The organism is Pseudomonas sp. Tul2A7 (assembly GCF_054790505.1).
The window spans coordinates 2537686-2653028 of record NZ_CP186499.1 but is presented as its reverse complement, the minus strand read 5'-3'; the positions used below and the strand labels follow the sequence as shown (position 1 = coordinate 2653028).

Here is a 115343-nt window from a genome sequence, read left to right as displayed (position 1 = left end):
CAATTGGCGGACGGCGAGCAGCAGGAGGAAATGTGCGGGATAGAGGGCGTAGGCCCAGCGCCGCATCGGCGGTGGCTGGATATATCGTGCATGTCGCAACAGGAACATTCCGAGCAATGGCGCAAACAGACAAATGGCAATCCCGAGAATGGCGACGCTATTACCAAATCTCGCCGACTCATACAGCACTTGCCATTGGTTAGCGGCGAGACAGACCAAACCCGGCAACAGGCTGAAATACCAAGGCCGGCGAAACACCAGCAGCATCGCCAACGGCAACACAACACCAAAGAGCCCGAACATCAGCCGTTCCGGGAAAACTATCGCCAACACCAGGGCAGCAACACCCAGCAATCGCGACATGATCGAGGGATCCTGCCACCCCCGCGCCACCAACAAACCCAACGCCAGCGTCGGCATCACGTTCAACGTATCCGGCTCTGGAAAGTACAACCGATACGGAATCTCGCTCACCGCACTGAACAGCAACAACCAGCCCAGATAGCGCCATTCCATCTTCCGCGAACCATCGCGCGCCAGATTCGCCGCCATCGCCAGGCAAAACCACGGAAACGCTAGCCGCCCAGGCACATACAGCCAATCGGCGGAGAACCCGGCATATCGCAGGTGATCGAGCAACATGCACAGCAGCGCCAGCCACTTGAGCAGATCCAGTGCGCCGTCGCGTTTGCTCAAGTGCATAATCGTCCTACAAACTGGTAATTTCCTGAACGTGACATCCCGTGTGCTCCCCGGAAGATCTTCGGTAAAGTGCGCACCCTCATTGACCACGAGCCTTCACAAGAGTCTCGACCACGGAAGCCGGCCATGACCGACAAGAGCCAACAATTCGCCAGCGACAACTACTCCGGTATCTGCCCTGAAGCCTGGGCTGCAATGGAACAGGCCAACCACGGCCACCAGCGCGCGTATGGCGACGATGAATGGACCGCACGCGCGGCCGACCATTTCCGCAAACTGTTCGAAACCGACTGCGAAGTATTCTTCGCCTTCAACGGCACCGCCGCCAACTCACTGGCCCTGTCGTCGCTGTGCCAGAGTTACCACAGCGTGATCTGCTCGGAAACTGCCCACGTCGAAACCGACGAATGCGGCGCCCCGGAATTCTTCTCCAACGGCTCGAAACTGCTGATCGCCGGCACTGAAAACGGCAAGATCACCCCGCAATCGATCCGCGAAGTCGCGCTCAAGCGTCAGGATATTCACTATCCGAAACCGCGCGTGGTGACTCTGACCCAAGCCACCGAAGTCGGCAGCGTCTACACCCCGGAAGAAGTCCGCGCCATCAGTGCCACTTGCAAAGAGCTGGGCCTGCACCTGCACATGGACGGCGCACGCTTCTCCAACGCCTGCGCCTTTCTCGGCTGCTCGCCGGCCGATCTGACCTGGAAGGCCGGCGTTGATGTGTTGTGCTTCGGCGGCACGAAAAACGGCATGGCCGTGGGTGAAGCCATCCTGTTCTTCAACCACAAACTGGCGGAAGACTTCGACTACCGCTGCAAGCAGGCCGGGCAACTGGCATCGAAAATGCGCTTCCTCTCGGCCCCGTGGGTCGGCATCCTCGAAAACGACGCCTGGCTGAAATACGCCCGTCACGCCAACCACTGCGCGCAATTGCTGGCAGAACTGGTCAGCGACATTCCGGGTGTCGAGCTAATGTTCCCGGTCCAGGCCAACGGCGTGTTCCTGCAACTGTCGGAACCGGCCATCGCCGCGCTGACCGCAAAAAACTGGCGCTTCTACACCTTCATCGGCAAGGGCGGCGCACGCTTCATGTGTTCCTGGGACACCGAAGAAGAACGCGTCCGCGAACTGGCGCGCGACATCCGCGAAGTCATGTCCGCCTGACCTGACGCCACACCCTCCCCTGTAGGAGCTGCCGCAGGCTGCGATCTTTTGATTTGTTTTTTAAGATCAAGATCAAAAGATCGCAGCCTTCGGCAGCTCCTACAGAGATTGCGTTGCCCTTGGTCTACATTGTCTGTCGAGCCCTCCGCTCATATAACAATAAGCAGGAGCATCGGCATGTCGTTACAAGGCAAAACCCTGTTCATCACCGGCGCCAGCCGTGGCATTGGCCGTGAGATCGCGCTGCGTGCCGCGAGGGACGGGGCCAATATCGTGATTGCGGCGAAAAGCGCCGAACCCCACGCCAAACTGCCCGGCACCATCCACAGCGTCGCCGCCGAAGTCGAGGCGGCGGGCGGCAAGGCTCTGGCCCTGCAAGTGGATGTGCGTGATGAAGAGGCTGTGCGCAAAGCGCTCGCGCAGGCCAACGAGCATTTCGGCGGCATCGATGCGCTGGTGAACAACGCCGGAGCGATCAAGTTGACCGGCGTGCAACACATTGAGCTCAAGCGTTTCGACCTGATGCACCAGATCAACACCCGCGCAGTGCTGCTGTGCAGCCAGGCCGCCCTGCCCTATTTGAAGAAATCTGCCGGGCACATTCTCAACCTGTCGCCGCCGCTGAATCTTGCGAGCAAGTGGTTTGCACAGTTCAGCCCTTACACCGTAACCAAGTACGGCATGAGCATGCTGACGCTGGGGATGAGTGAGGAGTTTGCCGGTTATGGGATCAGCGTCAACTCGCTGTGGCCGCAGACGATGATTGCCACGGCGGCGATCGAGTTTCAGCTAGGGAATCGGGAGTCGTTCAAGCAGGCGCGAACACCAGCGATCATGGCGGATGCTGCGCATGTGATTTTGAGTAGCAGCGGACGGCAGATTACCGGGCGGTTGTTGATTGATGAGGAGATTTTGCGCGAGAGCGGCGTGACTGAGTTCGATCATTATCGCTTTGATCGAGAAAGCGAGGCGGCACTAATGCCGGATTTGTTTATCGACTGAAAAGCCCCTCACCCTAGCCCTCTCCCAGAGGGAGAGGGGACTGATTGGGGGATATTCGAGAATTACGCCAACCTGAAACTGCTTTACCGAATCCATAGTCGACTCGATATCTCAAGTCGGTGTAGCTCGTGAGTACAACTCGGTCAGTCCCCTCTCCAACAGGGAGAAGGGGCTGATTGAGGGATATTTGAGAGTTACGCCGACCTGAATCTGCTTTGCCGTATCCATAATCGATAAGGTCTTTCAGGTCGATGTAGAACGCCAGACACCTCGGTCGGCCCCCTCTCCCTCTGGGAGAGGGCTGGGGTGAGGGTTACCGATCAGAAATCGATACGCACATCCCCTTTAGGCACACTGCAGCACGACAAGATAAACCCTTCCGCCTCGTCGTCCTCGGTAATCCCGCCGTTGTGCTCCATCTCCACTTCACCACCCAGCTTGAGCACCTTGCACGTCCCGCAAATCCCCATCCCGCACGCCTTCGGAATCATCAAGCCCAGCTTGGCCGCCGCCGCATGCACGGTCTCGCCCGGTGCCACACGAATGCTTTTGCCGGACGAGGTGAATTCGACCTGATGCAGATCCGCCGCATCGATTTCCGGCGCATCCGCAGCCTGCTCGGCTTGCTCCACCGCATCGGCACGGGCTTCCGGTGGCGTGGCGCCGAAGGATTCCTCGTGATAACGCGACATGTCGTAACCGGCCACTTCCAGCAGGCGCTTGACCGCATTCATGTACGGCGTCGGGCCGCAGCAGAACACTTCGCGCTCAAGAAAGTCGGGCACCATCAGTTCGAGCATCTTGTGATTGAGGTAGCCGCGATACCCGGCCCACGGCTCGCCCAAGCCGTGCTTCTCGCAAATCAGGTGCAGGCTGAAGTTGTCGATCCGCGACGCCATGTGTTCCAGCTCGCGGTGGTAAATGATGTCTTTCGGCGAGCGCGCGCTGTGGATAAAGGTCATGTCGACATTGGCGTTGGTGTCGTAGAACCAGCGCGCCATCGACATGCATGGAGTAATCCCCACGCCGCCGCTGAGATAGAGGACTTTCGGGCTCGGAAAGTCGATGGCGTTGAACAGCCCGACCGGCCCGTGCACCGCCAGCTCCTGGCCTTCATGCAGCGTATCGTGCAGCCAGTTGGACACCTTGCCCCCCGGCACGCGTTTGATCGTCACCGAAAAGCTGTACGGCACCGACGGCGAACTGGAGATCGTGTACGAGCGCATGATCGGCTGGCCTTCGATTTCCAGCTCCAGGGTTACGAACTGCCCGGGCTTGAAGAAGAACAGGATCGGCTGATCAGCCATAAAGCAGAAGGTGCGCACGTCCCAGGTTTCCTGGATGACTTTGACGCAACGGACGATGTGTCGGCCATTGGCCCAGGTCTGGGTGGTGACCGGATTCAGGAAGCTGTTGGACATGCTGTTCTCCACGGCCGACTGTCGGCCTCATGTCGGCGATTCTGCGTATAGCGTGAACCGTCCGTTTACCTATCCGCGACATCGGCATACTTATCGCGACCAGCCCCCAACCACCGGGGGTTGCGCGTCGGGAACAGATTGCACCATGTCGCCCATGGATAAGGTTCGCGGCAGCGCCGGCCCCACACTCGCCCCAACACCAAGACAGATTCTTTACACCTTGCGTAGCAACCGTTAGCAGCACACCTGATCAGCCACTTTTCGCCGGCCACGCAGATGGCCATGAGGATCACATCGATGGACGTCACCGCAAAAATCAGCCTGGGCGATCCGCTGGAACCCGCACGCAAGGCCACCGCACAAATGCTCCAGGAGCGCGAGCGGACGTTTTCGCTGCCGCAACCGTTCTATAGCGATGAGCGGCTGTTCGATATCGACATGCAGGAGATCTTCCAGAAAGAGTGGTTGATCGCCGGCATGACCTGCGAGATCCCGGCCAAGGGCAACTACCTGACCCTGCAGATCGGCAAAAACCCGATCATCGTTATCCGTGGCGCCGAAGGCGTGGTGCACGCGTTCCATAACGTCTGCCGCCACCGTGGTTCGCGACTGTGCACCAGCGAAAAAGGCAAGGTTGCCAAACTGGTCTGCCACTACCACCAGTGGACGTACGAGCTGGACGGGCGCCTGCTCTTCGCCGGCACCGAAATGGGCGCCGACTTCGACATGAAGCAGTACGGCCTCAAACCGGTGAACGTGAAGACTGCCGGCGGCTACATCTTCATCAGCCTGGCCGAGAATCCACCGGCCATTGATGACTTCCTGGCGACGCTGAACCATTACATGGAACCGTACGACATGGAGAACACCAAGGTGGCGATTACCACCACCTTGATGGAAAAGGCCAACTGGAAACTGGTGCTGGAAAACAACCGCGAGTGCTACCACTGCAACGCGTCGCACCCGGAACTGCTGAAAACCCTGCTGGAATGGGACGACGTCACCGACCCGCGCGCCGATCAGGCGTTCAAGGATCACGTTGCTGCGTCCGCTGCTGCCTGGGAAGCCGAGAAGATCCCTTACGCCCACGCCAGTTTCGGCCTGCGCAACCGCATCGTGCGCATGCCGCTGCTCAAGGGCACCGTGTCGATGACCCTCGACGGCAAACAGGGCTGCGCGAAACTGATGGGCCGGATAAAGAACCCGGATCTGGGCTCGATGCGCATCCTGCACCTGCCGCACTCGTGGAACCACTGCATGGGCGACCACATCATCGTTTTCACCGTGTGGCCGATCAGCGCGCAGGAAACCATGGTCACCACCAAGTGGATCGTGCACAAGGATGCGGTTGAGGGGGTCGATTACGACGTCGAGCGCATGCGTCAGGTGTGGGATGCGACCAACGATCAGGATCGCCGACTGGCGGAAGAGAACCAGCGCGGGATCAACTCGACGGCGTATCAGCCTGGGCCTTACTCGAAGACTTATGAGTTTGGCGTGGTCAACTTCGTTGATTGGTACAGCGAACGCTTGCTGAACAACCTCGGCGCCGAGCCAGCGCCGTACCTCAAAGGCGTGCCGGTTCAGGGCTGATCAAAATCAAAAGATCGCAGCCTTCGGCAGCTCCTACAGGTGGAATGCGTTCCCTTGTAGGAGTGAGCCTGCTCGCGATAGCTATTTCACATGCACCACATCCCTGAACCTTGATTGCACAAATTCTGATCAACCACCCCACACCCCATACCCGCCAAGCCCCCCAGCCTTCCGCAAACAAGTTATCCACATAGCCACCCACAGCAAATGGGGGTAACTGTGGATGAACCATAAAATAACTGACTGATTTGTGAAGAAAAATCGTGACTTATCCAGAAGCACGGTTTGCAAGGCGCATTGGTTGATTTTTGATCGCATTCTTGTAAGCCACGTTCTGTATGGTCTGTAGAGGATGGCAAACATGTTATCCACAGAAGCGCCAACAGAGTTCGGGGGTAACTTTGCCTTGTCTGTGGAAAAGCGTTGGAGGCTGTGTGAAATCGAGGTTTGCGCGAGCGTTTTTCGTTGAAACAGATGAATTGATTGTTTTTTGATCAACTCTTCACAGGCCACGGTTTATAAGGGTCTCAGCGGATAGCGAACATCTTATCCACAGAAACGCCAACAGAGATTGGGGGCAACTTGCTCAGTTATCCAAGAGAAAAAGCCCTGAAAATCCGTGACTTAGGCTGGTTGTTTTTTGATCGCACGGCTGTAGGGCTTGATTGGCGTGGGGTGTAGAGAGGGGCGAACACGTTATCCACAGATCCGCCAACAGGGATTGTGGGTAAACCGCCTACCCTCACCCCAGCCCTCTCCCTCCGGGAGAGGGAGCCGACCCAGGTGTATTGGAAATATGCAGCGACCTGCGACTTATGCGGTGTCCTTAGCTTTGCCAGACCTGAGTTCACGCCGATCTCTCAGGTCGATGTAACGCTTGAGTACGCCACCGTAGATCCCCTCTCCCTCTGGGAGAGGGCTAGGGTGAGGGGCTTTTCAGCGAACCACACCTTCTTCAATCAGCAACTTGAGGATCGCTTCAGCCCCGGCCTGTGCAGTAACACCTTTGAGCACCTGCCCACCGCCGCCACTGGCCTTGGCCGTCGCGGCCTTCATCCGGTCTGCCCCGCTTTTGGCCTTGATCACCTTCAAGCGTTTCGGCCGCGGCTTGGCCGCTTGCAAGGTGGCAACCGTGAGCAACTCATCGTCCACCACTTCGACATCTTCAGCCTGCAAAACACCCCGTCGCGCCGGTCCATAGGCACTCTGTCGAGGCTTCGGCGCAGCGTTATCCACAGTCGCCAGAAACGGCAGTTTCACCTTCAAGCGCCGACGCTGCCCACGCGGCAAAGCCTGCAGCACCAACGCTGAACCGTCACTGATCGACTCGACCTGCGCCAGCCCCACCACCAGCGGCCAGCCCAGACCTTCGGCGAGCAGAAACGGCAACATTCCCGAACCTTCACCGGTTTCTGCCTGGCTGCCAGTCAGCACCACTTGCGCACCGGCATCGCGCAGATACGCGATCAGCGCTGGCAGCGCATCGGCACCAGCAGGTTGTTCCAGCACATGCATCTGCTCAAGACCCATGCCCAAATAGGCGCGCAACGCCGGTTCCGCAATGTCGCCGGCATGCAGCACTTGCAGGTTATCCCCAGCCAGTTGCAGGCCCAGTTCAACGGCGCGCGCATCCTGATCAGCTCGGCGTGGCCGACCGGAAGTCGGATGGGCGCCGATGGAAACCAGACTGATAACTTTCGTGTTCATAGCGTTTCCTTAAGCCGCATCGCGCTTGGCTTCGTTGCGGTAAGCCGCTACCGCCGCGATCAAGGCTTGAAGAATCTCTGCGCTTTCTCCGATCACCGAGAGGTCGGCGCGTTTGATCATGTCGCAACCTGGATCAAGGTTGATCGCCACGACCTTGTCGCAGGCGCCAATGCCTTGCAGGTGCTGGATCGCGCCAGAGATACCCACAGCCACATACACCCGTGCGGTGACCCAGGTACCGGACGCACCGACCTGCCGATCACGGGCCATGAAGCCATCGTCCACTGCCACTCGCGAGGCACCTTCGGTCGCGCCGAGTGCCGCCGCCGTTTCGTGGAACAGCTGCCAGTCCTTGACGCCGTTGCCGCCGGAGAAAATGAACTCCGCTTCGGCCATCGGAATCGCCGCCGGGTCGACCGCCACCGCGCCGAGATCTTCGATCCGCGACAGGCTGCGCGCGACACTTGTGGATAACTCCACCGGCAACGCTTCGTGACGGGTTTCACTGACCGGCTCGGCGCATTCGGCGGCAGCCAGAATCAACCGTGCAACCGGACGGGCAAGGTCTTGCAGCCCAGCGCCCGCGCGGCCAATGCACTCCTGATCCTTGACCTGCCAGACCCGTGTCGCCGGGCGTTCGCCCAGTGCAGCGGCAAAGCGCCGACCGAGTTCACCGCCACCGCTGCGGCTGTCCGGCAGCAACCAATGACGCGGGTTGAACTGGTTATCCACAGCGCGCAAACCTTGCACTCGTTGCTCCGGTGCATAACCGCTGAATTCCTCGCCTTCGAGTACCAGCAAGCGATCGACGCCAGCGGTCGAGAAAGCGTTTTCCTTGTGCTCGCCAAAGACCACCGCCAACACCGCACCGTCCTGGCCGGCGAGTTGATGGGCGAGGCCGAGCAAATCACGGTCGTGACTGCTCAAGCGGCCGCCGACCATGTCCGGCACCACGTTGATGTAGAACGCCGGGGCCGGCACTTGATGCAGCGGCAGTTGCACTTCCACAGCAGCGGAACGTTTGACCGCCCCGCCCTGTTGTGCGCCGCTGCGGTCGATACGTTTGATGCCGTTGGGGCCGATAAAACCGATGCCATGCAGATTCTTGCGGATGATGCCGTTGGGCCCCATCCAGCTGTGTTGCGCCGGTTGCATGGCCGCGTGCAACGGGTGCAGACGGTTACGGGCAATCCATTCGGCGCGCGGGTCGCGGCGGATAATGTCGCTCATCAGTGGGCCTCCGCAGGTTCACGTTTGGCCGGGGTCGCAGGCTTGCTCGGCGCGGCGTCTTCGAGCAGCGCGTCGGCCACCAGTTCGGCGATGTCCTTGATCAGCGGACGCGGTTCGACCACGCCTTCGAGCATCGCCGTGCACTGTGGACAACCCACGGCCACCAGTTCGGCGCCGGTCTCGCGGATGTCTTCCATGCGCATATCAGGAATCCGCTGTTTACCCGGAATATCAGTGATCGGCGCCCCGCCACCGCCGCCGCAGCAGCGCGAACGGAAGCCGGAACGTTGCATCTCTTTAACCTCGATGCCGAGTGCACGCAGCACTTCACGCGGTGCTTCGTACTCGCCGTTGTAGCGGCCGAGGTAGCACGGATCGTGATAGGTCACGCTGTTGCCTTTGTGCTGACCGAGATTGAGCGCGCCGGCCTGAATGATTTCTGCCATGTAGGTGCTGTGGTGCTGCACCAGATAGTTGCCATCAAACGCGCCGTACTCGTTTTTCAGCACGTGGAAGCTGTGCGGATCGCAGGTGACGATGCGGTTGAAGCTGTATTTGGCCAGGGTCTGGATGTTGCGTTTGGCGAGCAACTGGAAGGTTGCTTCATCGCCCAAACGGCGCGCCACGTCACCGCTGTCACGCTCTTCAAGACCGAGCACGGCGAAGTCGATTTTTGCCGCTTTCAGCACTTTGACGAACGCGCGCAAAGTCCGTTGGTTGCGCATGTCGAACGCACCGTCGCCAACCCAGAACAACACGTCGGTGGATTTCTTTTCGCTGAGCAGATTGAGATTCAAGTCCGCCGCCCAGTTCATCCGCCCGCCCGGGGCGAAACCGCCGGGGTTGTCGGTGGCGATCAGGTTTTCCAGAACTTCGGCGCCCTTGTTCGGCGTCGCGCCTTTTTCCAGAGTCAGGTGCCGGCGCATGTCGACGATGGCATCGACGTGCTCGATCATCATCGGGCATTCCTCGACGCAGGCGCGGCAGGTGGTGCACGACCACAGGGTTTCGGCGTCGACCAAGCCGTTGACGATCGGTTGATGTGGATTACCGCTATGTTCGCCTACAGGTTTGCCCGGATACGGGCTGCCGGCGAACTTGGCATCGGTGCCGCCAGCGAGGCCGACAACCATGTCCTGAATCAGCTTCTTCGGGTTCAGCGGCTGGCCGGCAGCGAAGGCCGGGCACGCCGCTTCGCACTTGCCGCACTGCACGCAGGCGTCAAAACCGAGCAACTGGTTCCAGGTGAAATCCTTGGGTTTTTCCACACCCAGTGGCGCGCTCGGATCGTTCAAATCGAGCGGTTTCAAACCGGTGGAACGACCACCACCAAAACGTTCAGCGCGACGGTGCCAAGCCAAATGCAACGCACCGGCAAAGGCGTGTTTCATCGGCCCGCCCCAGGTCATGCCGAAAAACAGTTCCGACACACCCCACAGCACGCCAATCCCGAGAATGACCGCGAGCACCCAGCCACCGAAGTTCTCCGGCAGAATCCCGGCCACCGGCAACGTCAGCAGGAAGAACGACGCCGAGAACGCCAGCAGGCTTTTCGGCAAGCGCATCCACGGGCCTTTCGACAGCCGCGCGGGCGGGTTGCGCCGACGCAGATAAACGAAGATCGCGCCGACGAACATCACCGCCGTCATCAGCAGCAAGGCGTAACCGAGGATGCGGTTGTGCAGGCCGAAACCGTGCACCAACAGCGCCAGCACAATCGACGCCACCGCACCGCCCGCTGTCGCGACGTGGGTGTTGGCAATGTATTTGTCCCGCGCCACGACATGGTGCAAGTCGACCATATAACGCTTGGGCATGGCCAACAGGCCGCCGATCAGATCGACCTTCGAGGCCCGGCCCCGGCGCCACATCGCTACCCGCCGCAACGCACCGAGGACACCAAGGCCCAGAGCGGCGAACAACAGGATTGGAAGAAGGGTGTTCAACATGGTGAAGCTCCCACCAGTACAGCCTGGAGAAACACGGCGTTCAATGATCGTTCCCACGCTCTGCGTGGGAATGCATGCCGGGACGCTCCGCGTCCCAAGCGGACGCAGAGCGTCCATTGCGGCATTCCCACGCAGAGCGTGGGAACGATCGGTTCACTAGCCCTTAGAAATCCTTGCACAACCGCAGGGCGTCATAGATCGCAGCATGGGTATTGCGCTGCGCCACGCAGTCGCCGATGCGGAACAGCAAGTAGCCGTCGCCCGCCTCGCTCAGCGAAGGTTGCGGCTGGATCGCGAACAACGCTTCGACGTCGATCTGGCCCTTGTTGCGCGAACCCTCTTTGAGCGCGTAGTAGATTTCCTCATCCGGCCGCACGCCGTTTTCCACCACCACCTGATCGACCACCCGCTCCTCTTTCGCGCCGGTGTATTCGTTCTCCAGCACCGCGACCAGTTTGTCGCCTTCGCGGTAGACCTTCTCGAGCATCATGTCGCCGGTCATGATCACTTCTTTCGGGTACATGCTGCGGTAGTAGGTCGGGAACGACGTACCGCCGATGGCCACACCCGGTTTGATGTCGTCGGTGACGATCTCGACCTGGCTGCCCTTGTCGGCGAGGAAGTCGGCCACCGACATCCCGGTGAACTCGCAAATGGTGTCGTAGACCAGCACGTTCTTGCCCGGCGCCACCTTGCCGTCGAGCACGTCCCAGCTGCTGACCACCAGCCCTTCGGCGGCACCCCAGTGTTCGTTCTGTTCCAGGTACGGATGCCCACCTACCGCCAGCACCACCACGTCCGGACGCAAGTCCATGATGGTGTCGGCATCGGCCGCCGTGCCCAGGCGCAAATCGACTTTCAGCCGCGCCAGTTCCAGCTGGAACCAACGGGTAATACCGGCGATCTGGTCACGCTGCGGCGCTTTCGATGCGGTGGTGATTTGCCCGCCGATGAATTCTTTCTTCTCGAACAGGGTCACGTCGTGGCCACGCTCGGCAGCAACACGTGCCGCTTCCATCCCGGCAGGGCCGGCACCGACGATCACCACTTTGCGTTTCGGCCCGCTGGATTTCTCGATGATGTGCGGCACGCCCATGTATTCACGGGAGGTCGCGGCGTTCTGGATGCACAGCACGTCCAGACCTTGGTACTGGCGGTCGATGCAATAGTTGGCGCCGACGCACTGTTTGATCTGGTCGATCTGGCCCATCTTGATCTTGGCGATCAGGTGCGGGTCAGCGATGTGCGCGCGGGTCATGCCGACCATGTCGACGTAACCGCCCTCAAGAATCCGTGTGGCCTGGTTCGGGTCCTTGATGTTCTGTGCGTGCAGCACCGGCACCTTGACCACTTCCTTGATCCCGGCGGCCAGATGCAGAAACGGCTCCGGTGGATAACTCATGTTCGGAATCACGTTGGCCAGGGTGTTGTGGGTGTCACAACCCGAGCCGACGACGCCGATGAAGTCGAGCATGCCGGTGTCGTCGTAATACTTGGCGATCTGCTTCATGTCCTCGTGGGACAAACCGTCCGGGTGGAACTCGTCACCGCACAGACGTATGCCCACGCAGAAATCATCACCGACCTCGGCGCGCACGGCCTTCAGCACTTCCAGACCGAACTTCATCCGGCCTTCGAAGGTGCCACCCCATTCGTCAGTACGCTTGTTGACGCGCGGACTCCAGAACTGGTCGATCATGTGCTGGTGCACTGCCGACAGCTCAACGCCGTCGAGGCCACCGGCCTTGGCCCGGCGCGCGGCTTGGGCATAGTTGCCGATCACCCGCCAGATTTCTTCCGGCTCGATGGTTTTGCAGGTGGCGCGGTGCACCGGTTCACGGATGCCCGACGGCGACATCAGCGTCGGCCAGTTGAAGCCGTCCCAGCGCGAGCGGCGGCCCATGTGGGTAATCTGAATCATGATCTTGGCGCCATGCTTGTGCATGGCGTCGGCCAGATTCTGGAAATGCGGAATGATCCGGTCGGTCGACAGATTCACCGAGCTCCACCATTCCTGCGGGCTGTCGATGGCGACCACGGAGGAGCCGCCACAGATCGCCAGGCCGATGCCGCCCTTGGCTTTCTCTTCGTAATACTTGACGTAGCGGTCGGTGGTCATGCCACCGTCCGTCGCGTAGACCTCAGCGTGCGCGGTGCTGAGCACGCGGTTGCGGATGGTCAGTTTGCCGATCTGGATCGGCTGGAACATTGCTTCGAAAGCCATGGCGGGTTCCTCGACTTACAACGGCTTGACGGTGAACAGGCCGTCGTCGTGGCCTTCTTCGGAGCCACCGTAGACTTGCTCGGCGACGGTGCGAATCTTGCTGCCGCGTGCTTCAAGAATCTGATCCATGGCCCCGGCAAACCAACCGGTGAACATGTAGTCGACCTTGCGCCCGACCTTGCCGTACACATAGACGAATGCCGAGTGTTCGAGCTTGACGCTGGCGGTGCCTTTGTCGAGGTCGATGTCCTGGATCTTGAACAGGCCCCAGCCGCGTTGCGACAGGCGCTTCATGTAGTGCTCGAACACCGCAACGCCTTCCAGGCCGTGGCATTCAGCTTCTTTCTCGCACCAGTGCCAGGCGGATTTGTAGCCGGCCTTGTAGAGGATCTCGGCGTAGGCGTCAGCGCCCAAAACCTCTTCGATGCCCATGTGGTTATTCACGAAGAAGTGACGCGGCACGTAGAGCATTGGCAGGGCGTCGGAGGTCCAGACACCGGTCTCGCTGTCGACTTCGATTGGCAATTGCGGGGCGATCTTGGCCATGGAAACTTAACTCCAGAAAAATAGTGGATTCAGTGGTGACCGCTGCCCTCACCCCAGCCCTCTCCCACAGGAGAGGGGGCAGATCGGCGGCGGTCTTGAGTCAGCGTTACTCGCCCCAGACGTCTTTCAGGACGTTGACCCAGTTTTCGCCCATGATCTTGCGCACAACGCGCTCGGAATGGCCGCGCTTGAGCAGGGTTTCAGTCAGGTTCGGGAACTCGCCGACGGTGCGGATGCCCAGCGGGTTGATGATCTTGCCGAAGCTGGTCAGACGGCGGGCGTAGCCCTTGTCGTGGGTCAGGTATTCGAAGAAGTCCTGACCGTGACCCTGGGTGAAGTCGGTGCCGATGCCGATGGCGTCTTCGCCGACAATGTTCATCACGTATTCGATCGCTTCGGCGTAGTCGTCGATGGTCGAATCAATGCCCTTGGCGAGAAACGGCGCGAACATGGTCACGCCGACAAAACCGCCGTGGTCGGCAATGAACTTCAGCTCTTCATCGGACTTGTTGCGCGGGTGCTCTTTGAGACCCGACGGCAGGCAGTGGGAATAGCAGACCGGTTTTTTCGATTCGAGGATGACTTCTTCGGAAGTCTTCGAGCCGACGTGGGACAGGTCGCACATCACGCCAACGCGGTTCATCTCGGCAACGATTTCGCGACCGAAACCCGACAGGCCGCCGTCACGCTCGTAGCAACCGGTGCCGACCAGGTTCTGGGTGTTGTAGCACATCTGCACGATGCCAACGCCGAGCTGCTTGAACACCTCGACATAGCCGATCTGGTCTTCAAAGGCGTGGGCATTCTGGAAGCCGAAGAGGATGCCGGTCTTGCCTTGTTCTTTGGCGCGACGGATGTCGGCAGTGGTGCGTACTGGCATCACCAGATCGCTGTTTTCGCGGATCAGCTTCTGGCTGGCAGCAATATTGTTCACGGTCGCCTGAAAGCCTTCCCACACCGACACAGTGCAGTTGGCCGCCGTCAGACCGCCCTTGCGCATGTCTTCGAACAGCTCGCGGTTCCATTTGGCAATGATCAGACCGTCGATAACGATGCTGTCGGCGTGTAATTCGGCTGGGCTCATCAGGCGTCCCCTTATTGGCGATTCATGCGCCGAATCGTCTGCCGGCGCTTTGGGGCCAGCATATGCCTCGGTGCCGGGGCGACCGGGTGCAAAAACGACAGGGGAATTGCCGAAAGCGTCAATCCGCGACAAAGGGTCGCCAGACGCCCCGATCAGCTACCTGTTCAAGCCCGCCAGCTTGAGCCAGAATCTAGCGCATCTTGGAAACACCACTGGATTAGAGCGGCGACAACAATGAAATCGATCTTCCTGGCTTTGGCTTTGCTTGCGACCGGCGTGCACGCCGCCGAAGAGTCCGACAACAACCCGTGCGATGCCGTCGAAAACGACGTCCAGACCCTGGAATGCTCGACTTATAGCCGCACCACCGCTGAAGACCTGCTCAAGGACAACTACGCCAGCCTGACCGAACGCATGCAGACCGCCTACGGCAAAAACGCCACGCAACTGGCGGACATCACCGCCAAGATCAAGACGGCTCAGCAGCAGTGGTTGAAGACGCGGGATGCCGATTGCGCGGTGGAAGCGTTCCCGGCGACGGCGGGCAGCAAGGCCTTCACAATTGCGCAGAATGACTGCGTGGCGCGGATGAGTGATGAACGGTCGGAGTTTTTGGAGTCGATTGGGCAGGAGTGAGTGTCTGAGCTGTAAGCTGCCCTTCTATAGCCAATCTAGGTAAGCACATGAACATCTGCGGCATCGAAATCAAAGGCAGCGAAGCGATCATCGCCGTGGCCGCTCTGGACGGTTCGACCCTGAGCCACGTTCCCCTTGCCACCAAGAAGATCGCCCTCGAAGACGATGACGAGTCGGCCAACGTGAAAGTGTTCGCGGCGCAGTTGGCGTCGTTTGTGCGGGAGAATTCGGTTGACCGGATTGCGATCAAGAAGCGCAGCAAGAAGGGTGAGTTTGCCGGCGGGCCGACGACGTTCAAGATTGAGGGGATTTTGCAGTTGCTCGATGGTTGCGAGGTGACCTTGTTGTCGCCGCAGACGATCAATGCGCAGGCGAAGAAGCATAGCTTTGAGCTGCCGGGGACGTTGAACAAGTATCAGCATGAGGCCTATAAGGCGGCGTGTTCGGCGTTGGTGAAGAAGTAACGCGATCAAACTGTAGGAGTGAGCCTGCTCGCGATGACGAAGTGTCAGTCGACATCAGTGTTGTCTGACTTACCGCTATCGCGAGCAGGCTCACTCCTACAGGGGTGTTGTGTGCATCCATTCAGGCTTGGGCGGTACGCCGATCTTCGCGGGGACAGCGGGCGAACTTTGCGCGGTAGCTACGAGTGAAGTAGGACGGCGATTCAAACCCGCAGGCGATGCTGACTTCGAGCACGCTCATGTCGGTCTGGCGCAGTAGCTGCCGGGCTTTTTCCAGGCGTAGGCGCAGGTAGAAGTTGCTCGGCGTGTCGTTCAGGTGCAGGCGAAACAAGCGCTCCAGTTGCCGTCGTGTCACCTTGATCGACTCCGCCAATTGCAGCGTGGTCAGCGGCGGTTCGCTGTGCTGTTCCATCTCGCCGATCACCTGCACCAGTTTCTTGTTGTTGATGCCGTAACGCGTGGCGACTTCCATGCGCTGGTGGTCTTTGCGCGGACGGATGCGCCCCAGCACAAACTGCTCGCTGACCTGAATCGCCAGTTGCGGCCCATGGGACTGGGCGATCAGATCGAGCATTAAATCGATGGAAGCAGTGCCGCCCGCCGAGGTGATGCGTCGGCGGTCGATCTCGAACAGCTCCTGGGTCACGCTGAGCTGTGGATAAGATTCCTTGAATGCGTCGATGGCTTCCCAGTGCAGGGTCAGGCGATGGCCATCGAGCAGGCCCGCTTCAGCGAGGACAAAGCTGCCGGTATCGATGGCACCGAGGGTCACGCCTTCGTTATCCAGCCGCCGCAACCAGTGTTCAAGGGTGGGCGTGGCGAACTTCAGCGGTTCAAACCCGGCCACCACCAACAGCGTCGCGCCTTTCTTCAACGGCTCCAGTGCCGCGTCGGCGTTGACCGACATGCCATTGCTCGCCAGCACCGCCCCGCCATCAGCGCTCAACACATGCCAGCGGTACAGCTCGCCACGAAAGCGATTGGCCACGCGTAGCGGTTCGATAGCGGAAATAAAGCCGATGGCGGAGAAGCCCGGCATCAGCAAAAAGTAGAAATCCTGGGACATGTGCGCACTCGGTTGGCGGGTAGCGTGGCTCGTTGATACGCCGATTGTCGTCGGCATTCAAGAGCGCAGGTCGCTACAGTGCAAATGCCAGTCGCCGCAGTGCGCTTTCATGGGCGTATAGCTGCGTAACTTGGCATCACCGGCGCGTCAGACGCCGGGAGCCACAATAAACGACCTGCCGAGGAACCCGACATGAAACGACTGATCAGCAGCTGTGTTCTTGCACTCAGCGGTACCGCTTTCTTCAGCGCCAGCGTCATGGCGGCCGAACCCGCCTCATGCCAGAACGTGCGCATGGGCGTGGTCAACTGGACCGACGTGATCGCCACCAGTGCCATGACCCAGGTCCTGCTCGACGGCCTCGGCTACAACACCAAACAAACCAGCGCGTCCCAGCAGATTATCTTCGCCGGGATCCGCGATCAGCGCCTGGACCTGTTCCTCGGTTACTGGAACCCGTTGATGACCCAGACCATTACCCCGTTCGTCGACGCCAATCAGGTCAAAGTCCTCGACGCACCGAGCCTGAAAGACGCCCGCGCGACCCTCGCCGTACCGACTTATCTGGCCGACAAGGGCCTGAAAACCTTCGCTGACATCGCCAGGTTCGAAAAAGAACTGGGTGGCAAGATTTACGGCATCGAACCGGGCTCGGGCGCCAACACGCAGATCAAGGCGATGATCGCCAAGAACCAGTTCGGCCTCGGCAAGTTCCAGTTGGTCGAGTCGAGCGAGGCCGGCATGCTCGCCGCCGTCGACCGCGCCGTGCGCCGCAAAGAGGCCGTGGTGTTCTTCGGCTGGGCGCCGCACCCGATGAACGTCAACGTAAAAATGACTTACCTGACCGGCAGCGACGACGCCCTCGGCCCGAACGAAGGCATGGCCACCGTGTGGACCGTCACCGCGCCGAAGTACGCCGAGCAGTGCCCGAACATCGGTCGCCTGCTGACCAACCTGACGTTCACCGCCGAGGACGAGAGCCGGATGATGCAGCCGCTGCTCGACCACAAGGACGCGTTCGAATCGGCCAAGCAATGGCTCAAGGATCACCCGGAAGACAAGCAGCGCTGGCTTGAGGGTGTGACCACGTTCGATGGCAAACCGGCCGCTGAAAACCTCCAACTGACCAGCAAATAACCGCCACCCTCACCCTAGCCCTCTCCCGTTGGGAGAGGGAACTGAACGACGCTTCGCAGCCCGGCAAAGGGCTGCGAACAGACCCATCACGCCTGAAGGAAACCGCACCATGAACCACGACGTCATCATCACCTGCGCACTCACCGGTGCTGGCGACACGACCGCCAAGAGCCCGCACGTGCCGGTCACCCCGAAACAGATTGCTGCTGCTGCGGTGGAAGCGGCCAAGGCTGGCGCCACGGTTGTGCACTGCCATGTGCGCGATCCGCAGACCGGCAAGTTCAGCCGTGACGTGGCGCTGTACCGCGAAGTGATGGAGCGCATCCGCGAGGCCGACGTCGACATTATCGTCAACCTTACCGCCGGCATGGGCGGCGACCTCGAAATCGGTGCCGGCGAGAACCCGATGGAGTTTGGCCCGAACACCGATCTGGTCGGCCCGCTGACCCGTCTCGCCCACGTTGAAGCACTGCTGCCGGAAATCTGCACCCTCGACTGCGGCACGCTGAACTTCGGCGATGGCGATACCATTTACGTCTCCACGCCGGCGCAACTGCGTGCCGGCGCCAAGCGCATTACCGAGCTGGGCGTGAAGGCCGAGCTGGAGATTTTCGACACCGGTCACCTGTGGTTCGCCAAGCAGATGATCAAGGAAGGTTTGCTCGACAACCCGCTGTTCCAGTTATGCCTGGGCATTCCCTGGGGCGCCCCGGCGGATACCACCACCATGAAAGCCATGGTCGATAACTTGCCAGCCGATGCGGTGTGGGCCGGGTTCGGCATTGGCCGGATGCAGATGCCGATGGCCGCGCAAGCGGTGCTGCTCGGCGGCAACGTGCGGGTCGGGCTGGAAGACAACCTGTGGCTGGACAAAGGTGTGCTGGCGACCAATGGCCAACTGGTCGAGCGCGCCACCGAAATCCTCAGCCGCCTCGGCGCCCGCGTGCTGACCCCGGCGGAAGGCCGCAAGAAAATGGGCCTGACCCAGCGCGGCTAAACGACCACTCATTTCCCACTGTGGGAGCGAGCCTGCTCGCGAAGAGGCCGGTACATCCGAAGCATCTTCATCAGCAGAGCCAGCGCTTTCGCGAGCAGGCTCGCTCCCACAGTTGATCGCCGAACTATTCAGGAATGTCGCCATGAGCTTTATCACCGAAATCAAAACCTTCGCCGCGCTGGGCAGCGGTGTCATCGGCAGTGGCTGGGTTGCCCGCGCCCTCGCCCACGGTCTGGATGTGGTGGCCTGGGATCCGGCCCCCGGCGCCGAAGCGGCGCTGCGTAAACGCGTGGCCAACGCCTGGGGTGCGCTGGAGAAAAACGGTCTGGCGCCGGGCGCTTCGCAGGAGCGCCTGCGCTTTGTCGCGACGATCGAAGAGTGCGTACGTGATGCCGATTTCATTCAGGAAAGCGCCCCGGAACGTCTGGAGCTGAAACTGGATCTGCACAGCAAAATCAGCGCAGCGGCCAAGCCCGATGCGTTGATCGGATCGAGTACATCGGGCCTGCTGCCGAGCGAGTTCTACGAGAGTTCGACGCACCCGGAACGTTGCGTCGTCGGCCATCCGTTCAACCCGGTGTATCTGCTGCCGCTGGTGGAAGTTGTGGGTGGCAAGAACACCGCGCCCGAGGCCGTGCAGGCAGCGATGAAAGTCTACGAATCCCTCGGCATGCGTCCGTTGCACGTGCGCAAGGAAGTGCCGGGGTTCATCGCCGACCGCTTGCTTGAAGCGCTGTGGCGTGAGGCGCTGCACCTGGTCAATGACGGCGTGGCGACTACCGGCGAGATCGACGACGCGATCCGCTTTGGCGCTGGTCTGCGCTGGTCGTTTATGGGCACGTTCCTGACTTACACCCTGGCCGGTGGCGATGCGGGCATGCGCCACTTCATGTCGCAATTCGGCCCGGCGTTGCAACTGCCGTGGACCTATCTGCCGGCACCGGAACTGACTGACAAGTTGATTGATGATGTGGTCGATGGCACCAGTGATCAGCTTGGCCGCCACAGCATTTCGGCGCTGGAGCGCTATCGTGATGATTGCTTGCTGGCGGTGCTGGAGGCGGTGAAGACCACCAAGGAAAAACATGGGATGGCGTTCAGCGAGTGATGGGGTTGGCATGACATCGCTGCCCTCACCCTAGCCCTCTCCCGGAGGGAGAGGGAACTGACCGTGGTGTTTTTGCGAGCTACGCCGACTTGCACCATCGAGTCGAACTCAGGACTTGAAACGCTTGAAGATCTGCTCCCTTTCCCCCTCTCCCCCCTGGGGGGAAAGGGCTGGGGTGAGGGGGTAGCTCTTGATCTTAACGACCCGCCCACTGCCGGAACCCACTCATGCCCACTCTCACCACCTACCAAACCACAATCATCCCCGACTGGGTCGACTACAACGGCCACCTGCGCGACGCCTTCTACCTGCTGATTTTCAGCTACGCCACCGACGCCCTGATGGATCGCCTCGGCATGGACAGCAACAACCGCGAAGCCAGTGGCAACTCGCTGTTCACCCTCGAACTGCACCTCAATTATCTGCACGAAGTGAAACTCGATACCGAGGTGGAAGTACGCACGCAAATCATCGCCCACGACAGCAAACGCCTGCACCTCTATCACAGCCTGCACAAGGTCGGTGACGAGCAGGAACTGGCCGGCAACGAACAGATGCTCTTGCACGTCGACCTCGCCGGCCCGCGCTCGGCGCCGTTCAGTCCGGACACTTTGGGCCGCCTGCAAAGCATCGTCGCCGAGCAGCAAGACCTGCCCGCTCCCGCTTACATCGGCCGCGTCATCGCGCTGCCGCCTGCAAGGTAAATCCATCGATCGCAAGGAGCCGCCATGAACACCGCTGCCGCTGTTGCCGATTTCCGTACTTATCCGTTGATCAGCGCGCTCGGTGGCGTGCAGAGCCTGGCGGATCGTGTTGCCATTGAGTGGGCTGACGGGCGCATCAGCCCGTTTCACCATGTCTGGTTGCGGGACAACTGCCCGTGTCCGCAGTGCGTCTACAACGTCACCCGCGAGCAGGTTTTCGAGATAGTCGATGCCGCTGAAGACCTCAAACCTGCTGCCGCACATATCGATACCGACGGCTGTCTGCGCATCGACTGGCAGGACGGCCACCTCAGCCGATTCGATCCAGGCTGGTTGCGTGCTCATGCCTACGACGAAGATTCCCGCGCCGAACGCTTGGCCGGCAAACCCAAGCCTTATCTGTGGCGCAGCGATATGCAGTTGCCGGTGTTCGAATACGCGGCACTGATGAACGACAACGCCGCGCTGCTGCAATGGCTGATTGCGGTACGCGACATCGGCCTGACGCAAGTGCGCGGCGTGCCCACCGAACCCGGTTCGCTGAAACTCATCGCGCAACGTATTTCCTTTATCCGTGAGAGCAATTTCGGCGTGCTGTTCAATGTGCAATCCAAGGCCGATGCCGACAGCAATGCCTACACCGCTTTCAACCTGCCGTTGCACACCGATCTGCCGACCCGTGAGCTGCAACCGGGGCTGCAATTTCTGCATTGCCTGGTGAATGACGCAAAAGGTGGTAAGAGTATTTTTGTCGACGGGTTTGCGATTGCCGATGCGTTGCGCCAGGAAGATCCCGAGTCATTCCAGGCCCTGTGTGAAATCCCCGTGGAGTTTCGCAACAAGGATCGGCACAGCGACTATCGCTGCCTGGCGCCGATCATTGCTTTGGATGCCTTGGGACGCGTGGCGGAAATTCGTATGGCGAACTTTCTGCGCGGGGCGTTTGATACCTCGGTGGAACAGATGCCACGGTTGTATCGGGCTTATCGACGCTTCATCGCAATGACCCGCGAGCCACGGTTTCGGCTGATGCAAAGGCTCAATCCCGGTGAGCTGTGGTGTTTTGACAACCGCCGCACATTGCATGCGCGCAATGCCTTTGACCCGGCGACCGGGGCGCGGCATTTCCAGGGTTGCTATGTCGACCGGGATGAGTTGTTGTCGCGGATTCTGGTGTTGCAGCGCTAGACCGCGTCATCGTTCTTCGCGAGCAGGCTCGCTCCCACATTTAATCGCATTCCCCTGAATGAACGCGTTCACCTGTGGGAGCGAGCCTGCTCGCGAAGGCGTCAGCAGCAACACACCGTTCTCTGATTCACAGGCAAAAAAAACTCCGATCAAGCCGTGACAGGATCGGAGCTGAGGAGGGTACTGTTGAGGAGCTGCCAAGCGAGGGTGACCAAACCTTCGTGTTGCAAGCTGAGTTCAGTGTGCCCACTCCCTTGAGCGGCAAGTTAGCCGAAAACGACCTGTTCATAGCCGTCGCAGCCACTGCGACAAAACGCCCTTGCCGTGCCCCGGCGTGGCTACCAGAATCGAGCTACGACCTCCGTTATTGAAGAAGGATGCGCGTCATGATGTATGCCGATTTGATCGATCAGGAAGATTTGTTGGGCCAACTCAAGGCGTTGGGTATTCAAGTGCCCAGTGGCACGACCGCCGATCAGGCTTGCGAGTGCGCGGTGCGCGGTCTGGATAATGTTCGCGCGTTTGAACTGCGCAAGATGGTCAAGGACATGTACACCAGCGGCGCCAGTATCCAGCCGGCGGTGCGTCAGGCGATCGACAAACAGTTGTTGCCGGCACTCGCGGACTACCAGCAAAGCCATAGCGCCTGACGTTGCTCACCTGATCGTTCCCACGCTCTGCGTGGGAATGCCTCAACGGACGCTCCGCGTTCGGCCTTTTGGGACGCAGAGCGTCCCGGGCTGCGGTCCCACGCAGAGCGTGGGAACGATCCTCATCAGAGCCTTACGCTGGCAAACGTCGATTCATTGCGCGCCTGACTCAACGCCGACATCGGCCCCGACAGCGGCGACATCACGATTGCCTGCGGCAGCGGCAGCATCGCCACTTGCTGAGTGGTGTTGGAGCCTACGCGCTCGTCACGCGGCGGAATGCCGAAGTATTCGCGGTAGCACTTGGAGAAGTGCGGCGTCGAGACGAAACCACACACCGACGCCACTTCGATGATCGACATCGGCGTTTGCTTGAGCAATTGCCGGGCGCGGATCAGACGTAGCTTCAAGTAATAGCGCGACGGCGAGCAGTGCAGGTATTTCTGGAACAACCGCTCCAGCTGTCGACGCGACACAGCGACATACACAGCCAATTCATCGAGGTCGATCGGCTCTTCCAGATTGGCTTCCATCAGCGCGACGATTTCCTGCAGTTTCGGCTGGTTGGTGCCGAGCATGTGCTTGAGCGGCACGCGCTGGTGATCCTGTTCGTTGCGGATACGTTCGTAGACGAACATTTCCGAGATCGCGGCGGACAGTTCACGGCCGTGATCGCGGCTGATCAGGTGCAGCATCATGTCCAGCGGCGCGGTGCCGCCGGAGCTGGTGAAACGGTTACGGTCGAGGGTGAACAGACGCGTACTCATCGCCACACGCGGGAAAGCTTCCTGCATCGCCGCCAGACATTCCCAGTGCACGCTGCAATCGAAACCGTCGAGCAACCCGGCGCAGGCCAGTGCCCAACTGCCGGTGCACACGGCGCCGAGACGCTTGGACTGACGCGCCTGGCTTTGCAGCCAGGAAACGTGTTCACGGGTCACGGTGCGTTGAATGCCGATGCCGCCGCAGACAATCACAGTGTCCAGTGGCGGCGCTTTGTGCATGGAGGCGTCGGGAGTGATTTGCAGACCGTCACTGGCCCACACCTGGCCGCCATCGACAGTGAGGGTGCTCCAGCGATACAGCTCGCGACCGGACAATTGGTTGGCCATGCGCAGGGGTTCTACTGCGGACGCCAGAGAAATCAGCGTGAAATTGTCCAGCAGCAGAAAGCCGATGGATTGAGGCGCACGGTTCTGGGGTTGGGCCCCGGAGTTGAACGACGTCATCGCGGTATCTCCTCACACAAAGCGGGTGATGGCCTCAGGCGGAGGCTCTTGTTATTGCCAGCGTTCTCGCGTGGGAGACGGGCTTTGTTATGACAGAGCAATTGCCATGCCTAAAATTGGATGGCCGTTCAATAACTCCTGAAAACGACGTCGCGACGTGTCTATACGAGCGGTCCGCCCAGTGGAGTTTCGAAGTGCCATCAGCGGCGGCAAAAGCCCTGCTCCGGCAGGTGTGAGCAGATCGGTAGCACTTGTGGGAACTGGCCTGCGCGCGATTGTAGGACAGTGTCACCGCAAGCACAGGTGACGGACGGTAGGGGGTGCTGGTTGCCTGTAACAGGTGGGAAAGACTCTTATCTGTTTGCGACGCGCTAAAAGGTGGCGTGATTTATTGTCTGTGTTCACTTGGTGAGCAGTTTTGACTGGTCTGCCCCCTTCGCGAGCAGGCTCGCTCCCACATTGGACCCTGGCGTTCACACATTTTGTGTTCACTGGAGATCTACTGTGGGAGCGAGCCTGCTCGCGAAGAATTCACCTCGGTGTCACTGACTCAGCACTCAACCGCACTGACCGCCAATCCACCCCGCGATGTCTCCTTATATTTGTCATGCATGTCAGCGCCGGTATCACGCATGGTGCGGATCACCCGGTCCAGCGAGATAAAGTGCTGACCATCACCACGCAATGCCATCTGCGCCGCATTGATCGCCTTCACCGCGGCAATCGCATTGCGCTCGATGCACGGCACTTGCACCAGACCGCCAACCGGATCGCAGGTGAGGCCGAGGTTATGTTCCAGGCCAATTTCGGCCGCGTTGCACAACTGCTCCGGCGTAGCGCCAAGAATCTCCGCCAGCCCCGCCGCCGCCATTGCGCACGCCGAGCCGACTTCACCCTGACAGCCAACCTCAGCGCCCGAGATCGAAGCATTCTTTTTGCACAGAATCCCTACCGCCGCTGCACCGAGGAAGTAATCGACTACGTTGGCGTCAGTCACTGCTTCGCTGAACTTCATAAAGTAGTGCAACACCGCCGGAATGATCCCCGCTGCGCCATTGGTCGGCGCCGTGACCATGCGCCCGCCCGCCGCGTTTTCTTCATTAACCGCCAGGGCGAACAGGTTGACCCACTCCATGGCGCTCAGCGTCGAGCCGATGACATTGGGCTTGCCCAATTCCTGAAGACTGCGATGCAACTTCGCCGCGCGCCGCCGCACATTCAATCCGCCCGGCAGGATGCCTTCGTGCTTCAAACCCTGCTCGACGCAATCCTGCATCGCTCGCCACAGCTTCATCAGCCCGGCGCGAATTTCTTCTTCACTGCGCCAGACCTTTTCGTTGGCCATCATCAATTCAGCGACGCGCAGGTTGTTGTTCTTGCACAACTCCAACAGTTCGACCGCGCTGGAAAAGTCGTAAGGCAATTCAGTGCGATCCAGATCGACCACGCCGCTGGACGCCTGCGCTTGATCCACGACAAAGCCACCACCCACCGAATAGTAGGTGTCGCGATGCAACTCGCCGTGATCGCCCTCGGCAACAATCGTCATGGCATTGGGATGGAACGGCAGGTTCTCGTCGATCAGGCGCATGTCCCGCGCCCAGACAAACGGCACCGCCAGGCGACCATCCAGTAAAAGAGTGTGGGTTTCGCGTAGCGCCTGGATACGCGGACCGATTTGCGACGGGTCGATTGCGTCCGGCCATTCCCCCATCAAACCCATGATCACCGCGTTGTCGCTGCCGTGACCAATGCCCGTGGCGGACAGCGATCCGAACAATTGCACCTCTATACGACGCACCTGCTCCAACTGATGCTTGTCCCGTAGCGACTCGACGAACAACGCCGCGGCGCGCATGGGTCCGACGGTGTGGGAACTGGAAGGGCCGATGCCGATTTTGAACAGGTCGAAAACGCTGATAGCCATTGCTGCAGAGCTCCTGAGGATGCCGGTCCGGGGCGTGAAGCGCCCGCTGGCGGAGCTGCTACGCTCAAGCTGCGATCCGCCGGAATGCCCGCATCATCAGGCTTTTGTCGGAGCGCACGGCGTCTGACACCGACGCACTCATGTCCACCAGCGCCGCGCCGTTTTCGTCCCGGTTTTTCGCCGTTTTTGTGCGGTTCAGATGGCCATTCGGGGCTGAAAAAAGCTGTAAACGACGTCACTGACACTGGATGCGACCATCCCTGTACTGGATACGACCCCCCCTGTAGGCGTCAGATTTTCACTGGTACATGATCGTTATGACTCGATTGCAAGGCGCCGTGACAGAGCTGTCTCCAGAACGCCATCCAACCGCAACCTATAAGTGCGGTGGTCCACAGTCGGAACACTGCCAAAAAAAACACCAAGGAGTCCATCCATGAAAGGTTCCCCGTCGTTGTTGTTGGCCGCCATGCTGAGTCTGCCGTTACTGGCGCAAGCTGCAGAACCGGCGCAATGCAGTACCGTTAACTTCTCGGATGTCGGCTGGACCGACATCACCGCCACCACCGCCACCACCTCCGTTGTCCTCAACGCCCTCGGCTACAAGACCAAGACCACCATGATCTCCGTGCCCGTGACCTACAAGTCGCTGGCCGACGGCAAGAACATGGACGTGTTCCTCGGCAACTGGATGCCGACCATGGAAAACGACATCAAGGCCTACCGCGACGCCGGCACCGTGGAAACCGTGCGCACCAACCTCAAGGGCGCCAAGTACACCCTCGCCGTGCCGCAAGCCCTGTATGACAAAGGTCTGCATGACTTCGCCGACATCGCCAAATTCAAGAAAGAGCTCGACGGCAAGATCTACGGCATCGAGCCTGGCAACGACGGTAACCGTCTGATCCAGAGCATGATCGACAAGGACGCCTTCGGCCTGAAGACCGCCGGTTTCAAAGTCGTCGAATCGTCAGAAGCGGGCATGCTCTCGCAGGTTGATCGCGCGCAGAAACGCGACACCGCCGTGGTCTTCCTCGGCTGGGCGCCGCACCCGATGAACAAGCGCTTCAAGATTCAATACCTGACCGGTGGCGATGATTTCTTCGGCCCCGATTTCGGTGCGGCGACCGTGGCGACCAACACCCGCAAGGGTTACGCCACGGAATGCAGCAACGTCGGTCAGTTGCTGAAGAACCTGGAGTTCACCGTCGACATGGAAAGCGAACTGATGGGCAACATCCTCGACGACAAGATGAAGCCTGACGCGGCCGCCAAGGCCTGGCTGAAAAAGAATCCACAAGTGCTCGATACCTGGCTCACTGGCGTGACCACCATTGACGGTAAACCTGGCCTGGAGGCCGTGAAAGCCAAGCTTCAGTAATCGCTTATGCCGGACGGCTGCGGCCGTCCGGGCTGTTTATTTCCTTGCATGCGGACGTTCACTACCATGCTGATTGATCAGAAAATACCTTTAGGCCAGTACATCGCGGGCTTCGTTGAATGGTTGACGCAACACGGCGCCAACACCTTCGACGCAATCGCCGTGACCCTGGAAACGATGATCCACGGCGTGACGTTTGCGCTGACCTGGTTCAACCCACTGGTCTTGATTGGCCTGATTGCAATCATCGCCCATCTGATTCAACGCAAGTGGGGCCTGACCGCATTCGTGGTCGCCTCCTTCCTGCTGATCCTCAATCTGGGGTACTGGCAGGAAACCATGGAAACCCTCGCCCAGGTCATGTTCGCGACCCTGGTCTGCGTGGTCATCGGCGTACCGTTGGGCATCGTCGCCGCGCACAAACCGATGTTCTACACTGTCATGCGTCCGGTACTCGATCTGATGCAGACCGTACCGACCTTCGTTTACCTCATTCCTACCCTGACCCTCTTCGGGCTGGGTGTGGTCCCGGGCCTGATCTCCACGGTGGTGTTCGCCATCGCTGCGCCGATCCGCCTGACCTACCTGGGCATCCGCGATGTCCCGCAAGAACTGATGGACGCCGGCAAAGCCTTCGGCTGCTCGCGTCGCCAACTGCTCTCACGGATTGAACTGCCTCACGCCATGCCGAGCATCGCGGCCGGCATCACCCAGTGCATCATGCTGTCGTTGTCGATGGTGGTGATCGCCGCATTGGTAGGCGCCGACGGACTCGGCAAACCGGTGGTCAACGCACTGAACACTGCTGATATCGCCCTGGGCTTCGAAGCGGGCCTGGCGATCGTACTGCTGGCGATCATGCTCGACCGTATCTGCAAACAACCCGACGCCAAAGTAGGGGGTGACGCATGAGCATAATTCGCTTCGAAGACGTTGACGTAATCTTCTCCAAAGATCCGCGCGAGGCACTCAAGCTGCTGGATCAGGGCATGACCCGCAACGAGATCCTGAAAAAGACCGGACAGATTGTCGGCGTGGAAAAAGCCACGCTGGACATCAACAAAGGTGAAATCTGCGTGCTGATGGGCTTGTCCGGTTCCGGCAAGTCGAGCCTGCTGCGCTGCATCAACGGCCTCAATACCGTGAGCCGCGGCAAACTATTCGTCGAGCATGAAAACCGCCAGATCGACATCGCCTCCTGCACCCCGGCCGAGCTGAAAATGATGCGCACCAAACGCATCGCCATGGTGTTCCAGAAGTTCGCCCTGATGCCTTGGCTGACGGTGCGCGAGAACATCAGTTTCGGTCTGGAAATGCAGGGCCGTCCGGAGAAAGAACGCAAGAAACTCGTCGATGAAAAACTCGAACTGGTTGGCCTGACCCAATGGCGCAACAAGAAGCCTGACGAACTCTCCGGCGGCATGCAGCAGCGTGTCGGTCTGGCGCGGGCACTGGCGATGGACGCCGATATTCTGCTGATGGACGAACCGTTCTCGGCGCTCGACCCGCTGATCCGTCAGGGTCTGCAGGATGAACTGCTGGAACTGCAACGCAAGCTGAGCAAGACCATCGTGTTCGTGAGTCACGACCTCGACGAGGCGCTCAAATTGGGTAGCCGCATCGCGATCATGAAGGACGGCCGGATCATCCAGTACAGCGTGCCGGAAGAGATCGTGCTGAACCCTGCGGACGACTATGTGCGCACCTTCGTCGCGCACACCAATCCGCTCAACGTGCTTTGCGGTCGCAGCCTGATGCGCACACTGGACAAGTGCAAACGCATCAACGGTTCGGTGTGCCTCGATCCGGGCGGCGATTCGTGGCTGGACCTCGCGGAAGGCAACACCATCAAAGGCGCGCGGCAGAATGGTTCGGTGCTGAACCTGCAGAACTGGGCGCCGGGGCAAGCGGTTGAGGGACTGGAGCGCAAGCCGACGTTGGTGGATTCGAACATCGGTATGCGCGATGCGCTGCAGATTCGTTATCAGACCGGCAACAAGCTGGTGCTGCACGATGACAATCATGTGGTGGGGATCTTGGGCGACAGCGAGTTGTATCACGCGCTGCTAGGCAAGAACCTCGGTTAAGGAGGGATAAAAAAAGGGATCGCGGTGAGCGATCCCTGATCGTTCCCACGCTCTGCGTGGGAATGCAGCCCGGGACGCTCCGCGTCCCACAACAGCGGACGCAGAGCGTCCATTGAGACATTCCCACGCGGAGCATGGGAACGATCATGCAAAAGGGGCTCAATCGAGCCCCTTTTGTTTTAGCGGTTTAGCTGTACACCCGGCCAAGGAGCTGCCGATGGCTTTCAAACTGATCGAGCACATCGCGCGTGATCTGATCCTGCGTGAAGCCCATCAGATCGTAATCCTGGCTGCCGTTGTGCAGATACACTTCAGCGCGGTAGTAACGCTGACGCGCTTCATCGGACTGCGCCGATTCAGTCGGAGTCGCCAGATAGCCATCCAGGCTGACTTCGTAGACAAAAGGGTTGCCCTCTTCCATCTCGACGCGCACACCCATGCAACGTTTGGATTTACCCAACAGCGTCTGCACTTCCAGACCCTGCGCACGCATCTGCGCGGTGGCATCTTCCAGCGCCGGGCTGACCTGCTTGTCCATAAAGCGCTGCACCACCGATTGGCTCGGTTGCAGATCCAGTTGCGTCAGACGCTCGCTGAAACCACGACGACCGCGCTCCGCCAGTTGCGCCTGCTCCTGTTCGATCTGCACGTCCTGACGCATGGCCTTGTGCAGGCCGAACATGAAGAACACCAGCACCACCGAGAACGGCAGACCGGCCAACACGACCATGGTTTGCATGGCTTCGAAGTTACCGGCAAACAGCAGACCGATGGTCACCAGGGTGATCACCACCGACCAGAAGATCCGCAGCCAGTGCGGCGCATCTTCATCGACGTTGCCGCCCTTGCAGGACAGATTCGCCATCATCACCGCGCCGGAGTCGGCCGGGGTCAGGAACAGTACGAAACCGACAAAGATCGACACCCCGATGACGACTTTCGACGCCGGGTAGTGCTCAAGCAATTGATAGATCGCCATCGACGGCTGTTCCAGTGCCGTCTTGCCGAGTTCCACCGCGCCATGGTTCATCACCAGGTCCAGTGCCGAGTTACCGAAGATCGACAGCCAGGCCAAGGTGAAGCCCAGCGGAATCAGCAGCACGCCGGCGACCAGTTCACGCACGGTACGACCACGGGAAATACGCGCGATGAACATGCCTACGAATGGCGCCCAGGAAATCCACCACGCCCAGTAGAACAGGGTCCACAGGCCCATCCAGCGCTCGGACTTGGCGTTGTCGCCTTCGTACACATAAAGGTCGAAGGTTTTAAGCACGATGCCATTGAGGTAGTCACCGATGTTCTGCACGAAGCCGTTGAGCAGGTGCAAAGTCGGACCGAACAGCAATACGAAAATCAGCAGACCGCTGAACAGCACGATGTTCAGGTTGGACAGACGACGGATGCCGTTTTCCACGCCGGACACGGCAGCGATGGTCGCCACGGTGCTCATCACGATGATCACGATCAACAGGTTAGTGTTGCTGTGTTCCATGCCGAACAGGTTTTCCAGCCCCGACGACACTTGCAGCGAACCAATCCCCAGGTTGGTCACCAGACCCAGCAGGGTCACGAACATGCCGAAGCCGTCCACCGCGTGACCGGCAGCGCCTTTGACCCAACGCTCGCCGACCAGCGGATACAGCGCCGAACGCAGGGCCAGCGGCTGGTTATGACGGTAAGCAAAGTACGCCACGGCCAGACCGACCAGTGCGTAGATCGCCCAGCCGTGCAGGCCCCAATGCAAGAAAGTCAGCTGTACAGCCTGACGCGCGGCCAGGTTGCTGGCCGAGGTGCCTTCCGGCGGATTGAAGTAGTGATCCAGCGGCTCGGACGCGCCGAAGTACAGCAGCGAAATACCGATACCCGACGAGAACAGCATCCCCGCCCAGGCGCCGTAACTGAAATCCGGGGTGTCGTCCTTGCTGCCCAGTTTGAGTTTGCCGTACGAGGAAAACGCCAGGCCCACGACAAATACCAGGTAGGCGGCGATCACCACCATGTAGTACCAGCCGAAGCTGCGCGACAACCAGGCCTGAGCGATACCCAACAGTCTGCCGGCCTCTTGCGGGGCGATAATCAGAATGGCGGTCAACAACAGAATCAGCGCGGTAGAGGTGTAAAACACCCAACCGTTGACCGTCACCTTCTCGGGCGGGGTCTTTATAAGCGAGGCAGAACTCATGGCACAAATGCTCCAGGCAGTGCGAGAGAAGAACACAAGGCAACACGGAACCCGACCAATCGGTTAGTTGGCAGCCGACCGGCGGGTGATATAAAGACACCCCGAAAAATGCCCGAACCTGCCGAAATGGCGCTGCGAATCGCTTTCGTGGCCGAAGGTGGACGGACGTTCATCCGAAACCTGGCCCTGAGCGTCTTGCCCTTTCAACACGTCCATCGAATCGCGAACCGCGCCATGCCCCACGCAGGTTTCGAGCTTTTTCGGATGTCGGTTTTATCGCCACTTACACGTAGGAAAAATCTGTAGGCAGCGACGATTTGTCGCAGATCTTATTCTTTGTTGATTGAACGTTCAATCAAAACAAAATAGACTGGCCGTCAATCCGATAGGCGTGATTCGCCGCTCGGAAGGCCTAAGGAGATGTGCAAGATGCCCAAGGTCGGTATGCAACCCATCCGCCGCCAACAACTGATCGAAGCCACTTTGCAGGCGGTCGATCAGGTCGGAATGGGGGACGCCAGCATTGCGCTGATCGCCCGTTTGGCCGGTGTCTCGAATGGCATCATCAGTCATTACTTTCAGGACAAGAACGGCCTGATTGCCGCCACGATGCGGTATCTGATGACAGCCCTCAGCGAGAGCGTCACCGCGCGCCGTCAGGCGCTGGCAGATGACAGCCCACGGGCGCATCTGCAGGTGATCATCGAAGGCAACTTCGACGCCAGCCAGGTCAATGGCCCGGCAATGAAAACCTGGCTGGCCTTCTGGGCCACCAGCATGCACCAGCCGTCTTTGCACAGGTTGCAGCGGATCAACGATCACCGTCTGTATTCCAACCTGTGCTGCCAGTTCCGCCGTGTGCTGTCGCTCGAAGATGCGCGCAGCGCAGCACGTGGCCTGGCAGCGTTGATTGACGGCTTGTGGTTGCGCGGCGCTTTGTCGGGAGACGCTTTCGACACGGCGCAGGCGCAACAGATCGCTTACGAATACATGGATTTCCAATTGGCCAAGAAGGTGAGCTAGAGCACACAGAAAACGCTCGGCCCCTGAACGCCACCGCAGCCTCACCGCGGTGGTCAACGCCAACCACCAATGCACTTGCGAGGACACTATGGCCCGTTTCGAACTGCAAAAACTTTACATCGATGGCGCGTACTCCGACGCCGGCAGCGATGCCACCTTCGAAGCCATCAACCCGGCTAACGGTGAAGTCCTCGCACTGGTGCAACGTGCGACCAAGGAAGACGTCGAGCGCGCCGTGGTCAGCGCTGAAAAGGGCCAGAAAATCTGGGCCGCGATGACCGCCATGGAGCGTTCGCGCATCCTGCGTCGCGCCGTCGACATCCTGCGCGAGCGCAACGATGAACTGGCTGCTCTGGAAACCCTGGACACCGGCAAATCCTTCTCCGAAACCAAGTACGTCGACATCATTACCGGCGCCGACGTGCTGGAATACTACGCAGGCCTGGTGCCAGCCATCGAAGGCGAGCAGATCCCGCTGCGTGACACTTCTTTCGTCTACACCCGTCGCGAGCCACTGGGCGTGGTCGCCGGTATCGGCGCGTGGAACTACCCGATCCAGATCGCGCTGTGGAAATCCGCACCAGCCCTGGCGGCCGGTAACGCAATGATCTTCAAGCCAAGCGAAGTGACCTCGCTGACCACCCTGAAACTGGCCGAGATCTACACCGAAGCCGGCGTTCCAAACGGTGTGTTCAACGTCCTGACCGGCAGCGGCCGTGAAGTCGGCACCTGGCTGACCGAGCACCCGCGCATCGAAAAAATCTCCTTCACCGGCGGCACCGACACTGGCAAGAAGGTGATGGCCAGCGCTTCGGCTTCGTCGCTGAAAGACGTGACCATGGAACTGGGCGGCAAATCCCCGCTGATCATCTGCGACGACGCCGACCTCGATCGCGCTGCCGATACCGCGATGATGGCCAACTTCTACAGCTCCGGTCAGGTCTGCACCAACGGCACTCGCGTGTTCGTTCCGGCGCACCTGAAAGCCGCTTTCGAAGCCAAGATCGTTGAGCGCGTTGCACGCATCCGCGTTGGCAACCCGGAAGACGAAAACACTAACTTCGGCCCACTGGTCAGCTTCGCGCACATGGAAAGCGTGCTGGGCTACATCGCCAAAGGTAAAGAACAAGGCGCCCGCGTACTGTGCGGCGGCGACCGTCTGACCGATGGCGAATTCGCCAAAGGCGCGTTCGTGGCGCCGACCGTGTTCACCGACTGCACCGACGACATGACCATCGTTCGTGAAGAAATCTTTGGCCCGGTGATGGCGATCCTCTCTTACGAAACCGAAGAAGAAGTGATCCGCCGCGCCAACGACACCGACTTCGGCCTGGCCGCCGGTATCGTCACCAAAGACCTGAACCGCGCACACCGCGTGATTCATCAACTGGAAGCCGGTATCTGCTGGATCAACGCCTGGGGCGAGTCCGACGCGAAAATGCCGGTTGGCGGTTACAAGCAGTCGGGTGTTGGCCGTGAAAACGGCATCAGCTCGCTGAACAACTTCACCCGCATCAAATCGGTACAGGTCGAGCTGGGCGATTACGTCTCGGTGTTCTAAGACCCGAGTCTTGTATTGCTCGCGAGGCCGTCTTCGCGAGCAGGCTCGCTCCCACAGGTTTGGTGTCGTGCACCAAATCTGTGGCATCCCCAATCCCCTGTGGGAGCCAGCCTGCTGGCGATTGAGTGCAAAGCACTCACCCGGCCTGACCTGACCACTATCAAAGAGGGTGCATTCAATGTCCCAAGAATTCGATTACATCATCATCGGTGCCGGCTCGGCCGGTAACACCCTGGCGACCCGTCTGACTGAAGACGAAGGCGTCACCGTTCTGCTGCTCGAAGCAGGCGGCCCGGACTACCGTTTCGACTTCCGCACGCAAATGCCGGCTGCACTGGCATTCCCGCTGCAAGGTCGTCGCTACAACTGGGCGTACGAAACCGATCCAGAGCCACACATGGACGGTCGTCGGATGGAATGCGGTCGCGGCAAAGGCCTTGGCGGTTCTTCGCTGATCAACGGCATGTGCTACATCCGCGGCAACGCGATGGACTACGACGGCTGGGCAAAATTGCCTGGTCTGGAAAACTGGTCGTACCTCGACTGCCTGCCGTACTTCCGCAAAGCGGAAACCCGCGACATCGGCCCGAACGATTACCACGGTGGCGAAGGCCCGGTCAGCGTGACCACGCCGAAGGCTGGCAACAACCCGCTGTTCCACGCCATGGTTGAAGCTGGCGTACAAGCCGGTTACCCGCGCACCGAAGACTTGAACGGTTATCAACAGGAAGGCTTCGGCCCGATGGACCGCACCGTGACGCCGAACGGCCGTCGTGCTTCCACCGCCCGTGGCTACCTCGACACCGCTAAAAAGCGTTCGACCCTGACCATCGTCACCCACGCCCTGACCGACAAGATTCTGTTCGAAGGCAAGCGTGCGGTTGGCGTGCGTTATCTGGTCGGCGACGCCGAAGAGCGCGTTGAAGCCAAAGCCCGCAAAGAAGTCCTGCTGTGCTCCGGCGCCATCGCTTCGCCGCAGATTCTGCAGCGCTCCGGTGTCGGCCCTGCCGAACTGCTGAAGTCGCTCGACATTCCGGTGGTTCACGACCTGCCGGGCGTCGGTGAAAACCTGCAGGATCACCTTGAGCTGTACCTGCAATACGCGTGCACTCAGCCAGTTTCGCTGTACCCGTCGCTGCTCTGGTACAACCAGCCAGCCATCGGTGCCGAGTGGCTGTTCAACGGCACCGGCATCGGCGCCAGCAACCAGTTCGAAGCCGGCGGTTTCATCCGTTCGCGTCCGGAATTCGAATGGCCGAACATTCAGTACCACTTCCTGCCGGTAGCGATTAACTACAACGGCAGCAACGGTGTGAAAGAGCACGGTTTCCAGGCGCACATGGGTTCCATGCGCTCGCCAAGCCGTGGTCGCATCCAGGCCAAGTCGAAAGACCCGCGCCAGCACCCGAGCATCCTGTTCAACTACATGGCTACCGAGCAGGACTGGCAGGAATTCCGTGACGGCATCCGCCTGACCCGCGAAATCATGCAGCAGCCGGCACTCGACGCCTTCCGTGGCCGTGAAATCAGCCCGGGCATTGAAGTGCAAACCGATGAGCAGCTGGACAAGTTCATCCGCGAGCACGCCGAAACCGCGTTCCACCCGTCCTGCTCGTGCAAGATGGGCACCGACGAGATGGCCGTAGTGGATGGCGAAGGTCGCGTGCACGGCATGCAAAGCCTGCGTGTGGTCGATGCCTCGATCATGCCGATCATCACCACCGGCAACCTCAACGCGCCAACGATCATGATCGCCGAGAAAATCGCCGACAAGATCCGTGGTCGCAAACCACTGCCGCGCAGCAATGCTGCTTACTACGTGGCGGGCGATGCGCCGGTGAAGGGCAAGCCGATGCGTGATATCACCCCGGCTGCTCAGTAAGACGTAATACCGAGGCGCGGCCTTCGCGAGCAGGCTCGCTCCCACATTGGTTTTTGGTAGCTCACAAACTTTGTGTCCACTGAAAATCTACTGTGGGAGCGAGCCTGCTCGCGAAGGGGCCCTCACATTCAGCACAAATTCCCCTGCTACACAGTAAATCCCCCTACACCCCCTCTTCACTTGATCCTACCCCCACGCAGGCCTACTCTAGACCTCGCGCAACCGTTTCACCCCCTCCCCGCCGCTGCTCTACCGCTTCCCCCTGACAAGGAGGTTCCCGAATGTTCGATTTCCACCCCCAGCTCAAGCAGCGCTTCGCTGCCTTGCGCACGGGCGCTGAGTTTTTTTCCCTGCGATACGTACGCGAATCCGGTCAGTACCTGTCGGTGCGTAAAAACGTCGCCGAACCGCCGAGCCTGAGCCGTGACGAAGGGGCGATGCTTACCGTGCGCGTCAATGGCGTTGAGGCCTACGCGGCAACCAACGACCTCTCGCAACAAGGTCTGCAAGCCGCCCTCGAACGCGCCGAGCAGCAAGCCCGTCGGCTCAAGCCGCACGCCTTGCTCGACCTGCGCGATCAGCCAGTTTCCAGCGATCGCGCTGATTATTTTTCGCCCAATCTCGAACAACCCTTCCCGTCCCTGAGCGAATGCTTTGAGCTGCTCGGCGCGGAATCCGCCTCGGTGCCAAAGGATGAGCGCCTGGTGAACTGGCAGGTGAGCATTGGCATTACCCACGTCGAGCAGATCTACCTGAGCAGCGCCGGGGCTGAATTGCGCCAGGCCCAGCGCTTCGTCTACCCGGGCCTCGACGTCACCGCTTACGACGGTAACGACAGCCAGACCCGCAGCCTCGGCCGCGAGAACTTCGGCCAACAGGGCGGCGCGGACGTGATCAGTCGTTGCGGCTTGATCGGCGCCGGTCCGCAGGTTGCCGATCAGGCCCTGCAACTGCTACTCGCGCCGAACACCCCGCAAGGCCCGCGCGACCTGCTGTTGATGCCCGATCAAATGATGCTGCAGATCCACGAATCCATCGGCCACCCGTTGGAACTCGACCGCATCCTCGGCGACGAGCGCAATTACGCCGGCACCAGTTTCGTCAAGGCCAGCGACTTCGGCAGCCTGCAATACGGCTCGAAACTGCTCAACGTGACGTTCGATCCGGGCATTCCCGAAGAACTGGCCAGCTACGGTCATGACGACGACGGCAGCAAGGCCAGCAAACAATTTCTGATCCGCGATGGTTTATTGCTGCGTCCGCTGGGCGGGGCGCTGTCGCAGTTCCGCGCCGGTCTCGATGGCGTTGCCAACAGCCGCGCTTGCGGCTGGAACCGGCCGCCGATCGATCGCATGGCCAACCTCAATATCGAACCGGGCGATCAGCCGCTGAACAAGCTGATCGAAGGCATCGAGCACGGCATTCTGATGAGCACCAACCGTTCTTGGTCGATCGACGATGCGCGCAACAAATTCCAGTTCGGCTGTGAATGGGGCCAGTTGATCGAAAACGGTGAACTCAAAGGCGTAGTGAAAAACCCGAACTATCGGGCAATTTCCGCGCACTTCTGGAAAAGCCTGCGCGCCGTCGGCGACGCCAACACCGTCAAGGTGCTGGGCACGCCGAACTGCGGCAAGGGCGAGCCGAACCAGGTGATCCGCGTCGGCCACGCTTCGCCGGCCTGCGTATTCAGCAACGTTGATGTGTTTGGGGGAGACGCCTGATGAGCATTTCGAAGAGTCAGTCCGACGCCTTCAAGGTCATGGTCGAGTGGCTGCGCGACAGCGTGCGCGAGCCGGAACAGTTCACCCTCAGCTTTGCCGCCGAATCGTCGGCGTTCGTGCGTTTCAATCACGCCAAGGTGCGGCAGGCCGGGCAAGTGCAGCAGGCCAATATCGTCCTGAAGCTGATCAACGATGGTCGCCACGCCGATCTGCAGGTCACTTTGTCCGGTGATCAGGAAGGCGATCTGCGACGCCTCGCCGAAGGTCTGCAACAACTGCGCGAAACCCTGCCGTTGCTGCCGCAGGATCCGTACCTGTTGCTCAACCACAACGGCTGGCAGAGCCAGAACGTGCAGGAACATCCGCTGCCGGACACGGAACAGGTGGTCGATGAAATCTGTGCTGCCGCTGAAGGTCTGGACTTGGTTGGCTTCTATGCCGCCGGCCCGATCAGCCGGGGTTTCGCCAGTTCAGCGGGGGCGTTTGGCTGGCATCAGGCCAACAGCTTCAACTTCGATTTCAGCCTGTTCCACGACAACGGTGAAGCGGTGAAAGCCAGCTACGCCGGGCATGACTGGAGCAGCGAAGGCTTCGCCAAGCGCTTCGGCCAGGCACGCGAGCAACTGGAGTTTCTCGGCCGACCGCTGCGCACTTTGGCGCCGGGGCAGTACCGCGCCTATCTGGCACCGGCGGCGCTGGAAGAAATCATGGGCATGCTGAGCTGGGGCGGTTTCTCGGCGCAGTCAATTGCCAGCAAAAGCAGCCCGTTACAGAAGCTGTATGTAGGCGATCAGGCGTTCAGTCCGCTGGTATCGCTGGATGAGAAAGTCAGTGAATCGTTGAGCCCGGCGTTTTCCGGCGAAGGTTATCCGCGCAGTGATTTGCGTTTGATCGTCGAAGGCAAAGCGGGCGATCAACTGGTCGGCTCACGCAGTGCCGCTGAATACGGTCTGGCCGCCAACGGCGCCGGTGGCGGTGAAATGCCAAGTGCTTTGAACATGGCGGCAGGTGATCTGTCGCAAGCAGAGATCCTCAAGCAGTTGGGCACCGGGCTGTACATCAGCAACCTGTGGTACCTGAACTACTCGGATCAACCGGCCGCACGCATGACCGGCATGACCCGTTTCGCGACCTTCTGGGTCGAGAACGGCGAGATTCAGGCGCCGGTCAGCACCATGCGCTTTGACGACAGCGCTTACAGTCTGCTCGGTTCGCAGTTGGAAGCGTTGACCGTCGAGCGTGAGTTGCTGCTGTCGGCGAGTACGTACAGCCAGCGCAATACCTCGTCGGCATTGCTGCCGGGGGCGTTGGTCAGCCGACTCACGCTGACTCTGTAAACGCAAAACCTGTGGGAGCGAGCCTGCTCGCGAAAGCGGTAGATCAATCGACATCAATGTTGAATGAAATGGCCTCTTCGCGAGCAGGCTCGCTCCCACACTGACCGCGCTCGACAATGGATATGCATTAACCCCAACGACAAGAGGTTCCATGCCCAACCGCCCGCCTCTCGACGCCATCACCGCCCGCTGGTTGCCGTGGGTCGTCGCCATCGCTTTCTTCATGCAGTCCCTCGACGGGACCATCCTCAACACCGCCCTGCCGGCCATGGCTCGCGATCTGGCCGAAGACCCGTTGCGCATGCAAGGCGTGATCATCGCCTACATGCTCACCGTGGCCTTGTTGATTCCGGCTTCGGGCTGGATCGCCGACCGTTTCGGCACCAAGAAAATCTTCTTCGGCGCGATTCTGCTGTTCAGTTTCGGTTCACTGCTCTGCGCGCTGTCGAGCAGCCTGAGCATGCTGATTGGCGCACGGGTGATTCAAGGCCTGGGCGGTGCGCTGATGCTGCCGGTCGGACGACTAGTGGTGCTGCGCGCTTACCCACGATCCGAGCTGGTGCGGATCATGGGTTTCATCACCATTCCCGGCCTGCTCGGCCCGTTGATCGGCCCGACCATGGGCGGCTGGATGGTCGAATACCTGACGTGGCACTGGATCTTCCTGATCAACCTGCCGGTCGGCGTGATCGGCTGCTACGCGGTGTGGAAATTCATTCCCGACCTGCGCGGCACCGAGCGTACGCGTTTCGATAGCCTCGGTTTTCTGCTGTTCGGCGCGGCGATGATCCTGATCACCATCGCCATGGAAGGCCTCGGCGAACTGCACCTGCCGCACCTGCGGGTGATGTTGCTGCTGTTCGGCGGCATGGCTTGTCTGGCGGCGTACTGGTTGCGCGCCGGGCACATCGAAAACCCACTGTTCGCGCCTTCGCTGTTCAAAACCCGTACCTTTGCCGTCGGTATTCTCGGCAACCTCTTCGCGCGTTTGGGCAGTGGTGCCCTGCCGTTTCTGGTGCCGCTGCTGCTGCAAGTGGCGCTGGGTTATTCGCCGTCGCAAGCGGGGATGAGCATGCTGCCGCTGGCCGCGGCGGCGATGATCGCCAAGTGGGTCGCGCGGCCGCTGATCGAACGCTTCGGCTATCGAATCGTGTTGACCGGCAACACATTGGCACTGGGAATCATGCTGGCGAGCATGGGCCTGGTCAGCGAGCAGACGCCGTACTGGCTGCTGCTATGCCTGCTGGCAGTGCTGGGCGCGATCAACTCGCTGCAATTCACCGCGATGAACACCGTGACCCTGATTGATCTCGACGATGCCAGCGCCAGCAGTGGCAACAGTTTGCTCTCGGTGGTGGCGCAGTTGTCGTTGAGTCTTGGCGTTGCCTGCGCTGGTGCATTGCTCGGCGGGTTTACCGCAGAGATCGGTAACGATGGCGTGGAAACCGTACTCGGTGCCTTCCAGCTGACCTTCGTCACCGTCGGCATCATGGCGATGCTCGCCGCGACGATCTTCTCGCAACTGTCGAAACAAGACGGCCGCCGCGCCAAGCGTCCGGAAGAACACATCGAACATTAACCACTGTTCGTCCAGAACTTTCGAAGAAAGTGGCACGGGGCTGCTACACTGCGCGACATTTTGTTTTGCAGGCCAGTCCCGTGACCACCATCGCCACCGCTTTTAATACTCTGCCGCTGTCCGCCGCCATGCTGGCTAACCTCGAATCCCTCGGTTATGCCCAGATGACGCCGATCCAGGCGCAGAGCTTGCCGGTGATCCTCAAGGGGATGGACCTGATCGCCCAGGCCAAGACTGGCAGCGGCAAAACCGCCGCGTTCGGCATCGGCCTGCTCAACCCGATCAACCCGCGCTATTTCGGTTGCCAGGCACTGGTGATCTGCCCGACGCGTGAGCTGGCCGACCAGGTCGCCAAGGAAATCCGTCGTCTGGCCCGTGCCGAAGACAACATCAAGGTCCTGACCCTGTGCGGCGGCGTGTCGTTTGGCCCGCAGATCGCTTCGCTGGAGCACGGCGCGCACATCATCGTCGGCACCCCGGGCCGCATCCAGCAGCACCTGCGCAAGGGTTCGCTGGTCCTCGATGGCCTGAACACGCTGATCCTCGACGAAGCCGACCGCATGCTCGACATGGGTTTCTACGACGCCATCGAAGACATCATCATCAAAACCCCGGAGCGCCGTCAGACCCTGCTGTTCTCCGCGACGTACCCGGTGGGCATCAAGCAACTGGCGTCGAAATTCATGCGTGATCCGCAAACGGTGAAAGCCGAAGCCTTCCACGATGACACGCAGATCGAGCAGCGTTTCTACGAGATTTCCCCGGAAGACCGCATGAGCGCAGTGACCAAAGTCCTGCACCACTTCCGCCCGGCTTCCTGCGTGGCGTTCTGCTTCACCAAGCAGCAGGTGCAGGAAACCGTCGATCACCTGACCGCCAAAGGCATTTCCGCCGTCGGCCTGCACGGCGATCTGGAACAGCGTGACCGCGATCAGGTACTGGCGATGTTCGCCAACCGCAGTACCTCGGTACTGGTCGCCACCGACGTTGCCGCCCGCGGTCTGGACATCGATGCGCTGGACATGGTGATCAACGTCGAACTGGCCCGCGATTCGGAAATCCACATTCACCGCGTTGGCCGTACCGGTCGTGCTGGCGAGAAAGGCATCGCGATCAGCCTGGTTGCTCCGGGCGAAGCGCACCGCGCGCAAGCCATCGAGCAGCTGCAGAAGTCGCCGTTGAACTGGGATCAGGTCGATAACCTCAAGTCCCAAGGCCTCGCCCCGCTGCAGCCGCCGATGACCACGCTGTGCATCGGTGCGGGCCGTAAAGACAAGGTTCGCCCGGGCGACATCCTGGGTGCATTGACTGGCGATGCCGGCATTCCCGGTGCACAGGTTGGCAAGATCGCCATCTTCGATTTCCAGGCTTATGTAGCCGTTGACCGCACCGTGGCCATGCAGGCCTTGCAGCGTTTGAACGACGGCAAGATCAAGGGCCGTTCGCTGCGCGTCCGCATCCTCTAAGGACTGCGTACATCCCCTGTGGGAGCGAGCCTGCTCGCGAAGGCAATCTGTCAGCCAACATCAATGTTGAATGGCATACCGCTTTCGCGAGCAGGCTCGCTCCCACATTAGGTTCCGGTGATTTTGAAATTTGTGTGAGGACACCGTTTTGCGCTCTACCGAAGTCGTGATCATTGGCGCTGGCGCCGCTGGGTTGATGTGTGCACTGACCGCCGCCGGGCGTGGGCGTCAGGTGTTGCTGCTCGACCATGCGAACAAGGCCGGCAAGAAAATCCTGATGTCGGGCGGTGGCCGCTGCAATTTCACCAACATGTACACCGAGCCGAGCAATTTCCTTTCGCAGAACTCGCACTTCTGCAAATCCGCGCTGGCGCGTTACACCCAGTGGGATTTCATCGGCATGGTCAGCAAGCACGCCGTGCCGTATCACGAGAAGAAACTCGGCCAGTTGTTTTGCGATAACAAATCCAGCGACATTCTTGAAATGCTCCTGACCGAGTGCGATCAGGTCGGCGTCGAACTGCACCTCGACACGTCGATTCAAACGATTGAGAAAGTCGAGAGCGGTTACCTGCTCGACACCACCCTCGGCCAAGTTCAGTGCCAGTCGCTGGTGATCGCCACGGGCGGCTTGTCGATCCCGACGCTGGGCGCCACCGGGTTCGGTTATCAGGTCGCCAAACAGTTCGGCCATGAGCTGCTGCCGACCCGCGCCGGGCTGGTGCCGTTCACCATCACCGATCAGCTCAAGGAGCTCTGCACCGAGTTGTCCGGGACGTCAGTAGATTGTCTGGTCAACTGCAACGATCAGAGATTTCGCGAGAACATCCTCTTCACTCACCGTGGCCTCAGCGGCCCGGCGATTTTGCAGATTTCTTCGTTCTGGGAATCCGGCGACACGGTGGAAATCAATCTGCTGCCGGATCACGACGCGGCGAGCTGGCTGCAACAGCAAGTGGCCGAGCGTCCGAACAGTGAATTGAAAACTCTGCTCGGTGAGATCTTCACCAAGAAGATGGCCAATCTGCTGGCGGACAACTGGTTCGTGTCCAAGCCGATGAAGCAGTACACCCATGCTGAACTGGCGGAAATCGCCGACAAGCTCGGCAGCTGGAAAGTCGTACCGGCGGGGACTGAGGGTTATCGCACGGCCGAGGTAACGCTCGGTGGCGTTGATACCCGCGAAGTGTCGTCCAAGACCATGGAATCGCTGAAAAGCCCGGGTCTGTATTTCATCGGTGAAGTGCTCGACGTCACCGGCCACCTGGGCGGCTTCAACTTCCAGTGGGCCTGGGCCTCCGGCTACGCTGCCGCGCAGTACGTCTGACTCAGAGCCAAATACAAAACCCTGTAGGAGTGAGCCTGCTCGCGATAGCGGCCTGTCAGCCAATAAATTCGGTGACAGACACACCGCTATCGCGAGCAGGCTCACTCCTACAGTTGTTATGTGTGATGCAGTAAGGAACACTTTTTGCTGTCAGATGTGATCGGCGCCATTGCGTCGGCGTCATTACTGGCTCAATTTAGCGGCATCGCCTCGGAAGGCCTTCGCACTTCATGTCCTCGACCTCGTTTCGTCAGTCTTTGCGGCGCCTGTGGGCGCTGGATAAATTCAGCTACAGCGTGCGGGTGTTCATCGCCCTGACCGGCAGCATGGCGCTGTGTTGGTATCAGGATGAAATGGGCCTGCTGATCCCGTTGTTCCTCGGCATCATCGCCAGCGCCCTGGCCGAGACCGACGACAGTTGGCAGGGCCGCCTCAACGCCCTCGCCGTGACGCTGGTGTGTTTCAGCATCGCCGCGCTCTCGGTGGAATTGCTCTTCCCCTACCCGATCGTGTTTGCCATTGCCTTGGCGCTGGCCAGTTTCGGTCTGACCATGCTCGGGGCGCTCGGCGAGCGTTATGGCGCGATTGCTTCGGCGACGTTGATTCTGTCGGTGTACACGATGATCGGCGTTGATCAGCGCGGCGGCGCGGTCACCGACTTCTGGCACGAGCCGATGCTACTGGTGGCCGGCGCCGCTTGGTACGGCTTGCTCTCGGTGGTGTGGCAGGCGCTGTTTTCCAACCAGCCGGTGCAGCAGAGTCTGGCGCGGTTGTTCCGCGAACTGGGTTTTTACCTGAAGTTGAAATCGGCGCTGTTCGAGCCGATCCGGCAAATGGACGTCGAAGCCCGGCGGCTGGAACTGGCCCAGCAAAACGGCCGCGTGGTGGCGGCGCTGAACAGTGCCAAGGAAATCATCCTGCACCGCGTCGGCAACGGCCGCCCCGGCTCGAAAGTCAGCCGCTACCTGAAGCTGTATTTCCTCGCGCAAGACATCCACGAACGCGCCAGTTCTTCGCACTATCCGTACAACGCGCTGGCCGAAGCATTCTTCCACAGCGACGTGCTGTTCCGCTGCCAACGCCTGTTGCGCCAGCAGGGCAAGGCTTGCCGCGCGCTAGCCGAATCGATTCAGATGCGCCAGCCGTTCATCTACGACGCCAGTTTCGCCGAAGCCCTGAGCGACCTCGACGCCTCCCTCGAACATCTGCGCATCCAGAGCAACCCGGCCTGGCGCGGGCTGCTGCGTTCGCTGCGTGCCCTGGCAGCGAACCTTGGCACCCTCGACCGCTTGCTCAGCGACGCCAGCAACCCCGACGCCTTGGCCGATGCGACCGACAGCAGCCTGCTCGACCGCTCGCCACGCAACCTCAAGGACGTCTGGATTCGCCTGCGCACGCAACTGACGCCAACGTCGTTGCTGTTCCGTCATGCCCTGCGCCTGCCCTTGGCGCTGAGTATCGGCTACGGCATGGTGCATTTGATTCACCCGTCGCAGGGTTACTGGATCATCCTCACCACGCTGTTCGTCTGCCAGCCGAACTATGGCGCGACGCGGCGCAAACTCGGGCAGCGGATCTTCGGCACCGCCATCGGCCTGACCGTGGCGTGGGCGCTGTTCGATCTGTTCCCGAGTCCGTTGGTGCAGTCCTGTTTCGCCATCGCTGCCGGCGTGGTGTTCTTTACCAACCGCACCACCCGCTACACCCTGGCGACGGCGGCGATCACCATCATGGTGCTGTTCTGCTTCAACCAGGTCGGCGACGGTTACGGGCTGTTCCTGCCACGGTTGTTCGATACCTTGCTCGGCAGCCTGATTGCCGGCCTGACGGTGTTCCTGTTCCTGCCGGACTGGCAGGGCCGACGCCTCAACAAAGTGCTGGCCAACACCCTGACCTGCAACAGCATCTACCTGCGCCAGATCATGCAGCAATACGCCGCCGGCAAGAGTGACGACCTCGCTTATCGGCTGGCCCGACGCAATGCGCACAACGCCGATGCCGCGCTGTCGACGACACTGGCAAACATGCTTATGGAGCCGGGGCATTTCCGCAAGGAAGCGGATGTCGGCTTCCGCTTTCTGGTGCTGTCACACACGTTGTTGAGTTATCTGTCAGGGCTGGGCGCGCATCGCGAGACGCAGTTGCCGGCGGACGTGCGCGAGCATTTGATTGATGGCGCCGGGGTGAAACTGGCGACGAGCATTGATGAAATCGCCCAAGGGCTGGCGAACAAGCAGCCGGTGGCGATTCAGAGTGACGAAGAAGAAGCGCTGGCCAATGAGCTGGAGCAGATGCCTGATGAGATTGATGAGGGGCAGCGGTTGGTGCAAACGCAATTGGCGTTGATTTGCCGGCAGTTGGGGCCGTTGCGGACGTTGGCGGCACACCTGATCAAGGACAGCTCAGAAATCAGCGGCGGCTGACAGGGCGTCATCGCGAGCAGGCTCACTCCTACAGGGGAACGCATTTCAAATTGTAGGCCTTCGCCTGCTCGCGATAGGGACATCAGCCACACAGAGGATTCTGGATCAGCCTTCACATCCCATGCTGGCGAAGCAACTTGTCATAACTCCCATCCGCCTTCATCGCCGCAATCGCCTTATCAAACCCGGCAACAATCTGCTCATGCTGCGGATTTTTCAGGCTAACCAATATATGCAGGCTGTTCTCACTCAACGGCTTAGGCAAAAACTCCACCGAATTGCGCACCTTGGCGGATTCCCGCGCCAGGTAATACTTCGCCACATACTCATCTTCCAGCGTCAGCTTGACCCGATCCGCCGCGAGCATGCGCACGGCCATGGCAAAATTATGCACAGGGACTTTCTGCAACGCCGTGTCGGCATCGAACGGCGCCGAATAGGCGTAACCGCGCACCACAGCGATCGGATAGGTGTGCAACTGCTGCAGATTGGAATACTCGAGTGGTGTGTCTTTGCGCTTGAGAAAGCGGATGCGGTTGAGCAGGTATTCACCGGAAAACTGGCCGAGCCTGGTCCGCTCGTCGTTGTACCAGGCGTTGACCAACACATCGTAGCGGCCCTCGCCAACACCAAGCAGCGCCCGCGCCCACGGCACCTGTTCGTAACCGCTGGCATAGCCGGCCCGGGCCAGCGCGGTGCTGACGATGTCGGTGGCCAGTCCGCCGTTGACCAGCGTGTCGTCGGTAAAGGGTGGCCAGATATCAAACACCAGCCGCAGCCTCTCCGCTGCAGCGGTCTGGGCCAGCAAGAGCAATCCGGCCAAAGCAAAGGCTCGATGCAAACGCGGCATGCTTGAAAATCCTTAGCGGGCGAGTTGCCCAGCATGTTTTCAGTCAAAACCCCAAGGCCCCTTACCGGCAAAACCCAGGCCCTAACATTAGCTCATTGCAGCCAGTGCACAGGGCTCTCCAGCAGATTACACAAAGTCACCGCGGCTGCGAGAAAGGAATGATGGCATTTTGACCTTTGTCACAGACTCTTACGCCATACAGACATCTTTGCCGCAGGCGCTTAGTATCCGGTGACACGTTCAAGGAATCGGCAAATGACAATCGAATGGGTCTGCAAACATCACAGTGATCTGGGCAAGGAGCAGCTGTACGCGCTGTTGAAGCTGCGCTCGGACGTGTTCGTGGTTGAACAGAAATGCGCTTATCCGGACCTCGACGGTCAGGATCTGGAAGGCGATACCTATCACCTGATGGGTTGGGAAGATGATCAGTTGATGGCGTATCTGCGCCTGCTGGATCCGGAATCCCAGGGTGGCGACGTGGTGATCGGCCGGGTGATTACCGCACCGCAAGGGCGCGGCAAAGGGCTGGGGCACGAAATGATGGAGCAGGCTTTGAAACAGGCGGAGAAGCATTGGCCGCAGGTGCCGATCTATCTGTCGGCGCAGGCGCATTTGCAGGGGTACTACGGCAAGTACGGGTTTGTTGTGGCGGGTGAAGAGTATCTGGAGGATGACATTCCACACATTGGGATGCGTCGTGCCTGAACAGCCCCTCACCCTAGCCCTCTCCCGGAGGTAGAGGGGACTGACCGAGTTGTCGTGCGTCAGACATCGACCTGCAAAACCGAGTCGATTATGGATTCACAGCAACACTTTCAGGTCGGCGTACCTCTCCAATATCCCCCAATCGGCCCCCTCTCCCTCCGGGAGAGGGCTGGGGTGAGGGCATTTAGGGATACTCAAGCACAGCCTTGATCTGCCGCAAATTACGCTCGATCCACCCGCGATCAATCGCTCCCCACTCACGAATCCGATAGCGCCCGGCATGATTGCGCGCGCCCTCTTCCTGCTCGAATTCACAAACGATATCCAGATCCGCCAACGCGGCAATCGTGTCCTGCGCCGTGCGCCGGGGCATGCCGGTCACTTCGGTCAGCGTCGGCACACTCGGCGCCAGACCGCTGTCGATCAGGTACGCCACATACAAGCGGCGGTAGAAACTGCTTTTGGTCTTGCTGACGTCCATCCCCACCTTCCTGGTTGCGTACTGTTAAGCCTGCAGATCCCGCCATGTCAGATACACGCGCAGATCAAACTCGACCTGGTGATACCCCGGCAGCATGTGCTCACACAATTTATAGAACGCCTTGTTGTGATCCGATTCCTTGAAGTGCGCCAGTTCATGCACGACGATCATTTTCAGAAAGTCCGGCGCGGCGTCCTTGAACAACGAGGCGATACGAATCTCTTTCTTGGCCTTGAGCTTGCCGCCCTGCACCCGTGAAACCGTGGTGTGCAGGCCCAACGCGCGGTGGGTCAGGTCGAGGCGGTTGTCGAACAGCACCTTGTCGATGGCCGGGGCGTTGCGCAGGTATTCCTGCTTCAGGTCCAGCGCGTAGCTGTACAAAGCCTTGTCGCTCTGCACGTCGTGTCGCCCCGAATAACGCTGATTCAGGTATTCACCCAGACGCCCTTCGGCAATCAGTTGGCGCACCTGGTCCTGCAATTGCGCGGGATAAGCCTGGAGGTACTTCAACACAGTCATGGACGGGCGACACGGTTCGAAAAAGGTCCGCCAGTGTAGCGAATTCAACCGGGCAGCGCGCTCCAGTCGAACGGCTCGGCGAAGCTCGCAGCGTCCTCGGCGATCAATGGCCGCGCCACGAGGAAGCCCTGCACGTACTCACAGCCATGGGCTTGCAGCCATTGATATTGCTCGATGGTTTCAACGCCCTCGGCAATCACCAGCAAACCGTATTGCTTGCACAGACTGATGACCGTGCTGACCAGCGAGGCGTCCCGTTTGGAGTCCGGCAATCGCGCGATGAGATGGCGATCGAGTTTTAGCGTATCCAGTTCCAGATCGCGCAAATGCGCCAACGAACACGGCCCGGAACCGAAGTCATCCAGCGCCACGCGCACACCGAGATTGCGCAGCAAACGCAGCTGTTTGCGGGTTTCATCGGGGTTTTGCATCAGCGCTTCTTCGGTGACCTCGACCTCCAGTTGCCGAGGCTGCAAGGCGTGTCGCTCCATGACCTGGCGCAATTCGGTGACCAGATTCGGCAGGCTGAACTGCGTGTTGCTCAAACTCACGCCGAGCACCAGGTCCTCGGCAAACAGGGTTTCCCAGGCTTTGCGCTGACCGGCGCCACGATGATAAATCCAGCTGCCGAGTCGGCTGATCAGCCGCGCCTCTTCCAGCAGCGGCAAGAACAGTCCCGGCGGCACATCGCCGACACTCGGATGCTGCCAGCGCAACAACGCTTCAAAGCCACGAATCTGGCCCGTGTCGATGGCTACTTGCGGCTGATAGACCAGATTGAAATCGCGATTCTCGATGGCGGCACGCACACTTTCTTCGAGCATCAGTCGGGAGCGCGCCCGGCCGTTCATTTCATGATCATAAAAGCGATATTGCTGACGTCCGGCGCGTTTGGCCTCGTACATCGCGATATCGGAGGCACGCAGCAATCCGTCAAGGTTGGAGCCGCAGTCCGGGTAAGTGGCGATACCGATGCTGGCACCCAGCGCGATGTCCAACCCTTCGATCTGCTGACAGATCGACACCCGCTCAATGAGCTTTTCGGCAATCTTCGCCGCTTGCTCGGGAAACTCCAGATCCAGCAGCGCGGTGAATTCATCCCCGCCCATGCGCGCAAGAATGTCGAACGGTCGCAGGCAGGCTTTCAATTGCTCGGAAACCCAACGCAACACCCGATCGCCGGCATCGTGACCGAGCGAATCGTTGACCCGCTTGAAGCCGTCGAGATCCAGATAGAGCAACACCCAACTGCTGTCGCTGCGCTCGCCGCGCAGCAGCAGGTTTTCAACGGTCTGGTAAAAGCCGCGACGGTTGAGCAACCCGGTCAGAGGATCGGTCACCGCTTGAAATTCCAGTTGCTGGTGCAGGTGCCGCACCACCGACATGTCCAGCACGGTCACCACCATCGCGTGTTGCTCGGAAGGCAGCGCGGCGCACGACAGCGCCACCGGCACTTGCTGGCCGGGCGCGGTGCGCAGCAAGGCGTCGTGCAGTCTTAATGTTTCGCCACGCTTGTAGCTGGCATAAAACTCGGAATCGGCCCACAGCGGAATGTGCGGTTTCTGAAGAAAATCGAGAAACTCCTTACCTTCCAGCTCCTTCACCGGCGCATTCAACAACCGCGAAATCGCTGGGTTGGCAAAGCGGATCAAGCCGTCCTCGCCCACCACCAATATCCCCTCGGCAGCGTTATCCAGCACCGAAGCATTGAAGGCGCGCGCCAACTCCAGATCATGACTCAAGCGCTGCAACGCGCGGCGATTGCGCTGATGTTCCAGCAACGCCTGCACTTTGGGCTTGAGGATCTGCGGGTCGAACGGCTTGAACAGGTAATCCACCGCGCCACTCGCGTAGCCCTTGATCACGGCGTCTTGTGATTGCTCGTTGGCGGTCAGAAAGATAATCGGCGTCAGGCGCGTGCGCTGGCTGCCGCGCATCAGCCGCGCCACTTCAAAACCGTCCATGCCCGGCATCTGCACGTCCAGCAGCACCAGGTCGACATCGTGGGAGAGCAGAATATTGAGCGCTTCGAAACCGGAGGCTGCGGTGAGGACGTGCCAATCCTGGCGCTGCAGCAACGCGCGCATGCTGATCAGATTTTCAGGGTAATCATCAACGATCAAAAGGACAGAGCTGCCTTCACCTGGCGGGGGTTGCGCGCATTCCATGCTGCTTCTCTTGTCGGGACTTCAGGGCGATTCCGGTAAAACCGTACGTACATCGAGCCTTCACTCTAGTCGTGGATCCGAAAAAGCAGAAGCTGTCATCAGGCCATCATTTAACCAAAGCGTGAGTTTGCCGACTAACGGTCACCGCTGAAGCCCCCGGAAACCGGCAGAGATGGCATTTCGACAGGATGTTGACGTCAATCATCTGCCAAACGGGCATTAACAAAAAATCCCTCTACGCTTATAAAGGCCGCCCCAAAACGTGCGGGCTAGAGCTTCTGGCACGTACGTGCAGTGAAACTTGAGTGGAAGAACCGACATGATCGATCTCGCAACCTGGAACCTCAGCGTTCCCGTTGGCAGCCCGCCATACACCGTCGAAACCTCAAAACTGGTGAACGGCTTCAAAGATCAGTACTTCCATTCCGACACCGGCACCTTGTTCTTCTGGTCACCGGTTACCGGGTCAAAAACCGAAAACGCCATCTACCCGCGCACCGAACTGCGTGAAACCTACAGCAACGGCACCCTGCGCAACTGGTACTACCCGGACGCCGACAACCTGCTGCGCGCGACCCTCACCGTCAACAAAGTGCCCAGCTCGGGCAAGATCGTCATCGGCCAGATTCATGCTTATGAAAGCCAGAAGCCGATGGTCAAACTCGAATACCAGTACAAGACCAAAACTGAAACCGGCAACCTGGTGATCAAGGTGCGCATGCACCCGGATGACGACGAAAGCCGTGTCATCACACTGGCTACCGGGATCAAACTGGATCGCGAATTCAACTACCTTATTCACTTGAGCCCCGGCGGCGCACTCGGCATCAGCGCGGCGGGTTATCAGTGGGACTCACAGATCAGCGCGACGTGGCGGAACAAACCGTTGTACTTCAAGGCTGGGGTTTATGTGCAGGACAACACCGGGTACACCAGCGAAGGTGGCCAAGTGACCTTCTCCAAACTCGACATCGATCACGACAAGTAACCAATCCCCACTGTAGGAGCTGCCGAAGGCTGCGATCTTTTGATCTTGTTTTTGATTCTAAAAAGACAAAATCAAAAGATCGCAGCCTTCGGCAGTTGCCACCTTTAAACAGCGCTGTTTAGATCTGTCGGCGGTTACTTCCCGAAGCCTACAACAGCTTGCGTCGTTGCCTACGGGTACGCCAGAATCCGCCGGCTTGTGCGCCTGGCGGGCCATCGGTAACTTGATTCGCGTCACTGATTTCCAGTGATCGGGTTTAGTAGCCCGTGGTTACGCGAAGCGTATGTGCATCCGTTCAGTCAGGTATTTCTAAACCTGCACTTGATGGTAGCTGTACGCAGGGCGCCTTCGGGTGCGCCGGTCGCGTCTCCCCGGTCTACTAACCTGCGTTCAGCTGCCACCCCTTCGTTTAGTAGCGATCCGGTGTCGGCTCCATTTACCGGAGACGAAACATGATCAGATCAACGCCGCACCCGCCAGAAACAGATCCCGCATCCCCCTACGAATCCCTCGACTCAAAAAAACTCCACGACGCCGCAGAGCGCGCCCTCGACCATTACCTCAAACCGTCCGCCTTCATCATGGCCAGCACGCATAAACCCGAACCCATGTACCTCGCCAACCCGAAGTACAACACCGAATCCCTGCTGGCCAACGCCAGCGAAACCCTGGGTTCAGCCAGCGAAATGCTCAACAACTTCGCCGCGACGCTCGATACCTCGCACCGCAAGACAGCCCTGGGGATCGCGCAGGTGGTCATGCTCGGTGAATTGGCAGTGAATCAAGCGCTGGATCACGTGGAGTTGAAGGAATAGCCACCCATATCGGACTTTTCATCTAAAAACCTCTTGGATGTCCGCTGTAGGTGACAATTCCTTGTAACTGATGGGAAATCAACCACAGATAAACCCGCCCCGCGGCGGGTTTATTCTATAACAGTCCAACGCTCCGACTTATTTGCCCTTAGCCTTGAACTCTTCCTTCAGATAACGCCAGTAACATCGCTTCCAGCGAGATCGTTTTGGTCTTCAAAGTATTACCGGCAGTAGCGAATACTTCATTACGAGCGATACACACATCACGCATCGGGATCACAGTAACTCCGGAGATCTTACGTGGGTGGAATTCGCTCAAATTGCTTAAATAAAGGGAACAGACCTGCTTAAATTCCAACTTCTTATACCGAATTTATGAATTACCCGAACAGATCATCGCGAATGACTATAAAAAACTGTCATTTCTATCAGGTTACAAGAAACAGACTTCAACCTAACCTCATCAGCGTGATACCGGAAAAACGACTTCGGACTGAAATTTAGCCCGAGCCTTAAATATCGCGAGCAAAAGGTTAAGAAAATAATGCTTACTTTCCAAGGAACCGTCTCTGATACAGGCGAAAGCAATCCCGCCACACTTACATTTGATGACCTAAGCCAACAGGCTGGCAAGTTAAATAATGGGAAAATGAAATATTACGGGCTTAACTTCACCGTCACCGGGAACTATACCGCGAAGACATCCAGATCTTTTAATCTTCAGGCAAAAGCAAAAGCTTCAGATGGGGATGAATATGGGCATGGAGACAGTTCACTCACCATCACCCTGAAGTCGTCCGATGGCAACGACAATCAGTTGGGCGGTACTGTTAAAGTTCTCGCAGGCGGGCCGAATGTGGGTAAGACCTACAATATGAACTTCACAAGAGGGTAACCCCAGAGCACAAAAAACCCGCCTTTCGGCGGGTTTCTTGAATCAGCAAATTAACGCTCAGGCTCAGTTAACCTTAGCGTTCAACTCACCCTTCAGATAACGCTGGAACATCGCTTCCAGAGAAATCGGCTTGATCTTCGAAGCATTACCCGCAGTACCGAACGCTTCATAACGAGCGATACACACATCACGCATTGCAGTCACAGTCGCGCCAAAGAATTTACGTGGGTCGAACTCGCTCGGGTTGGTGGCCATCAGGCGACGCATCGCACCGGTGGACGCCAGACGCAGGTCGGTGTCGATGTTGACCTTGCGCACGCCGTGCTTGATGCCTTCGACGATTTCTTCAACCGGTACGCCGTAGGTTTCTTTGATGTCGCCGCCGTACTGGTTGATGATTGCCAGCCACTCTTGTGGCACCGAGGACGAACCGTGCATCACCAGGTGGGTGTTCGGGATGCGCTTGTGGATTTCCTTGATGCGGTCGATCGCCAGCACGTCACCGGTTGGTGGCTTGGTGAACTTGTAAGCGCCGTGGCTGGTGCCGATGGCGATTGCCAGGGCATCGACCTGGGTGCGTTTGACGAAGTCAGCGGCTTCTTCCGGGTCGGTCAGCATTTGGCTGTGATCCAGAACGCCTTCAGCGCCGATGCCGTCTTCTTCACCGGCCATGCCGGTTTCCAGCGAACCCAGGCAGCCCAGCTCGCCTTCTACCGAGACGCCGCAGGCGTGAGCCATGGCCACGGTTTGTTGGGTAACGCGGACGTTGTAGTCGTAGTCGGTCGGGGTCTTGCCGTCTTCGCCCAGCGAGCCGTCCATCATCACCGAGCTGAAGCCCAGTTGAATCGAGCGCTGGCAGACGTCAGGGCTGGTGCCGTGGTCCTGGTGCATGCACACCGGGATGTGCGGGAATTCTTCGATCGCGGCGAGGATCAGGTGACGCAGGAAAGGCGCGCCGGCGTATTTGCGAGCGCCGGCCGAAGCCTGGACGATCACCGGGGAGTCAGTCTTGTCAGCGGCTTCCATGATGGCGCGCATCTGCTCAAGGTTGTTGACGTTGAAAGCTGGAACGCCGTAGCCGAATTCGGCTGCGTGGTCCAACATCTGGCGCATGCTGATAAGTGCCATTGTGTGTGTCTCTCCCGGTTGAGGGTCGTTAATCGTGCCAGCCTGCCGGAGCGGCGGCGGCTATTCAAGTGATTGCAGATCGGGGGTTGAGGCCCGGTCTGGTGATTCGATAAAGCCGATTCTTCAGAACTGCGCAGAACCCTTGTAGGAGTGAGCCTGCTCGCGATAGCAATCTTTCAGTCAATATTGCAGCGGCTGTCATACCGCTATCGCGAGCAGGCGAAGGCCTACAATGGGCCTGCGGTGTTGCAATTATTCAGCTTTGCAGCCGCGGCCGATCAGGTCATTGGTGGCGACCCAGTACACCAGGCCTTCCTCTCCCTTGACGTGAAACGCCAGCATGCCGTCGCTGTACAGCGTGCCCGAGGCGCCCGGCTCTTCTTTCAGGCGATAGACCTGATCACCGCCGCCCAGTCGAACGTCGACTTCCTTCTGGCCGGCATCGGCGTAACGCCACAGCACTTTGGCCTCGCTGTCGCAGGTCCAGGTGGTCCAGTTGTCCGCCGGAGCAGACGACTGAAACAGGTTCAACTGCGCGCATCCGCCCAACAATGCCAACGCCGCAATGGCGATCAAGCCTTTCATCCGTGTTCCTCGACTGACGGCACACGCCGCCAGCCCTGAGTTAAAGAGTCAGACCCGTCAAGGACAACCATGTTCCTTGGCCGGGGTTTGCGTCTCGTATTTGTCCAGGCCGTCCGGCCCCGAGCGCTTGTTCAGCACCGGGTTGGTTTCGGCCTGCCAGTCGGCCTGATAACAGCCCTTCTGCGACTCGCTCGGCGCCGGCGTGGCTTCGGCCTTCGGGTTACTCCCGCAGGCCGCCAGCGTACCGGTCAGCAACAACAGCGCTAACGACTTGACCATGTAAACACTCCTTTGCCTGGCCAAACGGGCGGCCTCAGGCCTTGGCCCGGCTTTCCAGGACTTCAACGGCTGGCAGCACTTTGCCTTCGACGAATTCGAGGAACGCGCCACCACCGGTGGAAATGTAGGAGATTTGCTCAGCCACGCCATATTTATCGATGGCGGCCAGAGTGTCGCCACCGCCAGCAATCGAGAATGCCGAGCTTTCAGCAATGGCCTGGGCCAGCACTTTGGTGCCGTTGCCGAACTGGTCGAATTCGAACACGCCGACCGGGCCGTTCCACAGAATGGTTTTCGACGATTTCAGCAGTTCGGCGAAGTTGGCTGCAGTTTGCGGACCGATGTCCAGAATCATGTCGTCAGCCGCAACGTCAGCGATCAGCTTCACGGTGGCTTCTGCGGTTTCAGAGAATTCTTTGGCAACCACTACGTCAACCGGCAGCGGCACGCTGACCTTGGCGGCGATGGCGCGCGCGGTGTCGAGCAGGTCTGGCTCGTACAGCGACTTGCCAACCGGGTGACCGGCCGCCGCGAGGAAGGTGTTGGCGATGCCGCCGCCGACGATCAGTTGATCGCAGATCTGGCTCAGGCTGTTCAGTACGTCGAGTTTGGTCGACACCTTGGAGCCGGCAACAATGGCCGCCATTGGCTGAGCCGGTGCGCCGAGGGCTTTGCCCAGTGCATCCAGTTCAGCGGCCAACAGTGGACCAGCAGCGGCGACTTTGGCGAACTTGGCCACGCCGTGGGTCGAACCTTCGGCGCGGTGAGCGGTGCCGAAAGCGTCCATTACGAACACGTCGCACAGGGCCGCGTATTGCTGAGCCAGTTCGTCAGCGTTCTTTTTCTCGCCCTTGTTGAAGCGCACGTTTTCGAACAGCACGATGTCGCCGGCCTTGACGTCAACGCCGCCGAGGTAATCAGCCACCAGCGGCACTTCACGACCCAGCGCTTTGCTCAGGTAGTCAGCGACTGGCTTGAGGCTGTTCTCGGCGGAGAACTCGCCTTCGGTCGGACGGCCAAGGTGCGAGCAGACCATCACCGCCGCGCCTTTTTCCAGGGCCAGCTTGATGGTCGGCAGCGAAGCCAGGATACGCGCATCGCTGGTGACAACACCGTCCTTGACTGGGACGTTGAGGTCTTCGCGGATCAATACGCGCTTACCTTGCAGATCGAGGTCGGACATCTTCAACACGGTCATGGGTCGCACTTCCTACGGTTTTTTTGAAGTTGCTGTTTGCAGATAGTGTTCTGCAACGTCCAGCATTCGGTTGGCAAAACCCCATTCGTTGTCGAACCAGGCCAGGATGTTCACCAGTTTTGGGCCGGAAACACGGGTCTGACTGGCATCGACGATGGCCGAATGTGGGTCATGGTTGAAATCACAACTGGCGTGCGGCAGCTCGGTGTAAGCGAGCAAGCCTTTGAGCGGGCCATTGGTGGCGGCCTCGCGCAGGATCCGGTTGACCTCATTGGCGTCGGTCGCCGTGGCGGTCTGCATCGTGATGTCGAGGCAGGACACGTTGACCGTCGGCACGCGTACGGCTTTGGCCTGAATTCGCCCGGCAAGTTCCGGCAGCAGGCGCTCGATACCGCGCGCCAGACCAGTGGACACCGGGATCACCGACTGGAACGCCGAACGGGTGCGGCGCAGGTCTTCGTGGTGATAGGCGTCGATCACTGGCTGATCGTTCATCGCCGAGTGAATGGTGGTGATCGACACGTAATCGAGGCCGATCGCCTTGTCGAGCAAGCGCAACAGCGGCACGCCGCAGTTGGTGGTGCACGAGGCGTTGGACACCAGCAGTTCGTCGCCGGTCAGGCAATCCTGATTGACGCCGTAAACGATGGTGGCGTCGACATCCGCCTCGCTGGCCATCGGCTGCGAGAACAACACGCGCGGCGCGCCAGCGTCGAGAAAGCGCTGGCCGTCTTCACGGGTGTTGTAGGCACCGGAGCATTCGAGCACCAGATCGACGCCCAGCGATGCCCAATCGATTCCTTCGGGGGTGGCACTGCGCAAAACCTTCACGCAATCGCCATTAATATGCAGACAATCGCCTTCTACTCGCACCTCGCCCGGAAAGCGGCCGTGGGTGGAGTCGAAGCGTGTCAGGTATTCGATGCTGGCCATGTCCGCCAGATCGTTGATCGCGACAATTTCAAACCCGGCTTTCTCGCCTCGCTCAAACAACGCACGCAAGACGCAACGACCAATCCGGCCGTAGCCGTTGAGTGCAACTTTGTAAGGACGCGGTTGAGGCATGGGGTTCTCGATTACCGTGGTGAATCGGGTAGTGCGATGTTGCCCGAACCAACGCTTTCGCGAGCAGGCTCGCTCCCACATTGGAATGCATTTCCCTGTGGGAGCGAGCCTGCTCGGGAAGGCGTCAGCTCAGACGACATCTTTTCCGGATCAGTCTTCCAGCAGTTCTTCAGCCTGACCCAGGATGTTTTCCAGGGTGAAGCCGAACTCTTCGAACAATGCCGAAGCCGGTGCCGATTCGCCGTAAGTGGTCATGCCGATCACGCGACCTTCCAGACCCACGTACTTGAACCAGAAGTCAGCGTGAGCCGCTTCGATGGCGATACGTGCGCTGACTTGCAACGGCAGCACGGCTTGCTTGTAGCCGGCGTCCTGAGCATCGAACACGCTGGTGCACGGCATGGAAACCACACGAACCTTGCGACCTTGCTCGGTCAGTTTGTCGAAGGCCTGAACCGCCAGACCGACTTCCGAACCGGTGGCGATCAGGATCAGCTCAGGCTCGCCTGCGCAGTCCTTCAGCACGTAACCGCCACGGCTGATGTCGGCAATCTGGCCGGCATCGCGTTCCTGGTGCTGCAGGTTCTGACGCGAGAAAATCAGCGCCGATGGGCCGTCCTTGCGCTCCAGAGCGTTTTTCCAGGCCACGGCCGATTCAACGGCATCGGCTGGACGCCAGGTGTCGAGATTCGGTGTGGTACGCAGGCTGGTCAATTGCTCGATCGGCTGGTGCGTCGGGCCGTCTTCGCCCAGACCGATGGAGTCGTGGGTGTAGACGTGGATCACTTGCTTCTTCATCAGCGCCGACATGCGCACGGCGTTGCGCGCGTACTCCATGAACATCAGGAAGGTCGCGCCGTAAGGCACCAGGCCGCCGTGCAGGGTCACGCCGTTCATGATTGCGGTCATGCCGAATTCGCGCACGCCGTAGTACATGTAGTTGCCGCTGGCGTCTTCAGCGCTGACACCTTTGCAACCTTTCCACAGGGTCAGGTTGGAACCGGCCAGGTCAGCCGAACCACCGAGCAGTTCCGGCAGCAGCGGGCCGAAGGCGTTCAGGGTGTTCTGGCTGGCTTTACGGCTGGCGATGGTTTCGCCTTTGGCCGCGACTTCAGCGATGTAGGCCGAAGCTTTTTCGGAGAAGTCGGCCGGCAGTTCACCGCTCAGGCGACGTACCAGTTCGTTGGCTTCAGTCGGGAATGCAGCGGAGTAGGCAGCGAAACGCTGATCCCACTCGGCTTCCGCCGCGCGACCTTTTTCCTTGGCATCCCACTCGGCATAGATGTCGGCCGGGATTTCGAACGGGCCGTGGTTCCAGTTCAGCGCCTGACGGGTCAGGGCGATTTCTGCGTCACCCAGTGGAGCGCCGTGGCAATCTTCTTTGCCCTGCTTGTTCGGCGAACCGAAACCGATGGTGGTCTTGCAGCAGATCAGCGTCGGCAGCGGGCTCTTGCGCGCGGTTTCGATGGCAGTCTTGATCTCTTCCGGATCGTGACCGTCAACGTTACGGATCACTTGCCAGTTGTAGGCTTCGAAACGCTTCGCCGTGTCATCGGTGAACCAGCCTTCGACTTCGCCGTCGATGGAGATGCCGTTGTCATCGTAGAAAGCGATCAGCTTGCCCAGACCCAGAGTACCGGCCAGGGAAGCGACTTCGTGGGAAATGCCTTCCATCATGCAGCCATCACCCAGGAACACGTAGGTGTGGTGGTCGACAATGTTGTGGCCAGGACGGTTGAACTGCGCGCCCAGCACTTTTTCAGCCAGAGCGAAGCCCACAGCGTTGGCCAGCCCCTGACCCAGCGGGCCGGTGGTGGTTTCAACGCCCGGGGTGTAACCGAATTCAGGGTGGCCCGGGGTGCGGCTGTGCAGTTGACGGAACTGCTTGAGGTCTTCGATCGACAGGTCGTAACCGGTCAGGTGCAGCAGCGAGTAGATCAACATCGAGCCGTGGCCGTTGGACAGCACGAAGCGGTCACGGTCGGCGAACGATGGATTGCTCGGGTTGTGCTTGAGGTAGTCGCGCCAAAGCACTTCGGCGATATCTGCCATACCCATAGGGGCACCGGGATGGCCGCTGTTGGCTTTTTGCACGGCATCCATGCTGAGGGCACGAATGGCGTTGGCACGCTCACGACGGCTAGGCATCGCTGATCTCCTGGGTTCTGGTAAGTCGAAACGGAAAAAAGGAGGGCATTTTCCCTCACCGGGGCGCCTCGGGGCAATGACAGATAGTCATCGGGGGGCGTTTTTCCAATGGATAGCAGCGCTTTCTGTTGGTGAAACCTTTCCGCTACTCGTTTGTAGAGTTAACCGGTGGGTGAGAAGTGCAATAAAAAGCGCCATTGATCGAGCAATATCAAAACTTTTTGATATTGCCCTTGCGATGAATTCCCCCCGTCTCTAGACTGCGGCCCTATGAATTTACGCGTGCCTTCCATTCGCCATGACGATTGCGACGAGCTGGCGGCCCTGTGCAAGGCCGGCGGCGATCCGTTGCGGCTGAATGTACTGCGCGCATTGGCCAACGATTCGTTCGGTGTTCTGGAACTGGCGCAGATTTTCGGCATTGGCCAGTCCGGCATGAGTCATCACCTCAAGGTACTGGCACAAGCCGACCTGGTGGCGACGCGCCGTGAAGGCAACGCGATTTTCTATCGCCGCGCCCTGCCCCACACCGAACTGCTCGGCGGCAAGTTGCACGCGGCATTGTTAGAAGAAGTCGACAATCTGGATCTGCCTGACGATGTGCAAGCGCGCATCGAGCAGGTTCACGGCCAGCGTGCCGCCGCCAGTCAGGACTTTTTCGCCCGGGTCGCGGAGAAATTCCGTGCCCAGCAAGACTTGATCGCAGGCTTGCCGCAGTACCGTGACAGCGTGCTGGCCCTGCTCGACAAACTGAACTTCGATGGCGCTGCCACGGCCATTGAAGTCGGCCCCGGCGATGGTGCTTTTCTGCCGGAACTGGCGCGTCGCTTCGGCACCGTAACCGCGCTGGACAACAGCCCGGCGATGCTCGAACTGGCGCGTCAGGTTTGCGTTCGTGAACAGCTGGCTAACGTCAGCCTGCAATTGGCCGATGCATTGAATGGCACAAGCCTTCAGGCCGATTGCGTGGTGTTGAACATGGTGTTGCACCATTTCGCCGCGCCGGCCGATGCGCTCAAGCACATGGCCGACCTGCTGCAACCGGGCGGTAGTCTGCTCGTGACAGAGTTATGTAGCCACAACCAGAGTTGGGCCAGGGAGGCCTGCGGTGATCTGTGGTTGGGGTTTGAACAGGACGATTTGGCCCGTTGGGCCACCGCTGCGGGACTCGTTCCCGGGGAAAGCCTCTATGTAGGCTTACGTAATGGTTTCCAGATCCAGGTCCGCCACTTTCAGCGACCGGCTGGCGACACTCACCATCGGTAAATTCAGGAAAACATCGAGATGAGCGAATACTCCCTCTTCACCTCCGAGTCCGTGTCCGAAGGGCATCCGGACAAAATCGCCGACCAGATTTCCGATGCGGTGCTGGACGCCATCATTACCCAGGACAAACACGCACGTGTTGCCGTGGAAACCCTGGTCAAGACTGGCGTGGCAATCGTTGCCGGTGAAGTGACCACCAGCGCCTGGGTCGATCTGGAAGAGATCGTGCGTAACGTGATTCTCGACATCGGCTATAACAGCTCCGACGTCGGCTTCGACGGCGCGACCTGCGGCGTGATGAACATCATCGGCAAGCAATCCCCAGACATCAACCAAGGTGTTGACCGTGCCAAGCCTGAAGATCAGGGCGCCGGCGACCAGGGCCTGATGTTCGGCTATGCCAGCAACGAAACCGACGTTTTGATGCCAGCACCGATTACCTTCTCGCACCAACTGGTACAGCGCCAGGCCGAAGCCCGTAAATCGGGTCTGCTGCCTTGGCTGCGTCCGGACGCCAAGTCGCAAGTGACTTGCCGTTACGAAGGCGGCAAGGTTGTCGGTATCGACGCTGTTGTTCTGTCGACACAGCACAACCCTGAAGTGTCGTACAAAGACCTGCGCGAAGGCGTGATGGAGCTGATCGTCAAGCACGTGCTGCCTGCCGAACTGCTGAGCAAAGACACCCAGTTCCACATCAACCCGACCGGCCAGTTCATCATTGGCGGCCCGGTAGGTGACTGCGGTCTGACCGGTCGCAAGATCATCGTCGACAGCTACGGCGGCATGGCCCGTCACGGCGGCGGCGCGTTCTCCGGTAAAGATCCATCGAAGGTTGACCGTTCGGCTGCCTACGCTGGCCGTTATGTTGCCAAGAACATCGTCGCTGCCGGCCTGGCCGAGCGTTGCGAGATTCAGGTTTCCTACGCGATTGGTGTGGCTCAGCCTACTTCGATCTCGCTGAACACCTTCGGCACCGGCAAGATCAGCGATGACAAGATCGTCAAACTGGTGCGTGAAGTGTTCGACCTGCGTCCATACGCAATCACCACCATGCTCGATCTGCTGCACCCGATGTACCAGGAAACTGCAGCGTACGGCCACTTCGGTCGCACGCCAGAGACCAAGACTGTTGGCGAAGACACCTTCACCACCTTCACCTGGGAAAAAACCGACCGCGCCGACGCCCTGCGTTCTGCTGCTGGTCTGTAAGACTTCCCCGGCGGTACAAAAAAGCCCCGCACGGTTCGCGCCGTGCGGGGCTTTTTCATGTCTGAATTCCGGAGTTCAACTCATAACGTTCAGGTCGATGCATATCCAGCAAACCACTCGGTCAGTCCCCTCTCTCCCCGGGAGAGGGTTAGGGTGAGGGGCTGTTTTCCCTGCAAAGAAACAAGCGGTAAAACACCCACCCGGCAGAGTAAATATCTTCACCTAACCTTCAAACACTCCCCTTGAGCAAGGACGCTCACGATGCTTGCCACGCTGCGCCTGATATTTATTTTCCTGCTGATGTCTGCAACGTTCAGCGCCCAAGCCACCTGCCCGAACTGGCCTGCGCCCCAAGCCCAACGCGAAATCACTACCCTGCAAAAACAGATCAACCAATGGGACGACGCCTACCACCGCGAAGGCCGCTCACTGATTGCCGATGAGCTCTACGATCAATCCCTTGCGCAACTGAACGAGTGGCGAGCGTGTTTCAAACTGCCCTCGCCACTCGATCCTTTGCGCACAGTTTCAGGCTCAAACGCGCACCCCATCGCCCATACCGGCCTGGATAAAATCCACAAAGATGAGGCCGCGGGAGCCTGGCTACGTGATCGCAAGGACGTCTGGATACAACCCAAAGTCGACGGCGTCGCAGTGACGTTGATTTATCGCGCGGGCGTTTTGCAACAGGTCATCAGTCGCGGTGACGGGGTTCGTGGGCAAGACTGGACGCCATCAGCGCAGAAGATCGGCGCCATTCCTCAACGCCTGACACAACCATTGGATCTGCTGGTGCAGGGCGAACTCTACTGGCGCTTGAACGAGCACGTGCAAGCTCGATCCGGCAGCGTTAACGCTCGCTCCACCGTCGCGGGCCTGATGGGACGCAAAACCCTGGATGCCGAGCAAGCCACCGGTATCGGACTGTTCGTCTGGGACTGGCCACAAGGCCCAGCGCGATTGCCCGAGCGAATAGCCACGTTGGCGACGCTGGGTTTCGCCACGATTGAACCGTACAGTCATCCTGTCGCCGACTTTGCTGCAGCACAGAAATGGCGCGATCACTGGTATCGATCACCCATCCCCTTTGCCACTGACGGCGTGGTATTGCGCCAGAGCCAACGACCACCCGCCGAGCGCTGGCAGGCTCGCGCTCCGTATTGGGCAGTTGCGTGGAAGTATCCTTTTGCTCAAGCGCTGGCCGAAGTGCGCAAGGTCAACTTCAAGATCGGGCGCACCGGGCGTATCACGCCAGTACTCGAACTCAAACCCGTCATGCTCGATGACCGGGAAATCAAACGGGTCAGCGCCAGTTCCTTCAAACGCTGGCAAGACCTGGATATCCGCCCCGGCGACCAAGTGGCAATCAGCCTCGCCGGCCTGACCATCCCACGGCTCGACAGCGTGGTGCTGCGCGCCGCCGAACGCCCAGACCTCAACATCCCCAACGCCGACGACTTCCACACCTTGAGCTGCTGGCAACCCACGCCCGGCTGCGAAAGCCAGTTTCTCGCGCGCCTGACCTGGCTCAGTGGCAAACAAGGGCTGGCGCTGCAACATGTCGGTCGTGGCACTTGGGAGAAACTTTTCGAAACAGGCCGCGTGAACAACCTGCTGGATTGGTTGACCCTCGAGGGGCCGGAGCTTGCTAACATTGCCGGCTTCGGCGAACGCAGCAGCGAACGCCTGATGAACAGCTTTCACAGCGCTCGCCAGCGGCCGTTCGCCCAATGGCTCAAAGCCTTGGGCTTGCCGCCAACCGGTCAGGCACAACTGCCTGATTCGTGGCAGGCGCTGGCACAACGCGACACCGAACAATGGCAGGCCGAAGCCGGTATCGGCCCGGGACGCGCAGCGCAATTAAGCGCATTCTTTCGCGATCCGCAGGTGCTGGCCTTGAGCGAAACCCTACATGCCGCCGGAATCGACGGTTTCTGACTACGCAATCCCGGCGCGCCGGGAACCCATCGGTCACTGAGGCGCTCCAACAGCGCAGTGCCTGACCGACCCGATTGCCTTTGCACATGGAGCTTTTATGAAATTTCTCGCACCGCTCGCCATGCTGACCCTTTGCGGCGTGATGGCCGCCCCTGTCATGGCCGACGAAGACGCCCCGGGCCTGACCGGTTGCGCTGCCAAGAAGCAGGGCATCATGAATCAGATCGAACAGGCCAAGTCGCGCGGCAACGCCGATCAGCAGGCAGGCCTGGAAACGGCCTTGCGTGAAGTGACCGAACACTGCACCGACGCCGGCCTGAAGAAAGAACGCGAAAACAAGGTGCTCGAAGCCAAGCACGAAGTGAGCAAGCGTCAGGCTGATCTCGACAAAGCCATGAAAAAAGGCGATCCGGAGAAGATCAACAAGCGCAAAGACAAGCTGGCCGAGTCGCGCAAAGAACTGCAGGATGCGCTGGACGAAATCGATAAGTAAAAATCAAAAGATCGCAGCCTGCGGCAGCTCATACATTGATCAGGGTAGGAACTGCCGCAGGCTGCGATCTTTTAAATATCAATGATCGCGAAACTGTTTATGGCAAGCGCTGCAGGCATCTTCAACTTTCTGCACCGCCGGCCCGAGGTTGCTGGCCTTGTACGGCTGAACCTGGCTGGCGATCACCAATTCACCGGTGGCCGCTTCCAGGGTGCGGGCCATTTCCTGAAACTGCGCCTGCTTCTGCCAGACATCGTCCTTGGCGCTGGTGTGATCTTCTTCGCGAACCTGCGGAAAATGCTTCCACGGTTCATGGGACAACGCATCGAGTTTGAGCGCGCCGTCGGCGAACTTCGGCCCGTCGAACGGAATACGCCCACGCAACATGCCGCCCAGGTCTTCGCCGGTTTTGAGCATTTGCTTGAAGATCGCTTTGCGTTGGCCCAACGGAGAATTCGGATCGACACCGCCACAGGCGGACAAGGTCAGACAGGCCAGCAATACAACAGAAATGCTTTTAAGAGTCATGGTGGCTTCAGGTCACGGAATTCGGCGGCCAGTATCCTCGCGTCACCACCAAACACCAATAGCCCTATTAAAATACGGGTTGTTCGAACGCATGGAGCACTCGGACAACCGGCACAGGAATTACTCCATGAATAGCCGTCTCAAGGCCTGGCGTCACCCGCTGATCGTCACGCTTCCACTGTTGGCGATCCTCGCTGGCTGCACCGGTGGTGACACCGCCAAGCCAAAAACCCATGCGCTGGCCACTTATTCCAGCGCCACTTGGGAGGCCTTGCCAGCAGTGTCCGATAGCGATCTGGTCGCCGGTTTCGGTTCGTGGCGCAGCGCCTGCACCCGACTCAAGGCTGACGCGGTCTGGGGCACAACCTGTGCAGCAGCGGCCAATGTGCCGCAGAGCGCCGCAGAGATTCGTGCGTTCCTCAAACAGAATCTCGATGTCTACGGCCTGCGCGCTGAAAACGATAACCCCAACGGGTTGATCACCGGCTACTACGAGCCAGTCTACCCCGGCAGCCTGACGCCCACCGACGTGGCCAACGTGCCGGTGTATGGCGTGCCGGAAGACATGATCATCGTCTCGCTCGACAGCATTTATCCCGAACTCAAAGGCAAACGCCTGCGCGGTCGCCTCGAAGGTCGAGTGCTCAAACCTTACGACGACGCAGCAACCATCGAATCCAAAGGTGTGAAGGCCCCCGTGGTGGCCTACCTGACCGACCCGATGAATCTGCAATTCCTGCAGATTCAAGGCTCCGGACGCATTCAGACCGAGGACGGCAAACAGCTGCGCATCGCCTACGCCGATCAGAACGGCCACCCGTACCGCCCAATCGGCCGCTGGCTGGTCGAGCAAGGTGAGCTGAAGAAAGAAGACGTGACCATGAACGCGATCAGCAACTGGGCCAAGGCCAATCCGTCGCGCATTCCCGAACTGCTTGGCAGTAACCCGAGCTATGTGTTCTTCACCCGCAACCCGGACAGCAACGAAGGCCCGCGCGGTTCGCTGAACGTGCCGCTAACGGCTGGTTACAGCGCAGCGGTGGATCGCAAGGTAATTCCGTTGGGCAGCCTGTTGTGGCTATCAACCACAAAACCGGATGGCACTGCACTGGTCCGCCCGGTGGCGGCACAGGACACCGGCGGCGCGATTGCCGGTGAGGTCCGTGCAGATCTGTTCTGGGGCACCGGTGATGCGGCCGGGCAACTGGCCGGGGACATGAAGCAGCAGGGGCAGATCTGGATGCTTTGGCCTAAAGGTGCAGCGCTGCCACAAGTGCCGCAGGTGGCTGATACAGAGAAGAAGTAACCCTTAGGATTTTTGTCGTGTGAACAATGGCTTTCGCGAGCAGGCTCGCTCCCACAGTTGGACTGCATATCCATGTGGGAGCGAGCCTGCTCGCGAAGAGACCATCAGCAACACCCGAGTATCAGACCGACACGAAGAAGAACGAAGCAATCAACCCCATCCCCACAAACCACACCAGCGACCGCAAGATCGCCCAGTCCGCCAGATAGCAAATGATGTACAGCAGGCGACTGGTGATAAACAGCACCGCCAGCACATTGACCGTCACCAACTCCGCCGTCCCCACCAGGTGCGCGACGATCACCGCCGCTGCAAACGCCGGCATCACTTCAAAGCTGTTCAGTTGTGCCGCGTGCGCCCGACGGGCCACGCCACCCACGCTATCAAGGAAATCCCGGGGATCATGATTATCCCCCAGCCTGAAACCGCCCGAGACCTTGGCCACAATCGTGCACACATATGGCAGAAAAATCGCGATCAACACACACCACAGAGCCACCGTCATAACGCCGTCCTTTTTTCGAGTTATAGAATTCGCGGGCGGTCAGAACTTCATCACCAACATGCCGATCAGCACCAGCCCACAGGCTAAGAGCCGCGGCCGGCCAAAAGGTTCTTTGAGGTAGCGCATGCCGAACAGCACCACCAGAATCACGCTGATCTCGCGCAATGTCGCCGCTTCCGCAATCGAGCCCAACTGCATCGCCCACAGCACCAGAGCGTAGCTGGCCAATACGCAGAAGCCCACCGCCAGCCCCAGCTTCCATTGCTCACGCCAGAACTGCATGAACGCCGGACGCTTGGCGACCCACGCCAGCAACGGAAACGGCCAGGCGCTGAGCAGCGTGACCCAGACCAGGTAATCGAGCGGATGCGACCAGCGCCGCAACGCCTGGCCATCGATGTAGGTGTAGCAACCGATACACAGGCCGATCAACGCCACCACCGGCAGCATCGACCATGGCAAATGCTTGCCGCCACCGCCCTGCCACAACAGACAAACCATGCCCAACGGAATCAGCATGATGCCGAAAATCTGCTGGGTGGTGAGCACTTCACCGGCGAAGATCAAGGTCAGCGCCAGCACCACCAGCGGCGATAGTCCGCGCATCAGCGGATACACCAGGCCCAGATCGCCGACCCGATAAGCCTGAATCAGCAGGTAGCGATACAGCAATTCAAACGCTGCCGACGCCAGAATCCACGGCCAGATATCCATGGGCGGCAAGCTCACGAATGGCAGCGCGATGGCGACGACCAGCAACGCCACGGTGTCCATGCACGCCACCACCAGCAACCGTTCGGCGCTGAATTTGATCAATGTATTCCACGTCGCATGCAACAGCGCCGCCATCAATACCAACCCCGTCGCCAGCACGTCTTACCCCTTATTTTTATGAGTCCCCATGCAGGAGCTGCCGCAGGCTGCGATCTTTGATTCTGATTTTTAACAGCAAGATCAAAAGATCGTCCGAACGCGGCCCGAGCCTGCGGCAGCTCCTACAGTGAATCGTCGAATAGTCAGATTATTGATTCGCGATGTGTCAGCAGCTGTTTATACTGCAGGCGACCACGCCGCACTCAGTTGCGCACAGAAAAATACCAATAATTCCTGCCTGCACCGCCCTTCTTCGAGATCGGTCGTCGGCCTGCGTATGCCTGATCAAAGCGTCAAGACTACCGACAGAGACCTTGCGCATGCCACTCGCCTTGCTTGCACTCGCTGTTGCCGCGTTCGGCATCGGCACCACCGAATTCGTCATCATGGGCCTGCTGCCCGACGTCGCCCGCGACCTCGCCGTGAGCATTCCTCACGCGGGTCTGCTGATCACCGGATACGCACTTGGCGTGGTGTTCGGCGCGCCAATCCTGGCGATCGGCACCGCGAACATGCCGCGCAAAGCGACGCTGCTGGGCATGACGCTGATGTTCATCCTCGGCAACGTGCTCTGCGCCCTGGCGCCGAACTACGCGACGCTGATGGCCGCTCGCGTTGTCACCGCCCTCTGTCACGGCGCGTTCTTCGGCATTGGCTCGGTGGTCGCCGCCGGACTGGTGGCGCCGAACAAACGCGCGCAGGCGATTGCGATGATGTTCACCGGCCTGACACTGGCCAACGTCCTCGGCGTGCCATTGGGCACGGCGCTCGGGCAATACGCCGGCTGGCGTTCGACTTTCTGGGCGGTCTCGGTGATTGGTGTCGTCGCCGCCCTGGCGCAGTGGCTGTGGTTGCCGAAACACATCCCGATGGACAAGGCCAACCTCGCCAGCGAATTCAAGGTGCTGGGCAAGGTCAATGTGTTGCTGGCGCTGGGCATGAGCGTGTTGGCCTCGACCAGCCTGTTCAGCGTGTTCACCTACATCGCGCCGATCCTGCAGGACATCACCGGCGTCAGCCCGCACGGCGTCACGGCGATGCTGCTGTTGTTCGGCGTCGGTTTGACCGGTGGCAGCATGCTCGGCGGGCGTCTGGCTGATAGCCGTTTGTTGCCGTCGCTGGTCGGTGTGGCCCTGGCGGTGGTGGTGATTCTGGCGGCGTTCAGTCAGACCAGCCGTTCGGTGGTGCCGGCGGCGATCACCTTGGTGCTGTGGGGGATTTTCGCTTTTGCGCTGTGCCCGATTCTGCAATTGCTGATCATCGATCAGGCCCATGAAGCGCCGAACCTCGGCTCGACATTGAATCAGAGTGCTTTCAACCTCGGTAATGCGGCGGGGGCGTGGATTGGCGGGCTGGTGGTTGCCAGTGGCGCGGATCTGGCGGACTTGCCGTGGACCGGTGCGCTTGTTGGCGTATTGACCGTGCTGACGGCGCTGTTTTTTATCTATCTGCAACGTCGCGAAGCGGCTGCGGTCAATGTGTCCGGCTAGCCCTCACCCTAGCCCTCTCCCAGAGGGAGAGGGGACTGAATGGGGGATATTTGAGAGATACGCCGACGTGAAACCGCTTTGCTGAATCCATAAGCGATAAGGTCTTCCAGGTCGATGTCTGACGCCAGACACCTCGGTTTGCCCCCTCTCCCTGAGGGAGAGGGGACTAATTGGGGGAGGCTTCAGAAGTACGCCTACCTGAACGCGCATTGCCGAATCCATAATCGACTCGGTTATTCAGGTCGATGCATGCCGCGAGACAATAAGGTCGGCTCCCTCTCCCTCCGGGAGAGGGCTGGGGTGAGGGAAGCTTGTGCCCTCTGTCGCTCTCAGCCCATCCAACCCCTGCACCAAAGATTCGGTGCGCTATCTTTCACCCCTCATCCAAAGGACCCCGGATGCTTGAACTTGTCGCCGCTTTCATCTGCCTCACCACCCTCCTGACTTTCGTCAACTTCCGCTTCATCGGCCTGCCGCCGACCATCGGCGTGATGGTTACCGCGCTGCTGTTCTCGCTGATCCTGCAAGGCCTGAGCGTGCTCGGCTATCCCGGTCTCGAAGAACGCGTGCAGCAACTGATCGGCCAGATCGACTTTGGCGATCTGCTGATGAACTGGATGCTCTCTTTCCTGCTGTTCGCCGGCGCCTTGCACGTCAACCTCAACGACCTGCGCAGCTACCGCTGGCCCATCGGCCTGTTGGCGACCTTCGGCGTGTTGATCGCCACCACTGTGATCGGCAGCCTCGCCTATTACATTTTTGCCCTGTTCGGCTGGCACGTGAGCTTCTTGTATTGCTTGCTGTTCGGCGCGTTGATTTCGCCAACCGACCCGATTGCGGTGCTCGGCGTGCTGCGTACCGCCAACGCCTCGAAGCCGCTGAAGACCACCATCGTTGGCGAATCGCTGTTCAACGACGGCACAGCTGTTGTGGTGTTCACCGTATTGCTGGGCATCGCCCAACTTGGCGAAACCCCGACCGTCAGCGCCACGGCGATGTTGTTCGTTCACGAGGCGATTGGCGGTGTGCTGTTCGGCGGGCTGATCGGTTATCTGGTCTATCGAATGATCAAGAGCGTCGAGCAGCATCAGATCACTGTGATGCTGACCTTGGCGCTGGTCATTGGCGGTTCGGCGATGGCCACGGAGATTCACGTTTCCGCGCCGATCGCGATGGTGGTGGCCGGTCTGATCATCGGCAACGTCGGGCGCAATCTGGCGATGAATGACATGACCCGCCGCTATCTCGACGGTTTCTGGGAATTGCTCGATGACATGCTCAACGCGCTGCTGTTCGCGCTGATCGGTATGGAGCTGTTGCTGCTGCCATTCAACTGGCTGCACATGGCAGCGGCAGGGTTGTTGGCGGTGGCGATTCTGCTCTCACGCCTGCTCACCGTAGCTCCGGCAATTGTCCTGCTACGCCGCTGGCGGACAGTGCCGGCCGGCACCATCCGGATTCTGACCTGGGGCGGTTTGCGCGGCGGTGTTTCGGTGGCACTGGCGCTGGCCCTGCCGCTGGGCCCGGAGCGCGATCTGCTGCTGAGCATCACTTACATCGTGGTGTTGTCGTCGATCCTGTTGCAGGGCCTGACCATCGGCAAACTGGTCAAGCACGCGACTCGCAACGAGCCGAGTGCTGCGACCGAAACCGCGCACTGACACATCACTGCGGCGCCGTCGTGGAGTACTTTCATGACGGATCGCAGAGTAATTCGAGCAGATGTCGCATCGCCAACGGGCGGTGCGGCGTCGAGCTGTGCATCACCACCAGTTCCCGCGAATAACGCTGCTGCTTTTCCACCGGCAGGACATACATTCCGTCCAGCGCCATCCCGGCCCATTGCGGCACCAGTGACACTCCCATCCCCTGATTGACGAGCATGACGATGGTTTCCAGCGCATCCAGTTCACACAGCACATTCGGCTCGATCGCCTGCTCGTCGAGGTAGCGCTGTGCAATCTGCCCGCCCCATGAACGCGCGTCGTAACGTATGAATGGACCTGCACGCAGCAATGTTTCCAGCGATTGCCCGGTGTGCGTGGCCGGAGCAACCAGAACCAACGGCTCGATCTTAAGCACGGTCAGCGCCAGAGCCTTGGGTGGCTGAAATGGTGGCCTGACCAGAATCGCCGCATCCAGTTCGCCCGCCAGCACTTTTTCGTAAAGGCTTTTTGAATCCCCGGGCGTGATCTTCAGCTTCAACGCCGGCGCCGAAAATGCCAATCGCTCGATCAACCCCGGCAACACACCCGTCAACGCCGTCGAGATCGCGCCAATTTTCACCTCTCCCGTCAGAGCATCGTGGTTCAGATCGTTTTGCAACGCCTGCGCCTGTTCGATGATCGCCCTGATTTGCGGCAGCACCTGCAGACAGAGATCCGATGGCCGTACGGCATGCGCGGTGCGCACCAACAAGGCATAACCCAGTGACCGTTCGAGAGCCTGAACTCGCTGACTGATCGCCGCCGCCGTGCGGTTTTCGCGGCGCGCGGCGGCCGCAATCGAACCGGTTTCAACTACTGCGATCAGGCTTTGAAGAAAGCGCACGTCCATAAGTTTTCCTTTCGCTCAGAACAAGGCGAAGCCGTTTTGCCCCGCCGCATGGCCTGTTTAACCTGTGTGTTCCTTCACTCAGGGCTATCACATGAACAGACCTTTTCACGCTGCATACCATGTTTGCGACCTGGAACAGACGCGGACTTTTTATCGAGATGTGTTGGGCTGCACTGAAGGCCGCAGTACAGAGACGTGGGTCGACTTCGACTTTTTCGGCAATCAACTCTCGCTGCACCTGGGCAAACCCTTCGCGACAACCCGCACCGGGCAGGTCGGCGAGCACAAGGTGCTGATGCCACACCTCGGCGTGGTGCTGCCGCTAGAGGAATGGCTGGAACTGGCCGAGCGGCTGAACCGCCTGGGCACTCACTTTGAAATCCCACCGGTGATTCGTTTCGCCGGCGAAGCGGGCGAGCAACGCACGATGTTCTTCCTTGACCCCAGCGGCAACCCGATCGAAGTCAAAGGCTTCAAGGACTTCAACGGTCTGTTTGCGCATTGATTCCAACCCCAACAAACACAATAAAAAGGGGCACAGCATGAGTAGCAAAACATCCACCAGCCTGGTCACTCGCATCATGATCGGGCTCGCCGCCGGGGTCGTCGTCGGCATCCTCCTCAACCAGTTTCCCGAACACAAAGCCTGGTTTATCGACAACCTGCTGCAACCGGCGGGCGACCTGTTTATCAGGCTGATGAAAATGATCGTCGTACCGCTGGTCTTTGCCTGCATGGTCGTTGGCATTGCCGGCGCGGGCAGTACCAAGGCCTTGGGACGGGTCGGGATAAAAACACTGGTGTATTTTTTCACGATCACCAGCATCGCCATCGTCTTCGGGCTGATCATCGGCAACGTATTCCAGCCCGGCGCTGGCGCGGATTTCAGCAGCACCTTGCAAGCACCGGTCACCGGCCTGGCCGCTACGGGTGAAACGCAGAACCTGGGTCGAACCTTGGTCAACATCGTCCCGGACAACATCGTATTGGCCATGTCGCAGGGCAAACTGCTGTCGGTGTTGTTCTTTGCCATCCTGTTCGGCTGCGCCTTGTCGATGCTGCCCGAGCAACAGAAGGCGCCGCTGATCGCGGTGATGCAGGCGGTTTCCGACACCATGTTCAAGGTCACGCATCTGGTCATGCACTATTCGCCGATCGGCATCTTCGGCCTGATCGGCGTGACCGTGGCCAGCTTCGGTTTGAGTGCCTTGCTGCCGCTGGCCAAGCTGATCGGCATCACTTACGTAGCCGTGCTGCTGTTCGCATTCTGCGTGCTGGGGTTGGTAGCACGAATCGCCGGGATCCGTTTTTTCCATCTGATTCGGGAAATACGCAGTGAACTACTGCTGGCCTACAGCAGCGCTGCTTCGGCCACGGTGATGCCGCAGTTGATCGAAAAAATGGAACGCTACGGGGCGCCGCGTCCGATCACCAGCATGGTCATTCCATTGGGTTACTCGTTCAACCTGGACGGCGCATCACTGTTTGCAGGGCTGGGCACGTTGTTCATCGCTCAGGCTTATGGCATTGACCTGGGTCTGGCAGATCAGGCGATGCTGGTGCTGATCATGGTGCTGACATCCAAAGGCGCGGCGGGCGTGCCGGGCTTCATGTTCATCATTCTGACGGCAACGCTGACCGCCGCCGGATTGCCAGTGGAAGGCGTGGCGATCATCGCTGGCGTTTACCGGTTGATGGACATGCCGGTGACTGCGCTGAACGTGTTGGGCAACGCGCTGGCACCGCTGGTCATTGCGCGTTGGGAAGGCCAGCTCAAGGCGCCTGAAAGCGAGCCGGCCGCGTCACCGGTCAGCCCGCCGTTCAACGCCTGAAACTATCGGCTTTTGCTGTCTGAATCATCCTCGCGGGATTCGCCAGAGGCGGGTTTATCCGTCTTTGGCGCCCCGCTCTCGCTGCGAATCTGCGCATGGCTGATCAGCGCAAAGATAAAGCTGCCACCAATGATGTTCCCCGCCAGCGTCGGCCCGGCGAAGACCATCCAGAAATCACTCCACGGCAATTCGCCGGCAAACACCAGATACGACACCTCGGCCGAACCCACCACGATGTGAGTGAAGTCGCCGAGCGCCATCAGGTAGGTGATGAGGATGATGATCCACATCTTCGCGCTCTCCATGGACGGAATCATCCAGACCATGGTGGCGATCATCCAGCCAGACACGATGCCTTTGGCGAACATCTGGCTGGCGTGGTTTTCCATGACCTTGCGGCCGATTTCGAGGAAGGCAACGTCGGTCTTGCTGTCGAAGATCGGCAGTTCGAGCATCACGTACGCGACCAGAATCGTGCCGCACAGGTTGCCGACCAGCACCACCGTCCACAGGCGAATCAGCCGTCCGAAGTTTTGCAGGGTCGGCTTGGTCATGACCGGCAGCACTGCAGTCAGGGTGTTTTCGGTGAACAGTTGCTGACGGGCAAGGATCACCGCGAGAAAACCTGCGCAGTAACCGAAGCTGGCGATCACCTTGAATTCGTCGCCCTCGGGCAGGCGCGAATTGAGCAGGCCCATGCCCATCAGCGACAGGCCCATGGTCAACCCGGCTGCCAATGCCGACCACCAGAGTGCGGCGATGCTGCGCTCCAGTTCCTGATCGCCTTGAGAGCGGATGATTTCATGCAGAACGGCCGCGCGGGGCGGCTGGTTTTTCTCGACTTCGTGCTGTTCTTTGGCCGAGAGATCGGGGGTCTTGCCGTCGGTGGGAGTGGTCATGGCGTGGGAACCGTGGGGGTGGTGTTTACCTACGACTCCCGCGGCTCACGACTGTTCAGTGACCCGATCAATCTTCAGTGACTTTGAAAGCGCTTTCGCGAGCAGGCTCGCTCCCACAGGTTCACGCTGTACCTGTGGGAGCGAGCCTGCTCGCGAAGGGCGCACCGCCGATGTCACTTGGTGACCAATTCATCTTCCTGGAACTGATCTTTCACATATTTGATTTCAGTGCGGCCATGCGGTGCCGGCAAGCCGTCTTCACCGAGGTTCACAAATACCATCTTCTCAACGGTCAGAATGCTCTTGCGAGTGATCTTGTTGCGCACTTCACAAGTCAGGGTGATCGAGGTGCGGCCGAACTCGGTGGCGGTGATGCCCAGTTCGATGATGTCGCCCTGGCGCGAGGCGCTGACGAAGTTGATTTCGGAAATGTACTTGGTCACCACGCGCTGATTGCCCAACTGCACGATGGCGTAAATCGCCGCTTCTTCGTCGATCCAGCGCAACAGGCTGCCACCGAACAGGGTGCCGTTGGGGTTGAGGTCTTCGGGTTTTACCCATTTGCGGGTGTGGAAATTCATCTTCACTCCTGAGTGTCTTGCCGAACGATGGACGGTATCTTGGCAGACTGAGCGGTCAGGCTCCATGCGGCTTCGACTATGGTCGTCATTAACGATCTTCATCTGGCCGACAGAAACCCTTTGGAAGATCAGTCTAGACGGCTATAATCGCCACCGTTTCAAAACGGTAACGTTCACTTGCTACCGTTTTCCCGCCACCTGTCCGAGGGGCGCTGCAGCAGGTTCAACCTGTCAGGCTCGGATGGGGCGTTGACCGGCCTTAGGCTGGACACTAAACGCACAACGGCGCCCATTCGCATACATTACGAATGGAGGCTCTTCATGAGCGCTGTTATCACGCCTGCAGATTTTAACGATTACAAAGTTGCCGACATGTCCCTGGCTGCCTGGGGCCGTCGCGAAACCATCATCGCCGAATCGGAAATGCCGGCCCTGATGGGTCTGCGTCGCAAGTACTCCGGCGAACAGCCGTTGAAAGGCGCCAAGATCCTCGGCTGCATCCACATGACCATTCAGACCGCCGTGCTGATCGAAACCCTGGTTGCCCTGGGTGCCGAAGTACGCTGGTCGTCGTGCAACATTTTCTCGACTCAGGATCAGGCTGCTGCCGCTATCGCTGCTGCCGGTATCCCGGTTTTCGCCTGGAAAGGCGAAACTGAAGAAGAGTACGAGTGGTGCCTGGAACAAACCATCCTGAAGGATGGCGCGCCATGGGACGCCAACATGATCCTCGACGACGGCGGCGACCTGACTCAGCTGCTGCACGACAAGTACCCACAAGTACTGGATCGCGTTCACGGCGTGACCGAAGAAACCACCACCGGCGTACACCGTCTGCTGGACATGCTGGCCAAGGGCGAGCTGAAAATCCCGGCCATCAACGTCAACGACTCGGTGACCAAGTCCAAGAACGACAACAAGTACGGCTGCCGTCACAGCCTGAACGACGCGATCAAGCGTGGTACCGACCACCTGCTGTCCGGCAAGCAAGCGCTGGTCATCGGTTACGGTGACGTGGGCAAGGGCTCGGCTCAGTCCCTGCGTCAGGAAGGCATGATCGTTAAAGTCTCCGAAGTTGACCCGATCTGCGCCATGCAAGCGTGCATGGACGGTTTCGAACTGGTTTCGCCGTTCATCGACGGTATCAACGACGGTTCCGAAGCAAGCATCGACAAAGCGCTGCTGGGCAAGATCGACCTGATCGTGACCACCACCGGTAACGTCAATGTTTGCGACGCGAACATGCTCAAAGCCCTGAAGAAGCGCGCTGTTGTCTGCAACATCGGTCACTTCGACAACGAAATCGACACCGCTTTCATGCGCAAGAACTGGGCATGGGAAGAAGTGAAGCCGCAGGTACACAAAATTCACCGTACCGGCCCGGGCGCTTTCGATGCTCAGAACGACGACTACCTGATCCTGCTGGCCGAAGGCCGTCTGGTTAACCTGGGTAACGCTACTGGCCACCCAAGCCGCATCATGGACGGTTCGTTCGCCAACCAGGTTCTGGCGCAGATCTTCCTGTTCGGCCAGAAGTACGCCGACCTGTCGCCAGCCCAGAAAGCCGAGCGCCTGACCGTTGAAGTACTGCCGAAGAAACTCGACGAAGAAGTGGCCCTGGAAATGGTTCGCGGCTTCGGCGGCGTGGTCACCCAACTGACCAAGCAACAGGCTGACTACATCGGCGTGACCGTCGAAGGCCCGTTCAAGCCGCACGCTTACCGCTACTAACAGGCGCTTGCTCGCTCTCCCTGTGGGAGCGAGCCTGCTCGCGAAGGCGTCTCAACATTCAACATCCGTGTTGTCTGACCCGGCGCTTTCGCGAGCAGGCTCGCTCCCACACGGGATTGCAGCGCCTCGAAGGTTCTTGTTTCCAAGGGTATGACCATGTCCCAAGACCGTCGCTACAGCTTCGAGTTCTTCCCGACCAAGACCGATGCTGGGCATGAAAAACTGCTCGCCACTGCCCGTCAGCTGGCCACTTACAACCCCGACTTCTTTTCCTGCACCTATGGCGCTGGTGGTTCGACCCGTGATCGCACCCTCAACACCGTTCTGCAACTGGAAAGCGAAGTCAAAATCCCGGCCGCACCGCATCTGTCGTGCGTCGGCGACAGCAAGGACGACCTGCGCGGCCTGCTGAACGAGTACAAGGCGGCCGGCATCAAGCGCATCGTCGCCCTGCGTGGTGACCTGCCGTCTGGCATGGGCATGACCAGCGGTGAGCTGCGTCACGCCAATGAACTGGTTGAATTCATTCGTGAAGAAACCGGCGATCATTTCCACATCGAAGTTGCCGCTTACCCGGAGATGCATCCACAAGCACGCAACTACGAAGACGATCTGGCCAACTTCGTGCGCAAGGCCCGTGCCGGCGCCGACAGCGCAATCACCCAGTACTTCTTCAACGCCGACAGCTACTTCTATTTCGTCGACCGTTTGCAGGCGCAGGGTGTCGATCTGCCGATCGTTCCGGGGATCATGCCGATCACCAACTACAGCAAACTCGCGCGCTTCTCCGATGCCTGCGGTGCGGAAATCCCGCGCTGGATCCGCAAGCAACTGGAAGCCTACGGCGATGACACTCAGAGCATTCAGCGCTTTGGTGAGCAAGTCGTCAGCGAGATGTGCGAACGCCTGTTGCAGGGCGGCGCACCGGGGCTGCATTTTTATTCCATGAACCAGGCTGAGCCTAGTCTGGCGATCTGGAATAACCTGAAGTTGCCTCGTTGAAGCAGCGGCAAGCTTCAAGCTGAAAGTGACAAGCAAGATCAAGAGATCGCAGCCTTCGGCAGCTCCTACATTGAGATTTCGTATCCCGTGCAGGAGCTGCCGAAGGCTGCGATCTTTTGCGTTTAAAGGCCCGAAACAGAGCTTGTGCAGGCACTTTCTGGCTCTTTCGCGTTTCTCGTCGTAATCTCAAGCCATGCCTTTGATCACGCAGTTATTCGCCGTGCTGGTTTTTGCTTGCCTGAGCTTCGCCGCTCGAGGCGAGAAACTGCGTATTGTCACCGAGCCATGGGCGCCTTACGTCTATGAAGAGAACGGTAAGAACCTCGGACTGGATTACGAAACCACGGCCATCGTCTTCAAGCGACTGGGCATTGAAGTCGAATGGCAATTCCTGCCGTGGAAGCGTTGCCTGTCGATGCTGGAAACCGGTCAGGCCGATGGTGCTCTGGATATCTTTCACAGCGCTGAGCGCGACGCCACCCTGCTCTACCCGAGCGAACCGCTGTCGGACGTCGAGTTCGTGATGTTCTACGCCAACAACCGGCCGCACCCGTTCAGCAAACTCGAAGAACTCAAAGGCCTGACCATCGGCACTTCGCCGGGTTATCTCTATAGCCCCGACTTCAGCGAATCAACATTGTTTACCCGTGAGCCGGCCCCGACCCACGAAGCCAACTTCGGCAAACTGGTGCGCGGTCGCATCGACTTGCTGATCACTGATCGCCGCGTCGGTCAGCATTTGCTCGATGAGCTGAATATTCGCGATCAGATCAGCGAAAACCCTACCGTTATTAGCCGTCAGAGCCAGTTTCTCGCGGTTCGGCGCAATGCCGGCATGGATTTACTGGTGCAGCGGTTTGGCGCCGAGCTCAAACGATTCAAGCGTGAACCGGCTTACGCCGAGCTGAGCGCACGCTACGGCGCCGCACCCGCCGGCAGCCCTTCACTGAACTCAGCCACGGCCAACCGCAAAACCGTTGAGCAGCAGGAAAGCAGCGCGCAGTGATTGCTCTGTTATACTCCGGCGTTCCCGCCAGGCTCACGCCCGGACGCCCGGAACCGTAACAGGCCTCTCGACCCGCTACAGCGCAGCTTTGCAGCCCGCGCGAGCGCTCCAGACGTGCCTTCGGAACCGCAGCAGGACCGGACGGGATTGCGTCCTCTTAAACGCCATTCGCGCCAGGCAAGACTCCCATTGGGCCAAGCCCTAACTAAAACAGGATTACTCATGTCCTTTGCTTCCCTCGGTCTCTCCGAGGCTTTAGTCCGCGCCATCGAAGATGCGGGCTATACCGAGCCTACTCCGGTGCAACAGCGGGCCATTCCCGCCGTGTTGCAAGGTCGCGACCTGATGGTTGCGGCACAGACAGGTACCGGTAAAACCGGCGGTTTCGCCCTTCCGATCCTGGAGCGGTTGTTCCCCAACGGTCACCCGGACAAATCCCAGCGTCATGGCCCGCGCCAACCGCGCGTACTGGTCCTGACCCCGACCCGCGAACTCGCGGCCCAGGTTCACGAGAGCTTCAAGATCTACGCCCGTGACCTGAAATTCGTCAGCGCCTGCATCTTCGGCGGCGTCGGCATGAACCCGCAGGTTCAGGCCATGTCCCGTGGCGTCGACGTGCTCGTTGCCTGCCCGGGTCGTTTGCTCGATCTGTGCGGCCAGGGCAGCGTTGACCTGTCCCACGTGGAAATCCTCGTCCTCGACGAAGCCGACCGCATGCTCGACATGGGTTTTGTGCACGACGTGAAGAAAGTCCTCGCGCGCCTGCCGTCCAAGCGTCAGAACCTGCTGTTCTCGGCGACCTTCTCCAAGGACATCACCGACCTCGCCGGCAAGCTGCTGCACAACCCGGAACGCATCGAAGTGACACCGCCGAACACCACGGTCGAGCGCATCGAACAACGCGTATTCCGTCTGCCGGCCAGCCACAAACGTGCGCTGCTGGCCCACCTGATCACCGCTGGCGCCTGGGAACAGGTGCTGGTGTTCACCCGCACCAAGCACGGCGCCAACCGTCTGGCCGAGTACCTGGACAAGCACGGCCTGCCGGCTGTGGCGATCCACGGTAACAAGAGCCAGAACGCGCGCACCAAAGCGCTGGCCGACTTCAAGGCCAACCAGGTGCGCATCCTGGTTGCCACCGACATCGCCGCACGCGGTCTGGACATCGATCAGTTGCCACACGTGGTCAACTTCGAACTGCCGAACGTCGATGAAGATTACGTGCACCGTATCGGCCGTACGGGCCGTGCCGGTCGTTCGGGCGAGGCGATTTCGCTGGTCGCGCCGGACGAAGAAAAACTGCTGAAAAGCATCGAACGCATGACCAAGCAGAAAATCGCCGACGGCGACCTGATGGGCTTCGATTCGAGCACCATTGAAGCCGAGAAGCCGGAAGTGCGTGAGCGTCCGGACGTGCGCAACCCGCGCAATCCACGTGGCCCACGCGGCGACGGGCCGAATGGCGGCGGCGGTGGCGGCGGTCGTAAAGACAAAGGCAAAGACAAGGGCAAGGAAAAACCGGCCGGTGAACGTGGCGAGCGTCCTGCCCGTCAGCAGAAGCCGCGCGAAGGCACTCCAGCCCGCGAACAGCGCCCGAGCCAACCGCCACGTGCGGCGGCTGATCGTGCACCGGACGAGTTCCTCGACGACGATGTGGATAACTTCGGCAACCGCGTTGACTACGTGCCCAAGCCTGCCCCGGCTGGCGGTCGCGGCCGTCGTCCAGGCGCACCGGCTCAAGGTGCTGGCGCAGGTTCGGGCGCACCACGCGGCGGTCAGTCGCAGGGTCGCCAGAACGGTCCGCGCAACAGCAACGGCTCGAGCACCGGCACCCCGCCAGCCAAACGCAGCGGCGGCCCGCGCAACGGCGCACCGCGTGATGGTCAGTCGGGTCGTCGCGACGATTCCGCCTCGTCCTCGCGCAACCGCCGTCCGGCCCGTGACGATCAGCCACGCAGCGAGCCAGCCGTGCAGAACCCGCGCAGCAACGGCCCGAAGATCATGCACAAGGAATCGAAAGCCGACCGCTTCCCGACGCCTGAGCAGCTCGATCAACTGCCAAGCCGCCCGCGTGGCGAGAAACCAGCCTTGCTGACCCGCAATCGCTGAGTTAACGCCGCCCTAAAAGATGCCCCGCCTCGAAAGAGCCGGGGCATTTTTTTGCCGCAGCGAATACCCCTGAATCACCGCATATCCCCTGTGGGAGCGAGCCTGCTCGCGAAAGCGGTCATTCAGCCAACATCATTACTGACTGAGCCGTCGCCTTCGCGAGCAGGCTCGCTCCCACAGGGGATGTGTGTGTGTGTGGCGGGCAATAAAAAACGCCCCCGGCCTTTCAACCGGGGGCGTTTTTGTGTGGCGGGGCGAAAGTTATTTAACTTTCACGCCTTCCAGCGAGATATCCAGATCCGCAGTTTGCGAGGTAGGACCTGGGCCCTTGATCCCGAAATCGTTCAGGTTGAGGGTGGTCTTGGCGTTGAAGCCAGCACGCTCGCCGCCCCATGGATCCTTGCCCTCGCCATTGAACGTGGCCTTGAAGGTCACCGGCTTGGTCACGCCGTGCAGGGTCAGGTCGCCAGTCACGTCAGCAGTCTTTTCACCGGTCGATTTAACGGCAGTAGAGACGAACTTGGCGTCAGCGAACTCGCCCACGTTCAGGAAGTCTTTGCTGGCGATGTGCTTGTCACGTTCAGCGTGGTTCGACCACAGGCTGGCGGTTTTCACATCAACCGAGATCTTGCTGGCTTCAGGTTTGGCCGAATCCCACGAGAATGTACCGTCGAAGTCTTTGAAAGTACCGTGGATGAAGCTGTAACCCAGGTGGCTGATTTTCCAGTCAACGAAGGCGTGCTGGCCTTCCTTGTCGATTTTGTAATCCGCAGCCATGGCCTGACCAGCCGAGAGCAGTGCAGAACCGATTGCCAGAGCGGCCAGAGTCTTTTTCAACATGCTTTCTTTTCCTTTGAGTCGAGGTTGAACTTCAGGCTTTGCGACCGAGCATTCGTGTCAGGGTCGCATCACGATCGATAAAGTGGTGCTTCAATGCTGCCAACGCATGGAGACCGGAAAAAATTACCAGCGCCCACGCCAGCCAGAGATGAATCACCCCAGCGGTATCTGCCTGATCCGGTAGCCCGGAAACCAGTGCAGGAACTTCAAACAGGCCAAACACCGGGATCCCGACACCGTCTGCGGTGGAAATCAGGTAACCGGCAATCATCACAGCGAACAGCGCCAGATACAGAAACCCGTGGCCAAACTTTGCGCCGATACGGGTCATGCGGCTGTAGCTTTGCAGCGTCGGCGGCGGTGGGCTGATAAAGCGCCAAAGCACCCGTAACACCATCACGGCCAGCAACACCAGGCCGATGCTCTTGTGCAGATCCGGCGCGTCTTTGCGCCAGCTGCTGTAGTAATCCAGCCCGACCATCCACAAGCCCAGCGCGAACAGCCCGAAGACCACCAGCGCCACGCCCCAGTGCATGAAGATGCTGACCCAACCATAGCGCGAAGAAGAGTTACGTAGCTGCATTGCCCAAATCCTGTGAGAACTGCGAACCAAGACTAGCGAGTTATCTATCGAATTAAAGCGGAAAATTTCGCTTTGAAATATCGAGAAATACGATCAAGAGTCTGGAAGTGACGTGTTAAGGAAAGATTAAAGGCGATTACGGCGTGGGACGTCTGGACAAATGATCGTTGCTGAAACTCTCGGGCGCCTGCACAAGCGCAAGCAAAGGTGGCCGAGGGAAACGGCCGAACGGGACAGAGTTATTCAAGTAACCGGCCCTCTATTCATGGCTGATTAATTATGAAGTATCGCCGGCGGTTGCAGACAATCGGCGCTGTAGGGATCTATCTGGCATTTATGCGCGAGCTCTGAACCATAACCACCAGGAAAGAAACGCCCGTTGGAGCAACCGGGAAGTGCAATCAGCAAAAGCATGAGCGTGAACGTTTTCATCAAGTGCCTCCTATTTTTCCCAGCATAGAATTGGCGCCGGGGCACCCGCTATCACCTCACTCTGAGTACTTTGTGGGAAGGTTCCGGTACACAAGTAAGCTCCGTGACCGGATGGCGAAGGACAAAAATGCAGGAAAAAAAAACGCGACCCGAAGGCCGCGTTTTTTATTGAAGCAAAGGCTTACTGCGCCTTGGTCTCAGTGGTTGCCGCTGGCTTGGCCGCTGGCTTCTTCGCCGGCTCAGCCTTTTTTGCTGCCGGTTTCGCCGCAGGCTTTTTCGTCTCGGTTTTAGCCGCAGGCTTCTTCGCCGCTGGCTTGGCTGCCGCTTTCTTCGCTGGCTCAGCTTTCACCGGAGTCGCTGGCTTCGGCGCTTCCACCGGAGCAGGCGCAGGTGCCGGGGTTGGCGCAGGCGCTGGAGCAACCGGAGCTGGAGCAGGCTCTGGCGCCTTCACTGGCTCAGGCTTCTTCTCGTCATCCGAACCGCCAAACAGGTTGCTGAAGAAGTTGCCCTTCTTCGCCGCCACGGCACCCGCCGCGCCTGCCGCTGCTGCAGCCGGCAGCACTTTCGCCGGTTCGAACGATTTGCCCGCCGCCAAGTCTTCAACCTGACTGGCCGCACGCTGGCCGGTGCGCAGTGCGCCTTCCAGCGTGCCCGGGTACAAGGTGTCGGTGTGTTCGCCAGCGAACGTCACGCGTTGCAGCGGACGTTCCCACAGGCGCCAGAACTTGCTGATCTGGCCCGGGCCGTAAGCTAGGTAGGCGCCGCCCATCGACGGGTCGGTGCTGTAGCGACGGATTTCATAACCGGTGAACGAGCCACGGGCCTGTGGATAAAACGCGTGCAGACGAATCAGCACCTGATCGACCATCTGCTTGTCGCCGAACGCCTGCATCACGCGGGCATTGTCGCCGGACAGGTTGATCACCACGTTGGCGCCGCCCTTCAGGGCAGGCTCGATCCACAACATGCCGAGGCCGGTGTTGCTATAGATCTCGCCGGACATGCGCGCCTTGCTTTCCCACACCGGCGTCTTGAACTTCAGCATGATCTGGTCGCGCCAGCCGTAGTTGGTGCCTTTGATCGCGGCCATGTGCTGGGCATCCAGCGCCGGGGTCAAAGCAATCTTGTTCAGTGCACGCAGCGGCACAGCCAGCACAACGTAATCGGCCTGATAGCCAACACTGCCAACCTTGACGGTCACGCCGTCCTTGTCCTGAGTGATCGCGGACACCGGCGAATTGGTCTTGATCGTTTTGATCTGCTTGACGAACGCCTGCGCCAGCACCTGGCTGCCGCCGACCAGACGCGAAGCACGCAGGTCACGGTCGGAGATGCCGCGATACACGCGGTTCTGCTGAGCGAAGTACAGCAGCGACAGACGCGACGGCTCGTCGTAGTGGGTGCGGATGTCCTGGTTGATCAACTGGCGCGCGGTGGCCGGCAGGTTCTGCTTGTCGAGCCAGCTCGACACGGTGATCTGGTCCAGCGCGTGCAGGGTGCTGGTCGCCGCCGGATTCTGCGGGTCGTCGATCGATCGCGCCAGATCGTCGAGGGTTTTCTGATAGCGCTTCAGGGCATCGGCGGTGGCCGGTTGCTTGGTCGCCAGATCGGCGGCAGAGAAATACTCGCCGTCGATCAGGTAGCCCGGGGTCCGCACGAATTCCGGCGCAGGCGTGGTACCGAGCTTGAATGTCGAAACATACTTGTTCAGCACCGGCTGCGTCTTGTCGTTGCCGATCCACTCGCTGGTGGCCATGCCCGAGCGCCCGCCCAGACTCGGTTTGGCTTCCAGCAGGGTGACCTGCCAGCCTTTGTTTTGCAGTTCATAAGCGGCAGTCAGGCCCGACAGGCCGCCGCCGATCACGATTGCAGTTTTATCCTTGGCCAGCGCTGTAACGCTGAACAGCCCCAACATCACCAGCGCACAGGCGCGCAGCCAACCGACAGACATTCAGCGAACTCCGGAAATACACGTAGGAAAAAGCACTTTTGCGGGTCAGACGACCCAAAGAACCGCGAAGAATACGTTAGCCATCAAAACGCCGCCAGCGACGTCTATCGGCTCATACAAAGTAGCTCAATCGACACAATGGGTTGTCCCCACGCGACGCATTGCATAGGCTTGCGCGATTGTTTGCCCGCGCCTGTCGCGAGCCGCCTCGAGGAGACTGTAAATGGGCCTGAATAACCAGTGGATGCAACGCGACCTCGCGGTGTTGTGGCATCCCTGCACCCAGATGAAAGACCACGAACAGCTGCCGCTGATCCCGATCAAGCGCGGTGAAGGCGTCTGGCTCGAAGACTTCGAAGGCAAGCGTTACCTCGATGCTGTCAGCTCGTGGTGGGTCAACGTGTTCGGCCATGCCAACCCGCGGATCAACCAGCGCATCAAGGATCAGGTCGATCAACTCGAGCACGTGATTCTCGCCGGTTTCAGCCATCAGCCAGTGATCGAGCTGTCCGAGCGTCTGGTGAAGATGACCCCGGAAGGCCTGAATCGGGTGTTCTACGCCGATAACGGTTCGTCCTGCATCGAAGTCGCGCTGAAAATGAGCTTTCATTACTGGCTCAATCGCGGCCAACCGAACAAGAAACGCTTCGTCACCCTGACCAACAGCTACCACGGCGAAACCATGGCAGCGATGGCGGTCGGCGACGTACCGCTGTTCACCGAAACCTACAAAGCGCTGCTGATGGACACCATCAAGGTGCCGAGCCCGGATTGCTACGGACGCCCGGAAGGCATGAGTTGGGAAGAACATTCGCGCAACATGTTCGCGGCCATGGAACAGACCTTGGCCGATAATCATGACAGCGTCGCGGCAGTGATTGTCGAGCCGCTGATTCAGGGCGCTGGCGGCATGCGCATGTATCACCCGGTGTATCTGAAATTGCTGCGCGAGGCCTGTGATCGCTACGGCGTGCACCTGATACTCGACGAAATCGCCGTTGGCTTCGGTCGCACCGGAACCATGTTTGCCTGTGAACAGGCTGGCATCCGTCCGGACTTCCTCTGCCTGTCGAAAGCCCTGACCGGCGGCTATCTGCCGCTGGCGGCGTGCCTGACCACCGACGAGGTTTACAGCGCTTTCTACGACGACTATCCGACCCTGCGCGCGTTCCTGCATTCGCACAGCTACACCGGCAACCCGCTGGCGTGCGCGGCGGCACTGGCGACGCTGGATATCTTCGAGCACGACAACGTCATCGAGAACAACAAGGCGCTGGCACAACGCATGGCCTCGGCGACGGCGCATCTGGTCGATCACCCGAACGTTTCCGAAGTGCGCCAGACCGGCATGGTGCTGGCCATCGAGATGGTCAAGGATAAAGCCACCAAAGAGGCCTACCCTTGGCAGGAACGCCGTGGTTTGAAGGTGTTCCAGCATGCGCTGGAGCGTGGCGCGTTGCTGCGTCCGCTGGGCAGCGTGGTGTATTTCCTGCCGCCGTACGTGATCACCCCGGAGCAGATCGACTTCCTCGCCGAAGTGGCTAGCGAAGGCATCGACATTGCTACGCGAGACAGCGTCAGCGTTGCCGTGCCGAAAGACTTCCACCCCGGCTTCCGCGATCCGGGTTGATTCGAAATTTGTGGTGCCCGACCTGCCGCTTTCGCGAGCAGGCTCGCTCCCACAGGGGAATGCATTCCAAATGTGGGAGCGAGCCTGCTCGCGAATGAAGTCGACACCGATCCACCTGATTCACATTTTTCCAGAGACCCGAAATGAGACTGTCCCGCTTCTTTATCGACGCCCCGCTGAGCACTGGCCAACACGAACTGCCGGAAGCCCAGGCGCATTACATCAGCCGCGTGCTGCGCATGGCCGAGGGCGATGCGGTGCAGCTGTTCGACGGTTCCGGCCATGAGTTTCGCGGCGCCCTGCTGGAAGTCGGCAAGAAACGCGTGACCGTACAGATCGACGAGCAATTCGCCGGTCAGATCGAATCGCCGCTGCACATCCATCTCGGCCAGGGCCTGTCCCGTGGTGAGCGCATGGATTGGGCGATTCAGAAAGCCACCGAGCTGGGCGTGAATGAAATTACGCCGATCTTCAGTGACCGCTGCGAGGTGCGCCTCAAGGACGAACGCGCCGACAAACGCCTGCTGCACTGGCGTCAGGTGGCGATCAGCGCGTGCGAGCAATGTGGTCGTTCGCGGGTGCCGGTGATTCATCCGCCGGTGTTGTTGGCAGACTGGATCAAGCAGACCGAAGCGGAGTTGAAACTGGTGTTGCATCCGGTGGCGGAGCCGTTGGTGAGCCATGCCAAACCGGCGACACTGGCGTTCTTGATCGGGCCTGAAGGCGGGTTGACTGACGCCGAAGTTGAGCAAGCCAAGAGCAACGGCTTCCACGCCGCCCGCCTCGGACCGCGGGTGCTGCGCACTGAAACTGCGCCGGTGGTTGCACTGGCGGTGGCCCAGCAGCTTTGGGGTGATTTCTAAGGCCCCTTCGCGAGCAAGCTCGCTCCCACATTGGATCTAGGGTGTTCACAAAATCTGTGTTCACTGGATATCTACTGTGGGAGCGAGCCTGCTCGCGAAAGCGGTGTATCAGCCAACATCAGCATCAGCTCTACTGACGCCTTCGCGAGCAGGCTCGCTCCCACAGGGGATTGGGGATGATTCGGTTTAGAGGACATAAAACAGAATCGCCACAAAGTGCAGCAAGCTCCCGGCAATCACGAACAGATGCCAGATCCCATGCGCATGCCGCAACCGGTGATCGAGGGCAAAAAAGATAATCCCCACTGTGTACAAAACCCCGCCCGACGCCAGCCAGGCAAACCCTGTGGTGCCCAGCGCCGCAATCAACGGCTTGACCGCCACCAACACAATCCAGCCCATCACCGCGTAAATCACGATCGACAGAATCCGCGCCTCCGAACGCGGTTTGATCTCTTGGAGGATGCCGATAAGCGCAAGCCCCCAGACAATCCCGAACAACGTCCAGCCCCACGGCCCGCGCAGGGTCACCAGGCAGAACGGCGTGTAGCTGCCGGCAATCAACAGGTAGATCGAAAAGTGATCGACCTTCTTCATGATCGCTTTCTTGCGCCCGCGCACGCTGTGGTACACGGTCGAGGCGCTGTAAAGCACCAGCAGGGTGAAAGCGTAAATCGCCACACTGACAATCTTCCACGGGCTGCCGTCCAGGCAGGCAATCACCAACATCCACACGCCACCAATAAATGCCGCCACCGCCCCGACCAGATGAGTCCAGGCGTTCAATCGTTCTCCGTGATACATGTATTGCTCACCTCACATTCGTTACCGCAGCGCGCAAGGCTCGGGCCTTGAGCGTAAAAGCGCAATGTTTCTGTTCAACACCAGCCTGCACACATCGTGGTAATTGGGCACAATCGGCCGATACCAAAAAGAGTCCGCGCCATGCTGATCGACGAAGAATTGACCCTGAAAAAACTCGAGGTGTTCCTCGCCTTCATGCGCACCGGCAACCTCGCCCGCGCCGCCGCCGAGTTGCAGACCAGCAACGTCAGCGTGCACCGCGCCATTCATTCGCTGGAAAGCGCCCTGCGCTGCCCGCTGTTCAAACACGAAGGCCGCAACCTGACGCCGCTGGAAAGTGCTTATGTACTCGAAGAGCGCGCGCAGAAGCTGATCAATGACGTCGTCGAAAGCGTGCGCCTGACCCGCGAAGCCGCCGGGTTCTCGGCTGAACGCTTCAAACTCGGCTCCCTGTATTCGCTGACGGTGAAAACCGTACCGCAACTGATCATGGGCCTGAAGATTCGCCGCAGCGAACTCAACATCGACCTGATCCTCGGCTCGAACATCGACCTGCTCTACAAGCTGAAAAACATGGAAGTCGACGCGATTCTGGTGTCGCTGGACGACAGCATCAACGACCCGGATTGCGAGCAGATTGCGTTGTTCTCCGACGACATCTTCCTCGCTACCCCGGCGGATTCGAAGTTTGCTCAGCGCAGTGAAGTCGATCTGGCAGAGGTGCGCGATGAAACTTTCATCACCCTGACTCAGGGCTTTGCCACGCATCAGGATGGCGTGCGGGTGTTCAAGCAGGCGGGGTTTGAGCCGAAGGTGGCGATGCAGGTGAATGACATCTTCACGCTGCTGAGCATGGTCAGTTCGGGGGTGGGTTATGCGTTGCTGCCGGGACGGATTGCGGCGGTGTATGAAAACCGGGTGAAGCTGATTCCGTTGCAGGAGAAATATCGGTTGCAGCAGCACATTGGGGTGGTGTTTTTGAAGGCCAAGGAGAGGGATCCGAATTTGCTGGCGCTGTTGGCGGAGTGTCGGATGTATGCGAATCGGCAGTTGGTGGATTAACAGCAGATCAAGAGCCTACCCCCTCACCCCAGCCCTCTCCCCCAAGGGGGCGAGGGGGAAAGGGAGCAGATCTTCGTGGGTTTCAAGATCTGAGCTCGACTCAGGACTTTCAGGTCGATGTATAACGCCAAAACAACGCGATCAGTCCCCTCTCCGCCAAATGGTAGAGGGGGAAAGGGAGCAGATCGGGGAGATTTCAAGACCTGAGTTCGACTCGGAAATTTCAGGTCGGCGTAGCTCCAACATCCAACGCGATCAGTCCCCTCTCCCCCCGGGAGAGGGCTAGGGTGAGGGGCTCTTGATCTTCAGCCCACAATCCCGCGAACAATAAAGAACAGCAGCGATGGCCCAAGCAAACACCCAAGCCCGGTGTGAAACGTAGCCGTCAACGCCCCATAAGGCACCAACCGCCGATCCGTCGCCGCCAGCCCTGCCGTCACGCCACTCACTGTCCCGGCCAAACCACCAAACACCATCGCCGAACGCGGGTTATCGAGTCCCATCCAGCGCGCCGCGACCGGCGTGCCGACCATCACCAGAATCGCCTTGATCAACCCGGTGGCAATCGACAGCGCCATCACATCCGATGTCGCGCCAATCGCCGCACCCGTCACCGGCCCAACAATGTAGGTCACCGCACCCGCGCCAATGGTAGTCATGCTCACCGCATCGCGATAACCGAACGCCCAGGCCATGCACGCGCCGACAATGAACGGCAGGATCGTACCGAGCAACAACGCAATCACACCAATCAACCCGGCCTTCTTCGCCTCGGTGGCCTGCACTTCAAACGCCGTGGCCACAATCGCAAAGTCACGCAGCATCGCCCCGCCCATCAGGCCGATGCCAGAGAACAACGTCAGATCCGCCAAGCCTTTCTGGCCACCGGTCATGGTGCCGCCGACCCACGCCAAAACCAGACCAATAACAATGGCAATCGCCGAACCGTGAATACGTCCGAACGTCAGGCGTTTGGACAGAACCACCGACACCCACATGATCACGCCGACAAAAGCGAATGCAGTGACCAGCCCATTGTGTTCCAGACCTTTCTCGATGAGATCCCACATATCAGCGGCCTCCTACTGGCGTGCCGACCGGGGAGATTTCCGCCGGTTCATCAGGCAATGGCTCGCCTTTATGCGTGCGGCTGATCAAAGCAATCGTGCAGCCACAAACCACCACCGAACCAATCGCCGCCAGCACCGCCACCGGGCCACCATGCAGCGCGGTGACGACGTTCTGTTGCGCCGCCATCGCCACCACCACTGGAATGTACATCGCGCCCCAGAAGCCGACGCCCATCTCGCATTCCTTGGTCATGCCGCCGCGTTTCTGCATCCACAACCGCGCGCAGATCAGCAGGATCATGGCGATGCCGACCCCGCCGACATTGGATTTCACGCCCAACAACACGCCGAGCATGTCACCCATGATCACCCCTGCCAGCGTACAGATCGCGAGCAGCGCCACACCGTAAATAATCATTGTTGTAGTCCTCAAAGTGCATCGTCGAATGTTGTTTTTGTTGTTCGAAGCTTGAGTCGGCGGTTTTAGAGTTGGCGGCCACCCTCCTCTCGCAACAGCGCCTGCAAGGTGTCGAGACGCGCACTGTCGAAGGCAGTGACCGTGCCTTGCTCGAACACCCGGCGCGCCAGCCCGGTCAGCACCGCACCGGGCGGCAGTTCGATTTGTAGACGCACGCCGCGCTCGTAGGCGCTTTGTACGGTGCCGCGCCAATCCACCACGCGGCACATGTTGAAGGCGAGGTCGTCGCGCAGCGCTTCTACTTTGGTCACGGGGCGCGCGCGGCTGCCGCTCAGGTAAGCGATTTTCGCGGTTTTCAGTTCGATCTTGGCGAAGGCTTCGGCGAGGGTTTGCGCCGGTTCGTCCAGCAGCGGGCAGTGCGACGGCACGCTTACCGACAGACGTTTTGCCAGACCGGCGCCACGACTGCGCGCCAGTTCGGCCACCGCTTGCATGGCCTTGTCACTGCCGGCAATCACCACCTGATTGTCGGCGTTGATGTTGGCCAGATACACCGGCGAATCCTCGCTATGCACCTGCGCCAGCAGCGTTTCGACTGTGGATAATTGCAGGCCGATGATCGCGGTCATGCCGTAGCCCTGTGGATAAGCCTGTTGCATCAACTCACCGCGCAGGCTGACCAGATGCAACGCGTCGCGGAAGCTCAACGCCCCCGCAACCACTGCTGCCGGGTAAGCGCCGATGGACAGGCCGGCAACGTAGTCCGCCGTGAGTCCGTCCTGCAACAACTGCCGCGAAGCAGCGACTCCGGCGATCAGCAGGCATAGCTGAACCGCCCTTGTCGTGTGCAACGCATCGCTGGAGTCCAGCAACAAAACATCTTCACCAAGCACATCGCTGGCCTCGACCAACGATTCCCGAGGCAAACGCTGAAGCATGCCCGCTTGCTGCGCACCCTGGCCGGGGAACACCAGCAGACTGCTCACGCTGCCTGCTCCTGCGGGTTCCACGGGTCAGTCACCAAACAGGCCTGATACTCGTTTTTCAGCAGCACGCGTGCCGATCCGCTGGCCCACTCGCGCAATGCCACAGCACCGAACGGCGTCTGTAACTGCATGTCGATCCGGCACTCGGTTTGATCAAAAATCTCTACGAATTTACGAGCCTGATTACGCGTGATCAGCTGCGGCGTACGCAGAATCAGATCGAGATCACTGGCCGCGTGCATCGCGGTAAAACCACTGGCCAATTCAAACCCGACGCTGCCGCTGACACCCCAGATCCAACCGCAATCGTCGAGCATTGGCCGCAGTTGTTTGAGCGCGTGCATGACCGGCAGATCGCGCTCGCAATCGACATGACAAAGCCCCTCGGGGCTGACGCGACAGGCAATCGAATCGAGCTCCATAAACGCCGCCAGCCGCTGCTCGCGCAACACACCGCGCACGCCCACCGCGACAAAACCTTCAGCACTCAACGCCCGCCGCACCACCACCGGTTGCCCAGCGGCCAGCGACTCGACTGCCCACAGCGGCGCATCCGCCGGCAACTGCGCCGGGGTCATGCCCCAGAGCAGATCGTGGGCCAGAGGCGTGTTCACCACTGCGCCCTCAGCAATTCGCGAACCTTGCTGGAGGCCGCACGGTTTTTTGCGCCGAGGCGATTGCTCAAGTCAGTACCGGCGATATCGCCGATGGCTTGTTTGAGGAACTCGTTGACTCTTGATAGATCTTCCGCCGTCGGCTGCTCAATCTGCTCCACCGACAGGGTTTCCCAGAGCAAACCGAGGCTCGCATAACTGTCGATGTCATAGGCCATCGGCGGCACGCTGGCGGCCAGCGCTTCCAACTCTTCAACACTGCGCAACGTCACCCGCGCCGCCGAAGCCTTGCCCATGGCATGCACCATCACGCCCGGATCACGCAGCGCGATCAAACGATTGGCCTGATAACCGTGAGCCAGAAACGCCCCGGACATCGCCTTACCGACCAGTAATGCAATCACCGGATGCCCGGCCAACCGCGCACGGGCATAACTGTCCGCCGCACCGGCCAACGCCTGATGAATGCCGAGCGCTTCTTCGCGCCGACCATAAGCCTGGCTCGGCACATCGACGATGGCGATGATCGGGCGCTTCTGCGCTTTGTCGCGGTCAGCCATGATCGCGTCATCCACAGCCTTGGCCAAACCCCAGCCTTCGAGCAAACCGACTTCGCCGTTGCGCGCACGCGGGAAACGATTGTCCGGGTCAGCGACCACCGCGATAAAACGCCCCAGCTCACCGTCAGCAACCTTCAACGAGGCCGGTAGCCCTTCGACCGCGCCAGCGCCCGCGCTCAAAGCGTTGAACCAGTTCAAACCGCGCAGTGAATAACCGCTCATGAGCGCTCTCCTTGATACAGATCGCGAACCACCGACGGTTCGATTTGCGGGTCAGTGTTCAGGCTTCTGAGGCGTTGCAGAAACCATTCGGCGCGCTGGCTGCGTGGTTTCGCTGGCAAACCCTGCTGCAGTAATTCACCGACCTGCTGACGAATATTCGCCACGTCATCGGCGACATACCGATCCACCAGACCACTGGCAAAACGCTGCTCGCCGCCAGTCAGGCTCCAGATGAATGGCCGGTCGCGAGAGTCGTATTCTTCGATTCCGGCTTCCTGCTCAATCACCTGCGGGCCGTTCAAACCGAGGCGTGCTTCCTGAGTCACCAGCAAATAACTGCACAGCGCCGCCGCAATCGACATACCGCCGAAACACCCAACGCTGCCCGCCACCACGCCGACCACCGGTTGGTACTGCTGCAAATCGACAATCGCCGCATGAATATCAGCAATCGCCGCCAGCCCGAGATTGGCTTCCTGCAAGCGCACGCCGCCGGTTTCCAGCAACAGCACCGCGCGGGTCGGAATGCCTTTGCGGTTGTCTTCAGCGGCCAGTTCCAGCGCGCCGGCAATCTTCGCCCCGCCGACTTCGCCAAGGCTGCCACCCTGAAATGCGCCTTCAATCGCGGCAATGACCACCGGCAAACCATCGAGGCTGCCCTTGGCGATCACCACACCGTCATCGGCCTGCGGCACCACGCCCTGGCGTTCGAGCCACGGCGACATCACCCGTTGAAACGGATCGAGCAATTCGCGAAAGCTGCCGGCATCGAGCAAGGCTTGCGCCCGTTGCCGCGCACCGAGCTCGACGAAGCTGTGTTTGTTGAGCAGCGCTGTGCTGTCAGTCATGGCCGATCTCCTCGAAACCTTGTTCCAGCCGCAAGCGCACCACCCCCGGCGTCGCACCGAAATCGTGGATATCGATGGCCATCGCCGGCGGCGTGGTGCCGTCGAACATCCGCGCAAACAGATGCTGCCAGCGCAGTTGCGCGCCGTTGACCGAGGTCTGCACATTGATCGTCAGCTTGCCGGCCAGGCCCGGTTCGATCAGCACTTCCAGATCTCCGGAGCCGACACAACCGACCAGCGCCCGCCCGCGTGGCGGCTGCCCGGCGGAGAATTCAAACGATAGGGTTTCCATCAAAACGCTCCCTGAAGGATGCCGTCGCGCTCGATGCGATCGAGCAGCAGCGTGACGGCGAGCAAGTCGGCGGCGCCACCGGGCGAGGCATTTAATGCGATGAGTTGTTGATCCAGTTCGTGCAAGCGACGACGCCCGCTGAGGCTGGCGCTGCCACCGGCATCGAGCACCGCTTGCGCGCCGGACTGCATGGCGTGCAGGCCCTCTTCACCGGCGCGGTAGAGCACGCAGGTGTCGGCCAGATTGGTCATGATCGCGAGCAAGGCGTCGAGCCGGGCGTTCTGTTCGCCGTGGCCGTTGCCGCGGCTGCGTTTGAGTTGTGGGAAGCCGCGTTGCAGCACCGAAGGGAAGCCGAGTTGCGCTTCTTCCCGAGCACCGCGAGCGCCGTAACGCAGGGCGACTTGCGCGCCATGGCTCAATGGCTTTGACGCGTAACGATCATCCAGCAAGGCCAGGCGTGCGGCGCGCAGGGTCACGGCGTTAGCGCTGGAGGATTGCGGTTCCAACGCAGCAGCGGTCACCAATAATCCCAAGGCCCAGATCGCCCCACGATGCGTGTTCACGCCATCGGTGGTCGTGAGCATGGCTTGCTCGCCTTCACGACCGATGCGGCCAATCGCTTCGCGCAACGTTGAATCGACGTCGCCGATTTCAACCGCCGCTTCAGCCATTTCCTTGAACGCCGGCCACAACGACAGCGCCGAAGCGTGCATCAGGCCCAGATGCAGATCGGTGTGCGCGCCATTGCCGCGACGGTCGACCAGCGCCGGTTTCGGCGACAGATCGGCTTCGTCGATCAAGGCGTCCACCGCCAGATCGGCCAATCGATCAGCGAGGGACAGCGGTTTCGCTTGCAGGTTAAGTGCGTGCATTACCAGCTCCTGAATTTGGCGGGCGGGTTGTACAGGCCGCCGGACCACTCGACCAGATCAGCCACGCTTTTCGCCGCGAGCAGTTCGCGGGTGGCATCGGTGCGGCGGATACCGAGGTCTTCGGGCAAGGCGATCAGGCCTTCGCGGCGCATGCGTTCGGTGTCTTTCGGGTTGTGGCGCAGGCCGATGGCGGTGACGCCGGCGACCGCTGCGATCATCGCCTGGCGCTCTTCCAGCGAGCGTGCCTTGTACAGGTAGGCGATGCCTTCTTCGGTGAGCAAGTGGGTGACGTCGTCGCCGTAAATCATGATCGGCGCCAGCGGCATGCCGCTTTTCTTCGCCACTTCCACCGCGTCAAGGGTTTCGACGAAGGTCGGTTTGCCGCCCTCCTGGAACGTCTCGACCATTTGCACCACGAGTTTCTTGCCGCGTTCGAGCATCGGCTGCTGCGAGTCGTCGTGGCGCATATCCAGCCACGCCGGGGTGCCGTGACGGCGACCGCGCGGGTCGTGGCCCATGTTCGGCGCGCCACCGAAACCGGCGAGACGGCCACGGGTCACGGTCGAAGAATGGCCATCGCCATCGACCTGCAACGTCGCGCCGATAAACAGATCCACCGCGTATTGCCCGGCCAGTTGGCAGAACATCCGGTTGGAACGCAGCGAGCCGTCGCGGCCGGTGAAAAACACGTCCGGGCGCGCGGCGATGTAGTTTTCCATGCCCAGTTCGGTGCCGAAGCAATGCACGCTTTCGACCCAGCCGCTCTCGATCGCCGGGATCAACGTCGGGTGCGGGTTGAGCGTCCAGTTGCGGCAGATCTTGCCTTTGAGGCCGAGGGATTCGCCGTAGGTCGGCAGGATCAGCTCGATGGCGGCGGTATTGAAACCGATGCCGTGGTTGAGCGACTGCACGTTGTGTTTTTCGTAGATGCCGCGAATCGCCATCATCGCCATCAGTACGTGCACAGGCTTGATGTGGCGCGGGTCACGGGTGAACAGCGGCTCGATATAGAACGGCTTATCGGCGACTACCACGAAATCGACCCACGACGCCGGAATGTCCACGCGCGGCAGTTCGCTGACGTCGTCGACCAATTGGTTGACCTGGACGATGACGATGCCGTCGCTGAACGCGGCCGGTTCGATCAGTGCCGGGGTGTCTTCGGTGCTCGGGCCGGTGTAGATGTTGCCGGCGCGGTCGGCCATGAACCCGGCCGAGAGCACGACGTTTGGGATCAGGTCTACCACCAGCCGGGCATAGAGTTCGATGTAGGTGTGAATCGCGCCGATTTCCAGCAGGCCGTCTTCGAGTAACTGGCTGATGCGCAGGCTCTGGGTGCCGGCGAAGGAGAAATCCAGTTTGCGGGCGATGCCGCGTTCGAACAGGTCGAGGTGCTCGGAGCGACCGACGCTGGGCATGATCATGTGCAGATCGTGGAGCTTTTCCGGGTCGGCTTTGGCTAGCGAGCGCGAGAGGAAGTCCGCCTGCTTCTGGTTGTTGCCCTCGAGTACCACACGGTCGCCGGGATGGATCAGCGCTTCGAGCGCGGCGACGATCTTGTCGGTGGGCAACACCACACCGTCGGCCAGCCCGCGCACCTTGTCGAGCCGGCGCTGCTTCTCATCGCGCCGCCGCGTCCAGCGCGAATCGGGGGAAATTGTTGTTGTCATGCTCACTCCACGGGGTTCGCTGTCGTGGAGCTAAGGTAGGCGTGTGGGGTGGGGGCATCAATCAAGCGCGGTGGTGAATCATTACGCTGAGCGTAATGGTCAAGAGCGCCCTCACCCTAGCCCTCTCCCGGAGGGAGAGGGGACCGATTGGGGGATATTCGGGAATTGCGCCGACCTGATCGTGCTTTACCGAATCCATAATCGACTCGCTTTACCAAACCCATAATCGACTCGGTTTTTCAGGTCGATGTATGACGCCAGACACCTCGGTCGGCCCCCTCTCCCTCCGGGAGAGGGCTGGGGTGAGGGTCAGCTTTTAAGTCACTCCGTCGGCACCAACCTATCCAACAAACGGTTAACAGCCATCTCCGCCACCATCACCACCTGCGCAATACCTTGCACAGTCTTGCGGTGCGTACCTTCCACCATTGCCGCATGGTTATTGAGCATCACCGTGGCCGACCCGAGGGTTTCACTGGCGTCGGCCAGCAGGGATTCGGTGTCGGCATTGGGGTTGGCCATGTACAGCGTGTTGGGGGTGTAAGGCGTGGCCATCAGGTCGGCGTTGGTCGGGCCGAGGTAATGGTCGAGGGCGCGTTCGGCGGCTTCGTGGAATTTCTTTGAATCGGGGGATTCGTAGGGAGATGCCGGGTCGGTGAGCGGCGGGTTTGGCGTTACTTTGAACATTTACCAGATCCTCATTCGGGCTAGCCACCGCTTCTCTACTAAAAGAAGTGGAGGCAGCTGTACGCAGGTTAGTAGACCGGGGATCTGGGAAACCGGCGCGCCCGAAGGCGCCCTGCGCACAACCACCATAAAGTGCAGGTATGGAGTACCTGACTGTCTGATGAGCTATACGCCCCAAATATGACGGGCTACTAAACCCGATCACTGGAAATCAGTGACGGAATCAAGTTACGCAGCATGCCCAAGGCGCACAAGCCGGCGGATTCTGGTGCATGCGTAGGCAGCGGCGCAAGGATTTGTAGGCTAGGGAGCCGTAACACCGGGTGTCTTTAAACAGCTTGGCTGAATGGTGTTTATTGCGCACAGCGATTGAGGATTTGTCTGTCGGATTGAGGTGATGCGACTGGCGCTTTCGCGAGCAGGCTCGCTCCCACAGGGGGTCTGTGTCGTCCGCAAAATTCGGGATCACTGGAGATCCATTGTGGGAGCGAGCCTGCTCGCGAAGAGGCCAGCCGAAGCAGCGCAAATTCTGGATCAGCCCGCCGATGATCGTTCCCACGCTCTGCGTGGGAATGCCTCAACGGACGCTCCGCGTTCGGCTTTTTGGGACGCGGAGCGTCCCGGGCTGCATTCCCACGCGGAGCGTGGGAACGATCAAACACTGAAGACTCTGGATCAGTGGACCAGCCCCGCCTCCACCAACAACTTCTCCAACCCCAACAAATCCGGCACCTTCGCCACCTGCTCCCCGACCTGCACCGCCGCCTGCTCCAGCGCACACAACGGCACATCGACATAACTCAACTGACTGTCGAGCTTGTACGAGCGCGGAATCCCTTGCACCAGCAGCGCAATGAACTTCAACTCCGGCAATCCGCCCAGCGCATTCAAAATCACGATCCGCGCGCGCTCGCCAATGACGATTTTCTGCCCGCACGCCGATTCAAAACTCAGCAGCGGAATCTGCCGCTCACGCCACTTCACGCGCCCCAGGTACCACGGCGGCGTATCCAGATCGAAGGCGCTGGCCTGGTAATCAATCAACTCAGCGACAGCGACGTTAGGCAAGATCAGGTTGCGATCCGCCAACGGCAGCAACAACCCGGTCAACTGACTGCTGCGTTGATTATGCCGGCGCTCATGCATGTTTCTTGCTCCACTGGGCAATGCTTTCAAGCAGCACCGACTCTTGATACGGCTTGCCGAGGTAGTCGTTGACGCCGATGGCCATCGCGCGATCGCGGTGTTTCTGGCCGGTGCGTGAGGTGATCATGATGATCGGCAGGTGTTGCAGGCGTTCGTCATTGCGCACCTGGGTGGCGACTTCGAAGCCGTCCATGCGCGGCATTTCGATGTCGAGCAGCATCAGGTCGGGCATGTGTTCTTCGAGCAACAACATGGCGTCGACACCGTCCTTGGCGGTCAGCACGTTCATGCCGTGACGTTCGAGCAAACGGCTGGTGACCTTGCGCACGGTGACCGAGTCGTCGACCACCATCACCAGCAGCGGTTTCTGCGGTTCGCTGTCGATCTCCGGCACCGTCGGTGTCTGCGCAACCCGCGCTTGCATCGCCCGAATCGGTGCGAGCAAATCGAGAATCAGCACCACCCGGCCATCGCCGAGAATCGTCGCCCCGGACACGCCCTGCACTGCCGCGAATTGGGCGCCAAGGCTCTTGACCACGATCTCGCGGGTGCCGGCCATGGTATCCACCAGCACCGCGATGCGCCGGTCGTTGTAGTGCACCAGCAGTACCGGCAATGGCAGGTTCTGGCCGAGCAGTTTCGGCCGTGGCGCGGTTTTCAGCAGTTCGCCGAGGTAGCACAGTTCATAGGTCTGGCCGCCATACTGGTAACGCGGCGGATCAACCCGGAAGTGCGCTTCCAGATCATTCGGCAACACGCGAACAATGCCTTCGATGGTGTTCAGCGGAATCGCGTATTGATCCTCGCCACACTGCACCATCAGCGCACGGTTGACCGACACGGTGAACGGCAGCCGAATGCGGAAATGCACGCCCTGCCCCGGCACCGAGTCGATGCTCATGCTGCCGCCGAGTTGCCGCACTTCTTCGTGCACCACGTCCATGCCGACGCCGCGTCCGGAAATCTGCGTGATTTTTTCGGCGGTCGAGAATCCCGGCTGAAGGATGAACTGCAACACGTCGCGGTCGCTGATCTCCGCTTCCGGCGCGAGCATGCCACGCTTGATCGCCTTGCGCCGCACCGCTTCCAGTGGCACCCCGGCGCCGTCATCGCGAATATCGAAAACAATGTCGCCGCCCTCGCGGGACAGGTCGAGGCTGATCTGTCCTTGCGCCGGTTTACCCGCCGCCAGCCGCACTTCGGCCGACTCCAGACCATGGTCGACGGCATTGCGCAGCATGTGTTCCAGCGGCGCGGCCATGCGCTCGAGCACGTTGCGATCCATCTCGCCTTCGGCGTTGCCGACGACGAAGGCAACGTCTTTGTTCAGCTCTTCAGCGACCTGACGGACGATGCGTTTGAGGCGCGGCAACATGCGCTCGAACGGCACCATGCGCGTGCGCATCAGGCCTTCCTGCAATTCGGTGTTGATGCGGCCCTGTTGCTGCAACAGGTTCTCGGCGTCGTGATTACGGCGGTCGAGGGTTTCCTTGAGGTCGAGCAAGTCGGATGCCGATTCGAACAGCGCCCGCGACAGTTGCTGCAACTGCGAATGGCGGTCCATTTCCAGCGGATCGAATTCTTCGTAACCGAGGCGTTCGGCATCGACTTGCTGGCGGCTGAGAATTCGCCCCTGGGTTTCGGTGTCGAGACGACGCAACTGATCGCGCATCCGTTCGATGGTGGTTTCCATCTCGTTCAGGGCGATCTGCGCGTCGTTGACTTGCTGCTCGATACGACCACGGAAGATCGAGGTTTCGCCGGCCAGATTGACCAGTTCATCAAGCAGTTCGGCGGAGACCTTGACCATGTCCGCGCCAGCCTCGGCAGCCGGCGGCGCCGCGTCAGTCTTGACCGGCACAGATAGCACTGGCGGCGTTTCTACCGTCACTGGGTGGCTGAAATTCTGGATCGCGTTGATCAACCGATCCGCCGGTGGACACGGTTGCCCGGCGCGCACGCCATCGAGCATTTGCGCCAGGCGATCATGCCCGCGCTGCACCAGCGCAAACAGTTCGGTCGACGGCTGCAATGTTCCGGAGGAAAGACTTTCGTAAAGGTATTCCAGCTCATGGGCGAGGTCGCCGATCGGGCCGATCTCGACCATCCGCGCGCCGCCCTTGAGGGTGTGCAGATCGCGCAGCAGGGTTTCCACTTCCTGACGATTACCCGGCTCGGCCTGCCAGCGCAGCAGCGCGGCGCCGGAGTTTTCGATGATGTCGAAACCTTCTTCGAGGAATATCTCCAGCAGCTCCGGGTCGTGGCCAGCGCTGTCATGATCGGCCGCTGGCTGGGGCGTTTCGCTGACGGCCTGGCCTTGACGCACCTGACGCAGGGTTTCGATCAAATCCTGCGCCGGGGTCAGTGGCTGATGTTGTTGCAGTTGTTCAAGCAGCAGCGCCAAACGCTCATGACTCTTGAGCAGCAGACGCCTCAAGGTTTCGCTGTAGTTGAAGCGACGATCGACCAGACCTTCGTAAAGGCTTTCCAGCTCCTGTGCCAGATCGCCAATTACCTCGACTTCGGCCATCCGCGCGCCGCCCTTGAGCGTATGCAAATCGCGCTGCAACGAGGACAGCGGCGCGGCATTGTCCGGGTCGCTCAACCAGCGCTGCAAGGCCTGGCCTGAGCTGTCGAGAATGTCCACCGCCTCTTCGAGGAAGATCTCGACGATCTCGTCATCGGGTTCAAGCGCCGTTGCCTTTTGCTGCAACTCAGCGGTGGCGCTGCCCAGTTCACGGATGCTCAGGGTGCGGCTGCCATCGCTGCGAATCAGGCCCATGGAAGAAGGATCGAGGCTCTGATCGAGCAGATCATGCAACGCCCGAATCCGCTCTGGCTGCGGCGTGACTTCCTGACCCGCCGCCAGTTCGTCGAGCATGTTGATCAGCGCTTCGTGAGCGTTTTGCGCTTCCTGGAAAAACCGTTCGCTGACCGCCAGGCTGCTTTCTTCCACGGCGCCGTAGAGATCGAGCAAGGCTTCGCACAACACATCCACCGGCAGCAAATCCGCCAAATGCGCGCCTTCGCCAAGGGTGGTCAGTTCATCCAGCAAGGCGCTGAGTTCCTGACGCTCGCCGGGGTGTTGCTGCCAGCGCTGTAGCAGGCTCTCAGCATCCAGCAGGATATCCATGCCCTGAGCGAGAAAGTTGTTGATCAGTTGCGGATCGCGCTTGATCCGCAGGCCGGTATTGGGCGCATCGAGGATCGACGCCAGACGCTCGGCGAGCAGGGTTTCCGAGCGTTTGATCAGCGACTGTGCACCGACAATCGGCGCCAGCGGATCGTGCTTGAGCTGACGCAGGCCGACGCGAAACAGGCCCTCGGCTTCGAGCAGCAACTCCACTTCGTCGAGGTCGAGCGGCAACTGATGCGCCTTGAACTCGCGGGCCAGTTGATCGAGCGGTGCAGCGAGTTCGGCAATCGGCAACACCCCGGCCATGGAGGCGCTGCCCTTGAGCGTGTGCAGGGCGCGCTGCAATTCATCGCTGGCCTGTAGCGGCACATGCTCGGCGGCTTGATCGAGAAAGCGATTGAGGCTGGCGAGGTGGGTCTCGGCTTCTTTGCGGAAGATCTCCAGCAACAGCGGATCGAGCGCGGCGACATCGTCGACGTCTTCGGCAGCCAGCGGTTCGTCACCCTTGGCCAAGGCGTGAGCACGGGCAGCGAGTTGATCGACATCGCTGCGTTGCCGTTGGCTGTTAGTGGCGAATTCGCTGATCAGTTCGGGCAGCAACAGCACGGTGTCGGTCAGCACTTGCTGCACCACCGCGCACGGTTCGACGCTCTGCTCCAGCACGCGGTTAAGCAGGTTTTCCACCGACCACGCCAGTTCACCGAGAATCAGCGCGCGGACCATGCGCCCGCTGCCCTTCAAGGTGTGAAAGGCGCGACGCAGCTCGGTCAGCGCATCGCGGTCCTGCGAATTGGCGATCCAGCGCGGCAGGTATTCGTGGAGAACTTCGAGGACCTCGTCGGTCTCTTCGAGGAACACTTCGCGCAGCTCATCGTCGACCGGTTCTTCATCAGCCGGTGGCGGCATCAGGCTGCCGGGAGTAATCAGGGCCGGCGGGTTGAGCGCCGAAACCGGGCTGGCCAGAACGTCGGCCAGCGACTGTACGGTTTCCGGATCGTCGAGCGCCTGCATGTCCTGCATCACCAGCGCTTCGCTGGGGCTGAGCACGTCGTCGAGCACGGGCACATGCGGCTCATTTGGAAAGAAACCCAGACTCGCAAGGGACTTCTGCGCGACATCCAGCAACTGCTCGCTCGGCGCCTGCGGATCGTCGCTCAGACGTTCGAGGTAATACTCGAGGCTGCTGATGACATCGGCCAGATGATCGAGTTGTTCCCAACCCGGCTCGTGCGGATCAAGCAGCAGATGTTCGCGGATAAAACCGTTGCAGGCTTCGACCAGACTCGCCGCGCGGCTGAGCGGAATCATCGCCAGCGCACCGCGCACCTGCGTCAACAGCGCCGGCAGCGGTTGCAGGTGCTGGCGATCCCAATCGGCGTCGATGTAGTCGACGATCATGTCCTTGGCCTGTTGCAGGCAGATGCGCGCTTCCTTGATGACGATCTGATGGATCTGCGTCAGGTCGGTGGTCGGCAGGCGCGCGTCTTCCGGGCTTTCCGGCTCGACGGTGCCGACCATGCCGGCCAGCGTCGCCTCGACGTAGAGCAGAGCACCGGCAACGTCCATGAGGATCGCGTCATTCGGTTCGCGCTGGCCTTGGGCGAGGCTGAGCACCACGGCCAATTGATCGATGATGACTTTGCGCGGCTGGCCGAAACCCAGCACGGCGAGGGTGTCGGCAATCTGCCGCAGTGGCGCCAGCAGGCTCTCCAGATCCGAGGTGTGCTGACGGTCGCTGCGCACGAACAGGTCGAGGCGTTCCTTGACCCGCACCAGCTCTTCGCACAGCGCCGCCAGCACCGAGCGCATCGCATCGCGGTCGGGGCCGGCCAGGCGCGCGCGTTCTTCGTCGACCATCGCGCTGTCGGGCAACGCGTCGTCCAGGGAGTAGCGATCTTTCATGGTCAGCATCTGCCCGGTGGGATGTTCGGCTTTGGCAATATAGAACAACAGGCTTTTCAGCAGCTCCGCCGGTGGCGGCCGATTGAGGCCGGCCATGCCCTGATCGAGCAGGCGTTTGAGTTCTTTGTCGGCGTCCTTGAACAGGCTGCGCAGCGCCGGACTGTTGGCGATGATGCCTTCGCGCATGCCTTCGACCAGCGCCGAGGCGACTTGCCACAGCGGGCTCAGCGGCGAATCACCGCTCAGCGCTTCGAGGCGGGTGAAGACTTTGGCCAGATACTCGAGATGCGTCTGGTCATCCTGTTCGCGCAACAAACCGACCAAAGCCATTTGCAGCATCTGCCGTAATTTGCGCAGCACGTTCGGCAACTCTGCCGGCTCAAGCAGCGCCAGTGCTTCGGCGCTCAAGGGCGGTAACTCAGGCAGTTGCGGGCTGAACAGGCTGGTTTCCGACAACAGGCTTTCGCCACGAGCACTGCGCAGATCGTTGAGCAGCGGCAGCACCACCAACGGCAAATCGCGGCGGGCGCTCTGCACGCGGTCGAGGTAGATCGGCAATTGCCCAAGGGCTTGCAGCAACAGATGCAGGGCTTCGTCGCGATGGCTGACGCGCTCATGCTGCAAGGCTTCGACCAGATGTTCCATTTCTTCGGCGAGCAAGGCTGCGCCGTAGAACTCGACCATCTGCAAACTGCCGTGGACCTGATGGATGTAATCCAGGCACTCGTCCAGCCCGGGAAAGGCCTGCGGATCATCGAGCACGGCTTCAATCGCCTGATGCGCCAGCCTCAGCGTTTCGGCAATTTCGCCTTTGACCCATTCGAGGGCCACATAGTCGTGCCGATCACCCATAACCACTCCACTCACGCTTTATCTGTCGCCGCCGGCAAGGTGAAGCCGGACACCGAACGCCGTAACTGACTGGCCATTTTCGTCAGGTTGCCGATGCTCTCGGCGGTGGCCGTGGAGCCAGACGAAGTCTGCGAGGTGATCTGCTGGATCACGTTCATCGTCAGCGAGATCTGCCCGGCGGAAGTCGTCTGCTGCTGCGCTGCGTTGGAAATGCTTTGAATCAGCGCCGCGAGGGTCTTCGATACGCCCTCGATTTCTTCCAGGGCCACACCGGCATCCTGCGCCAGTCGCGCGCCGCGCACCACTTCGGTGGTGGTTTGCTCCATCGAGATAACCGCTTCATTGGTGTCGGTCTGAATCGCCCGCACCAGGGTTTCGATCTGCCGGGTGGCGGCGGACGAGCGTTCGGCCAGCCGCTGCACTTCATCGGCGACCACGGCAAAACCGCGCCCGGCATCACCAGCCATCGACGCCTGAATCGCCGCATTGAGGGCGAGGATGTTGGTCTGGTCGGCAATGTCGTCAATCAGGCTGACGATGTCGCCGATTTCCTGCGACGACTCGCCGAGGCGCTTGATGCGTTTGGCGGTGTCCTGAATCTGTTCGCGGATGTTGTCCATGCCGTGGATGGTGTTGTGCACCACCTCGTTGCCCTTGTTGGCGATCTCCACGGAACGCTCGGCTACCGCTGAAGACTCAGCGGCGTTGGCCGAGACCTGATCGATGGATTCGGCCATGTCGCTGATCGCCGTCGAGGCTTCGGAAATCTGCTGGGCCTGATGTTCCGAGGCTTGGGCCAGATGCATGGCGGTGGCCTGGGTTTCCTGCACCGCTGCGGCGACCTGGCCGGCAGTGAGGTTGATCGTCGCGACGAGATCGCGCAGTTGGTCGACGGAATAGTTGATCGAGTCGGCGATGGTGCCGGTGAAGTCTTCGGTCACCGAAGCGGTCACAGTGAGGTCGCCGTCTGCGAGGTCTTCGATCTCGTCGAGCAGACGCATGATCGCGTTCTGGTTGCGCTCGTTCTTCTCGGCGGTTTCGCGCAACTGGCGATTGGTTTCCCGAACCATCACCAGACCAATGAGGATGATCGAGGCCAGCGCCAGCAAACCGAGAACGTAGCCGCCGATGGTGTCGGTATTGCGCCCGCCGGCAAGGTTCTCGAAACGAGTGGCCAGGTGCGAGGCTTCGTCGAGCAGGGTTTGCGAAAGGCTGAAGATGTTGCTCGCCGACTCCCGCACCTTGAACAGCTCCGGCGAGGTTTCGAGAATTTCATCCACCGAGCCGGACACGAACTGGAACAGCTCGGAGATTTCGCTCAAACGCGCACGGGCGTCGCGGTCTTCGACCTGGCTGATTTTCAGCACCGGGTTACCTTGCAGCATGCCGTTGAGCACTTGGCCGAAACGCGTGGCGTCGCGGCCGAAGGCATCGGCGGCTTGCTGGGAGTTTTCGTCGCCGGCGAGCACGGTGTTGACCGCGCCAAGAATGCGTTCGGCCAGCAGTGATTGGCGCTGGGCCATCGCCACCTGCGCCGCCGGGGCGCCGCGCTGGAGGAGGATTTCGACGACTTTTTCGTATTCGATCTGCAACTGCGGCACGGTTTCGGCCAGGGTCGCGGCGACCTGATGCAGCGACAGCACGGTCTGTTCGCTGGAAAGAATCGCGTCGGTGTTTTTCAGCAGGCGCTCCCAGTCGAGCTGCACGGCGCGCATTTCCGGGCGCACGTTGGCCGGGGCGGGAGGTAGGCCGGTGGCCGGGTCGCCTTTTTTCAGGTAACCCCAGCGCTGGGCGAAATCGTTGCGCGCATCGCTGAGCAACTTGAACGCGGCAGCCTTGCCGGCGGCGGCTTCGGTGGCGTTCTTGGCGATACGTTGCGAGAGCACGCGCAGCTCACCGGCGTGGCCGATGTACTGTTTGTCGTAGTTCGCCTGGGTGTTGAGGTACGCGAAGTTGGCGAACAGCAGCATGATGAACACGATCAGTGCGATGAACAGCACGATGATCTGCGAGCGACTGCGCGACCCTTCCGCCGGCTTGCCTGTTTTTGCTTTTGTCATCGGTCCTCGCCCTTAACCCACACCTTTGAGGCCTGCTGCAATCCCTGTGGGAGCGAGCCTGCTCGCGAAAGCGCTGGGTCAGCCAATATTTATCTTGCCTGACACGCCCTCTTCGCGAGCAGGCTCGCTCCCACAGGGGACGGTGTTGAATCTGTTATATCGCGACGCTCATGAACACCGGGGATTTCGCCAGGGCAAACAGGCTGAACACCCGCCAGTTCTGCTCACGGCGGAAATAGCCTTTGACGAACTCGGCCTTGGAGCCCTGGCGCTTGCTGATCGAGATCGGTTCAAAGCTGTCCTGCTCGAAATGCTGCAGACCAATCACCTCATCGACCATCAACCCGGCAAACACATCGCCATGCTCGACCACCAGGACCCGCCGCTGTTTACGCAGCGGCGACAGTTCATGACCGAAAAATCCGCACAAATCCATGATCGGCAACAGCCGCCCGCGCAGGTTAGCCACACCTTTGACCCACGGCTTGACCCCGGGCAATTGAGTGAAGCGCGGTTCGTGCAGCACTTCGCTGACTTCGCCCATCGGCGCCACATACCAATGCTCGCCGAGGCGAAAGCCGATGCCGCTCCAGCGATCCTGGCGCGCCGGTTGCGACGGCAAGTCCGCCGCCAGCAAGCGGCAGCGCTGGTCGATCTGCCAGAGCAGTTCGAACGCGGTCAGCGATTCGCTCATGGTCGCGCGATCAGCCTTTGAGTACGTTGTTCAGGGTCTTGATCAGGGTGTCTTCGTCGACCGGTTTGGTCAGGTAGTCCTTGGCGCCCTGACGGGTGCCCCAAACCTTGTCGGTTTCCTGATCCTTGGTGGTGATGATGATCACCGGGATGTGGCTGGTGTCGGCATCCTTGGTCAACTGGCGGGTGGCCTGAAAACCATTGAGACCGGGCATGACGATGTCCATCAATACCGCGTCGGGTTTTTCCTGACGGGCCAGGGCCACGCCGTCGGCGCCATTCTCGGCCTTCAACACTTCATGGCCGTGCTTTTCGAGCATGCCGGTGAGTTTGTACATTTCAGTCGGCGAATCATCGACGATCAGGATACGTGCCATGGTTTTCCCCATTTTTCTTGTCGACGCCCGGCCCGCTGGCCGAGCGTCACTGTACGTGTCTTACTGCGGCAAAACGGCGGCGAAGCCCGGAACATGGGCCTGGATCGCGTTGAGCAGTTCTTCCTTGCTGAAAGGCTTGGTCAAAAATTGATCAGATCCGACAATCCGCCCCTTGGCCTTGTCGAACAGCCCGTCACGCGATGACAGCATGATCACCGGCGTGGCCTTGAACGCACTGTTGTTCTTGATTAAAGCGCAGGTCTGATAACCATCCAGACGCGGCATCATGATGTCGACAAAAATGATCCCGGGATGGTTATCGGCGATCTTGGCCAAGGCGTCGAAACCGTCGATCGCCGTGATCACTTCGCAACCGACATTCTTCAACAATGTTTCGGCGGTGCGACGAATCGTTTTCGAGTCATCGATCACCATGACCTTCAAGGCGCTGGACTGCTGTTCCATAAGAGGGCTCTACCGTCGCCTTTGCGAATCAAATTGTCCGTTTTGCGATGACTGATGGCTGGAAACCCTTGATGCTCAAGGGCCAGCACGGCATGGCAGCCTTTTTAGCACAGTCTCCAGATGCAATCTATCGACGGGTTTTTCCTTGACCGAAAACCCGCCCGGCGCCACTCTGGCGGCACTTTTTCAATACCGATCCGGTAGCCAATTTTCGAGGAAAACCCAATGAGCGTTCGCGTCGGGATTGTCATGGACCCTATCGCCAGCATCTCCTATAAAAAGGATAGCTCGCTGGCCATGCTGCTGGCCGCGCAGAAGCGTGGCTGGGAACTGTTCTATATGGAACAGCGCGACCTGTACCAGGGTGAAGGTCAGGCACGGGCGCGGATGAAGCCGCTGAAAGTCTTCGCCAACCCGGAAAAATGGTTCGAACTGGACGCCGAGCAGGACAACCTGCTGAGCGATCTGGACGTGATCCTGATGCGCAAGGATCCACCGTTCGACATGGAGTTCGTCTACTCCACCTACCTGCTCGAACAGGCCGAAACCGCCGGTGTGTTGGTGGTGAACAAGCCGCAGAGCCTGCGCGACTGCAATGAAAAGCTGTTCGCCACGCTGTTCCCGCAGTGCACGCCGCCGACCATCGTCAGCCGCCGCGCCGACGTGCTGCGTGAATTCGCCGCCAAGCACGGCGACGTGATCCTCAAGCCGCTGGACGGCATGGGCGGCACGTCGATCTTCCGTCACCGCGCGGGCGACCCGAACCTGTCGGTGATTCTGGAAACCCTGACCGCCCTCGGTGGCCAGCAGATCATGGGCCAGGCTTACCTGCCGGCAATCAAGGACGGCGACAAACGCATCCTGATGATCGACGGCGAGCCGGTGGATTACTGCCTGGCGCGGATTCCGGCACAGGGCGAAACCCGTGGCAACCTGGCCGCCGGTGGCCGGGGTGAAGCGCGGCCGCTGACTGACAAGGATCGCTGGATTGCTGCACAGGTAGGCCCGACCCTGCGTGAGAAAGGCCTGCTGTTCGTTGGTCTCGATGTGATCGGTGAAAGCCTCACCGAAATCAACGTGACCAGCCCGACCTGCATCCGTGAAATCGACAACGCCTTCGGCACCGACATTGGCGGCATGTTGATGGATGCAATCGCCAAGAAGCTGCAAGCCGCCGGCAAAATGCCACAAGCTTGATGCACGTCACATGCAGTCTGTCGCTTGAAGCGTGAAGCCCAAGGCGTGAAACCAACATTGCGTTATCATGCGCAGCCTCTGAAAAACGCGATGTTGGTTTTCTTGTCATGACCCTCCCGTCCGATCTGCCCGCAGAACTCGCCCACCGTGGCGTGCGCCCGGCCGATCGCCTCGGTTTTACCCTGTTTCTCGCGGCGCTGATCCATTTGGCGCTGCTGCTCGGCGTCGGCTTCACGATGGTCGAGCCCAAGCAAATCAGCAAAACCCTGGAAATCACCCTCGCCACCTTCAAAAGCGAAAAGAAGCCAGAGAAGGCTGATTTTCTCGCCCAAGAGCATCAGGAAGGCAGCGGCACGCTGGACAAGAAGGCGATCCCCAAGACCACCGAGGTCGCGCCGTTCCAGGACAATCAGGTCAAAAAAGTCACCCCGCCACCGGCCGCCAAGCCGGAAGTGCAGGAAGCTGCGCCGAAGGCTGCGGTGACCACGGTTGCGCCGAAACCGAAAAAAGCGCCGACCAAGAAAGAAGAAAGCAAGACCGAGGTCAAACCGACGGTCGATGCGCCGGAATTCGACAGCTCGCAGCTGTCCAGCGACATCGCCAGCCTCGAAGCGGAACTGGCCAAGGAACAACAGCTCTACGCCAAGCGTCCGCGTATTCACCGCTTGAGCGCGGCGTCGACCATGCGTGACAAGGGTGCCTGGTACAAGGATGACTGGCGCAAGAAGGTTGAGCGCATCGGTAACCTCAATTACCCCGAGGAAGCACGGCGCAAGCAGATCTACGGCAATTTGCGCCTGATGGTCTCGATCAACCGCGACGGCTCGCTGTATGAAGTGCTGGTGCTGGAATCGTCCGGCCAGCCGCTGCTGGATCAGGCGGCGCAGCGCATTGTCCGACTGGCGGCACCGTTTGCGCCGTTTACCGGGGACTTGTCGGATATCGACCGTCTGGAAATCATTCGTACCTGGAAATTTGCCCGGGGCGACAAGCTCTCGAGCAACTGACACACCACAGACCCCTTGTAGGAGTGAGCCTGCTCGCGATAGCGGTATGTCAGAACCTGAACATTTGACTGACACACCGCTATCGCGAGCAGGCTCACTCCTACAGTTGATCGGTGTGTTGCATACATCTCCAGCTTGTCAGTTTGCCCCCCGAACGCCACACTAGCGCACATGAAAAACGTCAGCCCCAGCTACCTCAAGCATCAATTCCTGATCGCCATGCCACACATGGCCGACCCGAACTTTGCCCACACCTTGACCTACATCGTCGAGCACACGGCCAATGGCGCTATGGGGATTGTGGTCAACCGACCGCAAGAGCTGAATCTGGCCGACATCCTTGAGCAATTGCGCCCGGACATCGACCCGCCAGCACTGTGCCAACACGTACCGATCTTTATCGGCGGCCCGGTGCAGACCGATCGCGGCTTTGTTCTACACCCGGCGGGCAAAACCTTCCAGGCCACCGCACAGCTGGACGGCGACCTGGCCCTGTCGACCTCGCAGGACGTGCTGTTCGCCATCGCTGACGGCGTCGGCCCGACGAAAAGCCTGATTGCCCTCGGTTACGCCGGTTGGGAAGCCGGGCAGCTGGAAGCGGAACTCGCCGACAACGCCTGGCTGAACTGCACGTACGACGCCGATATTCTCTTCAACACCAGCAGCGAACTGCGCCTCGAAGCGGCAGCCAGGCACTTGGGGATCAACCTCAGCCTGCTGACCAGCCAGGCAGGTCACGCCTGATGGCCCTGCGCCTGATTCTCGGCTTCGACTACGGCACCAAACAGATCGGCGTCGCGGTCGGCCAGGTGATTACCGGCCAGGCCCGCGAGCTGTGCACCTTGAAGGCACAAAACGGTGTGCCGGACTGGAACCAGGTCGAAGCCCTTATCAAAGAATGGAAGCCCGACGCTGTCGTCGTTGGTCTGCCGCTGAACATGGACGGCACACCGAGCGACATGTGCGTACGCGCAGAAAAATTCGCCCGCCGCCTCAATGGCCGCTTCAATCTGCCGTTCTATACCCACGACGAACGCCTGACCACGTTTGAAGCCAAGGGCGAGCGACTGGCCCGTGGCGGTCAGAAAGGCAGTTACCGCGACAACCCGGTGGACGCCATCGCCGCCGCTCTGCTGTTGCAGGGCTGGCTCGATGAAAACACTGCATTGTTTGAATCCTGACAAGCGCTTCGGCGCTTTTCTTTTGAGTGAAAAACCGAGTTGCGTCCAAGGACCTGACTCGCCCCCAACAAGGAGCAACCATGAGCCTGCCAAATCCCGCCGATCTGATCAGCCAGATGGCGACCCGCCTCAAGGCGCACCTTGCCCAGCGTGACATCACTGAACCGCGTTACATCGGCATCCGCACCGGCGGCATCTGGGTCGCGCAGGCCTTGCTCAAGGAACTGGGCAGCGACGCGCCACTGGGCACGCTGGATGTGTCCTTCTACCGCGACGACTTCAGCCAGAACGGTCTGCACCCGCAAGTGCGCCCGTCCGCCCTGCCCTTCGAGATCGAAGGCCAGCATCTGGTGCTGATTGACGATGTATTGATGAGCGGCCGCACCATCCGCGCCGCCATGAACGAATTGTTCGATTACGGCCGCCCGGCCAGCGTGACCCTGGTCTGCCTGCTGGACCTCGACGCCGGTGAGCTGCCGATCCGCCCGAACGTGGTCGGCGCGACCTTGTCGCTGGCCGCTCACGAACGGGTGAAGCTGTCCGGCCCCGAGCCGCTGACGCTCGAACTGCAAGACTTCAACCTTTAATCCGCCCTATTGAGAGTCCCCTTCGCGATGACGCCTCTAGATACCAAGCGCCCGCTGCAGCTCAATGATCAGGGCCAGCTGCGCCACTTCCTCTCGCTCGACGGCCTGCGCCGCGAGTTGCTGACGGAAATCCTCGACACTGCCGACTCGTTCCTCGAAGTCGGTGCCCGGGCGGTGAAGAAAGTCCCGTTGCTGCGCGGCAAGACCGTGTGCAACGTATTCTTCGAAAACTCCACGCGCACCCGCACCACTTTCGAACTGGCGGCCCAGCGGCTGTCGGCAGACGTGATCACCCTGAACGTGTCGACCTCGTCGGCAAGCAAGGGCGAAACGCTGCTCGACACCCTGCGCAACCTTGAAGCCATGGCCGCTGACATGTTCGTCGTGCGCCACGGTGATTCCGGCGCCGCGCACTTCATCGCCGAACATGTTTGCCCGCAAGTGGCGATCATCAACGGCGGCGACGGCCGTCACGCGCACCCGACGCAGGGCATGCTCGACATGCTCACCATCCGTCGGCACAAGGGCGGCTTCGAAAACCTCTCGGTGGCCATCGTCGGCGACATCCTGCACTCGCGGGTCGCGCGCTCGAACATGCTCGCGCTGAAAACCCTCGGTTGCCCGGACATCCGCGTGATTGCGCCGAAAACCCTGCTGCCGATCGGCATCGAGCAATACGGCGTGAAGGTCTACACCGACATGACCGAAGGCCTGAAGGACGTCGATGTGGTGATCATGTTGCGCTTGCAGCGTGAACGCATGACCGGCGGCCTGCTGCCGAGCGAAGGCGAGTTCTACCGTCTGTTCGGCCTGACCACCGCGCGTCTGGCCGGGGCTAAACCGGATTGCATCGTCATGCACCCGGGGCCGATCAACCGGGGGGTGGAGATCGAGTCCGCCGTGGCCGACGGCCCGCACTCGGTGATCCTCAATCAGGTCACCTACGGCATCGCAATTCGTATGGCTGTGCTGTCCATGGCCATGAGCGGGCAAACCGCCCAGCGCCAATTCGAGCAGGAGAACGCCCAGTGAAGCTCAGCATTCTCGGCGCACGCGTCATCGATCCAAGCAGCGGCCTGGATCAAGTTACCGACATTCACGTTGAAGCCTGCAAGATCGTCGCCCTCGGCGCCGCCCCGGCCGGTTTCAGCGCAGTAGAAACCATTGATGCCCAAGGCCTTGTCGCCGCTCCGGGCCTCGTTGACCTGAACGTGGCCCTGCGTGAGCCGGGTTACAGCCGCAAAGGCTCGATCATCAGCGAAACCCGCGCAGCGGCCGCCGGTGGTGTGACCAGCCTGTGCTGCCCGCCGAAAACCAAACCGGTGCTCGACACCTCCGCCGTGGCCGAACTGATCCTCGACCGCGCCCGCGAAGCCGGCAACACCAAGGTGTTTCCGATTGGCGCGCTGAGCAAAGGTCTGGACGGCGAGCAACTGGCTGAACTGGTGGCGCTGCGCGACGCTGGCTGCGTGGCGTTCGGCAACGGTCTGGAGAGTTTCCGCAACACTCGCACCTTGTGCCGGGCGCTGGAATACGCAGCGACCTTCGACCTGACAGTGATCTTCAACTCGCAGGATCATGATCTGGCTGAAGGTGGCTTGGCCCACGAAGGCGCCGTCGCCAGTTTCCTCGGCCTGCCGGGGATTCCGGAAACCGCTGAAACCGTGGCATTGGCCCGCGACCTGCTACTGGTTGAGCAGACCGGCGTGCGTGCGCACTTCAGCCAGTTGACCAGCGCTCGCGGCGTCGCCCTGATCGCTCAGGCGCAGGCCCGTGGCTTGAAGGTGACGGCGGATGTCGCGTTGTATCAGCTGATTCTGACCGACGAAGCGCTGATCGATTTCAGCAGCCTCTATCACGTGCAACCGCCGCTGCGTACCCGCGCTGACCGCGACGGTCTGCGAGAGGCAGTGAAGTCCGGCGTGGTCTCGGCGATTTCCAGCCATCACCAGCCGCACGAACGCGACGCCAAACTGGCGCCGTTCGGCGCGACCGAGCCGGGCATCAGCAGTGTTGAGTTGCTGCTGCCGCTGGCGATGACGCTGGTTGAGGATGGTTTGCTCGATCTGCCGACCTTGCTGGCGCGTTTGAGCGCAGGCCCGGCTGAAGCGCTGCGTCTGCCGGCTGGCAAACTGGCGGTGGGTGGGGCGGCGGATATCGTGCTGTTCGATCCGCAGGCTTCGACGGTGGCCGGTGAAGGCTGGTTGTCGAAGGGTGAGAATTGCCCGTTCATAGGGCACACTTTGCCGGGTGTGGTTCGATACACGCTGGTGGATGGGCGGATCAGTCACCAAGCGTAAACTCTAATGATCGCAGCCTGTAATGGGCTGCGATCTGTTGGACTTCGGTTAGTAACACCAAATTGTCTAATTACTGAAATTCCGCTCAGCTCCCTTCTTGAACCAGCACATACACTCGTCTAACTCCCGCTAATTGCCCTCCATCAACAGGTGTAGGAAAAGGCACGCGAGCCACAAAGAAATTTCCGACACCTTTCTTTCCTACGAAAATAACCTCGGCACAATCAGAAACAGACTACAAAATTTCCATATCCAAGTTTAATACGCCACCCCTAATATAAAACCTGCAAAAAGGGCGACAATTATCAACAAGGATGAAGATATGAGAAACGGACTTACGCTTCCACCTATCGTCACCAGGGGCACAACAGGGAATTCTGGTGGCTTTACAGTTAACCATGGTTTTAGCTGGGGAACCTACGCCACGGCAGATTGGCAGGGCACTGGAGAAGCCATTATCAATCATGATGGTCAAACCTACTCACTCCCCTTAAGCGATGGGCCTGTGTTGTCTTCAGCGGAAATGGATATGTTCCATTCCTGGCTGGAAATGAAATCTGGCATCAAAGCTTTCACCTATGAGCTCCAAATGGTGAACAAGGCAATAAATAACGATGCTCTGGGAGGTATTCGTGACCTGTGGAGAATCACTGAAAGCGATAACTACCTACTCAACAGCGCCGCTGTTATTAGCCACGGCTACTTTAAGAACAAGATTATAAATTTCAGTTTGGCCGATGCATTTGCTGCGCAGCAGAAACTGAGCCCGATAGAAGCACTGATCAAAGTTTCAGCGACAGCTCCATACAATTTAAATTACGAAACATTGACTACCGAGTTGTCGGGAGGCACTTTCAGCCCGATTAAAGCTTTCGCCCACTACCTGTGGGGGAACGGGGAGAGGATGAGAGTGAGCATTAACAATATCGGCCTGAACGTCAGGGCCAACGAACTGCCGCTACTGGCCAATTCAATTGCCAGCACCCGAGAGGCCGGTACCTATTATTTATCTGATCCGAAGATCCCTTACGCAACCATCAATGACAGCAACGTCACCGGAGCTTACCTAGGAAGAATAACGTTGAGCATGGAAGGAAGTTTCACGCGAGATGTACAAGGATCCTGGATTTTCGATGGCGTCGTCAGAGCGTATACCGATACTTATGATTTCGACGCCAG

Annotated in this window: 100 protein-coding genes and 1 riboswitch (2 of these 101 only partly in view); of the genes, 51 read left to right on the top strand and 49 right to left on the bottom strand. The window is 59.9% G+C overall.

Translation table 11 applies throughout. The annotated features are described in order from the left end of the window. On the bottom strand, nucleotides 1-702 hold the 5' portion of the coding sequence (locus ACOYXJ_RS11900) for a TraX family protein (protein ID WP_460369603.1). 9 nt of this gene lie to the left of the window's left edge; only the first 702 of its 711 coding nucleotides appear in the window; its start codon is at nucleotides 700-702; the stop codon falls past the left edge of the window. Nucleotides 703-828: 126 nt separating this feature from the next. Between ACOYXJ_RS11900 and ACOYXJ_RS11895 the strand changes: the two genes are divergently transcribed. Further along, nucleotides 829-1869 (top strand): threonine aldolase family protein, encoded by a 1041-nt coding sequence (locus ACOYXJ_RS11895; RefSeq protein ID WP_016772826.1) that lies wholly within the window; start codon nucleotides 829-831, stop codon nucleotides 1867-1869. A 177-nt stretch (nucleotides 1870-2046) separates the two neighbouring features. Then, nucleotides 2047-2871: an SDR family oxidoreductase gene (locus ACOYXJ_RS11890; protein ID WP_460369601.1), complete on the top strand. Its 825-nt coding sequence runs from the start codon at nucleotides 2047-2049 to the stop codon at nucleotides 2869-2871. A gap of 320 nt (nucleotides 2872-3191) precedes the next feature. Here ACOYXJ_RS11890 and gbcB read toward each other — a convergent pair whose 3' ends face one another. Then, entirely contained in the window at nucleotides 3192-4292 is a 1101-nt protein-coding gene (gene gbcB / locus ACOYXJ_RS11885; RefSeq protein WP_007911227.1) for a glycine-betaine demethylase subunit GbcB, read from the bottom strand. 297 nt (nucleotides 4293-4589) lie between these two features. Between gbcB and gbcA the strand changes: the two genes are divergently transcribed. Then, complete coding sequence (gbcA, locus tag ACOYXJ_RS11880; protein ID WP_095121404.1) at nucleotides 4590-5885, top strand: glycine-betaine demethylase subunit GbcA; 1296 nt, start codon at nucleotides 4590-4592, stop codon at nucleotides 5883-5885. Nucleotides 5886-6821: 936 nt separating this feature from the next. On the opposite strand, the gene etfB is transcribed toward gbcA, so the two are convergent. The 6 genes from etfB to ACOYXJ_RS11850 all read right to left on the bottom strand — a co-directional run bounded on the left by etfB (nucleotide 6822) and on the right by ACOYXJ_RS11850 (nucleotide 14625). Further along, nucleotides 6822-7592, bottom strand: coding sequence for an electron transfer flavoprotein subunit beta (etfB, locus tag ACOYXJ_RS11875; RefSeq protein ID WP_460369598.1), 771 nt, complete (start codon nucleotides 7590-7592; stop codon nucleotides 6822-6824). 9 nt (nucleotides 7593-7601) lie between these two features. Then, on the bottom strand, nucleotides 7602-8822 hold the full coding sequence (gene etfA / locus ACOYXJ_RS11870) for an electron transfer flavoprotein subunit alpha (RefSeq protein WP_460369596.1): 1221 nt from the start codon (nucleotides 8820-8822) through the stop codon (nucleotides 7602-7604). Beyond that, a complete protein-coding gene (gene dgcB, locus ACOYXJ_RS11865) occupies nucleotides 8822-10771 on the bottom strand; it encodes a dimethylglycine demethylation protein DgcB (protein ID WP_007911241.1) in 1950 nt (649 codons plus the stop codon). The genes etfA and dgcB overlap by 1 nt, the downstream gene beginning before the upstream one ends. Nucleotides 10772-10934: 163 nt before the next feature. Beyond that, entirely contained in the window at nucleotides 10935-12995 is a 2061-nt protein-coding gene (dgcA, locus tag ACOYXJ_RS11860; protein ID WP_460369594.1) for a dimethylglycine demethylation protein DgcA, read from the bottom strand. A gap of 15 nt (nucleotides 12996-13010) precedes the next feature. Then, a complete protein-coding gene (locus ACOYXJ_RS11855) occupies nucleotides 13011-13541 on the bottom strand; it encodes a DUF5943 domain-containing protein (RefSeq protein WP_005792152.1) in 531 nt (176 codons plus the stop codon). Between the two features lie 106 nt (nucleotides 13542-13647). Beyond that, a complete protein-coding gene (locus ACOYXJ_RS11850) occupies nucleotides 13648-14625 on the bottom strand; it encodes a dipeptidase (RefSeq protein ID WP_007911246.1) in 978 nt (325 codons plus the stop codon). A gap of 234 nt (nucleotides 14626-14859) precedes the next feature. On the opposite strand from ACOYXJ_RS11850, the gene ACOYXJ_RS11845 reads away from it, so the two are divergent. Together ACOYXJ_RS11845 and ACOYXJ_RS11840 are read left to right on the top strand one after the other, a co-directional pair. Beyond that, a complete protein-coding gene (locus ACOYXJ_RS11845; protein ID WP_160059706.1) occupies nucleotides 14860-15261 on the top strand; it encodes a lysozyme inhibitor LprI family protein in 402 nt (133 codons plus the stop codon). A gap of 47 nt (nucleotides 15262-15308) precedes the next feature. Then, nucleotides 15309-15725: a DUF3010 family protein gene (locus ACOYXJ_RS11840; RefSeq protein WP_460369592.1), complete on the top strand. Its 417-nt coding sequence runs from the start codon at nucleotides 15309-15311 to the stop codon at nucleotides 15723-15725. A 121-nt stretch (nucleotides 15726-15846) separates the two neighbouring features. On the opposite strand, the gene ACOYXJ_RS11835 is transcribed toward ACOYXJ_RS11840, so the two are convergent. Further along, complete coding sequence (locus ACOYXJ_RS11835) at nucleotides 15847-16791, bottom strand: GlxA family transcriptional regulator (RefSeq protein WP_460369590.1); 945 nt, start codon at nucleotides 16789-16791, stop codon at nucleotides 15847-15849. A 192-nt stretch (nucleotides 16792-16983) separates the two neighbouring features. On the opposite strand from ACOYXJ_RS11835, the gene ACOYXJ_RS11830 reads away from it, so the two are divergent. From ACOYXJ_RS11830 to ACOYXJ_RS11805, 6 genes are all read left to right on the top strand, one after another. Continuing rightward, nucleotides 16984-17928 carry a choline ABC transporter substrate-binding protein gene (locus ACOYXJ_RS11830; RefSeq protein WP_460369588.1) on the top strand — a complete coding sequence of 315 codons (945 nt, stop codon included), beginning with the start codon at nucleotides 16984-16986 and terminating at the stop codon, nucleotides 17926-17928. A gap of 109 nt (nucleotides 17929-18037) precedes the next feature. Further along, nucleotides 18038-18925, top strand: coding sequence for a beta-keto acid cleavage family enzyme (locus tag ACOYXJ_RS11825; protein ID WP_093429893.1), 888 nt, complete (start codon nucleotides 18038-18040; stop codon nucleotides 18923-18925). A 142-nt stretch (nucleotides 18926-19067) separates the two neighbouring features. Next, nucleotides 19068-20033 carry an L-carnitine dehydrogenase gene (locus ACOYXJ_RS11820; protein ID WP_460369586.1) on the top strand — a complete coding sequence of 322 codons (966 nt, stop codon included), beginning with the start codon at nucleotides 19068-19070 and terminating at the stop codon, nucleotides 20031-20033. Nucleotides 20034-20260: 227 nt separating this feature from the next. Next, complete coding sequence (locus ACOYXJ_RS11815; RefSeq protein WP_460369584.1) at nucleotides 20261-20737, top strand: thioesterase family protein; 477 nt, start codon at nucleotides 20261-20263, stop codon at nucleotides 20735-20737. Nucleotides 20738-20761: 24 nt separating this feature from the next. Then, a complete protein-coding gene (locus tag ACOYXJ_RS11810) occupies nucleotides 20762-21925 on the top strand; it encodes a gamma-butyrobetaine dioxygenase (protein WP_460369582.1) in 1164 nt (387 codons plus the stop codon). 386 nt (nucleotides 21926-22311) lie between these two features. Next, nucleotides 22312-22575 (top strand): hypothetical protein, encoded by a 264-nt coding sequence (locus ACOYXJ_RS11805; RefSeq protein WP_016983943.1) that lies wholly within the window; start codon nucleotides 22312-22314, stop codon nucleotides 22573-22575. Nucleotides 22576-22700: 125 nt separating this feature from the next. On the opposite strand, the gene gbdR is transcribed toward ACOYXJ_RS11805, so the two are convergent. Next, nucleotides 22701-23804, bottom strand: coding sequence for a choline metabolism transcriptional regulator GbdR (gene gbdR, locus ACOYXJ_RS11800; protein ID WP_007949927.1), 1104 nt, complete (start codon nucleotides 23802-23804; stop codon nucleotides 22701-22703). Between the two features lie 550 nt (nucleotides 23805-24354). Next, nucleotides 24355-25731, bottom strand: coding sequence for an L-serine ammonia-lyase (locus ACOYXJ_RS11795; protein WP_038363128.1), 1377 nt, complete (start codon nucleotides 25729-25731; stop codon nucleotides 24355-24357). Between the two features lie 436 nt (nucleotides 25732-26167). On the opposite strand from ACOYXJ_RS11795, the gene ACOYXJ_RS11790 reads away from it, so the two are divergent. From ACOYXJ_RS11790 to choV, 3 genes are all read left to right on the top strand, one after another. Then, nucleotides 26168-27112 (top strand): choline ABC transporter substrate-binding protein, encoded by a 945-nt coding sequence (locus tag ACOYXJ_RS11790; RefSeq protein WP_102900069.1) that lies wholly within the window; start codon nucleotides 26168-26170, stop codon nucleotides 27110-27112. A 66-nt stretch (nucleotides 27113-27178) separates the two neighbouring features. Beyond that, nucleotides 27179-28024 carry a choline ABC transporter permease subunit gene (gene choW / locus ACOYXJ_RS11785; protein ID WP_095121426.1) on the top strand — a complete coding sequence of 282 codons (846 nt, stop codon included), beginning with the start codon at nucleotides 27179-27181 and terminating at the stop codon, nucleotides 28022-28024. Beyond that, on the top strand, nucleotides 28021-29199 hold the full coding sequence (choV, locus tag ACOYXJ_RS11780) for a choline ABC transporter ATP-binding protein (protein WP_034153601.1): 1179 nt from the start codon (nucleotides 28021-28023) through the stop codon (nucleotides 29197-29199). The genes choW and choV overlap by 4 nt, the downstream gene beginning before the upstream one ends. 187 nt (nucleotides 29200-29386) lie before the next feature. On the opposite strand, the gene ACOYXJ_RS11775 is transcribed toward choV, so the two are convergent. Beyond that, a complete protein-coding gene (locus tag ACOYXJ_RS11775; protein WP_460380910.1) occupies nucleotides 29387-31327 on the bottom strand; it encodes a BCCT family transporter in 1941 nt (646 codons plus the stop codon). A 486-nt stretch (nucleotides 31328-31813) separates the two neighbouring features. On the opposite strand from ACOYXJ_RS11775, the gene betI reads away from it, so the two are divergent. The 9 genes from betI to yccS all read left to right on the top strand — a co-directional run bounded on the left by betI (nucleotide 31814) and on the right by yccS (nucleotide 45706). Further along, the gene (betI, locus tag ACOYXJ_RS11770) at nucleotides 31814-32407 is read left to right on the top strand and encodes a transcriptional regulator BetI (RefSeq protein WP_007918292.1); all 594 of its coding nucleotides are present in this window, start codon (nucleotides 31814-31816) and stop codon (nucleotides 32405-32407) included. Between the two features lie 88 nt (nucleotides 32408-32495). Further along, entirely contained in the window at nucleotides 32496-33968 is a 1473-nt protein-coding gene (gene betB, locus ACOYXJ_RS11765; RefSeq protein ID WP_460369577.1) for a betaine-aldehyde dehydrogenase, read from the top strand. 178 nt (nucleotides 33969-34146) lie between these two features. Then, the gene (gene betA, locus ACOYXJ_RS11760; RefSeq protein WP_460369575.1) at nucleotides 34147-35850 is read left to right on the top strand and encodes a choline dehydrogenase; all 1704 of its coding nucleotides are present in this window, start codon (nucleotides 34147-34149) and stop codon (nucleotides 35848-35850) included. Nucleotides 35851-36131: 281 nt separating this feature from the next. After that, nucleotides 36132-37574: a TldD/PmbA family protein gene (locus ACOYXJ_RS11755; protein WP_150693771.1), complete on the top strand. Its 1443-nt coding sequence runs from the start codon at nucleotides 36132-36134 to the stop codon at nucleotides 37572-37574. Then, the gene (locus ACOYXJ_RS11750) at nucleotides 37574-38911 is read left to right on the top strand and encodes a TldD/PmbA family protein (protein ID WP_150793259.1); all 1338 of its coding nucleotides are present in this window, start codon (nucleotides 37574-37576) and stop codon (nucleotides 38909-38911) included. The genes ACOYXJ_RS11755 and ACOYXJ_RS11750 overlap by 1 nt, the downstream gene beginning before the upstream one ends. Before the next feature lie 151 nt (nucleotides 38912-39062). Further along, the gene (gene mdtD, locus ACOYXJ_RS11745; RefSeq protein ID WP_460369571.1) at nucleotides 39063-40490 is read left to right on the top strand and encodes a multidrug transporter subunit MdtD; all 1428 of its coding nucleotides are present in this window, start codon (nucleotides 39063-39065) and stop codon (nucleotides 40488-40490) included. Between the two features lie 128 nt (nucleotides 40491-40618). Beyond that, nucleotides 40619-41956, top strand: a complete 1338-nt coding sequence (dbpA, locus tag ACOYXJ_RS11740) for an ATP-dependent RNA helicase DbpA (RefSeq protein WP_238704423.1) — start codon at nucleotides 40619-40621, stop codon at nucleotides 41954-41956. 148 nt (nucleotides 41957-42104) lie between these two features. Then, nucleotides 42105-43283, top strand: coding sequence for a BaiN/RdsA family NAD(P)/FAD-dependent oxidoreductase (locus ACOYXJ_RS11735; RefSeq protein ID WP_460369569.1), 1179 nt, complete (start codon nucleotides 42105-42107; stop codon nucleotides 43281-43283). A 230-nt stretch (nucleotides 43284-43513) separates the two neighbouring features. After that, a complete protein-coding gene (gene yccS, locus ACOYXJ_RS11730; protein ID WP_460369567.1) occupies nucleotides 43514-45706 on the top strand; it encodes a YccS family putative transporter in 2193 nt (730 codons plus the stop codon). A gap of 112 nt (nucleotides 45707-45818) precedes the next feature. Here yccS and ACOYXJ_RS11725 read toward each other — a convergent pair whose 3' ends face one another. Further along, nucleotides 45819-46556, bottom strand: coding sequence for a substrate-binding periplasmic protein (locus tag ACOYXJ_RS11725; protein ID WP_460369565.1), 738 nt, complete (start codon nucleotides 46554-46556; stop codon nucleotides 45819-45821). A 255-nt stretch (nucleotides 46557-46811) separates the two neighbouring features. Between ACOYXJ_RS11725 and ACOYXJ_RS11720 the strand changes: the two genes are divergently transcribed. After that, nucleotides 46812-47264 (top strand): GNAT family N-acetyltransferase, encoded by a 453-nt coding sequence (locus ACOYXJ_RS11720; protein ID WP_038358715.1) that lies wholly within the window; start codon nucleotides 46812-46814, stop codon nucleotides 47262-47264. 184 nt (nucleotides 47265-47448) lie between these two features. Here ACOYXJ_RS11720 and ACOYXJ_RS11715 read toward each other — a convergent pair whose 3' ends face one another. Genes ACOYXJ_RS11715 through ACOYXJ_RS11705 form a run of 3 tightly spaced genes read right to left on the bottom strand, consistent with a single transcriptional unit; the run spans nucleotide 47449 to nucleotide 50432 of the window. Next, nucleotides 47449-47745, bottom strand: a complete 297-nt coding sequence (locus ACOYXJ_RS11715) for a winged helix-turn-helix domain-containing protein (protein ID WP_007913779.1) — start codon at nucleotides 47743-47745, stop codon at nucleotides 47449-47451. Nucleotides 47746-47769: 24 nt separating this feature from the next. Continuing rightward, on the bottom strand, nucleotides 47770-48264 hold the full coding sequence (locus ACOYXJ_RS11710) for a M48 metallopeptidase family protein (RefSeq protein WP_095121442.1): 495 nt from the start codon (nucleotides 48262-48264) through the stop codon (nucleotides 47770-47772). Nucleotides 48265-48308: 44 nt separating this feature from the next. Then, nucleotides 48309-50432 carry a putative bifunctional diguanylate cyclase/phosphodiesterase gene (locus ACOYXJ_RS11705; RefSeq protein WP_150793255.1) on the bottom strand — a complete coding sequence of 708 codons (2124 nt, stop codon included), beginning with the start codon at nucleotides 50430-50432 and terminating at the stop codon, nucleotides 48309-48311. 319 nt (nucleotides 50433-50751) lie between these two features. Here ACOYXJ_RS11705 and ACOYXJ_RS11700 point away from each other — a divergent pair, with 319 nt between their 5' ends. From ACOYXJ_RS11700 to ACOYXJ_RS11690, 3 genes are all read left to right on the top strand, one after another. Continuing rightward, nucleotides 50752-51420: a polysaccharide lyase family 7 protein gene (locus tag ACOYXJ_RS11700; protein ID WP_016987239.1), complete on the top strand. Its 669-nt coding sequence runs from the start codon at nucleotides 50752-50754 to the stop codon at nucleotides 51418-51420. A gap of 452 nt (nucleotides 51421-51872) precedes the next feature. Then, complete coding sequence (locus tag ACOYXJ_RS11695; RefSeq protein ID WP_460369561.1) at nucleotides 51873-52235, top strand: DUF6124 family protein; 363 nt, start codon at nucleotides 51873-51875, stop codon at nucleotides 52233-52235. Nucleotides 52236-52779: 544 nt separating this feature from the next. After that, nucleotides 52780-53130 (top strand): hypothetical protein, encoded by a 351-nt coding sequence (locus tag ACOYXJ_RS11690; RefSeq protein WP_460369559.1) that lies wholly within the window; start codon nucleotides 52780-52782, stop codon nucleotides 53128-53130. Nucleotides 53131-53193: 63 nt separating this feature from the next. Here the strand turns inward: ACOYXJ_RS11690 and fba are convergent, their stop codons facing one another. The 6 genes from fba to tkt form a co-directional block, all read right to left on the bottom strand. After that, nucleotides 53194-54258: a class II fructose-bisphosphate aldolase gene (gene fba, locus ACOYXJ_RS11685; RefSeq protein WP_019694035.1), complete on the bottom strand. Its 1065-nt coding sequence runs from the start codon at nucleotides 54256-54258 to the stop codon at nucleotides 53194-53196. A 252-nt stretch (nucleotides 54259-54510) separates the two neighbouring features. Further along, a complete protein-coding gene (locus ACOYXJ_RS11680; protein WP_460369557.1) occupies nucleotides 54511-54843 on the bottom strand; it encodes an MliC family protein in 333 nt (110 codons plus the stop codon). Between the two features lie 57 nt (nucleotides 54844-54900). Then, nucleotides 54901-55122 carry a hypothetical protein gene (locus ACOYXJ_RS11675; protein WP_007913756.1) on the bottom strand — a complete coding sequence of 74 codons (222 nt, stop codon included), beginning with the start codon at nucleotides 55120-55122 and terminating at the stop codon, nucleotides 54901-54903. A gap of 34 nt (nucleotides 55123-55156) precedes the next feature. Beyond that, nucleotides 55157-56320: a phosphoglycerate kinase gene (locus tag ACOYXJ_RS11670; RefSeq protein ID WP_460369554.1), complete on the bottom strand. Its 1164-nt coding sequence runs from the start codon at nucleotides 56318-56320 to the stop codon at nucleotides 55157-55159. A 12-nt stretch (nucleotides 56321-56332) separates the two neighbouring features. Next, nucleotides 56333-57385: an erythrose-4-phosphate dehydrogenase gene (epd, locus tag ACOYXJ_RS11665; RefSeq protein WP_095121452.1), complete on the bottom strand. Its 1053-nt coding sequence runs from the start codon at nucleotides 57383-57385 to the stop codon at nucleotides 56333-56335. Between the two features lie 150 nt (nucleotides 57386-57535). Continuing rightward, on the bottom strand, nucleotides 57536-59533 hold the full coding sequence (gene tkt / locus ACOYXJ_RS11660) for a transketolase (protein ID WP_460369552.1): 1998 nt from the start codon (nucleotides 59531-59533) through the stop codon (nucleotides 57536-57538). Nucleotides 59534-59803: 270 nt separating this feature from the next. Here tkt and ACOYXJ_RS11655 point away from each other — a divergent pair, with 270 nt between their 5' ends. The 4 genes from ACOYXJ_RS11655 (at nucleotide 59804) to ACOYXJ_RS11640 (ending at nucleotide 64439) form a co-directional block, all read left to right on the top strand. Further along, nucleotides 59804-60799: an ArsR/SmtB family transcription factor gene (locus ACOYXJ_RS11655; protein WP_102901300.1), complete on the top strand. Its 996-nt coding sequence runs from the start codon at nucleotides 59804-59806 to the stop codon at nucleotides 60797-60799. Nucleotides 60800-60817: 18 nt separating this feature from the next. Continuing rightward, nucleotides 60818-62008, top strand: coding sequence for a methionine adenosyltransferase (gene metK / locus ACOYXJ_RS11650; protein ID WP_016987231.1), 1191 nt, complete (start codon nucleotides 60818-60820; stop codon nucleotides 62006-62008). A gap of 261 nt (nucleotides 62009-62269) precedes the next feature. Continuing rightward, nucleotides 62270-63946, top strand: a complete 1677-nt coding sequence (gene ligB, locus ACOYXJ_RS11645) for an NAD-dependent DNA ligase LigB (protein WP_460369549.1) — start codon at nucleotides 62270-62272, stop codon at nucleotides 63944-63946. Nucleotides 63947-64043: 97 nt separating this feature from the next. Next, nucleotides 64044-64439 carry a DUF1090 domain-containing protein gene (locus tag ACOYXJ_RS11640; RefSeq protein ID WP_077574858.1) on the top strand — a complete coding sequence of 132 codons (396 nt, stop codon included), beginning with the start codon at nucleotides 64044-64046 and terminating at the stop codon, nucleotides 64437-64439. Between the two features lie 78 nt (nucleotides 64440-64517). Here the strand turns inward: ACOYXJ_RS11640 and ACOYXJ_RS11635 are convergent, their stop codons facing one another. Then, entirely contained in the window at nucleotides 64518-64967 is a 450-nt protein-coding gene (locus ACOYXJ_RS11635) for a c-type cytochrome (RefSeq protein WP_460369547.1), read from the bottom strand. Nucleotides 64968-65094: 127 nt separating this feature from the next. Between ACOYXJ_RS11635 and mltA the strand changes: the two genes are divergently transcribed. After that, nucleotides 65095-66273 carry a murein transglycosylase A gene (gene mltA / locus ACOYXJ_RS11630; protein WP_186616165.1) on the top strand — a complete coding sequence of 393 codons (1179 nt, stop codon included), beginning with the start codon at nucleotides 65095-65097 and terminating at the stop codon, nucleotides 66271-66273. 121 nt (nucleotides 66274-66394) lie between these two features. Here the strand turns inward: mltA and ACOYXJ_RS11625 are convergent, their stop codons facing one another. Both ACOYXJ_RS11625 and ACOYXJ_RS11620 read right to left on the bottom strand, forming a co-directional pair. Further along, nucleotides 66395-66778 (bottom strand): MAPEG family protein, encoded by a 384-nt coding sequence (locus tag ACOYXJ_RS11625; RefSeq protein ID WP_150729912.1) that lies wholly within the window; start codon nucleotides 66776-66778, stop codon nucleotides 66395-66397. Between the two features lie 39 nt (nucleotides 66779-66817). Further along, a complete protein-coding gene (locus ACOYXJ_RS11620; protein WP_460369544.1) occupies nucleotides 66818-67651 on the bottom strand; it encodes an EamA family transporter in 834 nt (277 codons plus the stop codon). Nucleotides 67652-67971: 320 nt separating this feature from the next. On the opposite strand from ACOYXJ_RS11620, the gene ACOYXJ_RS11615 reads away from it, so the two are divergent. Both ACOYXJ_RS11615 and ACOYXJ_RS11610 read left to right on the top strand, forming a co-directional pair. After that, on the top strand, nucleotides 67972-69141 hold the full coding sequence (locus tag ACOYXJ_RS11615; protein ID WP_150793244.1) for an MFS transporter: 1170 nt from the start codon (nucleotides 67972-67974) through the stop codon (nucleotides 69139-69141). 398 nt (nucleotides 69142-69539) lie between these two features. Beyond that, on the top strand, nucleotides 69540-70802 hold the full coding sequence (locus ACOYXJ_RS11610) for a cation:proton antiporter (protein ID WP_150793243.1): 1263 nt from the start codon (nucleotides 69540-69542) through the stop codon (nucleotides 70800-70802). 31 nt (nucleotides 70803-70833) lie between these two features. Here ACOYXJ_RS11610 and ACOYXJ_RS11605 read toward each other — a convergent pair whose 3' ends face one another. Next, nucleotides 70834-71697 carry a LysR family transcriptional regulator gene (locus ACOYXJ_RS11605; protein WP_460369542.1) on the bottom strand — a complete coding sequence of 288 codons (864 nt, stop codon included), beginning with the start codon at nucleotides 71695-71697 and terminating at the stop codon, nucleotides 70834-70836. A gap of 91 nt (nucleotides 71698-71788) precedes the next feature. Between ACOYXJ_RS11605 and ACOYXJ_RS11600 the strand changes: the two genes are divergently transcribed. Together ACOYXJ_RS11600 and ACOYXJ_RS11595 are read left to right on the top strand one after the other, a co-directional pair. After that, the gene (locus tag ACOYXJ_RS11600) at nucleotides 71789-72202 is read left to right on the top strand and encodes a VOC family protein (RefSeq protein ID WP_095112778.1); all 414 of its coding nucleotides are present in this window, start codon (nucleotides 71789-71791) and stop codon (nucleotides 72200-72202) included. A 76-nt stretch (nucleotides 72203-72278) separates the two neighbouring features. Beyond that, on the top strand, nucleotides 72279-73529 hold the full coding sequence (locus ACOYXJ_RS11595) for a cation:dicarboxylate symporter family transporter (RefSeq protein WP_150793342.1): 1251 nt from the start codon (nucleotides 72279-72281) through the stop codon (nucleotides 73527-73529). Between the two features lie 2 nt (nucleotides 73530-73531). On the opposite strand, the gene ACOYXJ_RS11590 is transcribed toward ACOYXJ_RS11595, so the two are convergent. Then, a complete protein-coding gene (locus ACOYXJ_RS11590; RefSeq protein WP_095121473.1) occupies nucleotides 73532-74428 on the bottom strand; it encodes a formate/nitrite transporter family protein in 897 nt (298 codons plus the stop codon). Between the two features lie 173 nt (nucleotides 74429-74601). Beyond that, entirely contained in the window at nucleotides 74602-75009 is a 408-nt protein-coding gene (locus tag ACOYXJ_RS11585) for an acyl-CoA thioesterase (RefSeq protein ID WP_016984776.1), read from the bottom strand. A gap of 198 nt (nucleotides 75010-75207) precedes the next feature. Beyond that, a riboswitch (S-adenosyl-L-homocysteine riboswitch) is annotated at nucleotides 75208-75307 on the top strand. A 23-nt stretch (nucleotides 75308-75330) separates the two neighbouring features. Between ACOYXJ_RS11585 and ahcY the strand changes: the two genes are divergently transcribed. The 4 genes from ahcY (at nucleotide 75331) to ACOYXJ_RS11565 (ending at nucleotide 80857) form a co-directional block, all read left to right on the top strand. After that, complete coding sequence (gene ahcY, locus ACOYXJ_RS11580) at nucleotides 75331-76740, top strand: adenosylhomocysteinase (protein ID WP_116028382.1); 1410 nt, start codon at nucleotides 75331-75333, stop codon at nucleotides 76738-76740. Nucleotides 76741-76896: 156 nt separating this feature from the next. Beyond that, nucleotides 76897-77742: a methylenetetrahydrofolate reductase [NAD(P)H] gene (gene metF / locus ACOYXJ_RS11575; RefSeq protein ID WP_007913720.1), complete on the top strand. Its 846-nt coding sequence runs from the start codon at nucleotides 76897-76899 to the stop codon at nucleotides 77740-77742. Between the two features lie 193 nt (nucleotides 77743-77935). Continuing rightward, a complete protein-coding gene (locus tag ACOYXJ_RS11570; protein ID WP_460369538.1) occupies nucleotides 77936-78748 on the top strand; it encodes a substrate-binding periplasmic protein in 813 nt (270 codons plus the stop codon). Between the two features lie 222 nt (nucleotides 78749-78970). Further along, nucleotides 78971-80857, top strand: a complete 1887-nt coding sequence (locus ACOYXJ_RS11565; protein ID WP_034153634.1) for a DEAD/DEAH box helicase — start codon at nucleotides 78971-78973, stop codon at nucleotides 80855-80857. A 261-nt stretch (nucleotides 80858-81118) separates the two neighbouring features. Here ACOYXJ_RS11565 and ACOYXJ_RS11560 read toward each other — a convergent pair whose 3' ends face one another. The 4 genes from ACOYXJ_RS11560 to ACOYXJ_RS11545 all read right to left on the bottom strand — a co-directional run bounded on the left by ACOYXJ_RS11560 (nucleotide 81119) and on the right by ACOYXJ_RS11545 (nucleotide 84663). Beyond that, the gene (locus tag ACOYXJ_RS11560) at nucleotides 81119-81697 is read right to left on the bottom strand and encodes a YceI family protein (protein WP_460369536.1); all 579 of its coding nucleotides are present in this window, start codon (nucleotides 81695-81697) and stop codon (nucleotides 81119-81121) included. A 31-nt stretch (nucleotides 81698-81728) separates the two neighbouring features. After that, on the bottom strand, nucleotides 81729-82280 hold the full coding sequence (locus tag ACOYXJ_RS11555; RefSeq protein WP_460369534.1) for a cytochrome b: 552 nt from the start codon (nucleotides 82278-82280) through the stop codon (nucleotides 81729-81731). A gap of 273 nt (nucleotides 82281-82553) precedes the next feature. Then, nucleotides 82554-82712 (bottom strand): hypothetical protein, encoded by a 159-nt coding sequence (locus ACOYXJ_RS11550; protein WP_191622624.1) that lies wholly within the window; start codon nucleotides 82710-82712, stop codon nucleotides 82554-82556. 181 nt (nucleotides 82713-82893) lie between these two features. Further along, the gene (locus ACOYXJ_RS11545; protein ID WP_460369532.1) at nucleotides 82894-84663 is read right to left on the bottom strand and encodes a flavin monoamine oxidase family protein; all 1770 of its coding nucleotides are present in this window, start codon (nucleotides 84661-84663) and stop codon (nucleotides 82894-82896) included. A gap of 223 nt (nucleotides 84664-84886) precedes the next feature. Between ACOYXJ_RS11545 and ACOYXJ_RS11540 the strand changes: the two genes are divergently transcribed. Next, nucleotides 84887-86293: an adenosylmethionine--8-amino-7-oxononanoate transaminase gene (locus ACOYXJ_RS11540; protein ID WP_460369530.1), complete on the top strand. Its 1407-nt coding sequence runs from the start codon at nucleotides 84887-84889 to the stop codon at nucleotides 86291-86293. A gap of 143 nt (nucleotides 86294-86436) precedes the next feature. Continuing rightward, on the top strand, nucleotides 86437-87156 hold the full coding sequence (locus tag ACOYXJ_RS11535; protein WP_460369527.1) for a 16S rRNA (uracil(1498)-N(3))-methyltransferase: 720 nt from the start codon (nucleotides 86437-86439) through the stop codon (nucleotides 87154-87156). 186 nt (nucleotides 87157-87342) lie between these two features. On the opposite strand, the gene trhA is transcribed toward ACOYXJ_RS11535, so the two are convergent. Beyond that, nucleotides 87343-87960: a PAQR family membrane homeostasis protein TrhA gene (gene trhA / locus ACOYXJ_RS11530; protein WP_038358773.1), complete on the bottom strand. Its 618-nt coding sequence runs from the start codon at nucleotides 87958-87960 to the stop codon at nucleotides 87343-87345. A 141-nt stretch (nucleotides 87961-88101) separates the two neighbouring features. On the opposite strand from trhA, the gene ACOYXJ_RS11525 reads away from it, so the two are divergent. Further along, the gene (locus ACOYXJ_RS11525) at nucleotides 88102-89022 is read left to right on the top strand and encodes a LysR family transcriptional regulator (RefSeq protein ID WP_460369525.1); all 921 of its coding nucleotides are present in this window, start codon (nucleotides 88102-88104) and stop codon (nucleotides 89020-89022) included. 305 nt (nucleotides 89023-89327) lie between these two features. Here ACOYXJ_RS11525 and madM read toward each other — a convergent pair whose 3' ends face one another. From madM to pilG, 16 genes are all read right to left on the bottom strand, one after another. After that, nucleotides 89328-90092: a malonate transporter subunit MadM gene (gene madM, locus ACOYXJ_RS11520; protein WP_007913704.1), complete on the bottom strand. Its 765-nt coding sequence runs from the start codon at nucleotides 90090-90092 to the stop codon at nucleotides 89328-89330. Nucleotide 90093: 1 nt separating this feature from the next. Then, nucleotides 90094-90510, bottom strand: a complete 417-nt coding sequence (gene madL / locus ACOYXJ_RS11515) for a malonate transporter subunit MadL (protein WP_038358777.1) — start codon at nucleotides 90508-90510, stop codon at nucleotides 90094-90096. Nucleotides 90511-90575: 65 nt separating this feature from the next. Then, a complete protein-coding gene (mdcH, locus tag ACOYXJ_RS11510) occupies nucleotides 90576-91496 on the bottom strand; it encodes a malonate decarboxylase subunit epsilon (RefSeq protein ID WP_460369523.1) in 921 nt (306 codons plus the stop codon). Then, nucleotides 91493-92113, bottom strand: coding sequence for a malonate decarboxylase holo-ACP synthase (locus tag ACOYXJ_RS11505; protein ID WP_460369521.1), 621 nt, complete (start codon nucleotides 92111-92113; stop codon nucleotides 91493-91495). The genes mdcH and ACOYXJ_RS11505 overlap by 4 nt, the downstream gene beginning before the upstream one ends. Further along, complete coding sequence (gene mdcE, locus ACOYXJ_RS11500) at nucleotides 92107-92892, bottom strand: biotin-independent malonate decarboxylase subunit gamma (protein ID WP_460369518.1); 786 nt, start codon at nucleotides 92890-92892, stop codon at nucleotides 92107-92109. Before mdcE ends, ACOYXJ_RS11505 begins: the two co-directional genes overlap by 7 nt. Then, nucleotides 92889-93740, bottom strand: coding sequence for a biotin-independent malonate decarboxylase subunit beta (locus ACOYXJ_RS11495; RefSeq protein WP_460369516.1), 852 nt, complete (start codon nucleotides 93738-93740; stop codon nucleotides 92889-92891). Before ACOYXJ_RS11495 ends, mdcE begins: the two co-directional genes overlap by 4 nt. Beyond that, nucleotides 93733-94032 (bottom strand): malonate decarboxylase subunit delta, encoded by a 300-nt coding sequence (locus ACOYXJ_RS11490; RefSeq protein ID WP_160042189.1) that lies wholly within the window; start codon nucleotides 94030-94032, stop codon nucleotides 93733-93735. The genes ACOYXJ_RS11495 and ACOYXJ_RS11490 overlap by 8 nt, the downstream gene beginning before the upstream one ends. Then, a complete protein-coding gene (locus ACOYXJ_RS11485) occupies nucleotides 94032-94904 on the bottom strand; it encodes a triphosphoribosyl-dephospho-CoA synthase (protein ID WP_460369514.1) in 873 nt (290 codons plus the stop codon). The genes ACOYXJ_RS11490 and ACOYXJ_RS11485 overlap by 1 nt, the downstream gene beginning before the upstream one ends. Further along, entirely contained in the window at nucleotides 94904-96574 is a 1671-nt protein-coding gene (gene mdcA, locus ACOYXJ_RS11480; RefSeq protein WP_093429846.1) for a malonate decarboxylase subunit alpha, read from the bottom strand. The genes ACOYXJ_RS11485 and mdcA overlap by 1 nt, the downstream gene beginning before the upstream one ends. 321 nt (nucleotides 96575-96895) lie before the next feature. Next, entirely contained in the window at nucleotides 96896-97261 is a 366-nt protein-coding gene (locus ACOYXJ_RS11475) for a DUF6124 family protein (RefSeq protein WP_141126235.1), read from the bottom strand. Nucleotides 97262-97936: 675 nt separating this feature from the next. Beyond that, a complete protein-coding gene (locus ACOYXJ_RS11470; RefSeq protein WP_150648888.1) occupies nucleotides 97937-98407 on the bottom strand; it encodes a chemotaxis protein CheW in 471 nt (156 codons plus the stop codon). After that, complete coding sequence (locus ACOYXJ_RS11465; RefSeq protein WP_460369511.1) at nucleotides 98400-104297, bottom strand: hybrid sensor histidine kinase/response regulator; 5898 nt, start codon at nucleotides 104295-104297, stop codon at nucleotides 98400-98402. Before ACOYXJ_RS11465 ends, ACOYXJ_RS11470 begins: the two co-directional genes overlap by 8 nt. An 11-nt stretch (nucleotides 104298-104308) precedes the next feature. Continuing rightward, entirely contained in the window at nucleotides 104309-106357 is a 2049-nt protein-coding gene (locus ACOYXJ_RS11460) for a methyl-accepting chemotaxis protein (RefSeq protein ID WP_460369508.1), read from the bottom strand. Between the two features lie 154 nt (nucleotides 106358-106511). After that, on the bottom strand, nucleotides 106512-107051 hold the full coding sequence (locus tag ACOYXJ_RS11455; RefSeq protein ID WP_007913675.1) for a chemotaxis protein CheW: 540 nt from the start codon (nucleotides 107049-107051) through the stop codon (nucleotides 106512-106514). Between the two features lie 10 nt (nucleotides 107052-107061). Continuing rightward, nucleotides 107062-107427, bottom strand: coding sequence for a twitching motility response regulator PilH (pilH, locus tag ACOYXJ_RS11450; RefSeq protein ID WP_007913674.1), 366 nt, complete (start codon nucleotides 107425-107427; stop codon nucleotides 107062-107064). 60 nt (nucleotides 107428-107487) lie between these two features. Continuing rightward, entirely contained in the window at nucleotides 107488-107892 is a 405-nt protein-coding gene (gene pilG, locus ACOYXJ_RS11445) for a twitching motility response regulator PilG (protein WP_007913673.1), read from the bottom strand. A gap of 225 nt (nucleotides 107893-108117) precedes the next feature. On the opposite strand from pilG, the gene gshB reads away from it, so the two are divergent. The 8 genes from gshB to ACOYXJ_RS11405 all read left to right on the top strand — a co-directional run. Further along, a complete protein-coding gene (gshB, locus tag ACOYXJ_RS11440; RefSeq protein WP_038358804.1) occupies nucleotides 108118-109089 on the top strand; it encodes a glutathione synthase in 972 nt (323 codons plus the stop codon). Between the two features lie 107 nt (nucleotides 109090-109196). Beyond that, the gene (locus tag ACOYXJ_RS11435; protein ID WP_038358807.1) at nucleotides 109197-110096 is read left to right on the top strand and encodes an energy transducer TonB; all 900 of its coding nucleotides are present in this window, start codon (nucleotides 109197-109199) and stop codon (nucleotides 110094-110096) included. A gap of 171 nt (nucleotides 110097-110267) precedes the next feature. Continuing rightward, nucleotides 110268-110840, top strand: coding sequence for a YqgE/AlgH family protein (locus ACOYXJ_RS11430; RefSeq protein WP_460369504.1), 573 nt, complete (start codon nucleotides 110268-110270; stop codon nucleotides 110838-110840). Continuing rightward, nucleotides 110840-111277 carry a Holliday junction resolvase RuvX gene (gene ruvX, locus ACOYXJ_RS11425; RefSeq protein ID WP_064589634.1) on the top strand — a complete coding sequence of 146 codons (438 nt, stop codon included), beginning with the start codon at nucleotides 110840-110842 and terminating at the stop codon, nucleotides 111275-111277. The genes ACOYXJ_RS11430 and ruvX overlap by 1 nt, the downstream gene beginning before the upstream one ends. Before the next feature lie 80 nt (nucleotides 111278-111357). Next, a complete protein-coding gene (gene pyrR / locus ACOYXJ_RS11420; protein WP_064116261.1) occupies nucleotides 111358-111864 on the top strand; it encodes a bifunctional pyr operon transcriptional regulator/uracil phosphoribosyltransferase PyrR in 507 nt (168 codons plus the stop codon). A gap of 27 nt (nucleotides 111865-111891) precedes the next feature. Next, the gene (locus ACOYXJ_RS11415) at nucleotides 111892-112896 is read left to right on the top strand and encodes an aspartate carbamoyltransferase catalytic subunit (RefSeq protein WP_007913665.1); all 1005 of its coding nucleotides are present in this window, start codon (nucleotides 111892-111894) and stop codon (nucleotides 112894-112896) included. Beyond that, nucleotides 112893-114164: a dihydroorotase gene (locus tag ACOYXJ_RS11410; protein ID WP_460369501.1), complete on the top strand. Its 1272-nt coding sequence runs from the start codon at nucleotides 112893-112895 to the stop codon at nucleotides 114162-114164. Before ACOYXJ_RS11415 ends, ACOYXJ_RS11410 begins: the two co-directional genes overlap by 4 nt. Nucleotides 114165-114486: 322 nt before the next feature. Continuing rightward, a protein-coding gene (locus ACOYXJ_RS11405; protein ID WP_460369499.1) for a lipid II-degrading bacteriocin crosses the window boundary here: on the top strand, nucleotides 114487-115343 show its 5' portion. Its footprint extends 130 nt past the window's final position; 857 of the gene's 987 nt are visible here — the first part of the coding sequence; its start codon is at nucleotides 114487-114489; its stop codon lies beyond the right edge, outside the window.

What these genes read in the sequence shown, in the direction of transcription:
- ACOYXJ_RS11555 (WP_460369534.1), bottom strand. Translation starts at nt 82,280, where the DNA reads ATGCAGCTACGTAACTCTTCTTCGCGCTATGGTTGGGTCAGCATCTTC.
- ACOYXJ_RS11615 (WP_150793244.1), top strand. Translation starts at nt 67,972, where the DNA reads ATGCCACTCGCCTTGCTTGCACTCGCTGTTGCCGCGTTCGGCATCGGC.
- ACOYXJ_RS11720 (WP_038358715.1), top strand. Translation starts at nt 46,812, where the DNA reads ATGACAATCGAATGGGTCTGCAAACATCACAGTGATCTGGGCAAGGAG.
- ACOYXJ_RS11755 (WP_150693771.1), top strand. Translation starts at nt 36,132, where the DNA reads ATGTTCGATTTCCACCCCCAGCTCAAGCAGCGCTTCGCTGCCTTGCGC.
- ACOYXJ_RS11725 (WP_460369565.1), bottom strand. Translation starts at nt 46,556, where the DNA reads ATGCCGCGTTTGCATCGAGCCTTTGCTTTGGCCGGATTGCTCTTGCTG.
- ACOYXJ_RS11715 (WP_007913779.1), bottom strand. Translation starts at nt 47,745, where the DNA reads ATGGACGTCAGCAAGACCAAAAGCAGTTTCTACCGCCGCTTGTATGTG.
- ACOYXJ_RS11415 (WP_007913665.1), top strand. Translation starts at nt 111,892, where the DNA reads ATGACGCCTCTAGATACCAAGCGCCCGCTGCAGCTCAATGATCAGGGC.
- ACOYXJ_RS11855 (WP_005792152.1), bottom strand. Translation starts at nt 13,541, where the DNA reads ATGGCCAAGATCGCCCCGCAATTGCCAATCGAAGTCGACAGCGAGACC.
- ACOYXJ_RS11815 (WP_460369584.1), top strand. Translation starts at nt 20,261, where the DNA reads ATGCCCACTCTCACCACCTACCAAACCACAATCATCCCCGACTGGGTC.
- ACOYXJ_RS11825 (WP_093429893.1), top strand. Translation starts at nt 18,038, where the DNA reads ATGAACCACGACGTCATCATCACCTGCGCACTCACCGGTGCTGGCGAC.
- ACOYXJ_RS11625 (WP_150729912.1), bottom strand. Translation starts at nt 66,778, where the DNA reads ATGACGGTGGCTCTGTGGTGTGTGTTGATCGCGATTTTTCTGCCATAT.
- ACOYXJ_RS11695 (WP_460369561.1), top strand. Translation starts at nt 51,873, where the DNA reads ATGATCAGATCAACGCCGCACCCGCCAGAAACAGATCCCGCATCCCCC.
- dgcA (WP_460369594.1), bottom strand. Translation starts at nt 12,995, where the DNA reads ATGGCTTTCGAAGCAATGTTCCAGCCGATCCAGATCGGCAAACTGACC.
- ACOYXJ_RS11670 (WP_460369554.1), bottom strand. Translation starts at nt 56,320, where the DNA reads ATGACCGTGTTGAAGATGTCCGACCTCGATCTGCAAGGTAAGCGCGTA.
- ACOYXJ_RS11585 (WP_016984776.1), bottom strand. Translation starts at nt 75,009, where the DNA reads ATGAATTTCCACACCCGCAAATGGGTAAAACCCGAAGACCTCAACCCC.
- dbpA (WP_238704423.1), top strand. Translation starts at nt 40,619, where the DNA reads ATGCTGGCTAACCTCGAATCCCTCGGTTATGCCCAGATGACGCCGATC.
- ACOYXJ_RS11435 (WP_038358807.1), top strand. Translation starts at nt 109,197, where the DNA reads ATGACCCTCCCGTCCGATCTGCCCGCAGAACTCGCCCACCGTGGCGTG.
- ACOYXJ_RS11820 (WP_460369586.1), top strand. Translation starts at nt 19,068, where the DNA reads ATGAGCTTTATCACCGAAATCAAAACCTTCGCCGCGCTGGGCAGCGGT.
- ACOYXJ_RS11550 (WP_191622624.1), bottom strand. Translation starts at nt 82,712, where the DNA reads ATGAAAACGTTCACGCTCATGCTTTTGCTGATTGCACTTCCCGGTTGC.
- pyrR (WP_064116261.1), top strand. Translation starts at nt 111,358, where the DNA reads ATGAGCCTGCCAAATCCCGCCGATCTGATCAGCCAGATGGCGACCCGC.
- ACOYXJ_RS11635 (WP_460369547.1), bottom strand. Translation starts at nt 64,967, where the DNA reads ATGACTCTTAAAAGCATTTCTGTTGTATTGCTGGCCTGTCTGACCTTG.
- metF (WP_007913720.1), top strand. Translation starts at nt 76,897, where the DNA reads ATGTCCCAAGACCGTCGCTACAGCTTCGAGTTCTTCCCGACCAAGACC.
- ACOYXJ_RS11475 (WP_141126235.1), bottom strand. Translation starts at nt 97,261, where the DNA reads ATGTTCAAAGTAACGCCAAACCCGCCGCTCACCGACCCGGCATCTCCC.
- ACOYXJ_RS11890 (WP_460369601.1), top strand. Translation starts at nt 2,047, where the DNA reads ATGTCGTTACAAGGCAAAACCCTGTTCATCACCGGCGCCAGCCGTGGC.
- ACOYXJ_RS11675 (WP_007913756.1), bottom strand. Translation starts at nt 55,122, where the DNA reads ATGGTCAAGTCGTTAGCGCTGTTGTTGCTGACCGGTACGCTGGCGGCC.
- metK (WP_016987231.1), top strand. Translation starts at nt 60,818, where the DNA reads ATGAGCGAATACTCCCTCTTCACCTCCGAGTCCGTGTCCGAAGGGCAT.
- fba (WP_019694035.1), bottom strand. Translation starts at nt 54,258, where the DNA reads ATGGCACTTATCAGCATGCGCCAGATGTTGGACCACGCAGCCGAATTC.
- ACOYXJ_RS11750 (WP_150793259.1), top strand. Translation starts at nt 37,574, where the DNA reads ATGAGCATTTCGAAGAGTCAGTCCGACGCCTTCAAGGTCATGGTCGAG.
- dgcB (WP_007911241.1), bottom strand. Translation starts at nt 10,771, where the DNA reads ATGTTGAACACCCTTCTTCCAATCCTGTTGTTCGCCGCTCTGGGCCTT.
- ACOYXJ_RS11640 (WP_077574858.1), top strand. Translation starts at nt 64,044, where the DNA reads ATGAAATTTCTCGCACCGCTCGCCATGCTGACCCTTTGCGGCGTGATG.
- ruvX (WP_064589634.1), top strand. Translation starts at nt 110,840, where the DNA reads ATGGCCCTGCGCCTGATTCTCGGCTTCGACTACGGCACCAAACAGATC.
- ACOYXJ_RS11790 (WP_102900069.1), top strand. Translation starts at nt 26,168, where the DNA reads ATGAAAGGTTCCCCGTCGTTGTTGTTGGCCGCCATGCTGAGTCTGCCG.
- ACOYXJ_RS11540 (WP_460369530.1), top strand. Translation starts at nt 84,887, where the DNA reads ATGGGCCTGAATAACCAGTGGATGCAACGCGACCTCGCGGTGTTGTGG.
- madM (WP_007913704.1), bottom strand. Translation starts at nt 90,092, where the DNA reads ATGTGGGATCTCATCGAGAAAGGTCTGGAACACAATGGGCTGGTCACT.
- madL (WP_038358777.1), bottom strand. Translation starts at nt 90,510, where the DNA reads ATGATTATTTACGGTGTGGCGCTGCTCGCGATCTGTACGCTGGCAGGG.
- ACOYXJ_RS11605 (WP_460369542.1), bottom strand. Translation starts at nt 71,697, where the DNA reads ATGGACGTGCGCTTTCTTCAAAGCCTGATCGCAGTAGTTGAAACCGGT.
- ACOYXJ_RS11600 (WP_095112778.1), top strand. Translation starts at nt 71,789, where the DNA reads ATGAACAGACCTTTTCACGCTGCATACCATGTTTGCGACCTGGAACAG.
- gbcA (WP_095121404.1), top strand. Translation starts at nt 4,590, where the DNA reads ATGGACGTCACCGCAAAAATCAGCCTGGGCGATCCGCTGGAACCCGCA.
- ACOYXJ_RS11565 (WP_034153634.1), top strand. Translation starts at nt 78,971, where the DNA reads ATGTCCTTTGCTTCCCTCGGTCTCTCCGAGGCTTTAGTCCGCGCCATC.
- epd (WP_095121452.1), bottom strand. Translation starts at nt 57,385, where the DNA reads ATGCCTCAACCGCGTCCTTACAAAGTTGCACTCAACGGCTACGGCCGG.
- betB (WP_460369577.1), top strand. Translation starts at nt 32,496, where the DNA reads ATGGCCCGTTTCGAACTGCAAAAACTTTACATCGATGGCGCGTACTCC.
- ACOYXJ_RS11655 (WP_102901300.1), top strand. Translation starts at nt 59,804, where the DNA reads ATGAATTTACGCGTGCCTTCCATTCGCCATGACGATTGCGACGAGCTG.
- ACOYXJ_RS11470 (WP_150648888.1), bottom strand. Translation starts at nt 98,407, where the DNA reads ATGCATGAGCGCCGGCATAATCAACGCAGCAGTCAGTTGACCGGGTTG.
- ACOYXJ_RS11805 (WP_016983943.1), top strand. Translation starts at nt 22,312, where the DNA reads ATGATGTATGCCGATTTGATCGATCAGGAAGATTTGTTGGGCCAACTC.
- ACOYXJ_RS11525 (WP_460369525.1), top strand. Translation starts at nt 88,102, where the DNA reads ATGCTGATCGACGAAGAATTGACCCTGAAAAAACTCGAGGTGTTCCTC.
- ACOYXJ_RS11710 (WP_095121442.1), bottom strand. Translation starts at nt 48,264, where the DNA reads ATGACTGTGTTGAAGTACCTCCAGGCTTATCCCGCGCAATTGCAGGAC.
- pilH (WP_007913674.1), bottom strand. Translation starts at nt 107,427, where the DNA reads ATGGCACGTATCCTGATCGTCGATGATTCGCCGACTGAAATGTACAAA.
- ACOYXJ_RS11570 (WP_460369538.1), top strand. Translation starts at nt 77,936, where the DNA reads ATGCCTTTGATCACGCAGTTATTCGCCGTGCTGGTTTTTGCTTGCCTG.
- ACOYXJ_RS11795 (WP_038363128.1), bottom strand. Translation starts at nt 25,731, where the DNA reads ATGGCTATCAGCGTTTTCGACCTGTTCAAAATCGGCATCGGCCCTTCC.
- ACOYXJ_RS11545 (WP_460369532.1), bottom strand. Translation starts at nt 84,663, where the DNA reads ATGTCTGTCGGTTGGCTGCGCGCCTGTGCGCTGGTGATGTTGGGGCTG.
- ACOYXJ_RS11840 (WP_460369592.1), top strand. Translation starts at nt 15,309, where the DNA reads ATGAACATCTGCGGCATCGAAATCAAAGGCAGCGAAGCGATCATCGCC.
- gbcB (WP_007911227.1), bottom strand. Translation starts at nt 4,292, where the DNA reads ATGTCCAACAGCTTCCTGAATCCGGTCACCACCCAGACCTGGGCCAAT.
- ACOYXJ_RS11610 (WP_150793243.1), top strand. Translation starts at nt 69,540, where the DNA reads ATGCTTGAACTTGTCGCCGCTTTCATCTGCCTCACCACCCTCCTGACT.
- ACOYXJ_RS11455 (WP_007913675.1), bottom strand. Translation starts at nt 107,051, where the DNA reads ATGAGCGAATCGCTGACCGCGTTCGAACTGCTCTGGCAGATCGACCAG.
- gshB (WP_038358804.1), top strand. Translation starts at nt 108,118, where the DNA reads ATGAGCGTTCGCGTCGGGATTGTCATGGACCCTATCGCCAGCATCTCC.
- etfA (WP_460369596.1), bottom strand. Translation starts at nt 8,822, where the DNA reads ATGAGCGACATTATCCGCCGCGACCCGCGCGCCGAATGGATTGCCCGT.
- choW (WP_095121426.1), top strand. Translation starts at nt 27,179, where the DNA reads ATGCTGATTGATCAGAAAATACCTTTAGGCCAGTACATCGCGGGCTTC.
- mdtD (WP_460369571.1), top strand. Translation starts at nt 39,063, where the DNA reads ATGCCCAACCGCCCGCCTCTCGACGCCATCACCGCCCGCTGGTTGCCG.
- ACOYXJ_RS11595 (WP_150793342.1), top strand. Translation starts at nt 72,279, where the DNA reads ATGATCGGGCTCGCCGCCGGGGTCGTCGTCGGCATCCTCCTCAACCAG.
- tkt (WP_460369552.1), bottom strand. Translation starts at nt 59,533, where the DNA reads ATGCCTAGCCGTCGTGAGCGTGCCAACGCCATTCGTGCCCTCAGCATG.
- ligB (WP_460369549.1), top strand. Translation starts at nt 62,270, where the DNA reads ATGCTTGCCACGCTGCGCCTGATATTTATTTTCCTGCTGATGTCTGCA.
- etfB (WP_460369598.1), bottom strand. Translation starts at nt 7,592, where the DNA reads ATGAACACGAAAGTTATCAGTCTGGTTTCCATCGGCGCCCATCCGACT.
- ACOYXJ_RS11485 (WP_460369514.1), bottom strand. Translation starts at nt 94,904, where the DNA reads ATGCACGCACTTAACCTGCAAGCGAAACCGCTGTCCCTCGCTGATCGA.
- ACOYXJ_RS11680 (WP_460369557.1), bottom strand. Translation starts at nt 54,843, where the DNA reads ATGAAAGGCTTGATCGCCATTGCGGCGTTGGCATTGTTGGGCGGATGC.
- mdcE (WP_460369518.1), bottom strand. Translation starts at nt 92,892, where the DNA reads ATGAGCGGTTATTCACTGCGCGGTTTGAACTGGTTCAACGCTTTGAGC.
- choV (WP_034153601.1), top strand. Translation starts at nt 28,021, where the DNA reads ATGAGCATAATTCGCTTCGAAGACGTTGACGTAATCTTCTCCAAAGAT.
- ACOYXJ_RS11700 (WP_016987239.1), top strand. Translation starts at nt 50,752, where the DNA reads ATGATCGATCTCGCAACCTGGAACCTCAGCGTTCCCGTTGGCAGCCCG.
- pilG (WP_007913673.1), bottom strand. Translation starts at nt 107,892, where the DNA reads ATGGAACAGCAGTCCAGCGCCTTGAAGGTCATGGTGATCGATGACTCG.
- ACOYXJ_RS11690 (WP_460369559.1), top strand. Translation starts at nt 52,780, where the DNA reads ATGCTTACTTTCCAAGGAACCGTCTCTGATACAGGCGAAAGCAATCCC.
- ACOYXJ_RS11495 (WP_460369516.1), bottom strand. Translation starts at nt 93,740, where the DNA reads ATGACTGACAGCACAGCGCTGCTCAACAAACACAGCTTCGTCGAGCTC.
- betI (WP_007918292.1), top strand. Translation starts at nt 31,814, where the DNA reads ATGCCCAAGGTCGGTATGCAACCCATCCGCCGCCAACAACTGATCGAA.
- trhA (WP_038358773.1), bottom strand. Translation starts at nt 87,960, where the DNA reads ATGTATCACGGAGAACGATTGAACGCCTGGACTCATCTGGTCGGGGCG.
- ACOYXJ_RS11850 (WP_007911246.1), bottom strand. Translation starts at nt 14,625, where the DNA reads ATGAGCCCAGCCGAATTACACGCCGACAGCATCGTTATCGACGGTCTG.
- mdcA (WP_093429846.1), bottom strand. Translation starts at nt 96,574, where the DNA reads ATGACAACAACAATTTCCCCCGATTCGCGCTGGACGCGGCGGCGCGAT.
- ACOYXJ_RS11590 (WP_095121473.1), bottom strand. Translation starts at nt 74,428, where the DNA reads ATGACCACTCCCACCGACGGCAAGACCCCCGATCTCTCGGCCAAAGAA.
- ACOYXJ_RS11705 (WP_150793255.1), bottom strand. Translation starts at nt 50,432, where the DNA reads ATGGAATGCGCGCAACCCCCGCCAGGTGAAGGCAGCTCTGTCCTTTTG.
- yccS (WP_460369567.1), top strand. Translation starts at nt 43,514, where the DNA reads ATGTCCTCGACCTCGTTTCGTCAGTCTTTGCGGCGCCTGTGGGCGCTG.
- ACOYXJ_RS11560 (WP_460369536.1), bottom strand. Translation starts at nt 81,697, where the DNA reads ATGTTGAAAAAGACTCTGGCCGCTCTGGCAATCGGTTCTGCACTGCTC.
- ahcY (WP_116028382.1), top strand. Translation starts at nt 75,331, where the DNA reads ATGAGCGCTGTTATCACGCCTGCAGATTTTAACGATTACAAAGTTGCC.
- ACOYXJ_RS11810 (WP_460369582.1), top strand. Translation starts at nt 20,762, where the DNA reads ATGAACACCGCTGCCGCTGTTGCCGATTTCCGTACTTATCCGTTGATC.
- ACOYXJ_RS11430 (WP_460369504.1), top strand. Translation starts at nt 110,268, where the DNA reads ATGAAAAACGTCAGCCCCAGCTACCTCAAGCATCAATTCCTGATCGCC.
- ACOYXJ_RS11845 (WP_160059706.1), top strand. Translation starts at nt 14,860, where the DNA reads ATGAAATCGATCTTCCTGGCTTTGGCTTTGCTTGCGACCGGCGTGCAC.
- mltA (WP_186616165.1), top strand. Translation starts at nt 65,095, where the DNA reads ATGAATAGCCGTCTCAAGGCCTGGCGTCACCCGCTGATCGTCACGCTT.
- ACOYXJ_RS11895 (WP_016772826.1), top strand. Translation starts at nt 829, where the DNA reads ATGACCGACAAGAGCCAACAATTCGCCAGCGACAACTACTCCGGTATC.
- ACOYXJ_RS11535 (WP_460369527.1), top strand. Translation starts at nt 86,437, where the DNA reads ATGAGACTGTCCCGCTTCTTTATCGACGCCCCGCTGAGCACTGGCCAA.
- gbdR (WP_007949927.1), bottom strand. Translation starts at nt 23,804, where the DNA reads ATGACGTCGTTCAACTCCGGGGCCCAACCCCAGAACCGTGCGCCTCAA.
- ACOYXJ_RS11830 (WP_460369588.1), top strand. Translation starts at nt 16,984, where the DNA reads ATGAAACGACTGATCAGCAGCTGTGTTCTTGCACTCAGCGGTACCGCT.
- betA (WP_460369575.1), top strand. Translation starts at nt 34,147, where the DNA reads ATGTCCCAAGAATTCGATTACATCATCATCGGTGCCGGCTCGGCCGGT.
- ACOYXJ_RS11460 (WP_460369508.1), bottom strand. Translation starts at nt 106,357, where the DNA reads ATGACAAAAGCAAAAACAGGCAAGCCGGCGGAAGGGTCGCGCAGTCGC.
- ACOYXJ_RS11465 (WP_460369511.1), bottom strand. Translation starts at nt 104,297, where the DNA reads ATGGGTGATCGGCACGACTATGTGGCCCTCGAATGGGTCAAAGGCGAA.
- ACOYXJ_RS11835 (WP_460369590.1), bottom strand. Translation starts at nt 16,791, where the DNA reads ATGTCCCAGGATTTCTACTTTTTGCTGATGCCGGGCTTCTCCGCCATC.
- ACOYXJ_RS11490 (WP_160042189.1), bottom strand. Translation starts at nt 94,032, where the DNA reads ATGGAAACCCTATCGTTTGAATTCTCCGCCGGGCAGCCGCCACGCGGG.